Genomic DNA, 113241 nt, shown 5'->3' on the forward strand with positions numbered 1-113241 from the left:
TAAGAGACACATCCCCTCCCTTTTCCTAAACTTCTTACTACCGCTTTGCGGAGGGTGGGGCAGGGGGCTTGAATTCGTTTATTTTTTTTCCAGGCCGAGTTTGGCGACTACGTTGTCTGCGGTTTTTCTGGTGTACTCTTTTTCGGAGAGGGCTTCCTTTTCCTCGGGCGAAATGACCAGTTCCGGCTTGTTGGCAAGGGCTGTGTCAGGGGTGACTTCGAACTCGGGCGGGAAGCTGTTGTTGAAATACATGTTCTGGAAGTCCACGAACTTGAGCTGGTGGGCCGTGGAGTCCAGGATGCACAGTTCCTCTCTGGTGACCAGGCCAAGTTCCAGGGCGCGTTTGGCTCCGGCAAAGGATTCGCCGCCCTGAGTGCAGGCGATGTGGCCGTTCATGTTGGCCTGGATCATGGAATCCATGATCTGCTGCTCGGTCACCTGTATGACCTGGAAGGCATCCGGGCCGCCCACCGCTTCGAACTTCTCGGCGAAGTATTTGACGCGGGGGAAGGAGACCGGGTTGCCGATCATGGCGGCCTGGGCCACGGAGGCACTGACCGTCATGGGGGCGTATTTGCGTTCCTTGGGATTGTCTACGGAGTAATAGCGGTAGACCGGGTCCGCGTGATGGGACTGGACGCCGAAGATGCGCGGCAGGTCATGGATGATGTTCAGGTCATAGAGCTTGAGGAAACCGGCCATGATGGCGGTGATATTGCCCGCATTGCCGATGGGAACGAAGATGCATTTGCCTTTCAGGTCCCAGTCGTACCATTGGGCGCACTCAAAGGCGTAGGATTCCTGGCCGAGGATGCGCCAGGCGTTCTTGGAGTTGAGCAGGGCCACGCGGTAGTTGTCGGCCAGGTGTTCCACCACCTTCATGCAGTCGTCGAACACGCCGGGCACTTCCAGGACCACGGCGCCGGAACCCAGCGGTTGGGCGAGCTGGGCCGCAGTGACCTTGCCGTGGGGCAGGATGACCACGGATTTGATGGCCCCGCCCACATAGGAGGCGTAGAGCGCGGCCGCGGCCGACGTATCGCCGGTAGAGGCGCAAACCGTGAGAATCTGGTCCCATCCGTGGCGGCGGATCAGGGAACGAAGATAGGAAAAGCCGCAGGCCATGCCGCGATCCTTGAATGAGGCGGACGGGTTCTGGCCGTCGTTTTTGTAGGCGGTGGTCAGGCCGGTGGCCGCGTTGAGCGTCGAACTGGATTCGATCACGGGCGTATTGCCCTCGCCCAGATAGACGATGTCCTCTTCCTCAAGCACCGGGGCCATGAGTTCATAAAAACGGAAGATGCCGCGCAGGGCGGTCTTCTTGGAGGCTGCACGACCGTCGAAAATTTCGCGCCATTGGTCGCCCGGTATCTTCTTCAGCTCGTCGAAGAGCAGGTTGTCGAGCAGGAATACGCCGCCGCAATCTGGGCAGGTGTAGTGCAGCTCGTCCGTGGGGAATCGCTTGCCGCAACCGAGGCAGAAGTATTCCATGTGTCCGCGATAGGAAGGGAAAAGATCGGCAGTCATTGGCTCACCCGATGGGAAAAGGTTCTTGATTATTTTTCGGCCCGCAAAGGCAAGAAAGGTTCGCCCAAAAGGTAGTGTATGGCAAGTCAAAATGTTGTAGGTTATTCTCAGGTGAGCGGGGCAGGGGCACCTATTGCGACCCATTCGGCAGACACCGGAACGATCAAAGGAAGCGGTCTCATGAAGAAACGGAAAACGGTTTCGCTCGTCCTTGGCAGTGGTGGCGCGCGAGGGCTGGCCCATATTGGCGTCATCCATTGGCTTGAGGAGAACGGTTACGCCATTAAGTCCATCTCGGGTTCTTCCATGGGAGCCCTTGTCGGCGGCATCCATGCCATCGGCAAGCTCGATGAATTCGAGAAATGGGTCCGGGCCGTCACCCGGAGTGACATGCTCAAGCTGCTCGACCTGTCTATGGGGATGGATGGCCTGTTCAAAGGCGGCAAGATCATCAACACCCTGAAAAGCCTGGTGGGTGACAGCCGTATTGAGGATCTGCCCATAGATTTCACGGCCGTGGCCACGAATATTTCCCGGGCCAAGGAGGTCTGGTTTGACGAAGGTCCCATGTTCGACGCCATCCGGGCTTCCATATCATTGCCGCTTTTCTTCACCCCATACAAACACAAGGGAGAGGATTTGGTTGATGGCGGCATTCTCAATCCGGTGCCCATAGCACCGACCTTCAGGGATCAGACCGATGTCACCATTGCGGTCAACGTGTGTGGGGCTCCCGGTGAGGGGCTTGAGGATTCGTTGGATGCAGGGCCTGAGGAGAAGTCGGCTTTGACCGAGGCCATTTCGGATTTCTTGGGCAAAGTCCGGTCGAGCATTCCCAGGGGAACGGCGAACATCGGGGCGTATGATATAGTGGCCCAATCGTTCGAGACCATGCAGGGTACGATTGCACGGCAGAAAATTGCTGCCTATCCGCCCGACTATGTTCTGGAAATACCGAAAAATCTCTGCAAAATTCTGGAATTTCACAAGGCGGCACCGCTCATTCAGTACGGGTACGACAAGGCGGCCGGGGTGCTGCCGTCCGTGTTCATGGGGAAGTGAGGTTCAGGGCCAGACTTTGGGGATGGACAGGATGACGATGACCGCGCCGATGGCGGTTTTGACCGTGAAGCCGAGTGCCTTGCCAACGAACGCGCCCTTGGCGGCACGAAAGGCTTCGGATTTGGAGCGACCGGGCATTTCAGCGACCAGACAACCGAGGTAGGCTCCGCCCAGTGCGCCAATGAGTGCGCCCAGCCCAAAGAGGAAGGATGCACCGAAAATGGCCCCGGCAATGGCTCCGATGATTCCCCCGACATTGCCGCGGGTAGAGGCCCCGTAACGTCCGGCCCCCCACGCCTGAAGTCCGAATTCCAGCACTTCGGCCACCACGGCCACCACGGCCATGCCTATGATGAAACTCCACTCCATGGATTCCGGATAGACGTATTTCCACAGCGATACCAAGCCCAGCGCCACCCAGTTTGCAGGCAGGCTGAAGATCTGGAGAACCTGTGAAAAGGCCAGTCCGATGATGAGCAGTATGGCCCAGACATATTCCATGATGGGCTATTCCTCGTTGCGCCGATCCACCACTCTCACGGCCTTGCCTTCGGACTTGGGAATGGAGTTCGACTGGCACAGTTCCACGCGCGGCGTGAGCAGTATCTCGTTGCACAGGTTCTTTGCGATCTGTTTCTGCAACCCCTGCAAGGCGCGCATGTCTTCCACGAAATATTCGTCCTTGATCTCGACCTTGACCTTCATCTGGTCGGACACGCCTTCGCGCACCAGCTCGATGAGGTAGTTCTGGCCCACTTCGGGCATGGCCATGAGACATTGTTCGATCTGCATGGGGTAGATGTTCACGCCCTTGAGAATCATCATGTCGTCGGCGCGGCCCGCAATGCGGTCGATACGGCGATGAGTGCGGCCGCATTCGCATTTGCCGGGCATGAAGCGGGTCAGGTCGCGGGTGCGGTAGCGGATGATGGGCATGCCCTCGCGGGTGAGGGTGGTCATGACCAATTCGCCGATCTCGCCTTCGGCCACATGGTCGCCGGTTTCAGGGTCGATGATCTCGGCTATGTAGGCGTCCTCCCACAGGTGCATGCCCTTTTGGTGCACGCATTCGAAGGCCACGCCGGGGCCGTTCATCTCCGACAGGCCGTAGGAGTTGTAGGCCTTGATGTGCATCATTTCCTCGATCTTGGCGCGGGCCTCCTCGGTATGGGGTTCCGCGCCGATGAGTGCGATGCGCCAGGGCATGTCCTTGGTGTCGAAACCGGCTTCCTGGACTTTCTGCGCAAAATAGAGGGCAAAGGACGGGATGATGTGCAGCACCGAAACGTTGTGGTCGCGGATGAGCTTGATCTGTCGTTTGGTGTTTCCCGCGCCTGCCGGGATGGTCAGCATGCCGAGCCGTTCGGCCCCGTAGTGGATGCCGAGGCCGCCGGTGAACAGGCCGTATCCGGACATGTTCTGGCATACGTCGGACTTGCGGCAACCGCAGGCGTGCATGCTGCGGGCCATGAGGTCGGCCCAGGTCTCCAGATCCTTCCGGGTGTAGAAGATCGCCGTGGGCGTGCCCGTGGTGCCGCTCGACGCGTGCAGGCGCACGAAATCGTCCAGGGACCGGGTCAGGAGCCCGTGGGGATACTGGCTGCGCAAGTCGTCCTTGGTGGTGAAGGGAAGTTTGGTGATGTCTGCCACCGTCTGAAAATCTTCCGGGTTCAATCCGGCAAGCCGCGCACCGTAGAAGGGAGAGTGCTTGGCGTTCGTGATGGTCTCCTTGAGACGTTCAACCTGAAGCTGTTCCAGGGCGGAGCGGTCCATGGCTTCTACTGAGTCGTAGTACATAATGGTATTGTGGGCTTGAGGTTAGTCGGATTCCTGATGAAATCCTTGGGGAAGTTCAGACGGATAGGCTGTCGCGTCCATGTTCTCAAAGAGCGTGTATTCCTTTTTGAAGAACAGCTCGCATCGGCCCGTGGGTCCGTTACGCTGCTTACCGATGATGACTTCCGCATGATTTTTGAGCGGATTGTCCTCACTTTTGTTGTAGGCGGCGTCGCGATAGAGAAAGATGATGATATCCGCGTCCTGTTCGATGGCGCCGGATTCGCGAAGGTCCGACATCATGGGGCGTTTGTCCGTGCGTTCTTCCACCTTGCGGTTGAGCTGTGAAAGGGCGATGACCGGCACGTCCAGCTCTTTGGCCAGGGCCTTGAGGTGACGGGAAATATCGGAAATCTCCTGTTCGCGGGAGTCCGGACGGGCACTGGAGCGCATGAGCTGGAGGTAGTCGACCACCACCAGGCCGAGGTTGTGTTCCGCCTTGAGACGACGGCAACGGGCCTGGAGCTCCAATGTGGACAGGGCCGGGGTGTCGTCGATGAAAATCGGGGCCTGGGTGAGCACATCGCCGCCCTCGTGGAGGCTGAGCCAGTCCTGATCGTCCAGATAGCCGGTACGCAGGTTGCTGAGTTCCACCTTGCATTGCACTGCCAGCAAACGGGTCATGAGCTGCTCCATGCTCATTTCCAGGGAGAATATGGCCGTGGGGCATTCGGACCGGACCGCAGCCCGCAGGGCCACGTTCAGGGCGAATGCGGTCTTGCCCATGGAGGGGCGGCCCGCGATGATGATCAGGTCGGATTTCTGCAACCCGGCGGTCATGGCGTCAAAGTCGTGATAGTGGGTCTGGATGCCGGTGACCACGGACTTGTTGTTGAACCGGGCTGTCAGTTCTTCAAAGACCTTGGGCACGAGCTGACCGCTGGCCAGCATACCGCGCATTTCCTTGCTCTGGGCGATCTGGAAAATTTCCTTTTCCGATTCGTCCAGGACCTCGTCTACATCGCGGGAGGAAAAACAGTTGGAGATAATCCCGCTGGAAATATCGATGAGCTGGCGCAGGATGCACTTGTCGCGCACTATCTGCGCGTGATGCAAAGCATTGGATGCGCTGATGACGGAGTCGGAAAGTTCCGCCAGATAGACCGGACCGCCTACGGTTCCAAGGGTGTCGTTCTTGGCCAGCTGGTTGGCGACAGTGACCACGTCAATGGGCTGGTGAGTGTCGTACAGCTGGATGAAGGCCTTGAAGATGTCGCGATGGACAGGGGAATAGAAGTCCTGATCGGAGATGATATCCACCAGTTGGTGGAACATGTGTTCTGATTGGAAGACGCCGCCGAGAACGGCCTGTTCGGCTTCCAGGGAGTGTGGGGGAACTTTGCGTAATAGATCGGAAGAGGCCCTGTCCAGGGCCTCTTCCGGTTTATTGGCATATTGGCCTTTGTTAGGCCTCTGTGGTTTCGGCGTCTTCGGCATTCTCTACGGATTCCTCGACGGCCTCGGCCTCTTTTGCTTCGGGTTCTTTGATTTCTTCAACAGGACGGCCATGACGGATGACGGCGAGCTTCAGTACGCCGAGGACATCCGGGTGGAGACGAATCTCGATCTCGTACTCGCCGAGAGCGCGGATGGGTTCGGCCAGGAGGATCTTGCGGCGATCGATGTCGACGCCGGCTGCTTCCATGGCATCGCCGATGTTGGAGGTGGTGACAGAGCCGTAAAGCTTGTCGCCGTCGCCAACGCGCACTGCGATTTCAACAGGATTGGCGGCGATGCGATCGGCCAGACCTTCGGCCTGGGCGCGCAGCGAATCGGCATGTTCCTGCAGTTTGCGGCGTTCGAGTTCGAAGGCCTTCAGGTTGGCGTTGGTTGCGGGTTTGGCCAACCCCTGAGGGATCAGGTAGTTGCGACCATAACCGGCCTTGACAGTGACGATATCTCCGAGTCGACCCAGTGAGTCGACGTCAGCGCGTAATATAAGTTTCATCAGTCCTCCCTCCTACATGGAGCTCCGTTTCTTCACATCGGTGCTGTGAACGGTGGTGTAGAAAAGCAGGGCCATCTGACGAGCGCGCTTGATTTCGTTGGTCAGTCTGCGCTGATGCTTGGCACAGGTACCGGTGATGCGGCGGGCAATGATCTTGCCGCGCTCGGTCACGAAATCACGAAGGATATCGGGGCGCTTGTAATCCAGGGGCAGCTCTTTATCCGCGCAGAAGCGGCAGAACTTCTTCCTCGGGGTGAATTTCTTGCGAAAAGCCATGGTGAAACCTCCTAGGCAGCCAGTTTGACGGTCATGAATTTGAAGATGCCGTCGGTGATGCGGATGTTGCGTTCCAGCTCGGCGACCAGGGCACCGGGAGCTTCAAACACAAGGCGCACATAGTATCCACGGGTCTGCTTCTCGACCGGGTAGGCCAGTTGGCGCATGCCCCAGTCATCGGTCTCAACCATTTTGCCGCCGTCACGGTCCACGATGCCGGTGAGGGTGGTCAGGATTGCTTTCCTGTCATCCTCAGCCAACTCCGGGGAGAGAAGGACGAGCGTCTCGTAATTGTTTGCCATTTCTATAAACTCCTTTTGGTCATTGGCCCTCCTCCACCTGGAGGAGAGCAAGGCAAGAGGGGTTACATATTGGTAATTGATGCCTCTGTCAAGTCGAGCATCCCCCTCTCGGGCCATCTACTTGTTCTCATCATCTTTTTCGGGCGGCGTCCAGCCGCATTGTTCCTTGCCCGGGCCTCAACCGACGTTGAATTTGCCTCGGAGGAACCGGCCAACGACCAGGCCCAGGGCGATAAGGCCCAGCAGTTGCAACCACTCCGGCATGGGAACCTCCCTAGACCTTGAGGTCTTCGCCGGTTAAAAGCTTGTATGCTTCCAGATACTTGGCGCGAGTTGCATCGGCGATGTCCTTGGGCACGCTGGGTGCCGGAGGCTGCTTGTTGAAGCCGATTTCCAGCAGCCAATCCCGAAAGTATTGCTTGTCGAAGCTGGGCTGGGATTTTCCCGGAGCATAACCCTTCTCAGGCCAGAAACGGGATGAATCAGGGGTCAGGGCTTCGTCGATGAAGACCAGTTCACCGTCGATCAGGCCGAATTCGAATTTGGTATCCGCAATGAGGATGCCGCGCTTCTTGGCGTAGTCGCGAGCGCGGGTATAGATGGCCAGGGCCAGCTTCTCCACTTTGCGCATCATCTCTTCGCCCAGCAGTTCGGCGGCTTTTCCCAGGGAGATGTTCTCGTCGTGCGCTCCCAGGTCCGCCTTGGTGGACGGGGTGAACAGCGCGGTCTCGAGCATTTCGGATTCCTTGAGGTTCGCGGGAAGCTTGTGGCCGCAGACTTCACCTGTCTTGAGGTAGTCGGACCAGCCGGAGCCGGTGATGAAGCCGCGCACGATGCATTCGATGGGCAGGGGGTTGGCCTTCTTGGCCAATACGGAGCGGTCCTGAAGTTCTGCCTTGTACTTGTGCAGCGGTTCCGGGTAGTCGTCGACATTGGTGGAGATGATGTGGTTGGGCACCAGGTCTTTCATCATATCCATCCAGAACAGGGTGATCAGGTTGAGAACCTTGCCCTTGTCCTCGATGGGATCGGGCATGACCACGTCAAAGGCGGAGATGCGGTCGGTGGTCACCAGGAGCAGGGTGTTATCGTCTATCTCGTAAATGTCCCGGACTTTGCCCTTGGAGATGAGCGGATATTCGGTGATGTTGGTTTCAAGAACGGCAGCCATGATTCTTCCCTCTTATTAATGTAATATTAGTTCTTTCGGCATTCCACGCTACGGGCATGGGCTTCGAGTCCTTCCAGTCGCGCCAGGCGGGCTATCTTGTCGCCGTGTTTGGCTACATAGCTGGAACTGGTAGCGATCACACTGGATTTCTTGCAGAAATTCTGCACGGACAGGGCCGAGGAAAAGCGGACCGTCCGCAATGTGGGCAGCACATGGTTTGGACCGGCAAAGTAGTCGCCCACAGGTTCGGGTGAATTGTGGCCCATGAAGATGGCCCCTGCGTGGCGGATGGAACCGAGCATGGTCCATGGGTCGGCCAGCGCCAGTTCCAGGTGTTCGGCGGCCAACGAGTTGATCAATTCGGTTCCGGCCTCAAGGGTGGGAACGGTGATGATGGCTCCCCAGTCCTCAAGGGATTTGGCCGCTATTTCGCCTCGGGGCAGGGCCTTGCACTGTATGATCAATTCTTCCCTGACCCGGGCGGCCAATGTTGTTTCCGGGGTGACCAGGATGGAAGCGGCCAAGGGGTCGTGTTCTGCCTGGGAAAGCATGTCCGCAGCCAGCCAGGCCGGGTTGGCCGAGTCGTCGGCAAGGATGGCGATTTCGGAGGGGCCGGCCACCATGTCGATGCCCACATGCCCGATGAGCTGGGATTTGGCCGTGGCTACGAAAATGTTGCCGGGACCGGCCAGGACATCGCACGGAGCGATGGTTTCTGTGCCGTAAGCCAGGGCACCGATGGCCCAGGCCGAACCGGCCAGGTATATTTCGTCCAGGCCGAGCAGGGCAGCGGTGGCCAAAATGTACGGGTTGAGCGTCCCGTCCTTGCGGGGCGGCGACGTCACCGCCAAGGATTCCACACCCGCCACCAGTGCCGGGATTGCATTCATGATCAGGCTGGAGATGAGCGGGGTTTCTCCGCCCTGCCCGCCGGGTACGTACAGCCCTACGCGGTCCACCGGCCTGACCATCTGGCCGAGCACGGTGCCGTCATCGCTGGTGGTCCACCAGGATTTTTCCTTCTGGTTGAGGTGGAAGGTGCGCACGCGGTCGATGGCTTCTTCGAGGATGGCGGCATCGGTGTCGGGTATTTCGTCGAGCGCTGCACGGATGACGGAAGCCGGAACACGCAGCCGGGATGGTTCGAAGGATGCACAGTCAAATTTGCGGGTGTACTCGGCAAGAGCCTCGTCGCCGCGTTCCCTGACGTCACTCAGGATGTCGCGCACCAGGGCATCCACCTTGGTGTCCGGGTCTTTGCGTTGATCAAGCCAGGTCCGAATCTCTGCCCAGTCCGCCGGGCCGGAATATGTCAGTTGTCTGCAAGGCATGGGGTCCTCGTTGTGTAGCGTTGTTCATTGTTCCTGCAAGGGGAAAATATATAGCCGAGCGGCTTTCAAAAGTCGAGGGCAGGGAAACAAAGAAAGAGGGCCGGGGTTTGCACTCCCCGGCCCTCTGGCGTTACTTGGCTATAAGCTTAATCAGCTTAGGTGTTCCAAGAGGTCTTAGAACTTGTAGACCACACCAGTGGCGACCTTCCAAGCGTCGTCTTCAACGTCGGTGCCCCAGTTGTCGTCGTAGTCGGAGTTGATGTAACCCAACTGTGCGTACAGGGTCAGTTCGTCGTAGATGGCGTAAGCGGTGTTGAAGTCAACTTCCCACAGGGAGTCGTCTTCGGTCAGGAAGCCGGGCATGGTGCCGACAGCAGGTGCTGCAGCCAGGGAGTCGTCGTTGGTACCCTTGACGTACAGGACGTGCACGTCGTGGGTCAGGCCCTGAGCAAAGGACTGGATGTCGGTGAGGGACAGGCCGAGAACCCAGAAACCGAGGCGGTTGCCGTCTTCAGCGTCCAGATCGTCACCGGTGACGGAACCGCCACCGAAGTAGAAGGAACCGACAGCCCAGTCACCTTGGATGATCGGCATGGATTCAATGCCGTCAGTGGTGTCGTCGTCGCTACCAGAGGTGTAGACGAAGTAGGTGGACACGGTCATGAAGTCGAAACCGGTGTAGTCCAGACCCAGGGTACCCATCCAACCGGAAGCGTCATTGGTGTCGGTGTCGGCATCAAGCTTACCGTAAGCCAGGTCAGCTTTGATGATGAAGGGATCCAGGATGGACAGGGTGAAATCGGTGCCCATCCAGTAGGCGGAGACGTCTTCGCCGGAAGCGAGGTAGTTGTCACCGGCAGCGCCGTACAGGAAGTACGGAGTAGCGGACACGCCTTCGAAGGTCAGGGGCAGAGCCAGCAGGTAACCGTCGAGGTAGCTGTCGTTGAGGGCAGCAGTGGTGCTGGAGTCGGAATCAAACATACGGGTGTAACCAGCCAGGACGCCGACATTGTCGGTGACCGGGGTGGAGACCATGACAGCGCCAGCACGTTCGGCGATGATCATGGAAGCGCCGCCGACTGCCTGGGGCAGGCCAACGGTGTACAGACCGGCTTTGACGTTGACGTCGGTGCCGGGCCAGTTGAAGTCGATGTAAGCATCACGGATGTTCAGGTTTGCAGTAGTTGAACTGGCACCAGCAACGTTGCCGGGCTGCCAGGTCTGGCCCCATTCACCGCGCTGCGAACGCAGACCAAGAACACCTTTCAGGTTCTCGTTGGCGGTGACGGTGAAGTACAGGTCAGCACGTTCCATGATGTTCATGTTTTTCTGGCCCTGGGACTTGGAGAAGTTCCAGTTGTTTTTCCAGACAGCGTTGACCAGCAGGTTACCGGAAATGGATACTTCCGGAGCTGCGGATGCGGAAACAGCCATGCCCAGTACCATGACCAGGGCGGCTGCAAGCAGAGTAAAACGTTTCATTGTAAATCTTCCTTTTTTTGCAGTTTAAAACCAAGTGAACGCCTGAACTAGAAAGTCATTTACCCCAGGCAGCCGGGTATTGCAAGAGGATTTGGGGGAAAAAATGAAAAAAGTAAAAATTTTTTTACCGACAAAAAAATTGTACTTCCGAAACTGACATATTGTAAGTTGTATCTATAATATTAGATAGTTATAGTTTCAAACAGGGGAGGTGATTTGTGGCGAAAAGTTCGGTATAGGTATTTTTCGTGGAATTGATGTTGAATAAAAACCACAGAGCCATGGACAAAGAGTACAAATTTTTTGCCGACCAGTTTCCGGATACGCCCGGGGTCTATCTTATGAAGAATGGACGGGGGCGGATCATTTATGTGGGCAAGGCCAAGAAGCTGCGCAAGAGGCTGGCTTCCTATTTCAGGAAAGGGGCCAGGCATACGCCCAAGACCGCAGCCCTGGTCAGTCATGTCCGGCAGGTGGATATATTGCTTACGACCACGGAAAAGGAGGCCCTGCTCCTCGAATCCGGGCTGATCAAGAAACACCGTCCCCGGTACAACATCGTGCTCAAGGACGACAAGCAGTATGTGCTCTTCCGGTTGGACAGGCAGTCGGAGTTCCCGCGGCTGTCCATGACCCGCAAGACTGTGCGGGACGGTTCTGTCTATTTCGGGCCGTTCACCTCGGCTGCTGCGGCCCGGACCGTATGGAAGCTGCTGGGCAAGGTCTTTCCCCTGCGCAAATGCAAGGACACCGCCTTCCGCAACAGGATGCGACCCTGTTTGTATCATGACATTCACCAATGCTGGGCGCCGTGCGTCAAGGAGGTGGATCGGGCAGGGTATGCCGAGATGGTGCACCGGGTGGAGATGCTTCTTTCCGGCAGGAGCCTGGAGCTGGTGGATGCGCTGACCCGGCAGATGAAGGCGGCGTCCAGGGATATGGATTATGAACAGGCCGCAGCCTATCGTGACCAGATTCGGGCGGTGAAGAAGACCGTGGAGGGACAGGCGGCGGTCATTCATGACAATCGCGACCGGGACGTGCTCGGCCTGGCCGAGGGCGGTCAGGGGCTTGGGCTCGGATTGCTGTTCGTCCGGCAGGGGCGGCTGCTCGACCAGAAGCAATTCTTCTGGCCCGGCCTGACCCTGGATGAAGGCCCGGAAGTGGTGGAGAGTTTTATCGGTCAGTTCTACGGCCCGGGCCGTTTCATTCCTCCGTTGATCGTGGTCCCCATGGATCTGGAGGATTCGCCGCTGCCAGAGGTGCTTGCCGAGCGTGGCGGCATCGCCGTCCGCATCATTGCACCGCAGACCACTCAGGAAAAACAATTGGTGGGCATTGCCAGGAACGTGGCCGTGCAGGCCCGGGAGCAGCGGGATACCATTACGGTCCGTTTGCAAAAGGTGCTGAAGCTGGACGGGGAGCCCGTGCGTATAGAGTGCGTGGACGCCTCGCATCTCTCGGGCAGCAATATGCGGGTTGGACAGGTGGTTTTTGAAGAGGGGCGGCGCATCCCGGAGGCATCCCGGCTCTATGCCTTTCCGGAATTGGAAGGGGCGGCGGACGATTATGCGGCCCTGGCCGGTTGGGCAAGACGGCGTATGGAATCCGGGCCGCCGTGGCCTGATCTCGTGCTCCTTGACGGAGGTCGGGGCCAGCTTTCTGCTGTGGAAAAAGCATTGGCCGAATGCGTCGAGGACTGCGGCTGGGAGTTGGCAGCCATTGCCAAGGGGGAGTCTCGGCGTGCGGGCGAACTGGGTGATCAGATATTCCGTCCCGGCCGGAAGAATTCCCTGCCGCTCAGGCCGGGAAGCGCCGAGTTGCTGTTTCTGCAGAAAATCAGGGATACGGCTCACAGGTTTGTGTTGGGCAAGCAACGGAGCGCGCGCAAGAAGTCTGTGTTGAACAGCGAATTGACCTCTCTGCCGGGCATCGGCCCGAAAACGGCCCGTATTCTTTGGGATAGTTTTCCTTCGCTGGAGGCCATGCTGGAGGCCGCCCGTTCGGACATCAGTTCCCTGCCGGGTATAGGCGTCAAGCGGGCGGAAATGATTTATCTGGCGTTGCAGGGACTCAAGGCTTCGCGGAAGAGCTAGAGTCTGACGGGTTTGCCGATCTCCATCTCCACCAATTCGGTATCAGGCGCTACCAGGGCGAGCTGTTCGGCCATGGCCTTGGTGTTCTGGTCCAGAATACCCCAGGTTCCCCAGTGTTGTGGAATGAGCTTCTTGCATCCGAGCAGCTTGCAGGCATAGGCAGCCTGCTTGGCGTCCATGGTGAACCGGCCGCCGATGGGCAGCATGGCGATGTCTATGTCGTGGAATTCCCCGAACAGTTCCATGTCGCCGAACAGGCCGGTGTCCCCGGAGTTGTATAGGCACAGGCCGTTGGGGTCGGTGATGATGAACCCCGTTGCAGAGCCGGTGATGGAAGAATGCATGGCCTGAACCATCTTGATGTCCAGCCCCTGGCGTCTGACCGTGCCGCCGATGTTCATGCCCACACCCAGATGCTCGGGCAGGCCCAGGGCGATGAGCGACTGGATGACGTCGAAGATGGCCACCACCTCTGCATCGTGCTTGATGGCCAGTTCCAGGGTCTGGCCGATATGGTCGGTGTGGTCGTGGGTGACCAGAATGAGATTGCATTCCTTGACATCCGTGTACGCGGCGGTTGCGCTGGGGTTGCCCACGAAAAACGGATCAATGAACAGGGTTGCGTCTGCGGCCTTGATCCTGAAATTTGAATGGCCGAACCATGTGATTTCCATGCCGTTCCTCCTACTCCCCCCATCTTTTGAACAGGGTGTGGGGGATATCCAGTTGATCGAGGATCTTTCCGGCCAGTTGATCGGCCAGGTCCTCGATGGTTACCGGGCGGTGATAGAAGCCCGGACTTGCCGGTAAAACGATAGCCCCGGCTTGGTCGGCCGTGAGCATGTTTTGCAGATGAATGGCGGAGAGCGGTGTTTCCCGCGGGACCAGAATGAGCTTTTTGCGCTCTTTGAGGGTCACGTCGGCTGCCCGGTGGATGAGGGTGTGGCCAAAACCGGTGGCAACGGCGGACAGGGTGGCCATGGAACAGGGGCAGATGATCATGCCGTCATGCAGCCATGATCCGCTGGCGGGCGGTGCAGAAATGTCATCCGGTGCATGAATGGCCGTCGCTCCTCTGGTGAGGGCATCGGGTGGAAGGTCCGTTTCCAGGGCCATGACTTTGCGGGCGGCGTCGGAGATGATGACGTGCAAGTCCACGTCGTCACGGCCTCCGAGTTCCCTGACCAGAGCGGTAGCGTACACGGTGCCGCTGGCTCCGCTCACTGCCAGGATGATGCGTTTTGTCTTCATGGAAGCTCCTGCCCGAAAGTATTAAGGGATATATAGACTTTTTTTAGACTTTTTTGCAAGGGAAAACAGAGCTGTCCGTTCTGCCGTTCATCCGTGGTTCAATTCCCGGAGATTTTAGTATAGTCTTGACAAAGAAGTGGCTGAAGGATAGCTACGTCCTTCCCGTGGGCTATTAGCTCAGTTGGATAGAGTGCTTGCCTCCGGAGCAAGAGGTCGCAAGTTCGAATCTTGCATAGCCCACCATAGAAATCAAGGACTTACCCATGGAACATGCGTGAGTCCTTTTTCTTTTCCGGCCCATGTCTCAAGGGCTGCCGTTTTTTCGATACTCTTTGATGCCTGTTTCATTTTCTGCAATTCCAGCCGTACGTATTCGCTTGTTCATCACAATCGTGGTTATGTGTTCCTGTCGGTTGCAGACGGCATCTGCCAGAGGCCGTTCACTGTCGGCAGAAAAAATTATAATACCAACCGAACGGTCGGTGTGCTTCCATCGGATACTGAGATTGTATCCGATTCGGAGGTTTGAAATGCGTAAAGTGTCAATGATGTCAAATGATTGTGTTGAGTGTGTGTTTCATCAAAAGAAATGCATGCTCGGACACCAACGTCCTTGGAATTCTTTGAGTTGCGATGATTACCGGCCCTATTGTCTGGTCTGCAGCTATCCGGAGGAGTTCTGCAATACGTGCAGCAATCTTGCATGGCGCAGGATGAAACCATTGGATATCGAGTTGAACTCGGCTTACAGGCGTTTGTCTCCGGTTCATTTTGAGTGCGTCTGGCAACCGGCAACGGTGCAGCAGTAACGATCACATCAAGCCTGGGCCGCTGGTTCCCGAACAGCTCTCATTCTCTGCTTAACTTTTTCGCATTTTCCATCTAGATTATCACGCCTGAAGCACTTCAACGGGAACCGCAATGGGATATAAGAGTACACGGGAATGCCTCGAAGCACTCGAGGCCAGGGGAGATCTCGTTCGTATCGACAAGAGCGTTGATGCGAATGTCGAGATCGGCGCCATTCAACGCAGGGTCTTTCAGGCCAAGGGACCGGCATTGCTCTTCAATAATGTAAGAGGATGCCGTTTCCCCATGGCCGCCAACATCTATGGAACCAGGGATCGGATGCAGTTCATATTCCGCGACACCATCGAGACGGTGGAGCGGTTGATGAAACTCAAACTCAATCCCATGGACTTGTTCAAGCATCCCTGGAAGTATCTTGGTGCGCCCGGAACCGCCTATCACACCATGCCGCGAAGGGTGTCCACCGGGCCGATCATGCAGAACGAGACCACCATTTCCCGTTTGCCCCAGCTTGTCTCCTGGCCCATGGACGGCGGCGGGTATGTGACCCTGCCACAGGTCTATTCTGAATCCCCCGACGCTCCGGGGTTTGCCGGGTCCAACATCGGCATGTACCGCGTGCAGTTGACGGGCAACCAATATGTTTCTGACGAGGAAGTGGGGCTGCATTACCAGATTCATCGTGGCATCGGGCACCACCATGCCTGCGCCATTCGCAGGGGTGAGTCTCTCAAGGTCAATGTCGTGGTGGGCGGTGCGCCGTCCATGACCCTGGCGGCCATGATGCCGCTTCCCGAGGGATTGGCCGAGATTTTCTTTGCCGGAGCCTTGGGAGGACACCGTATCCCCATGGTCAGGCGGGAGGGGGGCTTGCCCATTCCGGCCCAGGCTGATTTTTGCATCTGCGGCTCCATTGTTCAGGGCGAGGAAAAGCCCGAGGGGCCCTTCGGCGATCATCTCGGCTACTACAGTCTGGCCCATGATTTTCCCGTCCTCAAGGTGGAAAAGGTGTTTCACCGGGACGACGCCATCTGGCCGTTCACCACGGTGGGCCGCCCGCCGCAGGAGGACACCATGTTCGGCCAGTTTGTCCACGAACTGACCGCTGATCTGGTGCCGTCGGTCTTTTCCGGGGTGCATGAGGTCCATGCAGTGGACGCAGCCGGGGTACATCCCCTGCTGCTGGCGGTGGGCAGTGAGCGGTATGTGCCCTATGCCGAAGAGCGCCAGCCCCAGGAGTTGTTGACCAATGCCATGGCCTTGCTCGGCAACACGCAGACATCGTTGTCAAAGTATGTCCTCATAGCGGCACGGGAAGATATGTCGAGCGGTGCATCCTGTCATGACATTCCCGGTTTTTTCCGACATATGCTTGAACGGACGGACCTGACGCGCGACCTGCATTTCATCACCAGGACCACCATCGACACCCTGGATTATTCCGGCATCAGTCTCAACCAGGGGTCCAAGCTGGTTTTTGCCGCAGCCGGGGGAGTAAAGCGTGAACTCGGTTCGGAAGTTCCGGGCGGCTTGGTTTTGCCGCGGGGTTTCCGCGACCCGAAAGTGTTTGCGCCGGGTGTTCTTGTCATCAAGGGGCCAAAGCATCAGAAAAAGCGAGATCAGCAGGATGCGGCAGTGGAACGGTTGGGCGAAATGCTGGTGACGGTGCGGGACATCGAGAAGTTCCCCATGATCGTGCTGGCGGACGACGCCGGGTTCACGGTTCGGGGTTGGGACAATTTCCTGTGGGTGACTTTCACCCGGTCTGATCCGGCCACGGATATCTATGGCGTGGGCGGTTTCACCCATGCCAAGCACTGGGGTGCGACAAAGAGTGTGATCATAGATGCCAGGCTCAAGACATATCATGCCCCGCCACTCGAACCTGACCCCGAAGTGGAAAGGCGGGTGGACGAACTCGGTGCCAAGGGCGGTCCCCTGCACGGAATAATTTAACGGAGAACGCAATGGATGAAAAAGTTTTACAGGAATTGAAGCTCGCCTTTGCCTGCGACGTTTTTGAGACGGTCAAGGCGGCCCGGAAGAATCGTGGCGAGCATGTTTTCAGACACACCATGGCTGAAGAGAATGGCCAGATGGTTTTCGTGGGCATGTTTCCGAAGAAAGATCTTCTGGAATTCCCGGATCTGACCGAAGAATTCATTGCCAAACTGCAGACGTTCAACCTGCTCGGTGTGGTCACGGACGGAGAATCCGGGCTGGATATGTTTCATCTTGGCGGCATGAACAAGCCGTTCACTTCACTGACCAGCGGTCTGGAGTTGGTCAAGTGTCTTGCAGATGACCCGGTTCTCGCCTTTCTCGAACTCTATTTTGGGATCAAGGGTGTGATGATCGACTTTCGGGCGGTGAATTATGACGAGTTCGTCAAGGCCGTTGAGAGCGAGGTATTCAAGAACACGTCTTTTTCTCAGATGAGTGAGGCTCAGGGGCTTCTGGACGCTTTCAAAAACTGATCGACTGCAACGATGAAACGGCCGCATTCCCATCAGGAATGCGGCCGTTTTTCGTTTGTGGCGTGCTATTCCATTGCCAGGGTCTTCTGGATCGCTACTTCCAACATGTGTTGGTGCAGTCGGATGGAAATGACATCACTTTTTTCCACATTTTCAACAAGTTCACGTAGCTTGTCCACGGATTCGAGGCAGGCTGTGATGATCAATTCCGAAGGGGTAAGCTGATCCTTGCGGATCATTTCGAGAACGTTCTCCAACTTGTGGGAGAGTTCTTCGATATTCTTCAGCTTGAGCAGGTTGGAGCCGGCTTTGACTGAATGGGCGTCCCTGAAAATGGAATTGATGGTTTCATCTCCGCAGTCTGTCCCGCATGATTCCAAACGCAGAAGGCCCGACTCGATGGAGTCGAGCCGTTCGGCGGTTTCTTCCAAAAAGATTTCAAGAACAGGATCTCCGCGCTGTATCAACCCGCACCACCTTCAATGAGTTCTATTGCAATTTGCGGAATGGTGTGCAGGTCGGGCTTGGAAATCTGTCTGTTCGCGCCGACGGAGTCACCCTTGTGCCGCAATTCCTTCGTGATGATGGATGAATACAGGATAACGGGTAGCTTTTGCAAGATGGGATCTTCTTTAATATTTTTGGTCAGGCTGAAACCGTCCATGAGCGGCATTTCAATGTCGGAGATGACCAGATCAACATATTCTGTGATGTTTTTCCCGTCAGCCTCGGCTTGATTCTTGAGCTTCATGAGGGTTCGCAACGCTTCATCCCCGTTGTTGGTGATGATCGGATTGAAGTTGGTTTCGGTGAGGTTTGCCTTGACCATGGCCCGGATGGTTGCTGAGTCGTCGGCCACGAGCACGGTGTATCTATTGGCTGACACGGCCATTTCCACACCGTCGTCTGGTTCGAACTGGGTGAGGATGGTTTCCAGGTCCAGAAGTTGGACGAAATAGTCGCCTCTGTCGATGAGGCCGACAATGGCGTCGGTGTTTGTGGAGAGGATACTTGAGGGCGGAATGACCTGCCCCCATCCCACACGGTGAATTTCCGTGACCCCGGAGACAAGGAATCCCGTGACGGATTTGCTGAATTCCGTGACGATGACGATGTCTCTTTCGGTTTTTGGCATGTTCAGTTCAAGCCAGACCGACAGGTCAAGGACCGGAAGGATGATGTCACGCAGGGGGATGGTACCCATGAATGACGGATGTGGTGCCGATTCCGGTGGGTCGAGGTTGGGCGTTTCGATAACCTGCATGACTTTGGCCACGTTGATGCCGAAGTAATTGGGGACCGGATCTTCGCCTTCCTTGCGGATTTCATTGATATAGAATTCGAGTAATTCCAACTCGTTGGTGCCTGTTTCCAACAGGATGCCGGTGTCGATTGCACTCTTGTTCATTGTGTGTCTCCCTGATCAGGATTCGCATTCTGTTTATGCGTTGTGTTGCAATATACGTTGCCACACATTTTATGTCCACGCCATTAGATTGATAATGCAGACTTTATAATGTGGCGTGAGGTTGCCCCAAGTCGAGGAGAAATGCTTGACGGGCTGGTCATGCCCATGCACAAAAAGTATGGAAGAAAAGTCCATGAAACCGAAAGGAGATGAATAATGACCGAGAATTTATGCGTTGATCCTGCGAAAATTCAGAAAAAGGTCGTCGAAACACTTCAAGAGTCGGCTGCGGCACTGGTGCCCTGGTTTTACGGCGACATGCCGGAATACTACTTTCTTACTCATACAGAAGATGAACAGATCAAGCATTTGCGGGCGCTCTTGTCCGGCATGGTGCGGGAGGAAAAACAATCCATAGCCCTGCATAGCCCGTGCGGTTCTCGGGTAACCCACATTTCTCCCGGCGGCGACATGAATGCTCTGGGCTGGGTGCTGAAAGGGTATGTGGACAAGGATATCCAAATAGCACGCAGCTATTCCAGCCGCGACGACAGCATACGCCTCGACACCCTCGTCTTCGGACCGCAGCCCCTGTGCGCCGGGGACAATGACCGGGTGAAGGATGTGCTCGGCATGGCCCTGAAAGGGGAAATCGGCCTTGAGCCCGGAGAAATCGGAGGGTTCGAGAAATTCCTGGGCACTGTGAGCGAGGACTATATAGAAAAATTTGAAGCGGGCAGGGCAATACGGCATTTCAAGACCTGCGATTGCGTGGAAAATCAGGAGCGGGTCCAGGTGCTGTTGGAAAAGGATGTGCATCCGGGTTTCGACCGCATTTCCATCGCCATGGTCCAGCCGCCGCGAAAGGCATTGCTCCTCAAGGTGGTCAATGTCTTCGGGAATGAGAATATCCCGGTTGATCGAGCCTATTCCGACGAATTCGAGCGTGGGGACAAGCCTTCCATCGCCATCATGAGCTTTTATCTCGACCGGGAACGCATCGATCTTGCAGAAGAGAGCGAAGCGTGGCAGCGCCTCAAACGGCAGCTGGAAATGTGCAAATGGTTCGCTCCTCACGGTCTGGAGGCCCTGGCCTACGAAGAGGGATGGGAGTTGGGGCAGGTCATGCTCATGCAGGCCGCCGGAGAGTTCGCGCATCAGTTCCTCGTCAGGAAGGACTTGCACGCGTATACTTCGAGTAAAATCGTCTATGCCATCCTCAAGCATCGGGATATTGCACAGTTGCTGTTCGACTATTTCGATGTTCGCTTCAATCCGGGGTTCGTCGGGGACAGGGAAGAGGCCATGGCCGGGCAACGCAAGCTTGTCAGGGCGGCCATCAAGAACGTGGGCAACTCAATACACCGAAACATACTTACCTATATATTCAAATTCTTCCGCTATACCCTGCGGACAAACTACTACCTGGATCACAAGTTGGGATTGAGCTTCAGGCTGGATCCGCTCATTCTGGCCCCCATGCCCAAGGCGGAGAGGCCCTTTGGCGTCTATTGCTTTCACGGGCCTTACAGCTTCGCCTTCCAGGTCAGATACCGGGATTCGGCGCGGGGTGGCGTGCGGGTGGTACGAACCTGGAGCCAGGAGCAATTCGAGATCGAGTCCAATCGGCTTTTTGACGAAGTCACCAAATTGGCCAGCGCACAACAGTTCAAGAACAAGGACATTCCCGAGGGCGGCTCCAAGGCGGTCATTCTGCTCGGTCCCGAAGGGAACATCGATCTGGCCGTGAAGTCCATGGTGGATTCCTTCCTCGACCTTCTGGTCATTCCGCAAGGCTCAAAGGAATTTGTCCAGCCGGGTATCGTCGATTATCTGGGTCGCGAGGAAATCATATTCCTCGGACCGGACGAGAATATCACGTCCGAGCATATTCAGTGGATAGCGGATCGGGCCGAAAAGCGCGGGTACAAGTGGCCCAGTGCCTTCATGAGTTCCAAGCCCGGCGCCGGGATTGCGCACAAAAAATATGGCGTCACCTCCGAGGGGGTTATCGTTTTTGCCGACGAATTGTTGCGCACCTTGAACATTGACCCGAAAAACGAGCCGTTCACCGTGAAGCTCACGGGCGGCCCGGCCGGAGACGTGGCCTCCAATGTCATGCGTATCCTCATGCGGGAATACGGAGACAATGCCCGTATCGTGGCCATGACCGACGGTCATGGTGCGGCCTACGATCCCGACGGAATGGACCATCAGGAGCTGATCCGGCTTATGGACGGCAATCTGAAGGCCGCCGATTTCGATAAGGCCAAACTCAAGGGCGAAGGTGCACTGGTGGTTTCCGTAGGCGACCCGGACGGCACACGTATCCGCAATACCCTGCACAACACGGCCGTTGCCGATCTCTTCATTCCCTCCGGCGGAAGGCCCGACACCATGAACATGTCCAATTGGAAGGAGTTCCTCCGCAAGGACGGCACCCCGTCGGCCAAGGGCATTGTGGAGGGGGCCAACATCTTCATCTCGTCCGATGCCCGCGCCGAGCTTGAAAGGGTAGGGGTGCTGGTCGTGCCCGGTCCTTCGGCCAACAAGACCGGCGTCATTTGCTCGTCCTACGAAATCCTGGCCGGTCTCATCCTGAACGAGGCTGAGTTCATGGAGATCAAGGACGAGTACATTGTCCAATTGCTGGATATTCTCAGGGCGCGGGCCAGGGCGGAAGCCCGCCTGCTCATGCGCGAGTTCAAGCTGGCCGGGGGCGCCAGGACCATCACCCAGCTTTCCTTTGAACTGTCGGAATCCATCAACTCACTGGCCGATCGGGTCCTGCAGGTGCTGGAAAGCACCGTCGGGAAGGTTGCCGACGATCCCGAACTGGTCCAGGTCCTACTCGCCTATTGTCCGGCAGTCCTGGTCGAAAAGCATCGCGATCGGGTTGTCAACGACATTCCGCGCGGCCACCAGCTTGCATTGCTGGCGGCGTATGTTTCGGCCAAGATGCTGTATCAGGAGGGCATGGGCTGGGCCGATCGCCTTGTCTCTCTGAGGGACGTCCGGGAGGTGGTCTTCACCTACCTGGCACAGGAAAAGACCGTGATCGGCCTGATGGCCGAGGTCCGGGAAGCAGGTCTGGCACATGCCGACCTCATCGATGGGATTCTCGACTTTTCCGGCAGGAAGATGTTGACTTTGAACCGACTTGGTCTGGGCTAACCAGCCGCATTGCTACACTATACTGGCCCGGCAGACGGTTGTATCCGAAATCGTCTGCCGGGCCTTTGTATTTGAGGTATTGTACCAGTGCTTGACAATTGTTTGGACTCGACATACTCTAACTATAAATGAACACTTACTCATGTGAGGCAAATTATGTCGAATGTGGCATGTAGCAATACGGAACAGCATATGCAGAACGTGAATTCGGCCAAAAAGGCCATGCTGAATGAACGTGATTTTCTTTTCCTGGCCGAGCTTTTCAAGGCATTGGGTGACTATACCCGTGTCCGCATCCTCTATGCCCTGTCAGTAGGTGAATTGTGCGTTTGTGCCTTGGCCGAGGTTCTGGATATGTCACAATCCGCAATTTCTCATCAACTTCGGCTGCTTCGGGCCGCCAGGCTGGTCAGGTATCGCAAGGAAGGGAAAAACGTATTCTACTCCCTGGATGACAACCATGTCCGCAACATGGTTTCTCAGGGGTTGGATCATATCAGGGAAGAAGGCTGATCCGGCCTTTTTCTTTTTTTTGCCAACACTTATGAACACATACTCATCCGTAGCGCGGGTGGTTAATAAAGGAATTGTTGAATGATGGATATCATCCTGAAAATATTGGCCGAATCCTGGCATGTGCTGGTGGAGGCCGCTCCGTATGTCCTGTTCGGTTTTTTCGTGGCGGGTCTGCTCAAGGGGTTCGTGTCCGATGCCTTCATGGCCAGGCACCTGGGCGGCAAGTCCATTGGGTCCGTGCTCAAGGCGGCGGTCATCGGCGTGCCTCTGCCCCTGTGTTCCTGCGGCGTGCTGCCCGCAGCACTGGGGCTGCGCAGACAGGGGGCGAGCAAGGGGGCGACCACGGCCTTCATGATATCCACGCCCGAGACCGGTGTGGATTCCATGGCTGTGACCTATGCTCTCATCGACCCTGTCATGATGGTGATTCGACCCATTGCCGCTATGTTGACGGCGGTTTTTGCCGGGGTGTTGGTCAACGCGTTTCCGGACAAGGGTGATGAAAATCCGCCCTTGGCGGTTGTGGCGAATGGTCCGGCTCCATGCGTCAGCGGTGGGTGCGGGTGCAGTAGCGGGTCCTGTTCTACAGCAGAGGACAAGTCAATCCGTGGCCGTTTTCTGTTCGGCATGGACTACGCTTTTGGGGAAATGATCGGGGATATTGGCCGCTGGTTGATCGTGGGTGTGGTCATTGCCGGTGTCATCGGTGCAATTGTGCCCACTGATGCGTTGGATCAATATGTCGGAACCGGTTTCTTTTCCTATCTGGTCATGCTGGTGGTGGCCCTGCCGCTGTATGTCTGCGCCACAGCCTCCACCCCCATCGCCGCCTCGCTCCTGCTCAAGGGGCTGTCCCCGGGCGCGGCCCTGGTTTTTTTGCTGGCCGGACCGGCCACCAACGGCGCGACCATCACGGTCATGCTCAAGACCCTCGGAAAGCGGGCTGCCGGGATATACGTACTTTCCATCATTATTTGTTCCCTGGGGCTGGCCTGGGCCACGGATCAGTTGTATCTGGCCCTGAATCTGGATATCCGGGCTGTGGTCTCCACGGTGGATGAACTGTTGCCGCATTGGATGGGAGTGGGCGCAGCCGTGATCACGCTTCTGCTCGTGGCCAGGAGTTTTGTCCGGGGACATTCGCATCATTGAGTTGCGTAAAAGCCATTTTATATGCGGATTAATGGTTTTCATCATGTATCATGTATGCTAGGGCCTAATTGTTTGTTTTAATGATAATCAACAGGCAGTTGGAGTTGATATGATGAAAATGAGTTTGATGGTGTGCACGGCGTTTTTATTGCTTTTTGGGGGGTGTAACGGCAAACGGGTCAGTCCGGTTGATCCGAACGTCTATCAGGGTGCCGGTTGTCCGACGGTTGTCCTGGCTGAAGATATGCGCCATGTCACAGGACCTGATCAAGAAAGCCTACCAGGGCAATACGCGGGTCCGATATGTCCGATTTTTAATTCTGATGTCAGTATTAGTGTTGTGAATGACGTGTATGTTTCTGCCGTTGACGATGTTCCAATTGATCTTTGCATACTTAATCGGGAAACCTTGAGGGGGGCCCGTGGCGGGTGGGTCCTGCAGGAAGGTGACCAGGTAAGCCTGAACGGCAAGTATTATCATGAATCTTTTAGCTTTGTTAACCTTGAAAGCGAAAAACCCGGCGTGGATATTTTCAAAAAGTACCTTGCCGATCTGGGATATACGGCTACTGGCCCGGGTTTTATAGTCTATCGGGTGGGAAGGAATGTTGGTCCCAGAATTCGATTTAAAATAGTGTATTTATACAATCTCGAGAAGCTGCCTCCGACAGTCGAAAGGACAGAGGATTCTTTGAAGGCGTTCATGCGTGAGCAATTTGGAGAGCGGGTCAGCATTTCCTAGTCCGGGCAGGAAAACAACGAATAACGGCGGACAGGTCACATCCTGTCCGCTTTTCTTTCTGGTTTTGCCGTGTTAAATCATCGCCAGCAAAGTTAAGGGGAAGTGTTTGATGAAAAAAATTCTGTTTGCTGTTGTTGTGACCCTGATTTTTTCTGTTTCCGCCCATGCTGAGAGCCATGCCGTCCGGTTCGGCATCCTGCCGGTCATCGATACGCTGCCGCTTCAGGTGGCGGTCAAGGACGGCCTGTTCGCGAAACATGGTCTGGATGTGGAGCTGGTCGGGTTCATGTCAGCTCTGGAGCGCGACACGGCTATGCAGACCGGCCGGATCGACGGTTATTTCGGCGACCTCATCGCCACATACATGCTTATACATCAGGGTGTTCCCATGCGCATAGCCCTGACCTCCTGGCGCACCACGCCCGGATATCCCATGTTCGGCATCGCGCTTTCGCCTGCCAACAAGGATCGTGATCTGGGCGACATGAAAGGGCGGAGCCTGGCCCTGTCCAAATCCACGGTCATGGAGTTTCTGGCTGACAAGATGGAGGACCACCTGGGCGTGAACCGGGGCCATTTCTCCCAGGTGGAAATCAAGAAGATGCCCATCCGGCTCCAGATGCTCATGACCGATCAGGTGGACAGTGCGCTCCTGCCCGAGCCGCTGCTTTCCCTGGCCCGACTCAAGGGGGGAGGGCTTTTGGCCACGGCAGAGGATCTTGATCTGCCCCTGACCGTGCTTTGTCTTCACGAGAACTATTTCAAGAACGATGGCGATGCGTACAGGCGGTTTATCGCCGCCTACAGGGAGGCGGTGCAGCGCTTGTCCGACGCCCCGGAGGATTATCGTCAGCTCATGGCCGAGACCTGCCGGATTCCCAAGCCCCTGGTATCCGAATTTCCCGTCTATCCTTTCCCTGCTCCCGCACTGCCCACCACGGCGGAACTGGACGAGGTGCAGGCATGGATGCTGGAAAAGGGACTGCTCAAGACCAAGGTGGCGCATGAAACCGCACTTTCTCCGATCATTCCCTAGCGTATGTTGATTGCCGAGAACCTGGCCAAATCCTATGACGGACAAACCGTCATCGAGGAAGTTTCCTTTTCCCTCGGGAACGGGGAGACCCTGGCCGTGGTCGGTCCTTCGGGGTGCGGCAAGACCACCTTGCTCTATCTCCTGAGCGGACTGGCCGCCCCGGACATGGGCCGGGCGTTGCTGGACGGGCGTCCCATCACGGCTCCGACCTCGGATGTTTCCATCATTTTGCAGGATTACGGCCTGTTGCCCTGGCGTTCCGTCATCGACAACGTGGCCCTGGGGCTGAAGATACAGTCCGTGGGCAGGCGTGAACGGCTGGAGCGGGCCAGGGCGCAACTGGCCGAGGTCGGTATTCTCGGGCGCGACAACGACTATCCGGCGAACCTGAGCGGCGGGGAACAGCAACGCGTGGCCATTGCCCGCGCCTTTGTCTCCTGCCCCCGGTTGACCCTGCTGGACGAGCCTTTTTCCTCCCTTGACGCCCTGACACGTGAGCGGCTGCAACTGGCCCTGCTGGAAACCTGGCAGCGGAGCCAGGTGCCGTATGTGCTGGTCACCCATTCTCTGGAAGAGGCCGTCATGCTCGGCAAGCGCATCATGGTCATGTCGGCCCGTCCGGCCCGTCCCGTGGCCGTGTTCGAGAATCCCGGATTCGGCGATGCGCGCATTCGCGACACCGAAGAGTGTTTTGCCCTGCTCAAGCAGTTGCGGCATACGGTGGAGGCATTATGGTAGGGATGTGCAGATGCTGTCTCCGCTACGGACTGGTCGTTCTGGTCATGGGCATTCTGTGGAAGCTGGCCGCCCTGGCCTTGGGGGGCGTTATCCTGCCGTACCCGGAGGACGCCCTGTTCGCGCTGGTGCAGGCCATGGGCACGCAGCTTTTCTGGGAGCATTTCCTGGTCAGCGGCTACCGCGCTGTCACGGCCATGATCCTGGCCTGGGGTGTGGCCTTCCCCCTCGGATTGATCATGGGCAGCGTCACGGGCGTGGACGCCGTGCTGGCCCCGTTCGTTTTTTTGACCTATCCGGTCCCCAAGATAGTGCTCCTGCCGATTTTCCTGCTCCTGCTCGGGCTGGGCGACACCTCAAAGATCGCCATGATAGCGCTTATCCTCGGCTATCAGATTCTGGTCACCACCAGGGATGGGGTCCGATCCATCCATCCCAAGTATTTCGATTCGGTCCGGTCCCTGGGCGGCACGAACATGGACGTGTTGCGCGAGGTCCTGCTTCCTGCCTCCCTGCCCCACGGGTTCACGGCCCTGCGGCTCGGCACCGGTGTGTCCGTGGCCGTGCTTTTTTTCGTGGAATCCTTTGCCACCACACGGGGGCTGGGATATATGATCATGGACGCGTGGGGAGCCATGGACTACCTGACCATGTTCTCCGGCATCCTGGGCATGTCCATCATGGGCGCGGCCCTGTATGAAATAGCCAATATACTGGAGCGCAAGGCATGCAAGTGGATGTTTTTGCGCGCCAAGGAATAATCGGAGGGAACGACTCTGTCCGTCACCAAGCTTGAATTCGACGACGGCCATTTGGCCAGCCAGCTTTTCGGACCTCACGGCCAGCACCTGAAGCTCCTGGGTGAGCGCATCGGGGCGCGCATTGAAAGCCGTGGAAACTCCGTTGTCATCAATTTACCGGAAGGGGAGGAGGACAAGGCGGACCTGGCGGCCCAGGTCCTGACCCAGCTTTACGCCATGATCCGGCGGGGCAAGGCCATTTATCCCCAGGACGTGGATTTCGCCTGTCGTATTCTTGAACGTCAGCCGTCAGCCGACGTAGGCGAGGTTTTCAAGGGCGATGTCTACGCCACTTCCGGCAAGCGGACCGTGTCGCCCAAGTCCCTGAACCAGCGCGAATACCTGGACGCCATCCGCGAGTCGGACATGACCTTCGGCATTGGTCCGGCAGGCACGGGCAAGACCTATCTGGCCGTGGCCATGGCCGTGGGCGCACTGGCCCGGCGTGAGGTCAAGCGCATCGTATTGACCCGCCCGGCTGTCGAGGCCGGTGAAAAGCTCGGTTTTCTGCCCGGTGATCTGGCCGAAAAGATCAATCCCTATCTGCGCCCCCTCTACGACGCCCTGCATGACATGTTCGACTTCGCCAAGGTTCAGGATTATCAGGAGTCAGGGATCATTGAGGTGGCGCCGCTCGCCTTCATGCGCGGCCGTACCCTGAATGACGCCTTCATCATCCTGGACGAGGCCCAGAACACCACGCCGGAGCAGATGAAGATGTTTCTTACCCGGTTGGGCTTCGGCTCCAAGGCGGTGGTCACCGGAGACATCACCCAGATCGATCTGCCGGTCCATTCCAATTCAGGCCTGCTTCATGCCCGGCGTATCCTGGGCAATGTCGCCGGTGTCAAGTTCATCACTTTTGACGAACACGACGTCATCCGGCATCCCCTGGTGGGACGCATTGTCCGGGCCTATGACATTCATGAGAGGAACGGCAAGTGAGTTCGGCCGGTCATGTGGAGATCTTGTACGAAACCCGGCTTGACCCGAGGTTCCCGCTTTCCCGGCATGAGCTGGGGGCGTTGACGGATGTCATTCTCGATGCCTTGGGTCTGACCGGAAAGACCTTTTCCCTCAAGCTCGTGGATGATCGTGAAATAGCCCGTCTCAATAAGGAATTCCTTGGCTGTACCGGCCCTACCAATATTCTCAGTTTTCCGGCGGACGTCGAAGACCATGGGGCGGACCATGCCGACGAGGACTCGGCCGTATTTCTCGGGGAGCTGGCATTGTCCGTGGACGCCCTTGGCCGCGAGACGGATCTTTACGGTCAGGATCCGATGGAGCATCTGGTCCGGTTGCTGGCCCACGGACTCCTGCATCTTGCCGGGTATGATCACGGCGAGGAAATGTATGCGCTGACCGACGGCGCCGTGGACAGGGTTGTTCTGGAACAGGCCGATTGCGGGATAGCGGGGTAGGCATGAAGCGTAAAAGAGGCATTCGGGGCAAGGAACTCTATCAGGTTGTCTTTTTCGGCGTCATTTTTACGGTGGCTGCCATCGGCGCGCTGGCCTACTGGGGCGTGTGGGAAATCCGCAGGGATGCGGCCGTGGTGGCAGTGGAAAGTTCCGCACGGGGATTGTCCGGTGCGGTAACCGTGCTACTCAATGCGGTACGAAACTCCAACGGGGAAATCGGCGAAGGTGTGCTCTCCAGCCTCGAGCCAGGCGATCTGCGAAAGGAGTTCCAGAAGGTTTTTGAAAAGCATCCGGCGGTGACTGCGGCCTTTGTCAGCGATGTTCAGGGTTTGCAATACATGCTCACCAGGCGGTTCGGCGGAGTGGTCGAAGCCGTCCCTGATCAAAACCATATGAACATGACATGGACTCTCTATAGAAACGGTAACGAGCAGGATGCCGATTTTACGGGGTGGACAGTGGACTTACCGCAGGTGAACCGGATTTTGGGCGAAGAGTTCGCACATCTGGAGCCGGGGCAGGTCAACTGGCGAAGTTCAAATAGTTTTCATCATGCCGAAGGGGCTTGGGTTACGGCTTCGTCCCTGGTTGAAGCACAGGGCGGTGGAAGGCTCATGCTTTCCTTTGCTTTTCCCGTGGATGCCATCCTGTCCCAGTTGGGCGGTGCGGAAAAGGGCGGTGCGGAACGGATTTTTCTCTATTGGGCCAACGGCGTGGCCATGTCCGTCAATGCTGCGGGGACCGAGTCGGTCCGCGAGCAGGGCGGCAAACCGTTGCGGTCGGATGAGCTGAGCGATCCCGTGGTCAGGACGGCGGTCACCCGGTTGGCGACCGATGCGCCTGTCGGGCCTTTTTCCTATGTGGTGGAAGGTGAAATCTGGTGGGCTTATGCCCTGCCGCTGACCATCTTCGGCGACACCATGTCGCTTGGAGTGGCCGTACCCAGGAATAACGTCCTTTCCACCCTGACCAGCGATTCCTTCCTGCAGTGGGGGGCCGTGGTCCTGATCATGGTCGCCTTTGGCGTTCTGTTTGTTCTGCACAGGAACCGGGGGCGGATAGAGGCCCTTGGAATGCGCCGGGAAGCCGCTGTCACCGAGCAGGATGTTCTGGATATTATCAGCTCGGGCGAAGGAGGGCGGGTCGAATTCAAGCAGACACTGCGATTCAACCTCAAGTCCGGCAAAAACGGTCGGGAGATCGAGCACGCCAGCCTCAAGACCGTATCCGCCTTCATCAACTCCGAGGGGGGCACATTGCTTGTCGGTGTGGCGGACGACGGGACCGTGACCGGGTTCGGCGAAGATGACTTTGACAGCGACGACCGGGCCCTGCTGCATTTCAATAATCTGGTCAACAGGCACATCGGTACTGAATTTTCACGCTACATCGACAGCGCCGTTATCGAGGTCCGGGGACAGAAGGTCTTGCGCGTCCATTGTATACCGGCTCCGGCTCCGGCGATCCTTGATTCTGGAAAGAGTGAGGAATTCTATGTTCGTAGCGGTCCTGCCAGCCGCATCCTGACACTCAAACAATTCTATGACTGGCTCAAGAAGCATTAGCGGTTATCATCTACTACCAGAACCGACCATTCCATAGCGAGTGACGGTTCAAATCTAGGTGCCGGATATGCGAACGTAACGTTTTGTTTTCGACAGAGGAATCACTGGCCGGACATGGGCGTCACGCCTGCATTTCCCGGCTTTTTTGGCCTCCCAAAATCCTTTACATTCATTTTGATATGGGCCAAACTCCATCTCTTTCGTTATATCAAGGCAATCGATGATGGAGTAAACGTACGATGCCCAAACATTTTCTGACCATTCTGGATATCCCAAGGGATGAGGCAAAGCAGGTTCTGCTCAGGGCCAAGGAAATGAAGGACAACAAGGTCCGGACTGATCTTTTGGCTGGCAAAACCCTGCTCTTGATTTTTGAAAAAGCCTCCACTCGGACCCGTGTGTCTTTCGAGGTTGGCGTGCGCCAGCTCGGCGGCGATCCCGTGTTTATCGCTTCCAAGGATTCTCAACTGGGCCGCAGTGAGCCGCTGAAAGACACCGCCCGGGTTCTGACCCGATACGCGGACGGTCTCATCGTGCGAACCTTCGGCCAGGAGAAGTTGGAAACCCTGGTCGAATACGGTGATATCCCGGTGGTCAATGCCCTGACCGACGAATACCATCCCTGCCAGATCATGGCCGACGTGCTGACCATGTATGAACGCACGCCGAACCTCGAAGATCTCAAGGTGGCCTGGGTAGGCGACGGCAACAACATGGCCCATTCCTTCATCAACGGTGCAGCCGCGTTCGGCTATGAGCTGACCCTGGCCTGCCCTAAAGGGTATGAGCCGGATCAGGCCATTCTGGACAAGGCCGTGGACCTGGGCGCAAAGGTGACCCTGACCCGCGACCCTGCCGTGGCCGTTTCCGGTGCGCATTACGTCAATACCGATGTCTGGGCTTCCATGGGCCAAGAAGAAGAGCAGAAGAAGCGCGAAGCCGCCTTTGCCGGGTTCGAGGTCAATGATTCGCTCATGGGCAAGGCTGCTGCTGACGCCAAGTTCATGCACTGCCTGCCCGTCCATCGCGGCGAGGAAGTGTCTGAAGCCGTGTTCGAGTCCCCGGCCTCCATCGTCTGGGATCAGGCAGAGAACAGGTTGCACATGCAAAAAGCCATTCTTGAATGGATATATAAATAATTTATTTGGATACGAGGGATATATAATGCAGAAAATTGAAAAGGTCGTGCTGGCCTATTCCGGTGGGTTGGACACCTCCATCATCCTCAAGTGGATCAAGAATCAGTACAATTGCGAAGTCATCTGCATGACCGCCGACCTTGGTCAGGGCGAAGAGATGGACGGCATAGAAGAAAAGGCGTTGGCCACCGGTGCGGTCAAGGCCTACGTCGAGGATATGCGCGAGGAATTCGTTCGCGATTATGTTTTTCCCATGTTTCGGGCCAATGCCCTGTATGAGGGCCGGTACCTGCTCGGTACCGCCATTGCCCGTCCGCTGATTTCCAAGCGCATGGTGGAGATCGCCGAATTGGAAGGCGCCCAGGCCGTGGCCCACGGTGCCACAGGCAAGGGCAACGACCAGGTTCGGTTCGAGCTGGCCACCATGGCTCTGAATCCGAGGATGCAGACCATCGCCCCCTGGCGCGAATGGGAGCTGAAGTCCCGGACGGACCTCATCAATTACGCCACCGAAAACAAGATTCCCATCCCTGTGAGCCGCAAGAAGCCGTGGTCCATTGACGCCAACCTGCTGCACACCTCTTTCGAGGGCGGTGAGCTGGAAGATCCCTGGAATGCCCCCGGCCCGGACTGCTATCGCAATATCACGCCGCCCGAGAAGTGCCCCAATAAGCCCGAGGAAATCACCATTGATTTCGAGGCGGGTGATCCCATCGCCATCAACAGCGTGAAGTATTCTCCTGCGGCCTTGCTCGCCAAGCTCAACGAAATGGGCGGCAGGCACGGCATCGGTCGTGTGGACATGGTCGAAAACCGGTTCGTGGGCATGAAATCCCGCGGCGTGTATGAAACCCCGGGCGGCACTATCCTGGCCGCGGCCCACCGCGATCTGGAGGGGTTGTGCATGGACCGTGAGATGATGCATCTGCGGGACAGCCTTATTCCCAAATACGCCGAGATGGTCTATTATGGATACTGGTTCTCGCCCGAGCGCGAAGCGTTGCAGGCCATGATCGACAAGTCCCAGGAAAAGATTACCGGCACTGTCCGCGTCAAGCTCTACAAGGGCAACTGTGTACCGCTTGGTCGCAAATCGCCGTTCTCGCTGTACAATCCGGAATTGGCCACCTTTGAGGAAGACTACGTCTACGACCAGGCCGACGCCGCAGGCTTCATCAAGCTGGTGGGTCTCAGGCTGAAGGGGCGGATGCAGCAGTCCAAATGGGGCGGGAAAGACAACGAAGATTCCTGCGAGTAGTTTATGGCAGAAAAGAAAATGTGGGGCGGGAGATTCGCCGAAGGAACAGCCGCGTCCATGGAGGCGTACTCGGAATCGGTGTCCTTTGACAGGCTGCTTTACGCCGAGGATATTCGCGGTTCCCAGGCCCATGCACGGGTGTTGGCCAGGCAGGGATTCTTGACCGCTGACGAAGCCTCGGCCATCTGTGGCGGCCTTGACCGGGTCAAGGCGGAGATCGAATCCGGCGAGTTTCAGTGGCGGACAGAGCTTGAAGATGTGCACATGAACATCGAGTCCCGGCTGACAGAGATCGTCGGACCCCTGGGCGGAAAACTGCACACGGCCCGCAGCCGAAACGATCAAGTGGCCCTGGATTTCAGATTGCATGTGGCCGCGCGTCTGGCCTGCTGGCAGCAGTATCTTGCGAGTCTCGTCGAGGTCTTCGTGGCCCGCGCCGAAGAACACAAGGGAACCATGCTGCCCGGCTGCACTCATTTTCAGCCTGCCCAGCCCGTGAGTCTGGCGCACCATCTGCTGGCTTACTGCCAGATGTTCAAGCGCGACCATGCGCGCGTCACCGACGCCCTCAAGCGGGTGCGGGTCATGCCGCTCGGCGCGGCCGCGCTGGCCGGAACCACCCACCCGGTGAACCCGCAGGCCGTGGCCGATGACCTGGGTATCGACGAGATTTTCGCCAACTCCATGGATGCCGTGTCCGATCGCGATTTTGTGCTGGAGTCCGTGTTTGCAGGCAGTCTGGTCATGGTGCATCTCTCCCGTTTCTGCGAGGAGATCATCATCTGGGCCAATCCGAATTTCGGCTATGTGAAGTTGCCCGATCAGTATTCCACCGGATCGAGCATCATGCCTCAGAAGAAGAACCCCGACGCCTGCGAGATCATGCGCGGAAAGACGGGCAGGGTGGTCGGTTCACTCATGGGTTTGCTGGTGCTCATCAAAGGGCTGCCCATGACCTACAATCGGGACATGCAGGAAGACAAGGAGCCGTTTTTTGACGCGGATCAAACCGTGTCCGCATCTTTGGGCATCATGGCCGACATGCTCCGGCAGATCGAGTTCGTGCCCGAAAAGATGGTCGCCACAGTGAAGCGCGGTTTTCTCAATGCCACCGAGCTGGCCGACTATCTTGCGGCCAAGGGCGTTCCCTTCCGCGATGCGCATCACATCACGGGCGCAGCCGTGGCCTATGCCGAGAAAAAAGGCTTGGGGCTGGAAGATATGGAGCTTTCCGAATTGAAGCAATTTTCTGAAGATATCGAGGGGGATATCTTCGGCGTGCTGGATTATGCGGCGGCCATCGAGCGGAGGACATCCCCTGGCGGGACCGGTCCGGATTCCGTGCTGGCGCAGATCAGCGGGTTGAAAGAGTGGCTCGGGTCCCTGTAGCGGACAATCCGGGTAGGAGCTTTTTTGTGTGAACACCTTGATTTTTGAGACAGGGGCATTACTCTAGAGACTTGATATCGCTGTGAAGTGATACCTCGCCCGGCTTTCGGGCCATCGCATTTGACCCTTACGGAGGAATCTCCTTTGAACAACCATATGAAAAACCTTGTTATCTGGGCGATCATCTTCATCCTGATGGTTGTCCTGTTCAATCTTTTTAACCAGCCCCCGGTTCCCAGAGACACGCCGTCCTACAGCGAGTTCCTGTCGATGGTGGACAGCGGAACTGTGACCCAGGTAAAAATTCAGGGTCCCAAGATCTCCGGTGTGAAGAGTTCGGGCGAGTCGTTCCAGACCTACGCCCCGGACGATCCGAACATGATCCAGAACCTGATCTCCAAAGGCGTCGAGGTTAAGGCCGAGCCGCCGGATGAATCTCCCTGGTACCTGACCATGCTGTTGTCCTGGTTCCCCATGCTTCTGCTCATCGGCGTTTGGATTTTCTTCATGCGCCAGATGCAGGGCGGTGGCAGCGGTGGACGCGGAGCCATGAGCTTTGGGCGGTCCAAGGCGCGCCTCATAAACGAGGAGACCGCCAAGGTCACCTTCGAGGATGTGGCCGGTGTGGATGAAGCCAAGGAAGAACTCTCCGAGATAGTCGATTTCCTGCGCGAACCGCGCAAGTTCACCCGTCTGGGAGGTCGTATCCCCAAGGGTGTCCTTCTGGTGGGCGGTCCCGGTACGGGTAAGACCCTGCTGGCGCGGGCCGTGGCCGGAGAGGCCAATGTCCCGTTTTTCTCCATTTCCGGTTCGGACTTCGTGGAGATGTTCGTGGGCGTGGGCGCATCCCGTGTGCGTGACCTGTTTGCCCAGGGCAAGAAAAATGCTCCTTGTCTGATTTTCATTGACGAAATTGATGCCGTTGGCCGTCAGCGCGGGGCAGGTCTCGGCGGTGGACATGACGAGCGCGAGCAGACCCTGAACCAGTTGCTTGTTGAAATGGACGGTTTTGAATCCAACGAGGGCGTTATCCTGGTGGCCGCCACCAACCGTCCCGACGTGCTTGATCCGGCTCTGCTCAGGCCCGGTCGGTTTGACCGTCAAGTTGTGGTTCCCAACCCGGATCTGCGCGGGCGGGAACGTATCCTCAAGGTGCACAGCCGCAAGACCCCGCTGTCTCCTGAAGTGAATCTGGAAGTCATCGCCCGCGGCACGCCCGGTTTTTCCGGTGCTGACCTGGAAAACCTGGTCAACGAGGCCGCCCTGGGGGCAGCCAAGCTCGGCAAGGACCGGGTGGAGATGGGTGATTTCGAGGAGGCCAAGGACAAGGTCATGATGGGTGGTCGCGAACGGCGCTCCATGATTCTTTCCGATGATGAAAAGCGGACCACGGCCTACCACGAGGCAGGACATGCCCTGGTGGCAAAACTCCTGCCCGGTACCGATCCGGTCCACAAGGTTTCCATCATCCCCCGCGGTCGCGCCCTTGGCGTGACCATGCAGTTGCCTGGTGAGGATCGGTACGGCTATTCCAAGGAATTCCTCAAGAATAATATTGCCATGCTTCTGGGTGGCCGTGTCGCCGAGGAACTCGTTTTGAATCAGTTGACCACCGGAGCCAGCAACGACATCGAGCGGGCCACCAAGACTGCGCATAACATGGTCTGCCTGTGGGGCATGTCCGACAAGATCGGACCCATGAGTTTCGGTGAAAATCAGGAACAGGTCTTTCTGGGTAAGGAACTCATCCACAGCAAGGACTATGGCGAGGAAACGGCCAAGTTGATCGATTCAGAAGTGCGCCGCTTTGTGGACGAAGCCTACGAAAAGGCAACAGAACTGCTCAAGGGCAACCTTGATGTGTTGGAATTGATCGCTCAGGCATTGCTCGACCGTGAGACCATCACAGGTGCGGATATCGATCTGCTCATGGAAGGCAAGGAATTGCCGCCCATGGAACCGGTCAATAGCTCTGGTAATAACTCAGGCGGCAATGCCTCTTCCGATGGAACCGTTGCCGGGTATACTGCTGATGGTCGTGTCGTGAAGACGACCGACCCCGGATACAAGCCCGTCAGCGAAAGCCCGGCCGAAACCGGGAATGATTTCATCCTTGAAGAAGACGACGGAAAATCCGAACCCGATGGGGACGATTCCGATAACAAGATACAGTAATCACGATACTATTGATGATTGAGACAACATGGACACTTAAAGGGGGCAAGGTCTTGGGGCCTGCCCCCTTCTTTATTACCGGAGTCGTCAACGTGACCCCGGACTCCTTCTATGACGGAGGCGCGCATGAAGACGTGTCGTCCGCCGTGGAGCACGGTCTCGAACTGGTTCGCCAGGGTGCGCATATCCTGGACGTCGGAGGGGAGTCCACCCGGCCGTATGCCGATTCCGTGAGCGAAGCCGAGGAGCTTCGGCGTGTCGTGCCCGTGATAACCCGGTTGGCCGGGGCCGGTCTCGATGCGGTCATTTCCGTTGATACCTACAAGGCCGAGGTGGCGGCGCAGGCCCTTGAGGCCGGAGCGCATATCGTCAACGACGTTTCCGCCTTCCGGTTTGATCCCGCCCTGTTGGATGTCCTGGCCCGGTACAAACCCGGTTACGTGCTCATGCATTCCCAGGGGAAGCCGGAGGCCATGCAGGATCAACCGGAGTATACGGATATCATAGACGAGATCATGGCCTTTTTCGAAGAGCGCCTGGCACGGCTTGACAAGGTGGGGTTGCCCATGGATCGTGTCGTTCTCGATCCGGGCATCGGGTTCGGCAAGACGCTGGAGCATAACCTGGCTATCCTCAGGGAAGTGGAGCGTTTCAAGTCGCTGGGTTTTCCCTTATATTTGGGATTGTCCAATAAATCCTTGTGGCAAGGGCTGTTGGGACTTAAGGTCGACCAGAGGCAGAACGCAACTCAGGCAGCCACGTCATTGATGGCAGCCAAGGGCGTTGCCGTTCATCGTGTACACGAAGTCGAATTTGCGCGCCAGGCGTTGACCATAGCTCGGGAATTAGCGTAGTTAAATATTATGTTTGAGCTTTTCGGAATACAGATTACCTGGAGAGTGCTGCTCGATATCGGGCTGGTAGCTTTCCTGTATTACAATCTTATCGTGCTTGTTCGCGGCACACGCGCTGCCGCAGTTCTCTATGGCATGGTCATAGTGCTGATAATCTATTATTTTTCCGATATATTCAACCTGTATACGCTTAACGCCCTGCTCGGCGAATTTCTGACGTCCATCTTTTTGGTGGTGATCATCCTGTTCAAGACCGATATCCGCAAGGCTTTGGCCTCCGTGGGTACCAGGCGGTTCTGGACCAAGTCCCAGATGCGGGACGATACCTTGGACCAATTGACCAAGGCGGTCATGAGCATGTCTCATTCTTCCACCGGAGCCATCATCGTCATGGAGAAGAACATGCCGCTTGGCGATATCGTGGAACGCGGTATCGAGTTGGACGCCAAGGTGAATACCGAACTCATTGAGACCATTTTCGTCACAGAAACGCCTCTGCATGACGGGGCGATCATTATCCGGCGTGACCGCATAGTGGCTGCCGCGTGCATTTTGCCGCTGTCCAGCAAGCTCAGGGGGCAACCCATGTACGGTACCCGTCACAGGGCGGCTCTCGGTATCTCCGAAGGCTCGGACGCTGTGACCATAGTGGTATCCGAGGAGCGCGGCGAGGTCTCGGTTGCCATGAACGGGCGATTGACTACCAGTTTGGATGAAACCCGTTTGCGCCGCGTGCTCAAGAACGCATTGGGACGTTGATATGAAGAACTGGCAAACTGTCATTCTTTCCATCGCATTGGCCGTGTTTACCTGGTTTCTGGTGACCGGCCGGGAGGTGGTTGAGACCTGGGTGGACATGCCGCTCGTCATGACCAATCCGCCGGAAGGCCTTATCATCGAGGACGGTCTGGTGGACAAGATCCAGGTCCGCCTGCGTGGTCCCAAGGGGTTGGTCGGCAACCTTTCTTCCCAGAATTTGACCTACCCGGTGAACGTCAGTGATCTCAAGATCGGCGAGCGGGTGGTGGACATAGAGACATCCAAGATTCCCCTGTCTTCGACCTATGAAATCATCGAGGTCAAACCCAACAGATTGAAATTGAAGGTGGACAGGCGTATTTCCAAGGAAATCCATGTGGAGGCTGCCTGGGCCGGTAATCTCAATGCCGACTACAAATTGCAGGAAGTCCTTGCCGTACCCGACTTGGTAGTCATTCGGGGGCCGGAGACCATGCTCAGGAAGATTACCTCCGCCAGGGTGGTCCTCAATGAGGATTTTCCTGAAGACGTGCCCAAGTCGTGGGCCGAGGACGTGGCCCTGGAGTTGCCCGCAAAGATTGAAGCTTCACCCGGCCAAGTGCGGGTCGAGGCCTTCTTCACTCCCAAGACCCGCCAGATTTGGGTCAAGGTTCCTCTTGAGTTTCATGAACCCGGGGGCTACAAGGCCACGGTCTCTCAGCAGTACGTGCGTCTGTTGATCGAGGGACCGGTTTTCCTGTTCCATGACGATGAGTATCGCAAGGCGATCGGAGCCTCTCTGACATTCGGCACAACCATGGCTCCGGGCACTTTCGAACTGGATTACGATGTCACTCTTCCTGACGGTTGCCGTTTGGAAAAACGGAACCCGGAAACAGTGACGACCACTCTTAAGAAAGGTTAGACCGCCTTAACGGCGGCGTTTCGGAGCAATCCATGAAGCAGAGGCTATTCGGAACCGACGGCTTGCGCGGTCAGGGCAATATATTTCCCATGACCCCGGAGATCGCGCTCAGGCTGGGCCTGGCCGCCGGTCAGTATTTTCGCAACGGCAAACGGCATCACCGTGTGGTTATAGGCAAGGATACCCGGTTGTCCGGGTACGTGTTCGAGACCGCTCTGACAAGTGGGCTGTGCGCCAATGGCATGGATGTATTTCTGGTCGGTCCCATGCCTACCCCGGCCATATCCTTCCTGACGCGGAACATGCGCGCTGATTTGGGTGTGGTTATTTCCGCGTCTCACAATCCGTTTATGGATAACGGCATCAAGTTCTTTGATCACAACGGATTCAAGTTGCCCGACGAGGTGGAGGACGAGATCAGCGAACTGGTTCTGAACAACGACACCCAATGGGATTATCCTCCTGCCGAGGATGTCGGGCGTGCTCATCGCATAACCGACGCCCATGGTCGGTATATCGTGTATCTCAAGAACAGTTTTTCTCCCAATCTCACCTTGGACGGTTGCAAGATCGTGCTCGATTGCGCCCATGGCGCGGCCTACGGTGTTGCTCCTGTTGTACTGGAAGAATTGGGTGCGAAGGTCATCCGGGTCGGCGTGACCCCTGACGGCTTGAATATCAACCAGAAGTGCGGTTCGCTCTATCCCGAAGTCATTTCCAGAATGGTCATGGAAGAGCGGGCGGATATGGGTATTGCCCTGGACGGCGACGCCGACAGGCTCATTGTCTGCGACGAGAACGGGCGTATCCTGGACGGCGATCAGATCATGGCTTTGTGCGCTTTGGAACTGATGGAGAAGGGCGCCTTGCCGGGTAACATGCTGGTATCCACGGTCATGAGCAACATGGCCCTGGAATTGTTCATGAAGGACAACGGCGGGACATTGCTGCGGACTGACGTCGGCGACCGGTATGTAGTGGAGGCCATGCGGCGGGAAGGGGCCATGCTCGGCGGCGAGCAGTCGGGGCATCTCATCTTCATGGAACATTCCACCACGGGCGACGGATTGCTTGCCGCGCTCCAGCTACTCCGCATCATGCGCGAAAAGGAACGGCCTTTGTCCGAATTGGCAGGGCTTTTGGAGCCGTTTCCCCAGGTTCTCAAGAATGTCCACGTGAAACGGAAAATTCCCTTTGACCAGGTTCCCGAGGTCCAGGCGGCCGTGCGCAAGGTCGAAGACGCACTCAAGGGCAAGGGCAGGGTGTTGTTGAGATATTCCGGCACCGAAGCGGTCTGCCGGGTCATGGTGGAAGGCCCCGATGCCGACAAGGTCGACATGTATACGGACGAGATTGTCCAGTCTTGTGAAAATTATTTGAAATAATATCATTTCTTAAATGGAGGATTCTATGGATATCAAGAAGGTCGTCATACCCGTTGCTGGATGGGGTACACGTTCACTCCCGGCCACCAAGAATGTTCCCAAGGAAATGCTGCCCATTTTTCGCAAGCCTATCGTGCAGTATATCGTTGAGGAAGGCATTGACGCCGGTCTGACGGATGTGGTTTTCGTGACCAACCAGAACAAGACGATCATCGAGGATCATTTCGACCGTAACTTTTTGCTGGAGCAGCTTCTTGAACGGGCCGGAAAGACCAAACTGCTTGAGGAAGTCCGCCGGGTGGCCAATCTGGTCAACGTCATCGGCGTCCGACAAAAGGAACAACTCGGCCTGGGCCACGCAGTGCTCACTGCCCGCGAGATCTGCAAGAACGAAGCGTTTGCGGTCATGCTTGGCGATGACCTCATGTTCGGCAAGAATACCGGCATCGGCGAGTTGATCAAGGCTGCCCAGGCGACCGGCAAGGCCGTTGTGGGCGTCATTGAGGTTCCTGAAGAGAAGGTCAGTAAATACGGTGTGATAGGTGGAGAACGCCTTGGCAATCACATGTACCGTGTGACCAACCTGGTGGAGAAACCGTCCGCAGAAGCCGCTCCGTCCAACCTTGCCATCATCGGTCGTTACGTCCTGTTGCCTGAAATTTTTGATATTCTTGAAGGTCAAAAGGCGGGCGTCGGTGGCGAAATCCAACTTACCGACGCGCTTCAGGGACTGGCTGATCAGGACAAGCTCATTGCAGTGAAGCTGGGCGGTCAGCGTTTTGATGCCGGTGACTGGGTTGAATACCTTACGGCCAATATTTATTTTGCCTTGCATGATGAAGAGCTTCATGACGATCTTGTCAAGCGTTTGCATGAACTGCTGCCTTGTTCGGAATAATCCTGAACAACGCGTGCGGTTGCGCCTTTGTCAGTCCGCAAATCCACAGGCGTTTGAGTAACAAAGAAAAATGAAGACACTGTATCTCATTCTCCTATTGTGCCTTACGGCGTTGCCCGCCTCTGCCTTTACGCCTGACGGCGAAGAATTGGCAGGGGGGCTTCGCAAGAACTTCGGTCCCCTGACTTCCTGGGAAGCCAAGATGACCTTTCCCGACTATCCGGAAGTGTCGGTCAAGGTTTGGTATGCCGGAGGCAAATGGCGGCAGGAGTGGCAGGCCGGAGATTCGGCCATGGCCATAGGGCGCGGCGGCACTGTGGTCGGTTCCTGCACTGTCGAGGGGTTTGCATCGTCTCCGTTGTTTGTCTGGATGCCGCCAGCCCCGCTGGATTCCTGGAAGTCCTGGGGCGTGGACGAGACCACGGGCAACTTCGGCTTCTGCGGCGACATCCCGTGTTTCATGCTCGGCGTGGAACCAGGCGATGACACCAGGCCTGCCGTGTATCTCAATAATGAGGATTTTGCGCCGCTGCTGGTGCGCTATGCCTCGGAAAGCGGGATGATCACGGTGGAATTTCTCGATTACAAGACGTTTGCGGGATACCGTGTTCCTCAACGTGTGGTTGTGCTTGCGGGTGATGAAAGGCTTGAGGCCGCAGTGGAGTGGGTCAGGCTGAACGGCGCAAACAAGCCCGAACTGTATGAGCGCGATCTGTTTGCCGTGAGGCCGTGTGCGGAACCGTCCATGCCTTTTCAGTTCCTGCGGGATTCCTTTCGCTATCCCCTGGTCAGGTAGTTGGCGACATGGCCGATCTCTGGCAGGTAACGCTCGTGAGTCCACCGTATGAGGCGTGGACATACGCGCGGCCTTCGCATTTTCCCGACCTCAGCCCCGGTCAGCGGGTCATCATTCCGTTTGGAAAATCCCATCGGGCCGGTATCGTTGTCGGACCTGCCGCCGAGGTTCCCATGGGAATCGAAATCAAGGAAATGATCTGGCCACTGGAACGCACACCGCTGCTTTCTGACGACTTCGTGGACATGGCCGTGAATCTTGCGTCCCGTCAGATGGTCAATGTGGGCCGTATCCTTGAAACAACTCTGCCTCGTGGTCTTCGTACCGCTGCGGTTACCTTCAAGGTGGACAAGCATCTTTCCGAGCGGAATTTTCCGGCATCCATGCGCCCGGCGGATTTGGTCCGGGCACATCCTGATGACAAAGTCGAGCTTATGAAGCTGTGGCTGGACGGCCGCATGCGGGTGGTCTTCAATGCTCGCAAGGAAGCCGAGGAACGCTTTGTTTCCCTTGAATCCGATCCGCCCTGGGCGGTCAGACCCAATGCCAAACGGCAACTCCAGCTTCTGGAATATCTTTTGGAAAACGGTCCGCAAAGCTTGTTTTCCTTGCGGCACGGGTTGGGGGATTGGACTGCTGATGTGGCCGCCAAGCTTGAAGGAGCGGGTATTGTCCGCACTGGTGAATTGACCGCCGATCAACTGGCCGAAATAGACGAGGGACCGAAGCCGGACGCTGAGATTCAGGGCCGTGAATTTGCCCTGACAGACGAGCAGCAGGCCGCTCTTGTCGACATGACGGTTACGTTGAATGACGGAGGGGGAGCGCATCTGGTGCACGGTGTGACCGGTTCCGGCAAGACCGTTCTTTATTTGGAAATGGCTGAAAAGTGCCTGGAACAAGGGAAGTCGGTCCTATTGCTTGCCCCTGAGGTGGCCCTTGCCTGCCAGTTGTACAGGACCGTGGCCGGCCGCTTCCCGCAGGTTCGCACCATTTTTTATCATGGCTACCAGAGTCCCAAGAAGCGGGAAGCCGCGTTCAGGGAACTGGCCCGCGAGCAGAATCCGGTCATCGTGGTCGGCACCCGATCCGCCGTGTTTCTGCCCATGCCGGGGCTGGGCATGGTGGTCATGGACGAGGAGCACGACGAATCCTTCAAGCAGGAAGACCGGCTGGCCTACCATGCAAAGGAGGTCGCCTGGTTCAGGATGGACCGGGGCAAGGGGTTGCTCCTGCTCGGTTCGGCCACGCCGGACGTCAAGACATTCCATGCTGCCAGCCAGGGGGCCATCGCCGTATCCACGTTGAAGAACCGGGTGGGAGAGAGCCGGTTGCCCGAGGTGGAACTGGTGGATATTTCCGGTCTGAGCAATGCGAACCAACTGCTTTCCCCGAAGGTCAAGGCCGCCATGCACGATGCCGTCGATGCCGGGGAGCAGGTCATTGTCATGCTCAATCGGCGCGGGTATGCGCCGCTCATGTACTGCCTGGACTGCGCCCAGACCGTGCGCTGTCCCGAATGCGAGGTGGGTATGACCTACCACAAGGGGCGGGAACGGCTGGTTTGCCACTATTGCGGCCTGACCTATTCCTATCCGCTCCTGTGCCGTAATTGCGGTGGTTCGAATTTCATTCCCATGGGCGAAGGCACCGAACAATTGGAGGAAGTGCTCAAGGAGCAGCTCCCAGAAGGAACCAAGGTGTTGCGTTTGGACCGTGACGCCACCCGACGGCAGGAGCGGCTGGAAGAAATCCTTGGCGCATTCGGTCGGGGGGAAGCCCAGGTTCTCGTGGGAACGCAAATGATCTCCAAGGGACATCATTTCCCTGGTGTGACTCTGGTAGTAGTGGCTGACGGTGATCTCGGTCTCAATCTGCCGGATTACCGTTCTTCGGAGCGAACCTTTCAATTGCTGGTGCAGGTCGCAGGGCGCGCCGGACGCGGCAAGGATCCGGGCCGGGTGCTGATCCAGACGCGTAATCCGGGCCACCCCGTATGGAAGGATATCCTGGCCGCAAACTATGCCGGATTCTTCGAACGCGAAGTGTCACGGCGTAACTTGTTCCGGTATCCGCCGTTCTCCCGGCTTGCGCTCATACGCATCAGTTTTCCCGTTGAGTTCAAGGAGGGGCCGACCGTCCTGAGCAGGCTTGGGGATATCCTCCGGGAGCAGGCCAAGGCCATCGGTGTGGATGTGCTCGGACCGGCCCCGGCTCCGCTGTCCATGCTGCGGGGCAGAAAGCGTTTCAACTGTCTGGTCAAGTCGAACGATTGGGGCAAGGTGCGGACTCTCTATTCCTTTCTGGACAGGGCCAACAGCAATTCGAAAATGGTGCGCACCAGTCTCGACCTGGATCCGCTTTCATCCCTGTAATGGGTCGACAAGGGGCGGCGTTGTCGCTACATTGCCCCATTCTTAAAGATAATAAGGCAGTCATTTTTATGAAGCATGTTCATGTCCTTTTGTCATTTGTCGCGATATGCACCCTCTGTGCAGCCACGGCATCGGCGCAGTCGTCCAAAGTCGGATTCGTCAATCCGCAGCGGATCATCAATGAATCGAAGATGGGACGCATCGCCCAGGAAGACCTGTCCCGCCTCGGCAAGGAAAAGGACCGACGCGTGCGCGAGTCCCTGAGCCTGGTTGAAAAGTTGCAGGAAAGTCTCAAGGAAAAGGCCCTGTCAGTGACCGAGCAGCAGAGCCGGGAAAGCGGCTTGCGCGCGGCTGTACGGGACTACGAGCGGTTGGTGGAGAACAGCAACCTGGAAATTCAGAGCGAGGAACGGCGGCTCATTCAGTTCGTCATGCAGCGGGCGGATTCCACCCTCAAGGCTATTGCCCAGGAAATGGGGTTCACCCTGATCCTGACTGATCCTGAGATCATCGGATATGTGGACAGCTCCGTGGATATTACCGATAGGGTCATCAATGAACTGGATTCCATGCAGTAGGCGGGTGAATATATGCATAAAATTCTAATGACAACCCTTGTTGCCGCCTGTCTGCTGTTGGTCGCGTCCGCGGCTTTCGCCTTTGGCGAGATTGCGTATCCCGACAGACCGCTCAATCTGAGGGCAAGCCGTTCGCCCAAGGCGGCCTGGATAGGCAGCCTGTATCCGGGACAGAAAGTCAGAATCGCCCATGAAAAAGACGGTTGGGTGGCAATATATGAGCCTGGCGAAACCGATAGCAGTGAAGCCGCTGCCGTGGGTTTTTCCAATGCCAAGTATCTCAAGAAGACGCGCGGTCGGTACGAGCCGGTAGTTTGGGGCGAGCTTGTGTACACTCCCCGGACGCTCAACGTGCGTTCCAAACCCAGCGTCAAGGGGAACAAGGTCGGCTCTCTCCATGGCATGGAGCATGTGCTCATAGACTTTCCCGAGGATGACTGGACAATGGTGTTTGCTCCTGATGCTACCATTCGGTCCCAGATGAATGCCATGGGGTATTGCGCTGCCAAGTATTTTCAGCCAGCCACCGAAGAGTCCAAGGCCAAGGCCGGACTGGCAACCGGTACGGAATCGTCTGTTCAGGAAGTGGCGGAAGTCCCGAGCGGCTCGGGTCAGGTCAGTGGTGCCGCAGTTGCTGCGCCCGATCCTGTTTCTTCAGAGATGTTGCGCGTGGTTCTGACGGCCAAGGTCAATGTTCGTCAGAGCCGGACCTCCAGTTCGCCGCTGGTCAGAACGCTCAAGCCGAACGAAATTGTCCAGATCGGTCTGTTGCGAAATGGCTGGTATGCGGTGTTTTCGGCCAACGACATGATTCGATCGGAAAGCAGTTCCATGGGATATGCCCTGCAAAGTCTGATCGACAAGGCAACGAGTCCTGCGCCCGTTGTCAAGCCGGTTTCCGTTCCAGTTCCCGTGCCCGCCCCGGAGGTGGTCACGATGGAAGCCATAAAGAGCGAAGCTGTTCGGCCCGAGGCCGCGACATCCGCCCCAGAGCCCGTTGCGCCAATGCCCGCAACACCGGAAACGGTCGTTTCCGAGCCTGTTCCGGCACCTCCGTCAGCGGTCGTGGCGACAGTTCCAAAACAGCAGACAATGGTCATAGACCGGTCCGCCTTTGCCAAGGGCAAGCGGCCTGATCCCACGCCGAATCAGACGGCCCACGGCTATCAGTATCGGTTGGTGGAAAAGTCCGAGGCCCGGCAGTTCGGCGAGAACTGGATAACGCTCAAGGTGTTTCTTTCCACCTCCAAACTGCCCGGCAGGGATGCGCTCAAGGATTTTGCCGAAACCCTGTGGAAGGATCACAAGCGGGTGACCAAGAAGCTGGTCGTGTTGATCTATCTTCCCGGTATGGACATGGAGAACCTGGCTTACGGCGTAATCAAGTTCGATGATGAGAAGATGCTGGAACTCTGGGTTCGGAAAGCGACCCTGTTCGGCACAAAATTCATGTAGTTTCAACCACGCAAAAAAGCCCTCGCCCGGATTGTTCGGGTGAGGGCTTTTTTGCGTGCTGATCTCGATCAACCCAATTCCTGTTCCAGGAAAAGAGGGATGGTTTTTTTCAGGGCTGTGCGGAGATACGGTTTTTCCTTCCGGTTGGCCTCGGCCTTGCGGGGTATCATGTACAACCCCTGGCAGCTCTGGCATTCCCAGTGGTTTTCATGTTCATGGAGGTGGACCAGGAGGCCGTCGCGGTCGTAGCAGACCTGACAGAACGGCCCCTTGCGCTGTCCGTCGTCCGTGAGCCAGTATTTTTGGCCGTCAAATTTAACTTTTTCCGCAAGATCAAGTACTTCCGCAACCTCTGAAAGTTGCCCTTTGAGGGCCTCGTTCTCGTCGCAGATGGCTAGGAATTCATCCTGAAGGCTTTTGAGCACCGCTTTGCCTTCCTCGAACTGCCCACTTTCGAACAGGTCGAGTGCACGTTTGAATCCGGTTACCTTGAACAATGTTGAAAACATGGGTGACATCCCCCGGTTTAATTTACGTCACGGTGTTCTTATCGACCGCATCCCGGCAAGACTTTAGGTTTTGAGATTTTCTTTACAAGCCGAAAAATGTGGCATACGTTCAATTCCTAGCTAGGGGTGCCTTAGAGAGGCTGAGATGGATACCGATATCCAATCCCTTTGAACCTGATGCGGACAATGCCGACGTAGGGAAGCTGTTTATGGATTTATATTCATCAGACTATGCTTGCCCTTTCGGGTGAGCTTTTTTTTTGCATGTGCATAGGAGAACCCATGATTGTCATACTCAACGGCGGTGAAGTGGAACTGGCCGGGGCGGCAACGCTCCTTTCGTTGCTTGAGGGCAGGGGGATTTCGCCTGAGGTCGTTGTGGCGGAGTTGAACGGGCATATCGTCCCGGGCAGCGATTTCGGCACCACGGCCCTGAACGACGGCGACCATTTGGAAGTACTCCGCTTCGTAGGCGGAGGTTAGGAGATACAATGACGAACGATATATTCGAGATCGGCGGCCGGAAACTGACCAGCCGTCTTTTTACCGGCACCGGGAAATATAGCGACGATGGGGTCATACCGGATGTCTGCGAGGCTTCCGGTTCCGAAGTGATCACCGTGGCCTTGCGTCGGGTGGACCTGGAGTCTTCCACAGGTAATGTCATGGACTTCATTCCCAAGCACATGCAGCTCCTGCCCAACACCTCGGGTGCGCGGACGGCTGACGAAGCCGTGCGCATCGCCCGTCTGGCTCGGGCCATGGGGTGTGGCGACTGGATCAAGATCGAGGTCATTTCGGACAACAGGTACCTGTTGCCGGATGGCTATGGGACAGCCAAGGCCACGGAAATCCTGGCAAAGGAAGGTTTCGTGGTCTTGCCGTATATCAATGCGGACCTCTATGTGGCCAAGGATCTCGTCAACGCCGGAGCCGCTGCAGTCATGCCGCTGGGTGCGCCCATCGGGACCAACCGCGGGCTGATGACGCGGGAAATGATCCGTATTCTCATTGAAGAGATCGACCTGCCTGTCATCGTGGATGCGGGTATCGGCAGACCCTCCGAGGCCTGCGAGGCCATGGAGATGGGGGCTGATGCCTGTCTGGTCAATACGGCCATTGCCACGGCCAATGATCCGGTCCTGATGGCCAAGGCGTTTGGCCGGGCCGTCAAGGCCGGACGCGAGGCGTTTCTTGCCGGGCCGGGCGCGACAAAACGGCACGCTGACGCCTCCTCGCCGTTGACCGGATTTCTGGGGGGATTGTAACCCATGAGCTTTTATCCGCTTTTAGCAAAACATATGGAGACCCTGTCCGGCACTCGTCTGGCTGCGGTCACCGAAGCGGACGTGCGCCGTGCGTTGAACAGGACCACACCCACGTTCGATGACTTTCTGGCCTTCATGAGTCCGGCGGCCTTGCCTTTGCTTGAAGATATGGCCCGCAAGGCAAGCAGGTTGACGGCCCAGCATTTCGGTCGGACGATAAGCCTGTTCACGCCGCTCTACCTGTCCAGCTTTTGTACCAACCACTGCGTCTACTGCGGATTCAATTCCAACAATAAAATCAATCGCTCCATGCTTACCCTTGAGGAGGTCGATGCCGAAGGGCGGGCCATTGCCGCTACAGGGCTCAAGAGCCTGCTGATTCTGACCGGCGAAGCTCCGGCCAAGGCGGGTGGGGACTACCTGGAGGCCTGCACCAAGGTGTTGCGGAAGTATTTCCCTTCCGTCTCCATCGAGGTGTACGCCATGACCGAGGAAGAGTACGCGCAAATGGTGCGTGCCGGTGTGGACGGTCTGACCATGTTCCAGGAGACCTATGATGAGGAATTGTACGCGGAATTGCACCCCAAGGGGCCCAAACGCGATTTTCGTTTTCGATTGGATGCGCCGGAGCGTGGCTGCAGGGCCGGAATGCGGGTGGTCAACATCGGCGCACTCCTCGGCCTGGGAGACTGGCACCGGGACGCCTTGCTGACCGGCTTGCACGCGGCCTACCTGATGCACAAATACCCGGAAGTGGATATTGCCGTATCCTTGCCGCGCATGCGTCCCCATGCCGGAGAGTATCAGCCGGCCACCATCGTGGGAGACCGCGATATGGTGCAGTTCATGCTCGCCCTGCGTCTGTTCCTGCCCCGTCTGGGCATCACCATTTCCACCCGCGAGAATGCTGAGTTTCGCGAGAACCTCCTTCCGCTGGGCGTGACCAGGATGTCGGCGGGTGTGTCCACTGCCGTGGGCGGGCACAGTAATGACGCCGAAGAAGTGGGGCAGTTCGAGATCAGCGATTCCCGCGATGTGGATGAGATGTGCGAAGCCCTGCGGCGCCGGGGATATCAGCCGGTTTTCAAGGACTGGGAGCCTATCGTGGATGTGAACGGAGAGGGCGTATGAACCGCGTCGAGAATGGCATGGCGGCCTATCTGGGCCGGGAGCGTCTCACTTTCCTGCAGAAGATGAAGGTGGGCATCGGCGGTGCCGGAGGCCTTGGCTCCAACTGCGCCATGCATCTGGTGCGCTGCGGATTCAAGCGGTTCGTGCTGGTGGATCATGATCGGGTGGATTTTTCCAATCTCAACCGTCAGGCCTTTTTCGAGGCCCAGGTGGGTGAATTCAAGGTGGATGCCCTGGCCGAGAACATGCGGGCGGTGAACCCCGACCTGGAGATCGACCTGCATGTTGAAAAAGCCGACGCCGCGCGGATGGGCAGGCTTTTCGCCGATTGCGACGCGGTGGTTGAGGCGTTTGATTCCCCAGAGGCAAAGAAGATGTTGGTAGAGACGCTGCTTCCTACGGGCAAGCTGGTCGTGTCCGCTTCCGGCATCGGCGGCTGTGGCGACAGTGACGCGGTGGTTTCCCGAAAGATGCGGGAGAATTTCTATGTCATCGGCGACGGGGAGACCGAATGCACCCTGCTCACCCCGCCCCTGTCCCCAAAGGTGGGCGTTGTCGCCGCCAAGCAGGCGGATGCGGTGCTCAGCCATTGCCTGGCACAGTTTGAAAACCAAGGAGACAAATGATGACGCGGCCAATCACCCGGCAGAATATCCTGGATACGGACATCTATTGCCTGACCGGCGAGAAGTTCTCCCTGGGGCGGTCCAACATCGAGGTGGTGCGGACCATGCTGGAGAGCGGCGTCAGGCTTGTCCAGTACCGGGAAAAGGAAAAGAAGATGGGCGCCAAGTTTGAAGAGTGCCGGGAGCTGCGTGCCATGACCCGCGATGCCGGTGCCGCGTTCATTGTCAATGACGATATTGATATTGCCATTCTGGTGCATGCGGACGGCGTTCACATCGGGCAGGAGGATCTGCCCATCGAGTATGTGCGCCAGCTTGTGGGCGAGGACATGGCCATCGGCCTGTCCACGCACAGTCCCGCAGAGGCGCAGGACGCGGTTCGGCGCGGGGCGGATTACATCGGCGTGGGCCCGATCTTCAAAACGTTTACCAAGGAAGACGTCGTTGATCCGGTCGGGTTCGAATATATGGAATATGTCGTCGCCAACCTGGACATTCCGTTCGTGGCCATCGGCGGCATCAAGGAACACAACATCGGCGAGGTGGTCCGGCGCGGCGCAAAGTGCGTGGCCCTGGTCACCGAGATTGTGGGTGAAGAAGATATTGCAGCAAAAATAACCGCGCTCCGAAAGGAAATGGAAGCCGCGAAGGAGTAACAATGGAATACACTACACAGATGGACGCAGCCCGCAAGGGTATCGTCACCCCGCAGATGCAGACCGTTGCCCGCAAGGAGAACATCCGGGTCGAAGACCTCATGGAGCGTATGGCCAGGGGCACGGTCATCATCCCGGCCAACAAGAACCACACCAATCTCGACGCCGAGGCCGTCGGCGAGGGGATGCGCATCAAGATCAACGTCAACCTGGGCATATCCAAGGATTGTTCCGACGTGGAGCCGGAGCTTGCCAAGGTGCAGGCCGCCCTTGATTTGAAGGCCGAGGCGATAATGGATCTTTCCTGTTACGGCAAGACTCAGGAATTTCGCACAAGGCTGGTGAAGATGTCTTCGGCCATGATCGGCACGGTGCCCATCTACGATGCCGTGGGTTTTTATGACAAGAACCTCCAGGATATCACCGTGGACGAGTTCTTTGATGTCGTGGAGCGGCATGTGGAGGACGGCGTTGATTTCCTGACCATCCACGCAGGCTTGAACAGGCACACCGCTGAAAAGGTCAAGCAGGGCGGCAGGCTGACCAATATCGTTTCGCGCGGCGGCTCCCTGCTCTTCACCTGGATGGAGATCAACAAGGCAGAGAACCCTTTTTACGAGCATTTTGACCGTCTGCTGGACATCTGCGAGGAGTACGACGTGACTCTGAGCCTGGGTGACGCCTGCCGTCCCGGATGCCTTCACGACGCCACGGATGCCTGTCAGGTGGAGGAATTGATCACCTTGGGCGAGCTGACCAAACGGGCCTGGGCGCGCAATGTCCAGGTCATGATCGAAGGTCCGGGCCACATGGCCATGAACGAGATCGCGGGCAACATGATGATGGAAAAGCGGTTGTGCCACGGTGCACCGTTTTACGTTCTCGGACCGCTGGTCACGGACGTGGCCCCCGGTTACGACCATATCACTGCGGCCATCGGCGGAGCCATTGCAGGGATGTCCGGTGCGGATTTCCTGTGCTACGTCACCCCTGCCGAGCACCTGTGCCTGCCCAACATGGAGGATATGAAGGAGGGCATCATAGCCACCCGCATAGCGGCTCATGCCGCTGATATAGCCAAGGGGTACCCCGGAGCATGCGACTGGGACGACAAGATGTCCAAGGCCCGCGCCGCTCTGGATTGGGACGCCATGTTCAAGCTGGCCATGGACCCGGTCCGGCCGCTGGAATACCGCGAGCGCTCCAAGCCCGAACACGCCGATTCCTGCACCATGTGCGGCAAGATGTGCGCGGTGCGCAACATGAACCGCGTATTGGAAGGGAAGGACATCCAGCTCGACGACTAGATTGTCGGGATGATATGTGTATGAAAACCCCGGAGGGCTGCCCTCCGGGGTTTTCTATTCGGGTTTGCGGCCGTAGACGATATACACCGGATCGCTGATTCCTTTGGCCGCGAGAAAGCAGGGGTCATCCCTGTCCCGCCAATCATTGCGTATGGATACCGTGCCCAGGTCCTGACCCATCCCTGCCATGCGCAGATATTCCAGCACCAGCCCCATGCGTTCGAATTCATGCAGTTCCTGCCAGCCCCGGATGGCGCGGGCGGGATCATAGGCGCTGGTAAAGGCAAGCAGCATCGGTGCTCCGGGGGGCAGGTAGTGGGCCACGAACCGCAGTATGTCCACGGGACGGTCCATGTATTCCACGGAGCAGGTGCACACGGCGGCATCGTATTGTCCGGCGGGCCGTTCGGTGCCCACGGAGAAATCCAGTACCCGACTGCCTTTTTCGATGAATCGGGCAAGGGTTTGGTCGATGTTCCGCCGGGCGGCCGCATCAGGTGCCGGCGGCAGGAAATTTTCATCAAGGCGGCATTTCCGGTCAAAGAAGGCGGGATGAAAGAAATCCGTCGGCTCGTCATCCAGACGGGCCTGCATGCCCGGTCCCCAATCGCATATCCTTTCGCGCCAGTGGGTCAGGGAGCCGTAGGTGCCGGTGCTCCGATCCTCCATGTACTGGATTCTTGCGCTGATGGTGACCGGTATGTTCGCCAGAGGGTGGTTGCGGTCCGAGGTGAACGTGTGTTCATCCAGTTCGGTCAGCCGGAACGGGGTCAGGGTGTCCGGGTAGATGTTGAGCAGTCCGCTGATGTGGCCCTGGGGGTAGAAACGGCCCACTCGCGGGATGATGGGGTCGCCTTTGAGGGTTTTTGGCCGGAGCCGGTCAAGGTCCATGGTCTGGACCAGGTTTTCCCTGTGCCGAGGGATGCACATGCGCGGTTCGTAGGATATGGTTACGGATTCTTCGGCTCTTTTGCCTTCCAGGGCTTCACGCATTCCCTGCGGAAATACGTCGTGTACCGGGTTGAACTTGCGGCCCAGGTATTGCTCCTCGTGGATGGCATCGTCCTGTTGCCAGGTGACGGTGAATTCCAGTGCGCCTATGGCGTTATCGTTGAATATGGTCATGGTGTGGAGATAGAGCCATAAAAAAGGCGGGGGTGCAAGCCTCGGCCGCATGCTCGTCCGATCCAATCTGGTGCCTGTCCGCCGGGCGGAGAGACTCTCCTGACTGAGCCTTGGGGAATGGTGACGTCGGTAATGGCCGGGATATTGCAATGTTGTGAAGTGTTGACTAATTGCCGACGTTTTCAACGGAAATTGCGGAATGAATGGTTCGCAAAACGGCACGGGGAATGCCGGTTCCTGCGGAAGTGTCAGGCAAGGGGAGTCGTCTCTATGTGGCATTGTGTTTTCCACAGCACAACCTTAAGAGATATTAATGTTTTTGACATAAATCACAGGGTGTGTTATGGAGTGCTCAATAATGGCACCATTTTGAAAATGTTGACCTTTTTATGATCAGGAGGCTCTTGTGGCGGAAAATACTCAATCTCAGAGTGTGATGCAGGTGTCCCTTCCCGAGGAAGGTGGTGTTACCGAATACCGGATGTCATCTGACGTTTCGGTGAAATTCTCTTTTTTTGTTTCCGAAGTGCTTTTTTCCTGTGACGGAACTGACCTTGTCCTCACTGGAGAGAATGGGGGGAGTGTTGTTCTCAAGGACTATCTGACCATGGCACAGGAAGACGCGCTTCCCGTTTTCGAGTTGCACGGCGGAGAAGAAGTCCCGGGGAACATTTATCTATTCGCATTCAACGAGAGTGCAATGGCAGTCGAGACGGCGGCCGGTACACCAGGAGACGGCTCCGAGATGGAAGAGTTCCTGGACGAGCAGGTTTCACCCGGCAATCTTTTCCATGGCCCGGCGAGCGTTATTGAGGACTCTTCCTCAGCGCTTGAGCCTGTGCATACGGATAGCCATGGGCACATCGCTTCCGAAACACTGTGTTGTGCAGAGATTTTTTCCGATCATCATATGAGCGGCGGTGCGGCGTTTGTCGGTACAGAAGCTTCTTCTTGCGGTTCAAGTCTGCTCGGCGTTGCCCCGGTTTTGCCGGATGTCGATATGGTCACCTGCTCGCTGGTCGATATATACGACCCCATCAACGACACTATCCAGCAGTTGGTGGAATCGCCGCATTATCTTTAGCCTACACCTGAACTCAGTATAGGAAAGGCGGACCACCATGGTTCGCCTTTTTTGGTGGAATCTGGCCCTGGCGGATACTGACTGATGGCAATACAAAACCGGCCACATCAAACGATGCGGCCGGTTGCGATTCTGTGGTCTCGGAGTCTGTTAGACGTAAAAAACGGTCACTGCGATCATGGCCGCAAGATAAAGACCTCCGAAGACGGCTCCCAGCGCCCACCAGCGTGCCTGGCTGATGAAACCGGCTCCGTACCAGATGGGTGAGGGGCCGGTGGCATACGGAGTGATGATACCCATGAGGCCGAGGGAACCTGCGAGCATCAGGGCGAGTTTCGGCAGCATCTCGGGGGGAAGCAGCGGGGCTGCTGTGGCCATGAACAGCGGCAGCAATGCCGTTGTATGCGCCGTGGTGCTGGCAAAGAAGTAGTGAAGCACGAAGAAGAGGATTACCAGCATGATGACAACGGTCGAGGGCGACATGCCCACAAGGTTGTTGGCGATCATGTCGCCGATCCAGGCGAGAACACCGGTTTTCTTCAGGCCGCTTGCCATGGCCACCAGGGTGGCGAACCAGACGAGCACGTTCCAGGCACCCTTGTTGGTGATGACATCTTCCCAGGTGATGATGTTGGTCAATATCATGAGCGAGAGCACGAAGACGGCGGCAACGGTGCTGTTTACTCCAAGCTCCTTGCCGAATATCCAGAAGATCAAGGCCATGATGGCGTAGCCGAGCATCATCAGTTCCTTGATGGAGGTCTTGCCCATTTTATTTAGCTCTTCTTTGGCCCAGGCAGGAGCTTCAGGAGAATGCTTTTGGGTCGGAGGATAGATGACATAGGCCAGCCAGGGGGTCAGCAGGAAGAGCGGCAGCATGGCCGGGAGCATTATCTTGGCCCATTGGCCCCAGGTGATGACGATGTCTGAGGACTTTTGGATCATGTCCACGGCCAACAGGTTCGGTGCAAGGGCGGTCAGGAACATGGAGCTGGTCACACAGGTGGCGGCGATGCCCACCCAGTGCAGGTAGGCACCCATTTTGCGCGGTTCATTATCCGGTGTGGAGTTGAACATGGGGGGAATGTTGCTGGCGATGGGGTAGATCGTACCCGCGCTGCGAGCGGTGTTGGAAGGCATGAACGGGGCCAGGACTGCGTCCGAAAAGGCGATGGCGTAGCCGAGACCGAGGGTGCTTTTGCCGAGGAATCGGATCAGGTGGAGGCTGATGCGTTTTCCAAGCCCTGTTTTCTGGTAGCCGAGCGCGAACATGAAGGCCGCGAAGATGAGCCAGATAACGCCGTTGGAGAAACCAGACAGCATCCAGTTGCGGCTTGCCGTTGCACTGGGGTCCACCAGGCCGAGGACCGCAACCAGGGTGACCCCTGCCAGGCCGACCAATGCGGCCGGGACTGGTTCGATGATGAGGCCGACAACAACGCCCACGAAAATGCTGAGGAAATACCATCCCTCGGGAGTGAGTCCTTCAGGTGTCGGGATGAGCGCCATGAGAACGGCAACAATAATCGGAGAGAATTTTTTAATAATGTTCATGTAATGGCCTCTTACTAATTGATTTACAGGTGATACACTGAAATAAGCTCAGACCATGTCAATCAGGTTAAAGGGGGTGAAAGTTATATATCGATTGAAGTATTGCCAGAAAGAAGAAGAATCGTCAAATAGCGCACATACTTATTTGATAACCAACCTAATTAAAAAATATAATTAGAGTGTGTCCGTTTTCTGGCCACAGTTCCTCCAAGTTCGTGGGGCTGGTGCAGAGAGGGTGGATGGTTGAGAAATGGGGTAGGAGCCGGAATGGATGTCGGCATCTGGTTTGCCATACGAAAAACCGGCTACATCAATATGATGTAACCGGCTGATTTCTTTGGTAGCGGGGACAGGATTTGAACCTGCGACCTTCGGGTTATGAGCCCGACGAGCTACCGTACTGCTCCACCCCGCGACACGTGAGAAAGAGGTTCTATGTGGGGGACGGGTTTTTGTCAACCACTTATTTTTTGAAAATTGAAAAAAGATTGTCCGGCTGGCGGCAGTCCGTGCTCGGCGCGGAAAAGCGCAGCAAAAAGTTTACAATCGGCTCTGAATTCCGTACATCACCTCCCATATGAGCAACACAGACAAATTTTCAGTGGTGCTGCCGGTTTTCAACGAACAGGATAACCTGCAGACCCTGTTTTCCGAGATCAGGGCTGCGGCCGACTCCACGGGGCGACCGTGGGAGGCGGTTTTCGTGGACGATTGCAGCACGGATAACAGTCTTTCCATCATACGCGCGCTCGCCGATGAATATCCCGAGGTCCGCTATGTGGCCTTTGCCGAGAACCGGGGACAATCCGCCGCCTTTTGCGCTGGATTCGATGCCGTTAATTCCGGTATCGTCGTCACCATGGATTCCGACCTGCAAAATGATCCGGCCGACATCCCGGGCATGCTGGACGTCTTCGGCATTGATTGCGAGATGGTCATAGGCTGGCGCACCAAGCGCAAGGACACCTTCATCAAGCGTATTTCCTCGAAGATTGCCAACAAGATCCGAGATTCCATCATGGACGACGGTGTGCACGATACAGGCTGTTCGCTGAAGGTCATGCAGACCGATCTCCTGCGCAGCCTGCCCCGGTTCAGGAACATGCATCGCTATTTCCCCATTCTCATGAAGATGCATGGTGCGCGCATCAGGGAAGTGAAGGTCAACCATCGAGAGCGCGGCGCAGGTGAGTCCAAATACGGCACCCTGGACCGGGCCCTTGCCGGTATCTATGACCTGATCGGCGTCAGGTGGCTGATGAACCGTCATTTCAACTACATCGTGAAAGAGAAGAAGTAACGACATGGCCCTGCCGGCCTATTGGTGGCTCCTGGCCATGGTGCTTGCTGTTCAGGGATTTTTTTTCCTCAGAATCGCCATTTTACGAATGCGCGGGAAAGGAGTACAACCCTTGACGCGCCCGGGGCTGGTTGCCCTTTGCGTGTCCGGGGCTGCCGGATTGCTCTACGGGGCGGTGCAGCACGACCCTGTGTTTGTTGTCGGACAGGCCTGCCTTCTTATCCTCTATTATTATATGCATAAAGAACGAAATGACCAAAGAGAATAGTGATTCCAACCAGAAGAGCATCAAATCCCTGGCCAAGGGACTGTTGATGCTGGCCGGTCTGGGGCTGGCCGTGTATCTTGCCCGGATCGTCGGGCTGGGAGACATGCTCGCCAATACCCAGTGGTTCAACGATCATGTGCTCGGCAGGGGACCGCTTTCAGTCCTCATCTTTCTCGGCGTGGGCGCGATTTTTACCGCCGTGGGACTGCCGCGCCAGCTTATCGGTTTTCTCGGTGGATTCGCCTTCGGCGTTGCCACGGGCACTCTGCTTGCCACTGTCGGGGCCGGGCTGGGATGTGCCATGGCTGCGGTTTACGCCCGCATGGGCGGGCGGGAGCTGGTGGAGCGCAAGCTGGGATCACGGTTGGAGAAGGTGAACGGATTCCTTCAGCATGAGCCTTTCAACACAGCCCTGGCCATCAGGTTGTTCCCTCTGGGGAGTAATCTGATCACCAACCTGGCTGCCGGAGTCAGTTCCATTCCTCTGGTTTCCTTTGTCCTCGGGTCCACCTTGGGCTACATCCCGCAAAATTTCATTTTCGCCCTCTTTGGTGCGGGCATGAATCGCGAGTCAGCCTTGGGTGTGGCCTTGTCCGTGGGCATGAGCATCGTGCTCTTTGTTGTGTCGGGTTGGATGGGAATCAGGGTATACCGCCGATACCGCATCCAGGCCAAGAATCTGGTCGAGACTGAAGATTAGTCTGGTCGGAGTGCTGGAAAACGTTTTTCCATTTCTTTCCAGATGAGCCAGATTACTCCGGCGACGACCAGGCCCCAAAGCCATCCGGCCAGAACATCCGTGGGATAGTGTTTTCCGAGATAGACGCGTGAATAGCCGACTGCAAGGGGTGCGAGCAGCAGCCATTTCTTCAGGGAAGGCCACAGGAGCAGGGCAAGCACGGCCAGGCACATGGTGGTGGAACTGTGGGCGGAAGGATAGGAAGTGCCCCGTTCCTTTGTCTGCACGAAGTTTGCTGGGCGGGACTGCCACTGATCGTTATCCATGTAGAAGGTCCCGGCCAACGCATTGAGCGGACGGACACGGTGTACCTGAGCCTTGACCAGTTTGGTGGAGAAGTCTGACAGGCCCATGCCGACGAACAGGATGAGGAAGTAGAGTATCTGCCGTTTTCCGCCTTTCCAGACGGCCAGGGCCAACGCCACGGCCAGGACGAGCATGAGTATTGACATGGCGGAGAGCAGGGGCATGATCGTATCCAACAATCCGGATCGCCATTGCTGGTTTATGAGCAGGAAAATTTTGAGGTCCAAGGCCGGTGTGGAAAAAAACATGATACTCCCGTGAAGTTCTCGAAATCATAGCCGTCTTTGATGCAGCCTGCAACAGTGCGGTTGTCAAACATATAAAAATCATACAAGAAATATATTTATGGCAAATACAGATATTCCAGGGCGGCTGGCCGTGTCCATGCCGAGATTGAGCCGATACGGCGGAGCTGAATCCTTTGCATGGAGGCTGAGCGAAGCCCTGGCCGCCCGAGGCCATGATGTGGACTTCATCTGCGCCCGGTGTGAGACCGATCCGCCAGACGGAGTTAACCCCGTTGTACTGGGTCGATTCGGTGGCATTCGCCTGATCAAGATCCTCTGGTTTGCCTATGCCGCGGAAAAGGCCCGTAAAAATGGTGGATATGATCTCGTTTTCGGCATGGGGAAGACGATCAACCAGGATATTCTGCGTATAGGCGGCGGTCCCATCTCCAAGTTTTGGGAGTTGTCCCAGCGTGCCTGGCCGGAAGGATTTGCCCGCTCCTTCAAGATGCTTCGCCGGAGGATGGCCCCCGCCAATTGGGCCATTCATCTTATCGACAGCATACGCATGAAGCGGACGCCCCGCATCGTGGCAGTGTCGCATCTGGTGCGGGACTGGATGGTCGAGGCGCACCCTTTCCTGGACAAGAACGCCATTGATGTTGTTTACAACCGTCCTGATCTGACACGTTTTTCGCCCATTGGCGATCAGGAGCGGATTCGGTTGCGGGCGGCTTCCGGCATTACTGAGGATCAGGTGGTCATTGCCACGGCTGCCACCAATTTTGCCCTCAAGGGGGTTCGGCACCTTGTGTCCATGTTGGACCTGTTGCCGTCGAATTACGTCCTGCATGTGGCGGGCGGGCGCAATGCAGCCAAGTATCTGCGTCAGGCGAGAGAACTCGGCGTGGAGGACAGGGTCAGGTTCTTGGGTCGGGTGGACGACATGGCGGCGTTTTATCGAGCTGCGGACATCTTCATCCTGGCGACGTTTTACGATGCCTGCTCCAACGCCGTGCTGGAAGCCCTGGCCTGCGGATGCAAGGCGGTATCCAGTTCCCTGAATGGCAGCGCATATTTCCTGCCTCCGCGTTGGGTCTTCCCGGATCCTTCCGACGTCGGCGCATTGGCGGATTTGATCCGGCGGGTGGCTCGCGAGGATCGGCCCGGTCTGTTCCAATGGCCGGAGGACATTGCGTCCGGTCTGGAACCCTATGTGGAGATGGTCGAACGCGCCTTGGCCTCCAGGTAGAAATTCATGTGACGCAAAAAAAGGCCGGGATTATCATCCCGGCCTTTTTTTATTTGCCTTGCAAAATCCTAGAGGGATCGAAGAAGGGTGTCGAAGTATTCCACGGTTTTGGCCAGACCCGACTTGAGATCCACGGTCGGCTCCCAGCCAATGGCCTTTTTTGCCAGGCTGATGTCCGGCTTGCGTTGCATGGGGTCGTCCGATGGGAGCGGGTTGAAGACTATCTTGGATTGCGATCCGACCAATTCGACAACGGTTTCCGCCAGTTGGAGGATGGTGAATTCCCCTGGATTGCCCAGATTCATGGGGCCGATGAAGTCGTCCGGGGTGTCTTCGGTAAACCGGATTATGCCTTCCACCAGGTCATCTACATAGCAGAAGCTGCGGGTTTGCTGGCCCTGGCCATACACGGTAATATTTTCGCCTTTGAGGGCCTGCACCACGAAGTTGGAGACCACGCGGCCGTCGTCCATGGCCATGCGCGGGCCGTACGTGTTGAAGATGCGGCCGACCTTGATTCTGAGATTGTGTTGGCGATTGTAGTCGAAACAGAGCGTTTCAGCGCACCGTTTGCCCTCGTCATAGCAGGAGCGAAGGCCGATGGGGTTGACGTTGCCCCAGTAGTCTTCGGTTTGCGGGTGAACCACGGGATCTCCGTAAACCTCGGAGGTGGACGCCTGGAAAATTTTTGCTTTCACGCGCTTGGCCAGCCCGAGCATGTTGATGGCCCCGTGTACGCTCGTCTTGGTGGTCTGCACCGGGTCGTGCTGGTAGTGAATGGGCGATGCGGGACAGGCGAGGTTGTATATTTCGTCCACTTCAACATAGAGCGGGAAAGTGACATCGTGGCGAATGATCTCGAAATAGGGATTATCCAGCAGATGCAGTATGTTGCTCTTGTTTCCGGTGAAGAAATTGTCAACACAGATGACTTCATGGCCCTTTGCAAGGAAACGTTCGCAGAGGTGCGAACCGAGGAACCCTGAGCCGCCGGTGATGAGTACGCGTTTGTTTGTCATGGCCGTTCAATTGCAAAAAATGTGCACCGCGTCAATGGGCGTAGAGCCCCATTCGCCGATGGCATTGGTCGGGGAGGCGAAGCAATTTCGTCTGTTCCTCCGGGAATCTAGGGAAAATAAACCGATGCATAGAGTTGACGATTGATGGCTGTCGTGAGAACAGTGAATCAAAATATAAGTAAATAGGTGCAACAATGATTGTCAATATCGTGGAATGTTTTGCCGGTGTCCGGCGCGCCAAGGGACTTGTGGTTGTCATCGACGTGTTCCGATCCTCTACCGTGGCCTGCTTTCTTGCGGCCGGGGACAGGGGAGGGGACTATATCGCAACGAATTCCCTGGATCAGGCCAGGAAGTTTGCGAAAGAATACGGCGGCAAGGTTCTTGGAGAGCTTGAGGGCGTAGGTGCCGAGGCGTTCGATTATAACAATTCTCCTTTCCAGCTCGATCAGCTCGACTTGGCGGGGCAGGCTCTGGTGCATGTGACCAATGCGGGAACGTGGGGCATGATGCATTGCTCCGAGGCCGACGAGGTCATTGTGGGGTGTTTCGTCAATGCCGCTGCCGTGGTCAACTACATCCGCAGACAGGCTCCGGAAACGGTCACCCTGGTGGCCATGGGGACCAACGGCGACATGCGGGCGCAGGAAGACATGATGTGCGCCATGTTCATCAAGAATGAACTGGAGAATTATCCCAACAGCATCAAGACGCTCAAGACGTTTCTGGCCGGTGTTGACAGCGCCGGGAAGTTTTTCGATGAATCCAGGACCGATTGTCCGCAAGAGGATTTCGATTTGTGCATGGACCTGAATCGTTTTGATTTCGTCCTCAAGGCAGAGCCGCTTCCGGGCGGGGTCCGATTGAAGAAGATAACGGTTTCAGCATCAGAAACAGCGTAAGGTTTTTATGAATGAGCAATTGCATAAAGTACTGATAGTTGACGATTCTCAGACCAATCTCGCCCTGCTCAATCACATGTTGCGGGATATCGAATGCCAGGTGGTTCAGGCTGAAAGCGGCACCCAGGCTGTGGAAATGGTCAAGAGCAGCGACTTCGCCTTGATACTGCTCGATATTCAGATGCCCGGCATGAACGGGTACGAAGCCGCAGCCAGGATCAAGGAGTTTGAACGCAGCCGCAACGTGCCCATCATTTTCATCACGGCCATTTTTCAGGATGATGAGAATGTGCAGCAGGGCTACGAGACCGGGGCCATTGATTACCTCTTCAGGCCCGTGGACGTGAATATCCTGACCAGCAAGGTCAAGGCGTTTCTCCAGATGCACAGTCAGAAGTTCCTCCTGGAACAGGAAGTGGAGCAGCGCAAGAAGACCGAGGCCGCGTTGCGCATAGCAGAAGAAAAATACCGTTCCATATTCGAACGGGCGGTCGAAGGCATTTTTCAGTGTTCGGTTGCAGGGGAGTTCCTGGAAGTCAACCCCACCATGCTCAGGATTCTCGGATATGATTCGGCTGACGAAGTGGTCGGCAGACCGGGGATGCGGAGTGATGTCATGGCCGATGACAGCGAGCGTGAACTCTACGAGCAGGTATTCATAAGCAACGGGAGCGTGAGCAATTTTGAATACCGACTCCAGCGTAAGAACGGGGAGGTCATCTGGTGCTCTGAAAGCTCCAGAATGGTTCAGTCCTACGCGGGAGAGGGCTTCATAGAAGGCGTTCTCGAAGACATCACCGAACGCAAGCGGGCCGAGTTGGAGCTCAAGCGACTGGCCACCGTGGACAGTTTGACGGGCATCGCCAACCGTCACCGGTTTTTCGACAGGCTTGAGCATGCCCTGGCCGTTGCCAAGCGGTACGACAACCAGGTGGCTGTCCTGTTTGTCGATCTCAATGACTTCAAGAGCATCAACGATACCCATGGTCACCAGACTGGGGACGAACTCCTGTGCATGGTCGCCGAGCGGTTGCAGCAGCGCACCCGTGAGTCCGATACCCTGGCCCGGCTGGGCGGTGACGAATTCGGCATCTTTCTGACGGATATCCAGGAAGAAGGGAGCGCCTTGGCCGTGACACGCGATTTATTGGAGGTCGTCAAGCGCCCCTATGCCATTCAAGGGCACGACCTCACCATCGGGGCCACCATCGGCATCAGTTTTTACCCTACCGACGGCAAAGACAGCGTGACCCTCATCAGCCGGGCTGACGCCGCCATGTACGGAGCCAAGAGGCAGGGCCGGGACGATTACGGGACTTATGCCGACTGCGGATCTCCCCGGATTGTGTCGGAATAGTATTTCCAAGTCCGTTTTTTTCAGGGGCGTCCAGCATGGCTGGGCGCCTTTTTTTTGTCGTCGTTTGGAGGTGGTCGCCCTGCCTGAACAGGTGGGGTGAAACACGGCAGCAGCAGTTGGAAGTCCGTCAATTCATGGATTAAAGTGAAGTGAGCAAAATTGCATACTTAGACGGTAGGTTCTTTGCGAAATAATGAGCAAGGTGCTTGACTTACCCCTTTTTTAGGGGCATGGAAGTCGTTAATTCTTGAGAATCTTTAATCTCAAGATTCCCGCAAATTTACTGCCAAAGGATGGGGTATGCTTTTTGACTGGCTGCATTTTGCAATCGTATTGTTTTTGCTCGCGGGCCTTTTGTTTGCAACTGGACCGCTAATCCTTGCAGTGCTGTTTGCCCCCAGAGCAAGGGGCGGGGACGTGGGTATGCCGTATGAGTGCGGCATGGTCCCCTACGGCAGTTCGTGGGCGAGGTGGGGGGTATCATATTACGTATACGCCCTGATCTTCCTGGCCTTCGATGTAGATGTCCTTTACTTGTTCCCGGTTTCCACGGCGTATGCTGATGCCGAGGGTTGGGTTCCTTTCGTAAAGGTTTTCATCTTCCTGTTCTTCCTGATTCTTTCTGTCATCTATTTTTGGGCGAAAGGGGTGTTTACATGGCCGCGCAGGATTCGGTAGTGCAAAAGGAGTTCCTGACGGCGGGCAACCATTATATGGATCCGCCTATTGTCAACCTACAACTGGCTCAGGACATATTCAACGTCTGTCGTTCCATGTCTCTGTGGCCTGTCACCTTCGGACTTGCATGCTGTGCCATTGAAATGATGGCAACCGGTATGGCGCGGTTCGATATGGCCCGGTTCGGGGCGGAAGTATTCCGGCCTTCGCCGCGTCAGGCCGATGTCATGATCGTGGCCGGTACCGTCACCAAGAAGATGGCTCCTGCGGTCGTAAGACTGTACGAACAGATGCCCGGACCCAAGTGGGTCATCGCCATGGGCAACTGTGCCATTTCCGGCGGTCCCTTCAAGATCAAGGACAACTACAACGTTGTCACGGGCGTGGATACGCTGATTCCGGTCAACGTGTATGTGCCGGGCTGTCCGCCCAGGCCGGAAGGGCTGCTTGAGGGCTTCTTCGAGTTGCAGCGCCAGATTTCCGGAAAACGCTGGTGGCCCGTTGCCGCCAAGGTGGAGGGATAGTCATGCTGCAAGCTCTTGAAGGTATAGCGACCCAATGTGTCGCGAAACAGGACAAAGGCACCACAGGGCACGCCTGGTCGGTTTTTCTGGCTTCAGGTCAGATAGTCAAAGCCGCCCGGAAGCTCTATGAAGCCGGATATTCCCTCGAAGATGTCTTTGCAATGGACTTCGAAGAGGGTTTTTTGGTGCTGTATCATTTTAATAGATGGGACATTGAGGAACGTGTGGTTCTTCGGGTGCTGATCGGCAAGGATAAGCCGATCGTTCCGTCCATTGCTTCCATTTACCACGGTGCGGAGTGGCATGAGCGTGAGACTCGCGATTTCCACGGCATCGTGTTCGAGGGCAATCCCAACCTTGTACCGCTGCTGATGGCGGCTGAAGATGTGGATGTCCATCCGCTGGTCAAAACCGACAAGGTCCGCAAATCCATTAAGGATGTGCTGGGGCTTGGCGAGGTTGTGTCCTGTTCTGCGGAATTGGAAGAATTGTTCGCGGAAGCGGAGGCCGGGGAGGCCTCCGATGCGTAGGCCGGGGCAACCGGTCGGTATATAAACCGGACTGAGAGCATATGTCGGCTTACCAGAATTTAGAACAAATGAAGGGTGATTTCTACACCCAGAAGTTCGAGGCCGGGAAGCAGGACGGCACCCTGATCATCAATATGGGTCCGCAACACCCGTCAACGCACGGCGTTTTGCGAATCGTGATCGAGGTGGACGGAGAATACATCGTCCGCGCCGAACCCGTACTGGGTTACCTGCACCGCATGCATGAAAAAATGGGCGAGTCCCAAACCTGGGGAGGATTCATCCCCAACATGGGTCGCGTCGACTACGGACACGCCATGGCCTGGAATTGGGCCTACGTGGGCGCAGTCGAAAAACTGATGGGCATCGAGGTGCCGGAACGGGCGGAGTATCTTCGCGTCATCATGACCGAATTCAACCGCCTGGCTTCGCATCTGCTGTGGTGGGGAGCTTATATCCTCGACCTTGGCGCGTTCACGCCTATCCTGTACGCATTTGACGATCGTGAAATGATCCTGGACATCCTGCAAAGGCCCTCGGCCTCCAGGTTGACCTACAGCAACTTCCGTGTCGGCGGCGTTCAAATGGACTTCGACGACAAGTGCATCGAGTTGATGAAGACATTCATTAAGCACTTTAGGGATAGACTGCCCATGTATCACGATCTCGTTACCGAGAACCTCATCCTGCGCCGTCGCATCGAAGGAGTCGGCATCATCGATCAGGACATGTGCCGCCGTTACGGCTGTACCGGTCCCGTGGTCCGTGGTGCGGGCGTTCCCTACGATCTGCGCAAGAGCGAGCCTTACTCGGTGTACGACCGTTTCGACTTCGAGATTCCGACTCAGGATTCCTGCTGTTCGGCAGGACGTTATCACGTCCGCATGGCCGAGATGGAGCAGAGCCTGCGCATCATCGAGCAGGCTCTGGAGCAGTTGGACGGTGCCGAGGGCGGTCATATCGTTGATAAAGCCCCCAAGCCGGCCATGAAGCCGCCGGCGGGCGAAGCCTACTTCAATGTGGAAGGCGCCCGCGGCAAGATCGGCATCTACGTCGCTTCCGATGGAAGCAAGGTCCCGTACCGCGTCAAGTTGCGCGCACCGGGTTTCTCCAATTTGCATGCGTTCGTCGAAGCCGCCACGGGTACCATCCTGGCCGACGCCGTTGCCATTTTGGGCAGCCTGGACCTGATCATCCCTGAAATCGACAGGTAGGGGGAATCCATGAACGCATTCTTACAACATCTGATACCTCTGCTTATAGCAGCCGTGGCGTCCATGGTCTGGCTGGGCCTCAACGCCCTGGTGTGGGTTTACTGCGAACGCAAGTTCGCTGGTCATATCCAGCGCAGGCCCGGTCCCTTCGAGGTCGGTCCTCACGGTGTATTGCAGCCGCTTATCGACGGCCTGAAACTCATGAGCAAGCAGCTCCTGACTCCGGACAATGCGGACGCGCCCCTCTATTGGCTCGCTCCGATTCTGTCCATGGTTCCCGTGCTGCTGCTCTACCTGCCCATTCCCTACGGCCCGGTGCTGACGGGCATGAACATCAACCTCGGCCTGCTGCTGATTCTGGCGTTCTCCAGCTTCAACGGACTGGCCGTCATTCTGGCAGGTTGGGCATCCAACAACAAATGGGGCGTTCTGGGCGCGGCCCGTGCCGTTTCCCAGACCGTTGCCTACGAAATTCCATTACTGCTGACCGTGCTGGCCATATCCTTCATGACCGGCACCCTGAATCTGGTGGATATCACCACCATGCAGGGCGGGCATATCGGCAACTGGTTCATCTGGAAGCAGCCTCTGGCCTTCCTGATCTTCCTGGTGGCCATGTTCGGTGAAACCAACCGCGCCCCGTTCGACCTGGCCGAGGCCGAGTCCGAACTGACCGCCGGTTTCCACACCGAGTATTCCTCCATGGGCTTCGGCCTCTTCTTCCTGGCCGAGTACGGGTACATGGTGGTCATGTGTTCTGTCTGCTCCGTCCTCTTTCTCGGCGGGTTCAATGGTCCCATTCCCGGTATCGAGGGGTGGTGGTGGATGCTGCTCAAGACATATGCCCTGCTGTCGTTCATGGTATGGGTCCGCTGGACCTTCCCCCGTGTGCGGTTTGACCAGTTGCTGAATATCAACTGGAAATGGTTGCTGCCGTTGGCCACATTCAACCTGTTGGCCACCGCGCTGATCATTAAGTTATAGGGGTGTAGGTATGGGTAAATTCAAGGAAAATGTCATTCAGCCGATTCTCGACTGCTGGAGTTTGATCGTTGGACTCAAGATCACGGGCAAGTATTTTTGCAAGCCTCTGGTCACGGTTCACTATCCGCGTGAAGTCATCGACGACGAGAATCTGCGTACATACGGCGGGCATGTCGAACTTATCGGCAAGCCCAAGGATCCGGCCACGCCCAAATGCATATCCTGCATGATGTGCGTGACCAATTGTCCGAGCAATTGTCTGAAGGTCGTCAAGCAGAAGGCTCCCAAGCCCACGCCGGAACAAGAAGCTGCCATGAAGGCGGCCGAGGAAGCCGGGGAAAAGGTTACAGCTCCCAAGGCTCCGAAGAATCCGGCTAAGTTCACCTACGACTACACATTGTGTTCGCTGTGCGGCACATGCATAGACAACTGCCCGGTCAAGTCGCTTAAATTCTCCAATAATATTTATTGGGTGGCGACTTCCCGGAAAGAGATGAATATCGATCTTCTCGCCCGGCTCAAGGAGCAGGCCACGGAATTTCCCGCACCTGCTCCCAAAACCGAGGCCGTACCGGCTGCGGCAGAGAAGGAGGCGTAATATGGAAGTCATGGCAAAAATAGCATTTGGCGTGTACACGCTCGTCATTTTAAGTGGGTCCATACTCGCGGTGACGAGCAGCAGTTTGGTGCGCGCCCTGGTGGGACTGATCACCACCTTGGTCGGTGTGGCCGGAATGTACTTGCTGCTGGCAACGCCGTTCATGGCCTTCATGCAGCTTCTCATTTATATCGGTGCGGTCAGTGTCCTCATCTTCTTCGCGGTCATGTTGACCAGGGCGGAGAAGGGCGGCGACGAAGGCGGCAAGGCACCCATGAAGACATATGTCTACGGGTTGGCGGCCACCATGGCTCCGGCGGCCCTGTTGGGTTGGCTGATCATGACCAAGCCCGTTGATTCCGTGGCCGTGCCTGTGGAAGTGACCATAAAGCAGCTCGGAGACGGATTGCTTGGGTCGTACTTTCTCCCCTTTGAGTTGATCTCGGTCATCCTGATGGTCGCCATGGCCGGAGCTGTGCTCCTGACCTGGGAAAAGAGGGGGAAGTAATAAATGAGTGCTCTTACCCTGTATCAAATTGTTGCTTTGATGCTCCTGTGTGCGGGCCTGTTCGGCCTGACCCAGCGCAGGAGCCTCGTCGGTATGCTGATCTCGGTGGAATTGATGCTCAACGGCGCAGGGTTGTCCATGGTGGCAGCAGCGCAGTTGACCGACTTCAGCGCGGTCCTCGGACAACTCGGCACCCTGTTCGTCATGGGACTCGCCGCAGCCGAGGCCACGTTGGTCCTTGCAATGATCGTGGTCGTTGCAAGGCGTTTCAAGTCCGCCAAAACCAGTGACATCACTACATTGAAGGAATAGCCATTATGGAAGGTGTAACAACATATATTCCAATTCTGCTGCCGGTGGTGGTCACTCTGCTTGTACCGCTCTTCATCTACCTCTGCCGAGGCGATGAGAATCGGCGCGAGGCGGTCAGCTTCATCGGCGCATTTCTGACGTTCGCCGCAGTGGCTTCGATGATCCCGAAAGTCCTGGCTGGACAGGTCCTTTACTACAAAGTGACCACGATCATGCCCGGAATAACCATAGCCTTTGCAGCCGACGGGCTTTCCATGGTTTTTGCCCTGGTTGCCCCGTTCCTCTGGTTCTTCGTGACCAGTTACAACATCGGTTACATGCGCGGGCTCAACGAGCACGCCCAAACCAGATATTACATCTGCTTCGCGGTGGCCATCTTCGGCGCCGTCGGCGTTGCGCTTTCGGCCAACGTGTTCACGCTCTATCTCTTTTACGAGATAATTACCGTGTTCACGTATCCGTTGGTTTATCATCATGAGGACGAGGAGGCCAAGATCGGTGCCCGCAAGTACATCGTTTACTTGATGGGTACTTCCAAGCTCTTCCTTCTGCCCGCCATGGTGCTTACCTACGTGCTGGTCGGCAATCTCGACTTCAACCTGACCGACATTCAACACGGCATGTTCTCGGCTGAGGTTATTGCCGAACATTCCAGACTGGTGTCGCTTACCTACTGGCTGTTCATCTTCGGCATCGGCAAGGCGGCCCTCATGCCTTTCCACAACTGGCTTCCGTCAGCCATGGTCGCGCCCACTCCGGTTTCGGCCTTGCTGCACGCGGTGGCCGTTGTTAAGGCGGGCGTTTTCTGTGTCTGCCGCATCGTGCTTTCGGCCTTCGGAACCAAGACTGCGGCCATGCTGACCATGAGCCAGATCTACGTGGGTTCGCCCGGTACCTGGCTTGGTGACCTGAGCCTCGGCATGGGCACGGCCTATATTGCGGCCTTTACCCTGACCGTGGCTTCATTCATCGCCTTGACCAAGGACGACATCAAGGCGCGGCTGGCTTACTCGACTGTAGCCCAGCTCTCCTATGTCGTCATCGGCGTGACCATGCTGGTGGATTCGGGCGTGCAGGGCGGCGTCATGCACATCGCTCACCATGCCTTTTCCAAGATCACACTCTTTATGGCGGCCGGCGCCATCTATGTCGCCTGCCACCTGAAGAAAATCAGTCTGATGGACGGTCTGGGACGCAGAATGCCGATCACCTTCGGTGCGTTCGCCATTGCTTCCCTGTCCATGATCGGCATGCCGCCGGTCTGCGGTTTCGTTTCGAAATGGTATCTGGTCAACGGTACGTTGGATGCACATCAATGGCCTTTGCTGGTGGCGTTGCTCCTTTCGACGGCGCTCAACGCAGGCTATTTCGTGCCCATCACCTACAGGGCCTTCTTCAAGAAGCCTCTGCCGGAAGCCAATATCGGACAGTATAACGAACCGTCCATGACCATGGTCATACCGCTGTGCATAACGGCATTCATCTCGGTGTTCTTGGGTCTGTATCCGCAGACATTCCTGAACTTCGTCAACGTTCTCGGCAAGTTCTAGGGGGTTTCATATGAGTCAAAAAGGATTGGGCGAACTTCTCGCCAAATGGAGAGACAATTGGAAGGCGTGGAGGATCATCTTCTTCGTCACGTTGGGAGTGCTGTTGGTGCTCAACGTTCCCTTTGTCACTCATCACCCGCACTTTGGTCTCGATAAGTACCCCGGGTTCTTTGCCGGATTCGGTCTTATCGTCGGGCTGGGAATGGTCATCATCATGAAGAAGATCATCCAGCCGTTCATTGCCCGCAAGGAGGACTACTATGGAGACTAGTGTGTTCTACCACCCCTCCATGGCCTTCCTTGCATTGGCCCTGTTGGTGCCGTTTGTTCCCACGAGTTTGTGGAAGAACAAGGCATTTCGTGGAGCCCTGGCACTGATTGCACCGCTTATCGCGCTCTATTCCATCTTTACGGTGGAGCCGGGCATGTACGGTTCGATAGAATACCTTGATCAATCCCTGCTGCTGGGGCGTGTGGACAAGCTGTCCATCGTCTTCGGCCAGGTCTTTGCGGTCATCGCCTTCATCGGTTGCATCTACGGTATGCATGTTGAAGATCGTGGTCACTACGTCTGTGGTTCGCTGTATGTGGCGGGCGGCTTCGGCTGCGTGTTCGCGGGGGACCTGCTGACGGTCTTCCTGTTCTGGGAATTGATGTCCATCGGTTCCACGTTCCTCATCTGGCAGGCCCGGACTCCCGAGTCCGTGGGCGCCGGTTTCAGGTACTTCGTATACCATACGGTGGGCGGACTCTTCCTGCTGGGCGGCTTGCTGCTCAAGTACAAGGCCACCGGTAGCTTCGCCTTTGACGGTGTGAACCCGGCCGAGGCTCATCTCTACGACTGGCTGATCCTGATCGGCTTTTGCGTCAACGCCGCCGTGGTGCCCCTGCATGCATGGCTGCCCGATGCATATCCCCGGGCATCCATTGCCGGTGCGGTCTACATGTGTGCCTTCACCACCAAAACCGCTGTCTACGTTCTGGCTCGCGGCTTCGCCGGATGGGAAGTCCTGGCTATCGCCGGAACCTGCATGGCGATTTTCGGTGTGCTGTACGCGTGCATTGAAAACAACGCCAGACGCATCCTGTCCTACCATATCGTTTCGCAGGTGGGGTACATGGTTGCGGGTATCGGCATCGGAACGGCCATGACGCTCAACGGCGCAGTGGCCCATGCCTATGCCCATATCCTCTATAAGGGGCTGCTCTTCATGGGCACCGGCGCAGTTCTCTACGCAGTGGGTACCGCCAAGCTGGATAAGCTGGGCGGCCTGGCCTACAGGCTGCCTTGGGTAATGGTGCTGTACATGGTCGCAGCCCTGTCCATTTCGGGTATGCCTCTGTTCAACGGTTTCATCTCGAAAACCATGACCATCGCGGGCGCGGCTGAGGCCCATCGCACTTGGCTGGCACTCGGCATGGAAGTCGCTGCCGTGGGTACGTTCATCTCGGTTGGTATCAAGCTCCCGTACTTCGCGTTCTGGGGCGGCAAGAAAGACTATACAGGTGAGATAAGATCGTTACCCTTTAATATGTATGTGGGCATGGCCCTCTGTGCCTTGCTCTGCATCGCCCAGGGCGTCTACCCCGAAATGCTGTATCACTACCTGCCCATGGCGGTTGAGGAACACGCATTCGTGCCCTGGACCCTCGACAAGGTCATCAACTCCGGCCTGCTGCTCGGTTTCTCCGGCCTGGCCTTCTATCTGACCCGCGAGATCATCACGCCGCACGCAAAGCTCAATCTGGACTTCGACATCTTCTATCGGCTCATCGGCAAGGTTCTCATGCGTGCCGTGTGCTGGCCGATCTCGAAGGTCGATGACGTCTGGACCGAGGTGTACAACACCGTGGGCCTGCGTTCGCTTATCGGCATGGGGAATGGCACTTCTTGGTTCGACAAGAAGGGCATCGACACAGTGGTGGACGGCAGCGCTTACACCGTCAGGAATATCGGCAGGGTCGGGGCCAAGGTCCAGACCGCAAATCTGCAGGATTACCTGGCTCTGGCAGCCGTTCTCGGCTTGGGCATTTTCGCCCTTGTATGGTACTTCGGCTAAGCCGGACAATCTAAGGAGAGCTCATTTTGGACTTCGGATATCCGGTACTTACAATATTGATCGCATTCCCGCTCATCGCGGCGTGCGGACTCTTCTTCCTGCGGGCTCCGCAGGTGGTGAGATATTACACCATGGCGGTGTCCCTCATCGAGTGTCTGCTTGCAGTGCCGCTCTTGGGCTTCAAATTGAACGCTGAATTCCAGTTCGTCGAACAGATCGACTGGGTCCACCAATGGGGACTCCAGTATTATCTCGGCATCGACGGGATCAGCATACTCATGGTCCTCCTGACCATCGCGGTTCTGCCGCTGTGTGTCATGTGTTCCTGGACCTACATAGGCAAACGCGAGAAGGAATTCCACTTCTGCCTGCTGTTCATGACCTCTGCGGTGCTCGGCGTTTTCTGCGCACTGGATCTGGTCCTGTTCTACGTGTTCTGGGAAGCCATGCTCATCCCCATGTACCTGCTCATCGCAGTATGGGGCGGAGACGATCGCAGGTACGCCTCGCTCAAGTTCTTCCTGTACACCTTGGCGGGTTCGACCCTGCTTCTGGCTGCCATCGTGGCCTTCAGGGTCACGGGCGGCACCTTCTCCATTCCGGAATTGATGGATATGAACTTCAGCTTCCGCTTCCAGTTCTGGGCTTTCCTGGCCATGGCGCTTGCCTTTGCCATCAAGGTCCCCATGTTCCCGTTCCACACATGGCTGCCCGCAGCGCATGTCCAGGCGCCTTCGGCCGGTTCCGTCATTCTGGCGGCCGTCCTGCTGAAGATGGGAACTTACGGTTTCCTGCGTTTCTGCCTGCCGCTGACTCCGGCTGCCTCTGAATACTTCGCCCCCATGATGATCGCGATTTCCATCGTGTCCATTCTGTACGGCGGAGCCATTGCCCTGGGACAAACCGACATCAAGAAGCTGGTCGCCTACTCTTCAGTGGGCCATATGGGCTTCGTCACCCTGGGCATATTCCTGTTCAACCAACGCGGCGTAGAGGGCGCGCTCTTCCAGATGCTCAACCACGGTATCGTCACGGGTGCACTCTTTATGATGATCGGCGCGGTCTACGAACGCAGCCACAGCCGCGATATCAAGGACAACATGGGCCTGGGCAAATACCTGCCGGCCTTCATGTTCTTTTGGGGCATGATGGCCCTGGCGTCCTTCGGATTCCCCGGAACCAACGGGTTCGTGGGCGAGATTCTGGTGTTTGTCGGTGCCTTCCAGAAATCCACCATCATCGGTATGTTCTGCGTACCCGGTGCGCTTCTGGCCGCTGCCTACATGTTCCGCGTCTCTCTGAAGATGGCCTGGGGTAAGCCTTCAAAGGCTGCCAAGTGGCGGGACTTGAACGCGCGTGAGTGGATATACCTGTCCATCCCTGCAGTGTTCGTGTTCTGGATCGGCCTGGCGCCAGCGCCGTTCTTCAATATCATCGACCCCTCCGTCGACAAGCTGCTCAACGACTTCGACAAGCGCAAAGTAGCGTCTGTCGAGTCCGAGCAACCGATGCAAACCGCTGCCCAAGACGTCCTTGATGTCTTGGCAGGCAAGAAATAGGGGGCTTAAGTCGTGAACTTCGATATCACTGCACTTGTCCCGGAGCTGTTCTTCTTCTGTGTGGTGCTGGCTCTCATGATCCAGTCCCTTGGCAACAAGGAGTGGAAACCGCCGGTTGAAAGATGGTTGCCGTTCGGCGCATGCGCCGCCTTCTTCGTGACCATCACAGGTTTCCATTTGCATGGCAGCATGTTCTGGGATGTCTACAAAGTGGACCTCATGTCCCAGTTCTTCAAGATCGCCATCACTTTCGGCTTCTATGTGACCGTGCTCAATGCGTCGCGTCAGCCGACCTTGGATGAAGGAAAACGGGCCGACTACTACATGCTGCTCGGCTTCTCCACTCTGGGCCTGATGCTGCTCGCCTCCTCGGTGGAGTTGATCACCATCTACCTGGCGCTGGAATTGGCTTCCTACTCCATGTATGCCGTCATCCCGCTGCGCGCCAAGAGCAAGGGCGCGGCCGAGGCAGGCGTCAAATACATCATGTTCGGTGCCGTGGCCACGGCGCTGGCCCTGTACGGCTTGTCCTACATCATGGCCAGCCAACACACCACGTACATCGCTGAACTCATGAACAAATCCTGGTCGTTCGCAGACCAGCCCATGGCCGTTGTCGGACTGTCCCTGTTCCTGGCAGGCATGTTCTTCAAGCTGGCCTTGTTCCCGTTCCACTTCTGGTGCCCGGACGTCTATCAGGGTGCCAGCAACGAAACTGCGGCCTTCGTGGCCACCATGCCCAAGATGGGTGCCATCGTGGTCCTGTGCCGTTTGGCCGTGCTCCTTAAGCCCGGCCTGGAGATCACCACCATCCTGGCGGTGCTCGGTGCACTTTCCATGACCTTCGGCAACCTCTCTGCCCTGGCCCAGACGGACATCAAGCGACTGCTCGGTTTCTCGTCCGTGGCTCATGCCGGGTATATCATGGTCGGTCTGGTCTCGGGCACGCCCGAAGGTCTGGGCGCAGCCGCCTTCTATGGCCTGGCCTATCTGGTCATGAACCTGCTGGTGTTCTGGGTTGTCTGCCGCATATCCACCGATGGCCGCAACCTGCAGTTGTCCGATCTGAACGGCTTGTACAAAAAAGCCCCGGTGCTGGCGTTCTCGCTGGCCGCCGGAGCGTTCGCCCTTGTCGGCCTGCCGCCGACCATGGGCTTCATGGGCAAGTTCTTCCTGATCACCTCTGCCTGGGATCATGGATACAACTGGTTGGTCATCACCCTGGTGGTGAACTCGGCTATCGCCATCTACTATTACCTGGGCCTGTTCAGACATGCCTTTACTGAAGAGACTGCGCCCGGCAAGGTTGCGGCTCCCGACAACGGCTGGTTTGCTTCGGCGGGCGCAGGCATGCTTGCGGCGGCGGTGCTGCTTATCGGCATGGTTCCGGCTCCGCTGTTCAACTTTGCCATCAATGCGGGCAAGACCCTGTACGGCATCACCGTCCACTTGGGTGGCGGCGGTCACTAGGCCACACTTGAACTGATACATTGAACCGCCCGGTTCGGCTGACGCCGATCCGGGCGGTTTCTTTTGTACTTAATGCTTATCTCATAATTACTTCCGTGATTGAAAGGAGATGGTCACTCCGGGAGTTGTTTCAGGGCATGTCTGGTCATGCAGTGGATGACCAGGTGGTGAAACGGGCGGATGACGTTGAAGTATATGCGTGCTGTCCAACGGAGATATGTGGCCGTGGTGACCACATGGAATCGGTTTGTTCCGTGTTGGGTAGGTTCACAAACCATCCCCAGGCATCCAGCGATCATGTCGTCTTTTGCTTCACCTAACCAATACAGATTTTCTTTGCCCGCCAAAACAGTGAAGAACGATCCGGGATCTCCTGGCGTGAAGGATAGGTCTTGGGGGGACATGGGCAATTGCCTGGGAATTTCATCCTGGCGTGTGCCCAGCATCAGCACGAAGTATTCGCGGACGCGATAGAGAAACCGCATCCAGCCCGGCATGTAAGCAAGGCAGTTCGTTACGAATTCCCGCAATGTGGCTGGTGATTCGACTGTTTTTACATGATAGTAGTCAATTTTTCCTATGGCTTTCACTATTTCGGCAAAAGCGTCATCGGTAGAATCATTGGTCATTTCAGCCTCCGTACGACGTTGTGTGAGGTGTTTTCGAGTTGGTTATTTGGCCATGCCTCTTGACCGCAATCTAAAACTGCTATACAAAAAAAGCAAGTTTAATTGCTTTAATCAATAGCAAGGCTGGAAAAAATGAAAATTAGCGCAGGAAAAAAGACAGAGAACAGACGCGCCATCCTTGAAGCTGCTGTGGATCTGTTGATCGAGTCCGGTTTCAAATCCATGAGTATGCGGGCGGTTGCCCGCAAGGCCGGTGTCGGGGACGCCACCATCTACAGCTATTTCCCCACGAAGGACGCCTTGATCTACGGGTATTACGAGGAGTCGCTGGAGGGTGCCGTTCGGAGCATGGCGGAGATCGACGACTTCGAACGTTTTGATCTTCGAGAAAAGTTGCAGTTGTTATTCGAGACTATTCTGGAAGGGTATCTGGCCGATCGTGAATTTGTGAGCGAGACATTTTCTTCGGTCTTTTTCCGTCCCGTCCCCGGCGGAAAGGGGGTGCGTGCCATTCGTTCACGGTTCCTGGAAATCGTTCGGGAACAATTTGACATTGCCACGGAGGCTGGCGAGTTGCCCGACATCATTCTCAAGGATTTGGTGTACCAGTGCATCTGGGATTATTTCATCGCCACCATACTGTATTGGCTTAAGGATGACTCGGAGCAATTTTCCAATACCACGTTGTTCATCGATAAGAGTCTGGACCTGGGCTATGTCATGCTGAAATCCGGGGTACTGGACAAGGTCACTGGGTTGGCTTCGTTTCTTTTCAAGTCGCATGTTTTGAGCCGGATCGAGATGATCATGGACGAGCGGGATACCTTTTCCCGTATCAAAGAGGAGTTCATGAGCCATGACGCCACGTGATGACACTCCCCAGGGGAGAATGGGCCGAGGGCTGGTCTATGGGGGTATGGCGGCACGTATGGGCGGAACATATCTTAAGTACGCAGCCCAAAAGCCGTTTTTTTCGATGGATGGGAAGACCCAGGCCAAGCGTACCATGAATGAGAAGAATGCGGAGGTCTTGTTCGGCGGACTGAGTCGGCTCAAGGGCACGGCATTGAAGATTGCCCAGTTGCTCAGTTTGGAGTTGGACATCTTTCCGCCTGAGATTCGTGCTCAATTGGAGAAGTCCTACACGGACGTTCCGCCCATGAACAGGGCCATGGCGCGCAAGGTGCTTATCAACGCGTATGGGACACGCCCGGAAAAAATATTCGAATCGTTCGAGTCCACGGCATTTGCCGCTGCCAGCCTCGGACAGGTACACCGGGCCGTGGATTTCGAGGGCAATGCGCTTGCCTTGAAAATCCAGTATCCGTCAATCCGGCAGACCATCCATGACGATATTCGCCTGCTCCGGGGACTGCTTCGTCCTTTTGCGGAGTACAGGACATTGGAACCGACCATAGAGGAGATTGAAACCCGTTTCATGGAAGAGACCGACTATTTGGCTGAAGCCGCAAATATACGTTTTTTCAGGAATAATCTCATATTGGATGCCATTACTGTACCTCATGTGTTCGAAGACCTGTGTACAGACCGGGTTTTGTGCATGTCGATCATGGAAGGACAGACGCTGAACCATTGGCTGGCGTCAAATCCGTCACAGGATGATCGGGACACCGTGGCCCGGCGGCTCAACCGGATTTTCCTGAAAAGTCTGTATGAGTTGGACTGCATTCATGCCGATCCGAATCCAGGGAATTTCATCATAGGAAACGATCTTACCATCGGGCTGGTGGATTATGGTTGCATAAAGCGGTTCACCCACGAGTTTGTGCTTATCTATAAAAAGCTCCCGCAGATCATCATCCGGGGAGATAAAGCTGCCTATTTTGATGCGCTGCGAGGCATGCAGATCGTTGACAAGGAGCTGAGTCCTGCGGTGGAGGAAGCGATTTTCGAGTGTGCCTACGCCGTTGGGAAGTGGCTCGGACGCCTGTATGAATCCGAGTTCTTCGATTTTGGCGCAGAGAGCGGCTTCATCAGTGAAGGAAAGGAGACAATGCGGGCCATGCTCAAGCAGCGCAGGCACTTCACCATGAATCCGGATTTGATTTTCTTGGACAGAACCCGCTACGGTTTGTTGCGTATCTTTGAGCAACTCAAGTGTCGGATATCCCTTCGCAACCCTTATGAAAATGATGATTGAAGAGTGTCCTAACATGGAGGTGACGAATGAAAATAACTGACCATGGCGGATGCGGTACCGTCTGCACTTTCAGCTTCACGGATAAACTGCTTGCCAGAACGACCTTCTCCCTGGGAATGGCGGTCGGCATGTACGGCATCTGGTTGTCCAGTCCGACCTTTGCTTTGGCGTATCTCGTTTACGCCGTAGGGAGTTATTTCCTGCTCATGCGATACACGGTCTGCGCGCGTTGTCCGCATCTTTTCCAGGCCAATGACTGCCTGTTCGCTCCTGCGTCGTCGGTAAAGCGCTTTGTTGCGCCAAGGTCCGGGCCGCTCACTGTCCGGGAACGCCTCATTCTCGTCTGTGCCGTTTTCGGGACCGCGGCCATCCCGGTCTATTGGCTCGTGTTCAGCCCATGGCTGTTGGTCCTCTATGCTCTTTTGGCCGGAGGCTGTTTCCTGGGGCTTGTCATGCGAATCTGCAGGAAATGCCAGGTTGAGGTCTGCCCCATGAACCGCAATGTGGATATCGTCCGTACACCCGGAAGCCCTTGAGCCGGGAGAGCGGTTGCTTTCCGGATGCCAGGGAAGGCGGATGCTTTTCCGGGCTGAAATGAACGCCATTATGTTGTCCTTGGAGTTCTTGTCCTATACAGGTGAAAGTGAGCGGATGGCGTGATCGTCATAATCGCCCCGAAACCGGTGATTGGTTTTCGTATCCGGTACCGGTCGCGATTCCATAGGGAAAAAAGTAGGAGTGATCATGGACAGTCTTATTCTGAAGCACCTCGTGCCCGAATTCGCCCCTGTTGCGATTGTCTGGAGCGACACCGTTCCCGCTGATGCATTTCAATTCAAAGAGGGCAGATTCGGTTGCGTTCTCTATCTCTTTGCCGAGGCATCCAGGCGAGGGAAGACCGCTGCCGGCTGCCGTGAAAACATACAATGTCCGGGCGGACGCGCCGCTTTGGGGCTTGGTATCGGCTTTGACGCCTCCGAAGCCATACTCGATCAACATGCTGCTTTGTTCAGTAAGGGGCTTTGCTCGGCGAGGAACCAGGAGGCCTACGAAAAGATAATGGCGAATTCGCCCCGGAATTGGCAGGAGATGTATGCATTCGGAGAACGCAGGCACGCCAGCGGCGATCTGGCCCGGGAGTGGATTCTTCACGGATTGCCACGGTACGATATCCCGAACAAATACGTCCTTTTTAAACCATTGAGTCGAGCGGAAGCCGGAGAGAATATTCGCGCAGTCATTTTTCCAGTAAATCCCGTCGAGCTTTCCGGCCTGGTCACCCTTGCGGGTTCGGTCATGTCCGGGACAGATCCCGTCCAGGTTCCCCAAGGCACGGACTGTACCAGCATAGCCGCTTTCCCCTATGCCCAGGCGGAATCGCCCGAGCCCCGGGCGGTTTTGGGCATGATGGGCCTTGATGGCCGGGAGATGATGCGCAAGCGGTTTCGGGATGATGTCTTGACGCTTACCGTGCCCATGCCTCTTTTCGAGCGCATGGAGGCCGAGGCCGCCGACAGCGTGTTTCAACTCTCATCCTGGGAAAAATTGCGCGGGCAGTGACGTTGTTTTTGAGATATCGTAGCCTTTGCGGCCAGTTCGACTCCCTTCCCTTGCATCATGCGGGGAGGGGAGTTATTTGTTGAGAACAAGGAAGTGGTTCTATGCACGAAACAAGTTTGGGCGGCACGCTCCGGGATTATCTGTCAGGCGAAGAGATCGACGAGACGACCTTTGAGGAATTCCGTCAGCTACTGGTTAAGTTGTTGGTGGAGGAAAAGGGGTACCCAAAGGACCGGTTCAAGGCCAAGGTTCCGATCAAGTATTGCGTGGATGGGGAGGATTATGAGCGGCCCATCGACTTTGTGCTCTATGACGGGCAAGGAAAGCCCGTCTTTATCATCATTTTTTGTGCGGGCAATGTGGCCACCTTTGAGCGGGAGACCGTGTGCGCGGGCAGACTCATCGAAGGCGGCCCGGTTCCCTTTGCACTGGTCACCGACACCATGGAGGCCTCGCTCATGGATGTGCGCACCGGAGAGCGGATCGCCCACGGCATGGATGCGGTCCCGGATTTCGATCGGCTGATGAAAATGGCGGATGACGCCGAGATCAAGCCCCTGACCGAAGAACAGCGCGAAAAGCAGACCCGTGTGTTCCACGCCTACTGCGGCTTCGTGTGCGGTGATCACTGCGAGTGTTCGCTGCCGCCCATGCCGGGGAAAAAGTGAGGTCGTAGATGGGCCAATTGCAGGAAATTGTCATTGATCACGTGAGCAGATTTCTCTCAAGGTTGTTCGCGATAGTGGGCCTCCTGTTTTCTCTTGGGTTCCTGATTTGGTTCTTTTTTGCCGATTCCCAGGAGGTGGCTCACCCTTTCGATTTCAGGTTTGCAGCGCTTTGCATGCTCGTTGTCGTCGCCTCGTCGCTCTCCCTGTATTCATTGGCCGCTGACAAACCCTATCTGGAGACGAGCAAAGACGGCCTGATGGTCGGGGAGTTCGTCCGTTGGTATTGTCCATGGTCAAACGTGCGGGATATCGCCGTTATCGGAGTCGGTAAAAGGATAGGTAGGAGTGTTTTAATTCCAAGCCCGACGGTCACCGTATCGGAGTTGGTTGTGGAGTTTTATGCTCCCGAAGACCTGCTCTTCGACAGCCGGTTGTTTGCCTTGTTGAGCGGAATCGTGATTAAGGATGGTCGGGCCGTGCTTGAGCTGGCAACGAGAACGACCATGACCAAGGAAAAGCTGTGCGGCCTGCTGCGGGAACGATGGCAGCAGGCCATAGGTGACAACGAGGAAATCCGGGCATAGACCCGGCTTTTTCATGTGGAAAGGGTGTGGATGGGATCAGTCATCCACAAAGATTATGCAGCCTTCGGGGCAAGTGTTCATGATGTCCCGAACCTCTTCTTCCGTAACCTCTGAACGGCAGACATAGGGCATGTCCAGAGCCTCGTCCCATTGGAATACATCGGGGTTCAGGTCAATACAGCCCTGGCAGGAGCGGCAGTCGCCCAACTCAATGGCCACCTCTCGGTGCTTTATACAGGTATTGGTGTTGTTCATATTTTGATAATAATTACTAGTAGTGTCTTTGGCAAGAAAAAAACCGCCCTTAAAAGGCGGTTTTGTTGCGAGAAGTGAATTGGGCCTAAACATTGAATCGAAATTCAATGATGTCGCCGTCCCGGACGATATATTCCTTGCCTTCGAGACGCGCTCGTCCGGCATCCTTGACCTTTTTGAAATCGCCGTGCTTCAGGAAGTCCTCGAAAGCGATGACTTCCGCTCTGATAAAACCTTTTTCAAAGTCGGTATGAATGACCCCTGCGGCCTGGGGGGCGGTGGAACCCGCGCGCAGGGGCCATGTGCGGCATTCGTCGTCGCCTGCGGTCAAAAACGAGATGAGTCCGAGGAGGTGGTAGGTCTTGGCAATGACCTTGTCCAGGGCTGATTCGGTGATGCCGAGATCCTCCAGGAACATGGCTTTTTCTTCGGGATCGTCGACCTCGGCCAGTTCGCGCTCCAGCTTGGCGGAGACTGCGATATGCGTCATGCCGAGGGTGTCCTCGGGCAGGGGTTGGTCGGCCTCCTCACCTTCGGGGCAGTTCCAGGCGTAGAGTATGGGGCGGGCCGACAGGAATTTATAGCCTTTGAGTTCCGGCATGGACGTGACTTCCTCGTCGGTACGCAGGGGGCGTTCCTCCTCAAGCAGGGCCAGGGCGCGTTTGAGTGCGGCTTCTTCCTTGGGGTCCACCAGGGTCTTGTTCTTCTTGCCGTCCGCTTCCAGTTTTTCCAGCCGTTTTTCGATGACCGCCATGTCCGAGACCATCATGTCGGCCTCGATGGCCTGCCATTGCTGTTTGGGATCGTTCATGCCGGAGAATGCGTCGAGCACCCCGATGAGGCAATCGTAAGGGCGGACTTCGTTGAGCACGCGTTCGCCCAGACCGGTGCCTTTGCCGCCACCGCCCGGGATGTCCAGATATTCTATTTCACTGTAGGTGACCTTTTTTGGGCTGAAGAGCTCGATCAGCGGATCCAGCCGTTTGTCCGGGACCTTGACCATGGCCCGGTTGCCTGCGGCAGCCGCAGCGGGACCGGCCAGAGCGGCGAAGAGGTCGGTTTTCCCGGAGCCGGAGAATCCGAAAATAGCGGTTTTCATAGGGTGCTCCCTTGCTGATGATCGATTCAAAGGTGAGGTTGCTGTTGAGCTTGGCGGAAGTTATCAGCATTTGTCTCGAATGCAAAGTGTATGTGCCTGCAACCGGGCATTGAACGCGGACGCTTTTTCCACTAGGGTGCCATTCATGCAGCCGCACAAGAACATATATCTCATCGGGCCGCGCGCCTGCGGCAAGACCAGTGTGGGACAAGCCTTGGCCGATCGGCTCGGCAGGGAGTTCGTTGATACTGATCATGCTTTTGTCGCGACCGCGGGTATGGGGATTGCGGACTATGTCCTGCAGTATGGCTGGGATGCTTTTCGGGACCGCGAGGTCGAGATTCTTCAGCGGGAGTCATTGGCCGGTGGCCGGGTCATCGGATGTGGCGGCGGCATAGTGTTGCGTCAGGAAAACCGCACCGTTTTGAAGAAAGGCATCACCATCTATCTCAAAGCCGCGCCGGAAGAACTGGCCCGACGGCTTATGGCTGACCCTCTTGAAGCCCAGCGTCCGTCTTTGACCGGCAAGTCCCTGATGGACGAGGTTCGGGATGTGTTGGCCCAGCGCGCACCCTTGTATGAAGGATGCGCGGACAGCGTCGTTGCCGGGGTTGATCTTGACGAGACGGTCGGGATGGCCCTGCACGAGATTGAAAATCTTTCCTGAACATTTTTGACAGGTTGTGCAGTCAGGCATATAAGCGGAATCAGTCATGCGCACTAAACTCTTTTCTCCATACCTGCTGCCGGTCTGGTTTTTTGCCGGAGCCATCGTGTGCGGCGCATTCATTCTGCACCTTGATGTAAGTCATCCCGGCGGCTCGCTGACCTTTCTCGACGCCCTGTTCACGGCTACGTCCGCCATGTGTGTGACCGGTCTGGCTGTGGTTGATACCGGTTCCTATTTTTCCACCCTCGGGCTGGATGTCATCCTGGTGCTCATCCAACTCGGCGGGCTGGGCATCATGACCTTTACCACGCTCGTCATCCATCTGCTCGGCAAGCACGTGTCATTGAGTGACCGTATTGCCGTGGGGCAAAGTCTTTTGCGCGATCCTTCATTCAGTCTTCCCATTTTTCTGGTTCGGGTGGTGTGCGGTACGCTGGCCATTGAAGGACTCGGCGCCTTGGGGCTGTGGTTGATGGACCCGGTTGGCTTTGCGCCGTACTCGGCGGTGTTCCATTCGGTTTCGGCCTTTTGCAACGCCGGTTTTTCCCTGTATCCAGACAGCTTGACCCGGTGGGCGGGACACGGCGGGGTCAATTCGGTTTTCATTCTGCTCATCACGGCCGGAGGGCTCGGCTTCTATGTGCTCAATGAATGTGCGACCGTTCTGGTGAAGCGCGTTGCGCATTACAAGGTGAAGTATCATGAGAAACCGAAGCTCAGCTGGTATTCGCTCATAGTCCTGAAGACCTCGGCGTTTCTTGTCATCGTGGGCACCATTGTCATTTTCTTTGCGGAAGGTGCGGCCGGGAACGCTCCCGAAAGCTGGTTCGAGCATTTCTGGACCGCACTGTTTCAGTCGGTGACCTGCCGTACCGCCGGATTCAATACCGTCGATATCGGCGGTATGACCAATGTTTCATTGGCGTTCATGATGCTGCTCATGCTCATCGGCGGCTCGCCGGGATCAACCGCCGGCGGCATCAAGACCACGACGTTCAGGGCCTTGTGCGGATTTGTCTGGTCCCAGTTCAGGGGGCATGGTCAGGTCAGGCTCGGCAAGTTTGCGCTGGATCAGCGGGGGTTGAACAAGGTCGTTTCCCTGGTCACCATGACGTTTGTTCTTGTCGGGACCGGGGTCATGGTGCTGACCGCCCTTGAGAGTGGGAGCAGTTCATATCTTCTGGCCAGAGGGGAATTTCTGGAAAACATGTTCGAGTCCATTTCCGCTTTTGCCACGGTGGGTTTGTCCACCGGACTGACGCCGCTGTTGGACAATGTGGAAAAGGGCACGGTCATTGTGCTCATGTTTGTCGGACGTCTAGGGCCGATATGGCTGCTTTCAGCCTTGCAGAGCTGGCAGGTGGAGTCGCGTTACCGTGTCCCCACGGCTGAACTGCCGCTGGGATAGATCGAAGGAGAGAGGCATGGCGAATAAAAAGGAAATCGGTGTCATCGGGCTTGGCAAGTTCGGGTTTTCCCTTGCGCGGGCCCTGACCGAACTTGGCCATGCGGTTGTCGGCGTGGACCGCAATCCGGACAATGTCCGCAAAGCGCAGGACATCATGGCCCAGGTCTACGAGGCCGATGCAACGGATGAAAAGATGCTCGTTCAGACCGGGTTCGGGGACTTGGACAAGGTGATTGTTTCCACTGGAGATTCCATGGAAGCGAGCATTCTCGTGGTGCTCAATCTGCAAGCCATCGGCGTGAAGAATATCTGGGTCAAGGCCATCAGCGAGGAGCACGAGCGGGTTCTCTACAAGCTCGGGGTGCCTTTCGTGGTTTTCCCGGAGGCCTTTGTGGCGTTCCAGTTGGCCCATCGCATCGCCATGCCAGGAATTCAGGAGTATTTCGGCATGGGCAAGGATGTGGTGACCCGTGAGATCATCGTCGACGCCTGGGCGGGAAAGACCTTGCGTGATCTGAATTTGACCAATACCTATAATGTGCAGGTAGTCGCCTTCCGGCAGGCGGGTGATTCGGATTTCCACTTTGTTCCGCAGGCCGACAGAATCATGGAAGCGGGAGACGTTCTGGTGCTTCTCGGAAAGACCTCGAACGTTATGCAGATAGAAAAGTTTTAGGGAGCGGACATGAGCGGCAACACCTTCGGAGACATATTTCGGCTGACCACTTTCGGTGAATCCCACGGCCCGGGCCTGGGCGGAGTCGTGGACGGATGCCCGGCGGGTATCCCGTTGGACGAGTCTATCCTTCAGTTGGAGCTGGACAAGCGCAAGCCCGGTCAGGGCGGTTTGGCGTCCACCACGCGCAAGGAACCGGATCAGGTGAAGATCCTTTCCGGCGTTTTCGAGGGAAAGACCACCGGCACGTCCATCGGCTTTTATGTGGAAAACACCAATCAGCGTTCCCATGACTATTCCAAGATCAAGGATGTGTTTCGGCCCGGCCATGCGGATTTTACCTATAATGCCAAGTACGGATTTCGCGACTATCGCGGAGGCGGTCGTTCTTCCGGGCGTGAGACCGTGTCCCGTGTCGCGGGTGGCGCCATTGCCCAGGAACTGCTGCGTACCGAAGGCATCTGCGTGTACGCCTATACTGTGGAATTCGGCGGCATTCCCGCCGAGATCAAGGACTATGCGGGTGCGCAGGACAGACCGTATTTCAGCCCGGACCCGGACATCATCGAGACCTGGAACGATCGGGTGATCGAGGTGCGGGACGACGAGGACACGCTGGGCGGCGTTGTCGAGATCAGGGTTACGGGATTGCCCGCCGGTCTCGGTGAACCCGTATTCGGCAAGCTTGACGGTCGGATTGCCCAGGCTCTCATGTCCGTCGGTGCGGTCAAGGGGGTGGAGATCGGTTCCGGTATGCAGGCGGCGCGTTCCCTTGGCAGCCTGAACAATGATCCCATTGGACCGGACGGTTTTCTTTCCAACAATGCAGGCGGCATTCTGGGAGGTATTTCCTCGGGCCAGGATGTGATTGCCCGTGCCTATGTCAAGCCGATCCCGTCCATCCTTCAGGAACAGCAGACCATCACCACCACGGGCGAACCGGCCTTCATCATGGTCGGCGGCCGCCACGACATCAGCGCCATTCCGCGCATCAACCCGGTGCTCAAGGCCATGATGGCGCTGACCGTTGCGGATATGCTCCTGCTCGATAGAAGATTGGGACTTCGGGACTAGCTCTCTTCGGCCCTGATCCCGGAAAAAGCGAAGAGGATCAAGACGGTAACGGCCCCCAGCGTATCGGCCAGCATGTCGGTCTGGGCATCCCATATGTCGCCCTGGGACCCGAGGAATTCGATACCCGCTTCGCCGCCAGCCAGAACGGCGTACCACCATTCAATGATTTCATAGGCCGCAGCCAGCGCCATGATGGCGAACAGCCCGAACAGGTAGACCACCACCGGCCTTGCCAGCCGTTTGCGCGTCAGCAGTTCGGCTATGGGAAAGGCGTAGAATCCGATGGAGTAGTGCCCGAGCCTGTCAAAGTGGTTTCGCTCGAATCCGAAGAGATCGGTCACGAAATCAAAGGGCACGCTGGCAAAGGTGTAGTGCCCGCCGATGGTGTGCAAAATCAGCCAGCAGGCCATGAGGCCGTAAGCGAGATTGGAGAAACGAAAGACTCGGTAGGTGGATGCCAGGAGCAGAAAGACGGCCATGACCGGCAGGTTTTCGGCCCACCACACGTCGCGCATGACCGGGTCGATGGCAAGCACGGTCCACAGGATGAGGAATGCAACGGCCAGGCCGTGCGGGAAGTACCGGGACAGAGGGGAATCCTCCATGGGTTATTTGATCTTTTTCATACGCACGGCAGTGCCGTAGCAGGAGTAGTACTTGTCGCCTTCTGGATGGAAGGAGACGGTTTCGCGATAGCCGACGACGGCATCGGCGTTGACGTCCACGGCCTGGGCCATGAGACCGTAAAAGGCGTTGTCGAAGACATAGCTGCGGCAGACGATAAGACCGAACGCGGACTGGATATCCCGGCCCGGAATGCCCTCGGTGGTCATGATTTTAATCTTGCCCGCCATATACATGTCCTTGGCAAGCGTCAGCCGGTGATCGGTTTTGGTATCGTCCCTGTCCGCAATCTGCCTTTTGGGCGAACCGAATATGAGCGCCATGCGAGTCCCCTCGATGTGATTGACTGAATGTTGATGTTCAGGATTTGTAACGCACCACGAAGACGGGGGCAAGTCTTTGAGAAGGTAGGCGGGAACGGAATGCGGAGGGCCGGTGTTGTTCCGGCCCTCCGTTTTTGTTTACTTGGCCGCAAAGGTGCGGAAGACGATGCCCAGGGTCGCCATCTGCGCGGCATAGGCCGTGGCTTCGAAGATGTGCTGGTCTGACCACCCGGCCTTGCGCGTCGCGTCGATGTCGGCCTGGTTCACCGCGTCCGGGGTGCTGATGGACTTGGCCACAAAGGACAGAAGGGCGGCATCCTTCTCCTCGAATGCCTTGGACGGTTCCGATGCCAGAGCATTGATCTCCTCTTCGGTCAATCCCATGGAAGTGAGCATTCCCTTGTTGAATTCCGTGCAGAAACCGAAGCAGGCAGTCGAGGCTCCGATATAGCGCAGGGCGGCCAGCAGGCTGCTTTCAAACGCATCGTCCTGCATCAGAGCTCCGGCGATCTCCATCTGTTTGGTCAGGTATCTCGGGCTGGCGCTGAACAATTGGATCGGGTCGGGAACGGGCATTTCTGCGGGAAAGATGCTGTAGATAGCCTTTACTGCGCCTTCAGCCTTATCCGGGGTGACATAATCGATCATGAACATGGTTCTCTCCTGGTGTTTGTAGTAGACCGGTCGTCTACAGGTTGAGCAAAAAAAGGGGGAATCTGTCGGTTACTTCAGTATTTTTTCGAAAATGAATTTGGAAAAGAGTTCAAGCGGTTCCGGGGAGTTGGTCACTTTCATCCTGATGATGGCTCCGTGCCATGCTTCGACCATGAAGATGGCGGTTTCACGGCTATCAAGATCCGTAGGAATTTCTCCAAGAACCTTGGCTTCATCCAGTATGCTTGCAAAGGCGGCAATCATGCCGTCCATGGCTGCAAGGAGTTTTTCCCGAAAGGGTTTGCTCAAGTCGCCCATCTCCTGGGCAAGGTTTCCTATCGGACAGCCTCGGGTGTAGCCGTGGGTTTTGAAGTGGCTCTGGAAGGCGGCAAAAATATGCCGGACCTGTTCCAGTGGGGACAGCGAGGCATTCCTGCGGACCTCCTGGATCAATGCCCTGAACTGGCTGCCGTAATAGTCCACCATCTCTATGCCGAACGTCTCCTTGTTGTCGAAATAGAAATAGAATGATCCCTTGGGAACTCCTGCAGCTTGCAGGATGTCCTTGAGTCCGGTGTTGTTGAAGCCCCGTTGGTGTACCAGTTCGGCACCGGCTTCGATAAGGCGTTGCTTGGTGTCTTCGCTCATAATGTCGAGACAAGAAATAGACCGGTCGTCTACCGGGTGTCAAGGTGTTTTATCGTCAGGATGGGACAAGAAGAAAGGGGAAGCCGGATCCCGGCTTCCCCTCGGGGTGTATTACGGGGTGACCTTCATGATGTAGGCCTTGTCAGGCGTCAGATACTCTGCCACCAGTGCCTGTATTTCCTCGGCGGTGACGGTCTTGGCCCGTTCGATGACGATTGTCTCGTAGTCGGGGTCGAATCCGCGCGCCGAGAGGCTTGCAGCCTGACGGCTGCGGGAGAGCAGGGACTGATGCTCCTGATAATAATCGCCCGTCAGGATGTTTCCGGCCCGGTCCAGTTCTTCCTTGGGAAGCGGGTTGGCTGCCAGGTCGGCGAGTACGGTCCTGAAGCCGTTCAGGGACTGTTCCACCTTGTCCGGGCCGGTTCCGATGTACAGGGCCATGAATCCGGTGTTGCGGCTCTGCCAGAGCATGGCCGTGACCGTGTAGGCCAGCCCCTGCTTGTCGCGCAGGTCGCGGAAGAGCAGGCCGGATTGGCCGGACAGGGCGGCTTGGAGAAGTTCCAGCTTGGCCGAGGTCTCCAGGTCGATCTTGCCCGGTGTGGGGAAGGTCATGAGGATATGCGCCTGGTTGCGGTCCGGCAGGTGCAGGTCGGCTTCGCGCTCCTGGCCCCATTCAGGGGTGCTGAAGGTGTATTCGCCCGTCGGTGCGGTCAGGGATTTCGCTATCTTGTTGGCAAATCCCTCAATGGCGGCTTGATCGAACTGACCGCATACGGCCAGGGTGAAGGGCTGCATGGACTGGCGGCTCCAGAAACGGATGATGTCTTTGGTGTCGAAGTTGTCGACGCTTTCGGGTGTTCCCGTGTGCAGCAGGGCGTAGGGACCGGTCTTGTACAGGAACGGGAAGAGGTTGCGGAAAGCCAGTCCCAGGGGGCGGTCCTCGCTCTGTTTGATGTCCGCTATCTGGTCCTGCTTGGACCGTTTGACTTCTGTTTCGCTGAAGGCCGGGGCGGTCAGGGTGTCTGCAAAAACCGGCAAAACCTTGTCAGTGAATCGGGTGGGGAACTTGGCCTCAACGGCAAAGACGTTGCGCCCGGCCGTGGAACCCAGGCTGGCGGCGTGATCCGACAGGAAGTCCTGCATCTCCGTGGCCGACATGTTTGTGGTGCCTCGGGTCAGAGCCGTGGCCGTCAGGGCTGCCAACCCCTGCTGTTCCCGCGTCAGTTCGCCGTCGCCGCCTGTCCAGTACATGCTCATGGCGGTGTAGGGCAGGGTGTCGTCGGGCAGGAGCATCAGTTTGCTTCCGCCGGGCAGGGCAATGGTCGTGGGTTCCGTTGCAGACGCTGCGGTCAGCAGTTCCTTGTGGCTGTTCCTGGCAGGCCATTTGTCATTGGTGATGGCGGTCAGGGTCTCGGCGGATACGCCGCTGCCTTCCGGCACCAGCACGGCCAGGGCGAGTTGGTCAGGGCGGACGTATTCGTCGAACAGGTCTTTCATTTCGTCCCTGTCCACCTGGCTCAGGGCAAAGAGGTAGTTGCGTTCCGCCTGCTCACCGCCGTCGAAGAATTGGAAGTATCCGACCTTTCCGGCCAGGCCGGAGAGGGTCTCCTTGGCCAGGAATAGTGAGTTCTCCAGGTTCAGCCGGGCGCGTTCGATCTCGCGGTCCGTGAAGTCGGCAGGATCGAAATTGGCCAGTTCCGTGTTCAGCTCCGCCCAGAATGTTTCCACTTTGTCTGCGTCAAGAATGGCGTGGATGTACAACATGCCGCCGCGTTCAAGTGAGAGCGGCGAAACAGAGATGTCGTCCACCAGTTGTTTGTCGTATTTGAAGGAACGGTAGAGCCGGGAAGTGTCGTCGCCGCCCATGAGTTGGGCGAGCATTTCCAGTCCCGGGATCTTGGCGGACGCGCTGTGCGGGATGGGAAAGGCCGCGCCCATGTATACCTTGTTCCATTTGCCGGACATCTCGACCACGCGGGGTCCGTTGCCGGTTTCGGGAATGGGCAAAGGTTCCGGCGGGATATACGATCGGGTGTTTTTCAAGGAGCCGAGCAGCTTGTCCGCTTCGGCCAGAATCTGATCGGGATTGACTTTGCCCACCACGGTCAGGAGCATAGACTGCGGCTGGTAATGGGTGGCTATGTAGTCCTTTATGTCATTCCGGGTGAAGGAGGAGACGGTTTCCCGGTAGCCGATGATCGGCCATTCGTAGCTGGAATCCTTCCAGACCATGGATTGCAGGGTCTTGAAAAGTTTGCTGCTGGGCGTGTCCTCGCCACGTTCCAGTTCTTCGAGCACAACCTTCTTTTCGTTCTCAAGCTCGGTTGAATTGATGGTCTGGTTGAAGGCCATGTCCGTAACCACATCCATGCCGAGTTGCCATTGGTCTTCGGGCACTTCCACGTAGTAGACAGTGTAGTCGAAGCTGGTGGCCGCGTTCAGGCTGCCGCCCACGGATTCGATCTCGCGGGCGGTTTCACCCGGAGCGCGTTTGTCGGTCCCTTTGAAGACCATGTGTTCAAGCTGGTGACTGATGCCCGCAATCTCGGGCGTTTCATAGGCACTGCCCGCATGGACATAAAGGCGCACGTTGACCAGGGGGAAACGGTCGTCTTCCTTGATGAGTATGGTCATCCCGTTCTTGAGCTTGACGATATGGGGTGCTCCCATGGCGTTATCCGTCAAGGTCGGAAGGTGGATGGCCGGGATCGGGGTCGATGGTGTCTCGTTTCGTTTATTCATATTTGCGGTTTGGCAGCCGGGCAGGAGCAAGAGAAGGCCTGCCAGCAGTAATAATTGTCGGAACATGGGAAGACTCCGTATGATTTGATGGTATGGTCGTTGTTAGCTGTTTTCATTTCGTTCATTGTCAAAGTTGAAGATAAGGCTGAAAAGTCGGCTGGCAAGCAGCGAACGGATTTAATGGCTGGAGCAGAAACGGACCCTAACCGAGCAGAGACGAAATGAAAACCATTATTGGTTATGGATTCATTCTGGTTTTTTGCTTTCTCCTGTCGGGTGCGATTACTGGACAGGATTTTTTTTGGCAAAAGTCCAATTTGTATTTTCCGGCCCCGTGAGTGTTGTTTGACCGTGCAATCAATAACCTTTTTCCTGTTTGCAGCGCGTGGAACGCGAGGCCCAGCCTTGTGAGAGCTCGTTGGAGATATTGACAAAATTCTCTTGGCGGGCATAGGTTTAGTGATTGATTGTCCAGGGTACTTCTGTGTTTAACCAAACGGAGGAATTGAATGTCCATCAGTTATGCACCAGCTGGCAAATCCGGCAAGTGGGATGGCGCATTGGATTGGCTGCAAATGCTGTCCGGCGTCAGCCTGATTTTGTTCATGTGGTGTCACATGCTACTGGTTTCCAGTGTTGTCATCAGCCCCGCCCTCATGAACGGTATCGCATATTTTTTTGAGATGACCGGCATGGCTCAGGTGGGTGGTCCGCTTATCTTTCTCGTCTTTCTGACGCACTTTGTCCTGGCAGCCCGGAAGATTCCCTTCCGTTTTGACGGCCAGAAAACCATCTGGCAGCACGCCCGGATGATGCACCATGCCGATACCTGGCTGTGGGTGGTCCAGGTCGTGTCCGCCATGCTTATTCTGGTCATGGGGTCCATCCACATGTGGGTTGTGCTGACCGACCTGCCCATCACCGCGGCCAAATCCGCTGCCCGCATCCAGGGCGGCTTCTGGGCTGTGTTCTATCTGTTCCTCCTCCCCCTGGCCGAGCTGCACGTCGGCATCGGTTTCTATCGCATCGGCGTGAAGTGGGGTTTCGTGAAGGATAGGGAGCGGGGCAAATTCAAGCGGGGCGAAAACATGATTACTCTCATGTTCATCTGTATCGGGTTGATCACCCTGATCCGCTTCATGTTTTTAAGCATCAACTAACGGAGAAAATGCCATGCAGACTATCTACACCGATTTTCTTGTTGTCGGAGCAGGTCTGGCGGGCGAGCGTGCAGCCGTTGAGGCGGCCGACGCCGGTTTCTCCGCCATCTGTTTGAGCCTGGTTCCGGCCCGCCGGTCACATTCCTCTGCCGCACAGGGCGGTATGCAGGCCTCTTTGGGCAATTCCGTCATGGGCGAGGGCGACTGCCCGGATGTTCACTTTGCGGATACGGTCAAAGGCTCCGACTGGGGTTGCGACCAGGAGGTCGCCCGCATGTTTGCGGACACCGCACCCATTGAAATGCGCCGTCTGGCCCATTGGGGTGTGCCCTGGAACCGCGTTGTGCCTGGCAAGTCCATTTACTACAAGGGCGGCAAGCAGTTCGAGAAGGTCGAAGCCAAGGAAAAGGAAGGGTTGATCATGGCCCGGTCCTTTGGCGGCACGGCCAAATGGCGCACCTGTTACACCTCGGACGGCACCGGTCATGCGGTCATGTGCACCATGGACAACCGCTGTGCCCAGGTGGGCGTCGAGGTCCATGACAAGACCGAAGCCATATCCCTGATCCAGGACGGTGACACCTGCTACGGCGTGGTGGCCCGCTGCCTGAGAACTGGTGAATTGCGCGTCTACCTGTCCAAGGCGACCATGATTGCCGCCGGCGGGTTCGGCCGCATCTATCCCAATACCACCAATGCGGTCATCTGTGACGGCGGGGCACACACCATGTGTGTCGATACAGGCGTTGTCCCCATGGGCAACATGGAAGCCGTTCAGTTCCACCCGACCGGCATCGTGCCCACGGACATCCTGGTTACCGAAGGGTGTCGCGGTGACGGCGGAACCCTGCTCGACGTCGATGAAAAACGTTTCATGGACATATACGAGCCTGAAAAGGCCGAGTTGGCCTCCCGCGACGTGGTCTCCCGCTGGATGACCCATCACATGCGCGAGGGGCACGGCGTCAAGTCGCCTTATGGCGAACACCTCTGGCTGGACATCCGCCATTTGGGCGAAGAGCATATCACCGGCAAGCTCCGTGAAGTGTACGAAATATGTACCTACTTTCTGGGCGTTGATCCCATTCATCAGCTTATTCCGGTCCGGCCTACCCAGCACTATTCCATGGGCGGCGTGCGGACAAATAGGGATGGCGCGGCCTACGGTCTCAAAGGGCTGTTCGCCGCAGGCGAGGCCGCGTGCTGGGATATGCACGGCTTCAACCGTCTGGGCGGTAACTCCCTGGCGGAAACCGTGGTCGCCGGCGGTATCATCGGTCGAAAGATTGCCGAGTACCTTCAGGGCAGCGAGACCGAATTCAAGACCGGACTCATCAATGACGAGGTCAAGAAACAGCAGTCCCGCATCAACGCACTGATCAATGGCACCAACGGTTCGGAAAACATCTACAAGGTTCGTGCAGCCATGCAGGACGCCCTGCACAAGGGCGCGAACATCTTCCGTAACCAGGACGGGTTGGAGACTTGCGTGGCTTCCCTGCAGGAAGCCCTGGTCCGTTCCAAGAAAGTGGGCCTGCGTTCCAACGGCAAGGGCGTCAATCCCGAACTGGCCGCAGCCCTCAAGCTTGAAGGGCAGGTCAAGATGGCCCTGATGGTCGCCTATGGCGCGCTCATGCGTACCGAGTCCCGCGGTTCCCACAACCGTGAGGATTTCACCGCCCGTAATGACCGCGATTGGCTCAACCGTACACTGGCGTATTGGAAAAAGGCCGACGACACCTTGCCGACGCTCGACTACGAGCCTGCAACCGAAGTCGTGGAGATTCCTCCAGGAGACCGTGGCTACGGCAAGTCCGAAATCATTAGCGCCGACGACAAAAAGGAATAGAACATGTCCAGATTACTGAAATTCAATATATTCCGGTATAATCCCGAGGACGACCAGTCTACGCCGCACATGCAGGAGTTCGTGCTGGAGGAAACCGACTCCATGACCCTGTTCATCGCGTTGAATCGTATCCGCGAAGAGCAGGACCCTGCATTGCAGTTCGATTTTTGCTGCCGAGCGGGCATTTGCGGATCCTGCGGCATGGTCATCAACGGTCGTCCCGGATTGGCCTGCCACACCAAGACCAGGGACCTGCCCGGCGAGATCACGTTGTTGCCCTTGCCGGTCTTCAAGCTGGTAGGCGATTTGTCCGTGGACACCGGTACCTGGTTCCGCGACATGTACACCGCCACCGAGTCCTGGATTCATACGACCAAGGAGTTCGATCCGGATGCCCTTGAAGAGCGTATGGACAACAAGGATGCCGTGGCCATCTACGAGTTGGAGCGGTGTGTGGAGTGCGGTTGCTGCATCTCGGCCTGCGGTACGGCTCGCCTGCGTGAGGATTTCATGGGAGCTGCGGCGCTCAACCGGGTGGCCCGTTTCCTCATTGATCCCCGTGATCAGCGGACCGAGAACGATTACTATGAGATCATCGGAAATGATATGGGTATCTTCGGCTGCATGGGGCTGCTGGCCTGTGAGGACGTCTGTCCCAAGCACCTGCCGCTGCAAAATCAGCTCGGCTTCCTGCGTCGCAAAATGGGCATCACTTCGTTGAAGCGGATCTTCAGGAAGTAAACGCCCAGGCTGTCGGATGATAGGTTTGATTAATATTAGAACAAGTTCGCAACGCCCCGAGCGAAGCGAGCGGTAAAAAGTTTTGAAGGGGAGTCCAGAGGGGAGACGTTTTCAAAAGTTTCCCCTCTGGCCGCCAGAGGCAAAGTTATGAGAGAGATACAAGCAGCGGATGTTGTGGAAGCCGTGGCCCAAATGTGCATGAAGGGCAACACCGAGCTTCCGCAGGATGTCCGCAGGAAATTCGAGCAGGCCATGGCCGAGGAGACTTCTCCGGCGGCCAAGGAAGTCCTGCGCCAGTTGTTGGAAAACGCCGATCTGTCCCTGGAGACCAAGCTGCCGTTGTGCCAGGACTGCGGGCTGGCCGTTTTTTACGTTGAAGTGGGCGATGACTGCAAGGTCGTCGGCGGCAATCTGCGCGAGTTGATCAACGAGGGCGTTCGCAAGGGATATGCCGACGGCTATCTGCGCAAGTCCGCCTGCGATCCTCTTACCCGCGCCAATACCGGTGACGGAACTCCGGCCATCATCCATTTTGATATGGTGCCGGGCGATCGATTGAAGATTGCCTATATGGCCAAGGGCGGTGGTGCGGAAAACATGTCTCGCGTCACCATGCTGGCTCCGGCCCAAGGATGGGAAGGCATTAAGAAGTTTGTCGTCAACCGGGTGGCCGAGGCCGGTCCCAACCCGTGTCCCCCGACCGTCATCGGCATCGGCGTGGGCGGCACTTTCGAACACGCTGCCAAGATCGCGAAGAAGTCGCTGTTGCGCACATTGGACGATACGCATCCTGATCCGAAGATTGCGGCTTTGGAAAAAGAATTGGAAGAGGCTCTGAACGGCCTGGGCATAGGTCCCATGGGCTTGGGCGGCAAGACCACCGTGCTCGGCGTGAAGATAACCATGGAGCCGTGCCATCTGGCCAGTTTGCCTTTGGCCGTCAATGTCCAGTGTCATTCCCAGCGCCACGAGGAGGTCGTACTGTAATGGCTGAATATAAATTGACCACTCCGTTGACCGATGAGGATATTGAGCAACTGAAGGCGGGCGATGTCGTTTTTCTGTCCGGCACCATCCATTCCGCTCGTGATGCAGCCCATAAAAAGCTTTTCGACCTGCTTGATGCGGGCAAGGAACTGCCGTTCGAGCTGGAAGGATCGGCCATCTACTACGTCGGTCCCAGTCCGGCCCCTCCGGGGCGTCCCATCGGGTCCGCCGGTCCGACCACCAGTTACCGCATGGATACCTATGCGCCCCGACTGCATGCGCTCGGCATGAAGGCGTCCATCGGCAAGGGCAAGCGTTCCGATGAGGTCAAGGCAGCCATGAAGGAACACAAGGGCGTGTACTTCGGTGCCACCGGCGGTGCAGGGGCATTGCTCTCCAATTCCATCGTGGAATCCACGGTGATCGCCTTCGAAGAACTGGGCCCTGAGGCCATTCGTGCCATGAAAGTCAAGGATTTTCCGTTGTTGGTAATCAATGACTGTCACGGCGGTGAATTGTACGTCAAACCCAAGCTTGACACTGCTGAATAATTGGTTCACGAAGGGGGCTGGACAGGGGCCGTCCAACCTCAAAATGATATTCATTTGAGGTAAGCAACTGACCTGAATATCAGAGGTTTGTCATGGAAAAGGCGTATTTCGAAAATGTTGATTGCCATCGAGGCGATGCAAAGGACGAAAAGATTTATACTCCGTACCCCGGTGCGGACGAAAAGTATGATGACGGTTCTGATTGGCGTCTCTACAATCCCGACAAATATCGCGACCCGAACTGGTCACCTGATAAGGAATAAATGACAAAGGGGCCTTTTGGCCCCTTTTTTTATTCCTTTATTGATCCGGTTCGATGTTTCAGTTTCGGGAAAACCGGTCTGTGAACATCCTGTCGAACTGGCTCAGTCCTCCCTGCCCCGTCGCCTTGAGATCCTTGAGCGCCTTGTTCAACCTGGCTATGAGCCTGTCGTCCGTATCTTTGCTGAAAGCGAAATAGAGCGGTTCTTCATCGAATGTGAAATAGACCGTATAGTCATCCTGTCGCATTCCCAGTCCCTGCATCAGGCAGTTGGCTCCGAGGTCTGTGAAGGCGAACAAATCCACTTCGTCATTGTCAAGCCGCCGGAGGGCCTGTACGTGCGAGGGGCTTCGGTGCAGTTCGGAGGCGGTGACGCCTCCAGCGAGCAGAGCCTTTTCCGGCCGGCTCCATCGGACAGTGGCGATGCGATATCCCTTCAAATCCGATTTGTTCGTGATGAAGAACTTATGTTTCTTCTTGCCGATGAGCACAATGTTGGTTGTGGTAAACGGCCCGACCCATTTGTAGAGGTGTTCGGTTTTTGTCGTACGTTGGGCATTGAGCATGATGCTTGCCGGGCTGTGCGCTGTCGTCTCGTAGGCATAGGCCCAGGGTGTCAATTTTATTTCCTTGTCAACGATGGGTGTTTCGCACATGTCCATGATGGTCGTCAGTGTGGAGACGGACATCCCCGTGACTTGCAGGCCATTGCTGACGGTATATGGGGGATACGGTGCAGTCATGGCTATAAACTTATCGGCATTGCACGGAAGAACCGTGACGGAAATCAGAAACAGTATGAAAAGAAGCGAATTGAATATGCGTTTCATGATGCACCACCGGTTGATATTATTGACAAAGTCATCCGTTGACTAGCAACATTCGTACCGGAAAAATAGTCCTTTTTTGCCTGTTTCGGAGAGTGTTATTGAAATAGTGTTGACATAAATCAGATAATAGTTATTTTTATTTTATTAGGTGCAGATACGACCGCGGGAGCGTGTCCCGTTGCGTTTCGTGTCCGCAAGGCCTGATGGTAAATGCATATTCTCCTCTTCTTGCTCCCTGAGGACCGGATTGATCCCCGGTCCTCTTTTTTTATATGAGAGTCTGCGTATTGGCCGAGGAAATTGCCTGTTATCCCTCTCCTGTCCCTCTTGCATCGGCTCGGCTTTCAGAGTATCTCAAGTGGCCTAAAGGAGAAAAACATGTCTAATAAATTTGCCCGGAGAATGGGAACGGTTCACCGCTCATTCATCCGGGAAATTCTGAAAGTCACGGCAAATCCGGAAATCATTTCCTTTGCGGGCGGTCTGCCCAACCCCGAACTTTTTCCCGTCAGCGCAATGGATTTGGCATCCCGCGAGGTCTTTGCGGACATCGGCGCGAGCGCTCTTCAGTATTCCACAACAGAGGGTGATGCCGGTCTGCGGGCCATCATCTCTGCCCGATACCAGAAGCGTGGGCTTGCCGTGGACCCGGATTCCATTCTGATCACCACCGGATCCCAGCAGATTCTCGATATTGCAGCCAAGGTCTTTCTGGACAAGGGAGACAAGGTCGTCATCGAACGGCCCGGGTATCTTGGTGCCATCCAGGCTTTTTCCATCTTTGAGCCTGAGTTCGTGACCGTGTCCCTGGAGGACGACGGACCCAATTTGCAAGAACTGGAAGCCGTTTTCAAGGCCGGAGCAAAGTGTTTTTATGCTGTGCCCAATTTTCAGAATCCTTCAGGTGTCAGTTATTCTTTGGAAAAACGGAAGGCAGTCGCGGAATTGACGGACAAGTATGATGTCCTTTTCGTTGAAGACGACCCCTACGGCGAACTCCGTTTTCTGGGAAAGGATCTGCCGAGCGTTTATTCCTTCTGCAAGAACCCCAGCATCCTGTGCGGTTCCTTTTCCAAGATTGCCGCGCCCGGCTTCCGTATCGGCTGGGTCGTGGCGGAGAAGGAAATCTACGACAAGCTGGTCATCGCCAAGCAGGCGTCCGACTTGCATACTTCCACCGTGGCCCAGGCGATTATGCGCCGCTATCTGGAGAAGAACGACATTGAGGCCCATGTGGAGCTGATCAAAGAGCGCTACGGCCGTCAGCGTGAGTGCATGGTGGAGATGATCGGGAAGTATTTCCCGGATTGTGTTTCCATAACCAAGCCCGAGGGCGGCATGTTCCTTTGGGCGACCATGCCTGAAGGGTTTTCGAGCATGGATCTGTTCGACAAGGCCATCAAGGACAAGGTGGCTTTTGTGCCGGGCAGGCCGTTCTTTGTCGACGGCTCCGGCGAGAATACCCTGCGCCTCAATTTTTCCAATTCGGACGAGGCTCGTATTGAAGAGGGCATTAAGCGCCTGGGCAGGAGCATAGATTCATTTTTGAAGTAACGCCTCGGGCCGGGAGGCCGATCCGGGAGCAAGATACAAAGGTTGATTATGTCTCAGCATATTGTTGTCATTGGCGGCGTGGCCCTCGGGCCCAAGGCCGCCTGTCGTTTCAAGCGGTTGGAGCCGGCTTCCAGAGTTACCATGATCGAACAGACCGACATGATATCCTATGGCGGTTGCGGTATCCCGTACTATGTTTCCGGCGATGTTTCGGACGCCACGGAACTGTCCACCACCAGTTTTCATATGGTTCGTGACCCCAAGTTCTTCAAGGAAGTCAAAGGGGTTGACGTCAAGGTCTTGACCAAGGCCACGCGCATCGACCGCGAGAAGAAGTGCGTCGAGGTCGAGAACGTGAAGACGGGCGAAAAGGACTGCATAGGGTACGACAAGTTGGTCATTGCTACCGGGGCTTCTCCGCGCAAGCTCGGTCTGCCGGGTGAAGAGCTGGAAGGCGTCAATTACGTGTGCAACCCCGGAGATGCGACCCGTATCCGTGAATCCATTTCCAAGGGCGAAGTCAGCAACGCCGTGATCATCGGCGCAGGCTTCATTGGTCTGGAAATGGCCGAGGCCTTTGCCGACATGTGGGGCATCGAGACTTCGGTGGTTGAGATCACCGACCAGATCCTGCCGCGGCTGGTCAGCCCGGCCCTGGCCACCATGGGCCAGAAGCACATGGAAGAAAACGGCGTGGTTTTCTATTTCGGCGAGACGGTCAAGGCCATTGAGGGGGAAAACGGGCGCGTCACTAGAGTGGTCACTTCAGCCCGGACTTTGGATGCCGATGCGGTTATCATTTCGGCGGGCGTTGTTCCCAATTCCGACTTGGCCAAGGAGGCCGGTCTGGCCGTGCATGAGCGGGGCGGCGTGTATGTTGACGAACTCATGCGGACCAATGACCCGGACATCTATGCAGGCGGCGATTGCTGCATCATCAAGAACATGATCACCGGCGGGGACGCCTTTCTTCCCCTGGGTTCCATGGCCAATCGCCAGGGGCGGATCATCGGCACCAATCTGGCCGGCGGCAACGCCCGCTCCGATGGTGTTGTCGGCTCTTTTGTGGTCAAGCTTTTCGAATCATCCATAGCCGGAACCGGGTTGAGCCTGGGGGCTGCCAAGGCTGCCGGTTTCGATGCCATGAGCGTGCTGCTCATTCAGCTTGATCGGGCTCATTTTTATCCGACAAAGGAACTGATGACGCTGGAAATGGTCGTGGACAAGTCCAACCGGCGCGTTCTCGGCGTGCAGGGATTCGGCTCATCCGGCGATGCCCTGGTGGGACGTATCAATGCGGTGGCAGCCATTCTCAAGTCTGCGCCCACCGTTGACGATATCTCCAACATGGAGCTGGCCTATTCCCCGCCCTTTGCGGCTGCCATGGATATCCTCAACTCACTGGCCAACCTGGCGGACAATGCCCTTGCCGGGATCAATCGCGGCGTGGGTCCTGACGGTTTCAAGGAGCTTTGGGAAAAGCGTGATCAGGAGACGTGTTTCTTCCTGGATTGCCGCGAAAACGCCGATGCCGCTCCATACATGGAGCGCAATCCTGAAATATGGCACAATGTACCTCAGGGAGAAATCTACGATCGGCTCGATGAAATCCCTGAAGACAGGCCTATCGTGCTCATTTGCAACACCGGTGCCCGTTCCTATGAGGCTCAGATCATGCTTGATGCCAAAGGGTATAAGGATGTAACCAACATTCAGGGCGGCATGGCTGCCATCAAGAAATTCGGGGTCGATCTATAGGATTGAAAAACAGAGGACGGGGTAATGGCTTTGCGGTTTCTGATTGTCGATGATGACGAGAGTGTGCATCTCTATCTTCAAGCCGTACTGGCTTCCTACGGAACCTTTGTCACAGCCATGAGCGGAGAAGAGGCGGTGGATAGGTATTCGCTTGCCTTGAAGGAGGGCCATCCCTTCGATGTGGTCATGATGGATATCGTCATGCCCGGAATGGATGGACACAAGGCCTCTGAAATAATGCGCGCACGAGAAAAAGCGGCGAGCATAGCCGAATCCGACAGGTTCAAGCTCGTCATGATCACGGGCCTGGTGGACAAGGTCAATGTCGACAAGGCGTTTTCAGACTCCGGCGCTGATAGTTATATCGTCAAGCCTCTGGACAAGGATAAGATCATTATTGAACTGAAAGGCAAGCGCATCATCTAGACCGTTGGGCGCAACGCATGAACAAACAGACGGCGTACCGTGTTTTTACTTGGTACGCCGTCTTTTTTCTGCGTTTGGGGAGGTTAGACCCGGCCTTCCTCGACGCCGTGACAGGCCACGACTGTGCCGCTTTCCAGGCAGCGCTGCTTGGGGATTTCCTTTGAGCAGCGTTCGGTGGCGTGCGGACATCGACCGTGGAAGACACAGCCGGTGGGCAGTTGGATCGGGGTGGGGACATCGCCGGAAAGTCTGACGTGCCCCCCTGCCTGACCGCCGAGCTTGGGAATGGCCGAGAGCAGGGCCTGGGTGTAAGGGTGCCTGGGACTGGTGAAGAGTTCTTTGGCCGTGGCCAGTTCGCAGACGCAGCCGAGATACATGACGGCCACGCGGTTTGAGATGTGCTCGACCACACTCAGGTCATGGCTGATGAACAGGTAAGTCAGTCCGCGCTTTTCCTGGGCGTCCATGAGCAGATTGAGTATCTGCGCCTGGATGGACACATCCAGGGCCGCGATGGGTTCGTCGGCCGCGATGAATTCAGGGTCCACGACCAGGGCGCGTGCAATGGATATCCGTTGGCGCTGGCCTCCCGAGAATTCGTGCGGGTAGTTGGTGGCCCATACAGGGTCCACGCCCACCTGGAGCATGACTTCGGCCACCTTGTCCTGGATTTCGTCCTGGTTGAGTCCCGGGTTGTGAAAGCGGACCGGCTCTTCCAGGATCTGGCGCACGGTCATGCGCGGGTTCAGCGAGGCATATGGGTCTTGGAAGACCATTTGCATCTTGGTTCGGTAGGGGAGCATCCGGACAGAGCTCAAGTTGTCGATACGTGAGCCCCTGTAGTGGATTTCGCCCTTGTTGGGGCGGTACAGGCCTAAAACCGTGCGGGCCAGGGTGGACTTGCCGCAGCCGGATTCCCCGACCACGCTCAAGGTTTCACCGGGCTGGACATCCAAGGTGACATTGTTGACAGCCTTGACCACGGTTTTCTTGCGCTTGAATTTGCCGTCGATGAATTTGATCTGGTCGATTATTGAACCGGAGATGTCGAAGTGTTTGTCGACGTCTCTGATTTCGAGGATGGCACTCATGATTATTCGCCTCCTTCGCGCATGAAACAGGCGACCTGCGTTCCATTTTCAAGGGTGGTCAGCGTGGGAATCAGGGTCTTGCATTTTTCCACACAGATGGTGCAACGTGGTCCAAAGGGGCAGCCTGTGGGCATGTCCAGCAGCGACGGCATCATGCCGGGGATCTGGTTCAGCCGCTTCTCGCCGCCGGCCATTTGCGGCAGGGCCTTGATCAGCCCTTGTGTATAGGGATGCTGCGGGTTGGAAATGATCTGGTCTGCGGTCCCAAGTTCCACGACCTTGCCGGCGTAAAGCACCGCGATTCGTTGGGTGACCTCGGAAACCACGGCCAGGTCATGGGTGATCAGGATGAGTCCCATGTTTTCGGTCTTGCACAGTTCCAGCAACAAATCCATGATCTCGGCCTGAATGGTCACGTCCAGCGCGGTTGTCGGTTCGTCTGCGATGATCAGTTTGGGGCTGGTCAGCAGGGAGATTGCGATGACGATGCGTTGGCGCATTCCGCCGGAGAATTCGTGCGGATACTGCTTCAGTCGTTTTTCAGGGGAAGGGATATAGACCTTGCGCAGTTTTTCCAGGCAGATGGCCTCGGCTTCTTTGTCCGAGACGTTCATGTGCGCGAGGACGGTCTCCTTCATCTGGGTGCCGATGGTCAGGACAGGATTGAGGGTCATCATGGGATCCTGGAAGATCATGGCGATGTCGTTGCCCCGGATGGTGCGCATCTGGTCGTCGTTGAGTTTGGTCAGATCCTGACCATTGAAGATGATCTGACCCGCAGTGATTTTTCCAGGTTTGGAGATGAGATTGATGAGGGAAAAGCCGAGCACGGATTTGCCCGCGCCGGATTCGCCGACAATGCCGAGGCGTTCGCCTTTGTTTATGACCAGGCTGACGTCGCGCACTGCCCGGACCGTACCGGATCTGAGGGCGAATTCGACGCGCAGGTTTTTGATGTCGATAAGTTGTTCCACGCCTTACCCCTTGTACAGTTTGGGGTTGAGGAAGTCCCGGATCCAGTCGCCCAGGAGATTGATGACCAGAATCAGGGTAACCAGCAGGATGCCGGGGAAGATGGTGATCCACCAGGAGCCGGAGAAGATGTATTCGAATCCGGCGGTGATCAGTGATCCGAGCGAGGGCTTGGTTACAGGCATGCCCAGTCCGAGGAAGGACAGGGCCGCTTCGCTCATGATGGCGTTGGCCACCTGCACGGTGGAGATGACCAGCACGGGCGAGAGCGTGTTGGGCAGGATGTGCCGCCACATGATGCGGACCTTGGAAAGGCCGATGACCCTGGCTGCCTCAACGTATTCCTTGCGCCGTTCCGCCAGTACCGATGCCCGTACCGTACGGGCGTATTGTGGCCATTCGGCCAGTCCGATGATGACGATGATCAGCGGGACCGCCACCTTGTCGTAACCGGCTACGCCGAATGCGGTCTGGACGATGGCGCCGATGAAGATCGCCACCATGTAGGTGGAGAAGGACAATTGTACGTCCGCGATGCGCATGAGAATAGTGTCCAGCCGTTTGATGTAGCCGGACAGCAGTCCCACCACGATGCCGATGAACGCCTGGAGACAGACCGCTCCCACGCCGATGATGATGGATACGCGCATGCCGTAAAGCATGGTGGAGAGCATGTCCCGGCCTTGGGCGTCCGTGCCGAGAAAGAACTTGGAGTTCCCGCCGTCAGACCAGGCGGGAGGGACCTGGGCGTTCATGATGTCGATGGTGGTCGAGTTGTACGGGTCATGCGGCGCGATTATCGGCGCGGCAAAGGCAGACAAGACCAGCAGTGCCAGGATGGTGAAACAGGTCATGGCTACCGGATCTCGAAGGAAGCTGTAGAGCATGTAGGAATCTTTGAATCGTTGCCAGCGGGTTTTCATGTTATTGCCTCCCTGCCACGCGGACCGTGGGATTGACGAGGCCGTAAATGATGTCGACGAAGGTGTTGACCAGCACGAAGACGATGCCCACGAAGACGAGATAGGCGACCATGAGCGAGGTGTCTGAGCGTTCCACTGATTCGATGAACATGGAGCCCATGCCCTGCCACTGGAATACGGTCTCGGTCAGGATGGTGAAGGCCACCATGATGCCGAGTTGTACGCCGCCCACGGTGATGACCGGGAGCAGGGTGTTCTTGAAGGCGTGGACCAGCCATACGCGGCTGGGCTTGATACCCTTGGCCCAGGCAAACTTGACGTATTCGCTTTGCAGCACTTCCATCATCTCGGATCGGATGAGCCGGATGAACAGCGGGAGCATGATGGAAGAGAGGGCTATGGACGGCATGATCAGGTGCTTGAGCCCGTCAAGGGTGAGCAGGCCGCTGTCCCACCAGCCGAAGATGCGCACGGTTTCGCCCCGTCCATAGGACGGGAGCCAGTGCAGCTCGACGGAAAAGATGTATATGAGGAGGATGGCCGTCAGGAAGACCGGCATGGATACCCCGACGATGGAGCCGCCCATGATGAAACGGCTGAACCAACTTCGCGGCTTGATGGCCGAGTATATGCCCATGGGTATGGACAGGACGACAATGATCAAGGCAGCGCAGAAGACCAGTTCAAGGGTGGCCGGAGCCTTGTTGATGATGACTTCGGCAGCCGGTTTCTTGAAGAAGTAACTCTGGCCCAAGTCGCCCTGGAGCGCGTCGTGAAGGAAGCGGGCGTATTGGATCATGAAAGGGTCGTTGAGGCCGAGGTTGTCGCGGATAACAGCCCGCTCTGCCGCAGTGACCCTCTGCCCCACGAGGTCGCGGACCGGGTCTCCGAAATTGTGTTTGATGGCGAATCCGATGAAGCTGATAATCAAGATGACTATCAAGGCCTGGAGGATTCGTTTTACCGTAAATGCAAACATGATTACTCGTTGACGCTCTTACGTTAACTGATCACGGGATTGTGAATCAGCGTTGAATTCATTGACGCTAATTAATAGACGCAGCGTGTGCGTTCCATTGCATTAAAGGGGAACCCAGGTAGATCCGGGGTTCCCCTTTTAATGGTATTTTTCCTAACTTGCAAGCGGCGGGTAGTGCTACTTGATGACCAGGTCGCCGAAGTACGGGAAGTTCATGACGTTCACGATATCTTCGGTGTTCATGTTGGACTTGGAAGCCCAGGACAGATTCTGCCAGTGCAGCGGGATGAAGCCGGCTTCGTCGTACTGGATCTTTTCCACTTCCTGGCATTGCGCGGCACGCTTGGCCGGGTCGGTTTCGACCTGAGCGGCCAACGTCAGTTCGTCGACCTTGGCGTTGCAGTAGTTGCCGGAGTTATACTGGCCGTAGCCGGTTTCGGAGTTGCGGCACATGGACAAGAACTCGTAATAGTTGCCGGAGTCTTCGGTGTCCGAGTGCCAGCCGATCATCTGGATGTCGGCAACCTGGGCGTCGAACTGATCCCAGTACTGCGCCTTGGGCATGGTCTTCAAGGAGATCTTGATGCCGATCTTGGACATCATGGAGACGAAGGCTTCCGCGATCTTCTCGTCGTTCACGTAACGGTTGTTGGGGGCGATCATGGTGGCTTCGAAGCCATCGGGGAAACCGGATTCAGCCATCAGGCTCTTGGCCTTTTCGAGGTCGAAGCGGGGAGCCAAGGCTTCATCGTAGCCGACATAGCCCTTGGGGGACATCTGTCCGGCCGCAGTGGCGAAGCCGTTCATGATCTTTTCGACAACGCCGTTGTTGTCATATGCGTAATCCATGGCCAGGCGGACCTTGGGGTCGGCCAGGGCAGGGTTGCTCTTCTGGTTGAGCTGGAAGGTGATGATCCTGGAGCCGGACATGGTGACCAGCATCAGGCCGTCGGTGGTCTTGATGCGCTCGAGATCCTGGGGCGGCACGGGCATGATGAAGTCGACGTCGCCGGACAGCAGGGCTGCAACGCGGGTGGCGTCATTCTTGATCGGAGAGAGAACGATCTCTTCGACGTTGCCGGTCTTGTCCCAGTAGTCAGCAAAACGCGTGAAAACGGTCTTCACGCCCTGTTCACGATGGGTCACGGCAAAGGGCCCGGTGCCGGATTCGTTTTCATTGGCAAAGGAAGAGTCGGTCTTGATGATCAGGTCTTTTGCCTTGCCCTTGTCGTCGGTGCCGGAGTAGAATTTCCTGTCCATGGGGAAGACGTAAGTGGCCATGTTGAGCACCAGGCCGTAGGGCTGCTTGGTGACCAGGTCAACGGTGTAGGCATCAATTGCGGTGGCGCCGACGAAAGGCTCGAAAAGCCCCTTGTAGTCATCGGATTTCTTCAGGCGTTCGACGGTAAAGACAACGTCATCAGCAGTAAAGTCGTTGCCGGAGTGGAACTTGACGCCCTTGCGCAGATGAAAACGCATGGTCAGGTCGTCGATGCGCTCCCACTTCTCGGCCAGGCGCGGAACAAAATTCATGTCCTTGTCGTAGCGGACAAGGCTGTCGAAGACCATGTGGGAGTACTGGAGCATACCGCCGGACAACTGAACATGGGGGTCCAGAGAAACCGGGTCGGCGTCCATGGCAAGTTTGAGAGTGGTTTTTTCAGGGGTAGCAGGGGCGGTTTCCTCGCCTGCTTCTTTCTTGTCATCACTGCCGCATCCGACCAACAACAGGGCGGAAACGAGCAGCGTGAGAAGGAGCAGGGAGAATTTGCCGGCGGATTTGAACGTCGACATTTTCATGGGTAATTCCTCCATAAATTAAAACATTTACGCCCAAAAAAGGCGTTTCTATACCTCTCCAGTATCCAAAAGGATACACATCCTTCCGCGAGACGTCTTCCCGGGGGTTGCACCAACCACCGATCACAGCGTAGTTACGGACGGACTAAAGCGGAATATTCATACACTCTTCGTTTCATTTTAACAATAGCGTAATGCATTTGTGTGCATAGATCGCAGGATGAATTATGTTCATGAAAAACGGTATTATTGTTATAATTTCGATTTTTGTTCTTTTTGTGGGTGGGTGTGCCGGATCATTTTCGGAAGATGGCGGTTTGGAACCAGTTGAAACAATTGTTTTAGATGATGACTTTGCAGCTCAAATATCCGTTGCCCGTGCCGATGTCTTTGCGTTGGACATGATCAATCCGGTGCATAAGGGGCACCGGATTTCCGGGGCTTTCTTCGATCCGTCCATGCTCAGGATGGAGCGGTTCATTGAATATGATAATGAAGGAGAGTTGCGCGCACGCTATCTGTTCTCTGCCCTGGCAGATGGCAGCAGCGATGTGCTTATCAAGATGGTTCCGGTTTCCGGCGGTGATCAGGTGGTTTTCAAGCAGGTCAGCGTCAGTGTCAGTGGCGGCGGCTGGCTGGACTGATCTGTTTCTCTTGTTTCCGATGAAGGTTAGGGTCAGGCAAATCGTTGGGCTGTCTTGACCAGGGCGAAGTCGAGCTGACTTGCGCCGTCCATTACAGCAAGACACAGGCTCAGGGGACTCATGTACTGACTTCGCCAGTCCAGTACCAGAGTCAGGCCGTTTTCTATTTCGACCATTTCCGTGACCAGCGGGCGGATATCCATTGGTTGCATTCCGCGCTTCTTGGTCCTTTTTTCGATGATGAACTTATCCTTGACCATGAAGCTGCGCCATTGTTCCAAATGGAGTTCAGCTTCCCTGAGAAAGCGGAGTTCAAATATTTCTTCAACCGATTGGGGCTGCTTCCTGCCCATGTCCAATCTGTCCGCCTTGAGTGGTGCGAGGCCGATGGGCATGTTCACGAGAAGCCGCCTGACCACTTCAGCGGGTTCAAAATCCTTGCGCAGAAAAATGTTGATCCATTCGGCGCGGCTTTCCACCCCTACGGGCAGTGCCATGCCAAAGGAAAGCCTCGGCATGGGGTGGAAGCCAGCGGAAAAGGCCATGGGCAGACCGGCCCGCCTGAAGGCGCGTTCAAATACGGCCTGGAGTTCCAGTTGGCTCAGATAGGCGGCCGGACCGGTTTTTTCAAACCAGAGGCGGTAGTGGGCGGCCTTGACGGTCAGGTCCGGTGTCTCCACTGAATAGGCGGGCTGTTCGCCTTCCTGGTCCCGTTGTTGAAAGACCAGTTTGGGCCGGATGTCCTTGTCCTTGGACTGGCGGGACAGGGTCGATACCTTCCCGTCGAATTCGCACACACCGCAGTTGCGGCATGCTCCGTACCGGCAGTCTTCCGTGATTTTCCCGGACAGGGCGCGTTCTCGTTCCCTGAGCAGGAATTTCTTGGTCAGGCCGCAGGAGAGATGGTCCCAGGGCAATGGGCCTTCCGGGTTCCTCGGGCCTGTGTACGCATCCCAATTCAGTCCGGCTTCATCCATGGCTTCCTTGTAGGGTGCGAGGCGCAGGTGGTCTTTCCAGCTGGAAAAAAGTGCGCCCTTGGCATAGGCCCGTTCCACGACTTCGGCCAGCCGCCGGTCTCCTCGGGAGAACACGCCTTCCAGTGAGGTCATTTCCGGTTCGTGGTACTTTATGCTGATGCGTTTGTGTGGCCTGAATTTGTCGCGCAGGTAACTGATGCGCCGGTATATTTCATCAAAGGAAATTTGCGGTTCCCACTGGAACGGCGTCTGCGGTTTCGGCACAAAGGGGGAGACCGCCGCCGTGACCTGCAATCGCTTTATGTGCCGACCGGCGGAGTCGCGCACCTTGAGGCAGAGGTCGACTATGGCGTCCAGGTCCTCGTCCGTTTCCGTGGGTAGACCGATCATGAAGTAGAGCTTTACGCCCTGCCAACCATTATCAAAGAGCAGTCTGACATGGTCGATGAGGCCTTGTTCATCCACGCCTTTGTTGATGACGTCGCGCAAACGCTGGCTGCCTGCTTCGGGAGCCAGGGTTGCGCCGGTTCTCCGGATGGAGGAGATGCGCTCCATGATGGGGGAGGACAGGGAGCCTACGCGCAGGGAAGGCAGGGAAATGGAAATCTGTTCTGCGGCGCATTTGTCGAAGCTGCGGGTGAAGAGTGTGTCCAGGCCGGAGAAGTCGCCGGTGCTCAGGGAGAGCATGGAGGTCTCCTCGTAGCCGGTCTGGGCCAGGCCTTCGGTCAGGATGCGGTCCAATTCGTCCAGGGAGCGTTCGCGCACCGGGCGGTAGATCATGCCTGCCTGGCAGAAGCGGCAGCCACGGGTGCAGCCCCGGGCAATCTCCATGGTCAGCCGGTCATGTATGGCTCCGAAGGGAATGACCTGGCCCGTGGGAAATCCGGCCGTGTTGAGATCGTCCACCACGGCCTTTTCCACGGTCTCGTACCCCTCGCGCAGCGCCCTGAGAGGCTTGCCCGGTCCCTGGTCTTCGAAGAAGGCGGGGACGTAGATACCTGGAACGGCGGCAAGGGCTTCGAGCAGTCCGGCGCGGGAAAAGTTGTCCTTTTTGGCTTGTTCGATGACGGAAAGGACCTGCGGCATGGCCTCCTCGCCGTCGCCGATGACCATGGCGTCGAAGAAGGGAGCCATTGGCTCGGCGTTGAAGGCCGCGCCGCCTCCGGCCATGATCAGCGGATGCGAATCATCCCGATCCGTGCTGCGGAACGGGATGCCTGCCAGGTCAAGCATGTAGAGCACGTTGGTGTAACAAAGCTCATGGGTCAGGCTGAATCCGATGATGTCCATGTCGCCCAAGGGAGTGTCCGATTCCAGTGTGGCCAGGGGAACCTTGTGTTCGCGCATGATGGCGGCGGTTTCCTCGCATGGAGTGAAAACGCGTTCGGCCCAGAACTGCGGCTGGGAGTTGATGGCCCGGGCCAGAATCTTCTGGCCGAGGTAGGACATGCCCACCTCGTACATGTCGGGAAAGGCCAGGGCACACCGGACGGTCACGGTGTCCAGATCCTTGAACACGGTTCCCCATTCGCTTCCGATGTAGCGGGATGGACGGGGGAGAATGGGCAGCAGTTCTTTCATGGGTGCGGGTAATCCTATGGACGTAAAAAACGGGGGTGGCTCCTGTGAACCAGCCCCGTTTCAGATATCAGTTTTCGTTGTCGACGACTAGCCCAGATCGAGGCCGCCGCCCATGCCGCCGGACAGGTCGAGACCGCCGCTGGACATGGAGATGTTGGTCAGGGCTTCGATGTATTTGGTCTTCAGTTCTTCCGGGCAGTTCTTGTACTCGAACAGGACGTGGACCATGGGGATATGGCCGTGCATGTCCTGGTCGAAAGGGTAACCGAAGGGCAGCAGGACCATTTGGGTTCCCTGCTGGGTGGGCATGGCCTGGATGGAAGCGGGATCGTCTATCTTGTTGCCGACGGCATCGAATTTGCCGACGACCATGTCGCCGCTGATCAGTTTGACCAGCCGAATGTCATAACTCATGGGGATGTCTCCTTGGGTTGAAGTGGCTCTCTAAGTATGTACGGGCATTCGGACTGTCAAGCCGCAGTTGCGTTTTTCACGCAGACGGGGTTCATCAAACGGAAAAGAGGAGAGGCGGATCGCCCCTCCTTTTGCCGCGCCGGGAAGAGAATGTTTATTCGCTTTTGGCGGGAGCCTGCGCTGCAGCCAGCCTGCGCGCAATGGGTTTAAAACCCGAGAGTTCATGCTCCTTTGCGTTGAGGGCATTGCAGTGCCACGTCAGCACTGAACCGACCAGGCAGAGTACGCCGCAGGTGGTAAAGGCCATCGGGAAGTTGCCCAGGTCGCCGAGGTAGCCGCCGAGGATGGGACCGCCGATGCCGCCCACTCCGTAGGCGAGGAAAACGAAGGGATAGTTCAGGCCCACGTTTTTGACGCCGAAGATGTCAGCGGTCAGGGTCGGGAACAGGGAGAATATGCCGCCGTAGTTGAAGCCGATGAAGGCCGCACCCACATACAGAATCAACTCGTTGCCCGCCATGGTTGGAAAGGCGATGACGCACAACCCTTGAGTTGCGGTGAGGATGATGAGGGATACCTTGCGCCCCATGAGGTCGCTTATCATGCCCCAGGCAATGCGGCCGATGCCGTTTGCCAGGCTGAAGAACACGGCCATGGCGGTACCGGCAATGGCACTGGCCTCGGCAGTGGTGTATCCGGCTGCCTGGAGCGCCTCCATAGGGTAGAGCTTCATCAGTCCGATGGACATGAGGCCCGCACCGGCGCTGAAGACAAATGTCAGAAAGATGAGTTTGAACTGATAGGTTTTGATGATCCCGATGCCCTTGAGGCCTTCTTCGGCGGCCTCGGAAGCGGCGGTTGTTTCCGGGGGAATATAGCCTTCGGGCACCCATCCTTCGGGCGGAAAAACCATCCACAGTCCGCCGAGGACCACCAGCGAGGTGAAAATGACGCCGTAGACGACGAATGTCGTGGACAGCCCGTAGTCGGCGATAAGGTGGCCCCACGAACCTGCCAGCTTGACCCAGCCCATGGCTCCGAAACCGAAACCTGCAACGGCCAGGCCGGTGATCATGCCTTTCTTGTCCGGGAACCAGCGCATGCCCACCGCGATGGGCACCACGTAGCCGATTCCGATGCCGGTGCCGCTGACAAAACCGATGAAGAGCAGCAGGCTCCAGAAATTTGTTCCACCGAAAATTCCTGCCATGGCGTACCCCGCGCCGAGGATGATGCCGCTCGCCATGGTCAGTTTTCTGGGGCTCCATGTGGCAAGTTTCTTGCCCGCCAAGACCATGACGATGGCAAATACCGCCGACCCGACAGCAAACACGATTTGGGTGTCCATTTTGGTCCATCCGGCGGTCTTCAATGCCGGGGTGAAAACGGACCATGCATATAAAGCGCCCAGGCAGAGTTGAATGAGGATCGCCCCGAGAACCACCAGCCAGCGGTTCATTACCTTTTCCTTTGTCATGTCATTCTCCTTGTCATTCTCAATGTGTTCTATTTGTGTGTCCGGCGTCAAATGCGTCAAAACGTCCACCCCATGCAGTCGGGTGGCCGTTTGGTCCGCTGAAAAAGATGTGTGTGCGGAAATGTGCGGTTTTGACCGCGTGAAAAAGCGATTTCGTCGTCATTGGTGTTGTGGCGGCAGTTTCCTTTTTGTGTATAGGGGGGCGGAGCTGTTTCGAGTCAGCCCCGCCCCCCGTACTGGGAAGGAAGGAGTTCGGTTTAGGCCTTTTCAGGGCCGTGCAGTATGGCCATGACTTCCATGGTATCCGGCGGCAGGGCGGCTTCGCCCTTGGCTGCGTATTCCATCTTGGAAATCACGTAGATGGCGGCGAAGCTCAGGATCATGACGAATCCGCCGGGATTGTTGAATTGCAGGACCTCGGGCAACAGGCCCTTGCCCAGGATCATGAAGAAGGAGCCGACGATACCGGTGATCAGTCCGGCGCAGGCACCGTTCTTGGTCATCTTCGGCCACCACACTCCCATGACGAGCACCGGGAAGAAGGTGGAGGCGGCAATGGCGAAGGCCAGGCCCACCAGGATGGCGATCTGCATGGATTCCGCCCAGAAACCGAGCGGGATGCCGAGCAGGCCGACGAAGATGGAAGCGATGCGGGCCACCTTGACGCGGGAGCGTTCGGGCATGTCGGGGTTGAAGACGTTGACCACCAGATCGTGACCGATGGCACCGGCACAGGCGATGATCAGTCCGGCCACCGTGGACAGGATGGCGGCAAAGGCGCCGGCCACCACGATGCCGAGCAGGATTTGGCCGCCGAAGTAGGAACCGGCGACCGGCACGGCCAGGTTCTTTCCGTTGTCAGCCAGCCATTGCATCAGGTGCGGGGAAACGCCCATGGACTCGCCCTGCAGGAAGGCATAGCGGATCACGTGACCGACGTAGGGGCTCATGATGTAGAACATGCCGATCAGGAAAAGCACATAGATAACGGTCTTGCGGGCGGCCTTGCCGTCTGGAGCGGTATAGAAGCGCACCAGAATGTGCGGCAGACCGGCCGTTCCGAACATCAGGGCCAGGAGCAGGGACAGGGTGTCCTTGAGGCTGGTCAGCCAATAGGCCGGGCTGGTGTAGGCCGCGCCGTCGAATTCCTTGCCAGTGATGGGAACGGTCCCCTTGAACTCGCCAAGGAACTTGACCACGTCGGTGTAGGTGTATCCTTTGATCACGAACGGTATGAAGGCCAGCAGGAACATGGCACCGAACAGGATCCAGAATTGGACCAGTTGGTTGACGGTGGTCGCCTTCATGCCGCCCACGGTGACGTAGGTGGTGATGATGCAGGCGATGATGACGATGCTGGTCTGATACTCGATGTTCAGGAGCAGTCCCATGACCTTGCCTGCGCCCAGCATTTGCGGGGCCATGTAGAAGAGTGAGATGAACAGCACGCCGATGACGCCGAGCACGCGTGCCCGCTTCGAGTGGAACCGCTCCGAAACGAAGTCGGGCACGGTGTAACGGCCGAATTTCCTGAGCGGACTTGCCAGGAACAGGAGCAGGGCTATGTAGCCCACGAAAAATCCCAGGGCGTAGATGATGCCGTCGAATCCGAAGAGGAACGCGACACCGGCAACGCCCAGGAAGGAAGCGGCTGAAAGATAGTCCGACGAAATGGCCGAGGCGTTGATGAAGGAATTGACCTTGCGCCCGGCCAGGTAATAGTCGGCAGACGTTTTCTGGCTGCGGAACATGAATGTGGTGACGATGGTAAAGGCCAGCATACACCC

At 56.6% G+C, this 113241-nt stretch carries 110 protein-coding genes, 2 tRNA genes and 1 riboswitch (1 of these 113 only partly in view); of the genes, 74 read left to right on the forward strand and 38 right to left on the reverse strand.

Annotation, left to right across the window (positions count from 1 at the left end; all coding sequences use genetic code 11):
• Nucleotides 1–78 precede the first annotated feature (78 nt).
• Nucleotides 79–1527, reverse strand: a complete 1449-nt coding sequence (gene thrC / locus DWB63_RS05360; protein WP_128327791.1) for a threonine synthase — start codon at nucleotides 1525–1527, stop codon at nucleotides 79–81.
• Nucleotides 1528–1707: 180 nt separating this feature from the next.
• Between thrC and DWB63_RS05365 the strand changes: the two genes are divergently transcribed.
• Nucleotides 1708–2589 carry a patatin-like phospholipase family protein gene (locus DWB63_RS05365; RefSeq protein ID WP_128327792.1) on the forward strand — a complete coding sequence of 294 codons (882 nt, stop codon included), beginning with the start codon at nucleotides 1708–1710 and terminating at the stop codon, nucleotides 2587–2589.
• Between the two features lie 3 nt (nucleotides 2590–2592).
• Here DWB63_RS05365 and DWB63_RS05370 read toward each other — a convergent pair whose 3' ends face one another.
• The 9 genes from DWB63_RS05370 to DWB63_RS05410 form a co-directional block, all read right to left on the reverse strand.
• Nucleotides 2593–3090, reverse strand: coding sequence for a DUF456 domain-containing protein (locus tag DWB63_RS05370; RefSeq protein ID WP_128327793.1), 498 nt, complete (start codon nucleotides 3088–3090; stop codon nucleotides 2593–2595).
• A 6-nt stretch (nucleotides 3091–3096) separates the two neighbouring features.
• Entirely contained in the window at nucleotides 3097–4386 is a 1290-nt protein-coding gene (locus DWB63_RS05375; RefSeq protein ID WP_128327794.1) for a phenylacetate--CoA ligase, read from the reverse strand.
• A gap of 21 nt (nucleotides 4387–4407) precedes the next feature.
• On the reverse strand, nucleotides 4408–5862 hold the full coding sequence (gene dnaB / locus DWB63_RS05380; protein WP_128327795.1) for a replicative DNA helicase: 1455 nt from the start codon (nucleotides 5860–5862) through the stop codon (nucleotides 4408–4410).
• Nucleotides 5831–6373: a 50S ribosomal protein L9 gene (gene rplI, locus DWB63_RS05385; protein WP_128327796.1), complete on the reverse strand. Its 543-nt coding sequence runs from the start codon at nucleotides 6371–6373 to the stop codon at nucleotides 5831–5833. The genes dnaB and rplI overlap by 32 nt, the downstream gene beginning before the upstream one ends.
• Nucleotides 6374–6385: 12 nt before the next feature.
• Nucleotides 6386–6649, reverse strand: coding sequence for a 30S ribosomal protein S18 (gene rpsR, locus DWB63_RS05390; RefSeq protein ID WP_128327797.1), 264 nt, complete (start codon nucleotides 6647–6649; stop codon nucleotides 6386–6388).
• An 11-nt stretch (nucleotides 6650–6660) separates the two neighbouring features.
• Nucleotides 6661–6951 (reverse strand): 30S ribosomal protein S6, encoded by a 291-nt coding sequence (gene rpsF, locus DWB63_RS05395; RefSeq protein WP_128327798.1) that lies wholly within the window; start codon nucleotides 6949–6951, stop codon nucleotides 6661–6663.
• 274 nt (nucleotides 6952–7225) lie between these two features.
• Nucleotides 7226–8122, reverse strand: coding sequence for a phosphoribosylaminoimidazolesuccinocarboxamide synthase (locus tag DWB63_RS05400; RefSeq protein ID WP_128327799.1), 897 nt, complete (start codon nucleotides 8120–8122; stop codon nucleotides 7226–7228).
• Between the two features lie 26 nt (nucleotides 8123–8148).
• Nucleotides 8149–9453: a histidinol dehydrogenase gene (gene hisD / locus DWB63_RS05405; RefSeq protein WP_128327800.1), complete on the reverse strand. Its 1305-nt coding sequence runs from the start codon at nucleotides 9451–9453 to the stop codon at nucleotides 8149–8151.
• A 174-nt stretch (nucleotides 9454–9627) separates the two neighbouring features.
• Entirely contained in the window at nucleotides 9628–10935 is a 1308-nt protein-coding gene (locus DWB63_RS05410; protein ID WP_128327801.1) for an outer membrane homotrimeric porin, read from the reverse strand.
• Between the two features lie 281 nt (nucleotides 10936–11216).
• Here DWB63_RS05410 and uvrC point away from each other — a divergent pair, with 281 nt between their 5' ends.
• A complete protein-coding gene (gene uvrC, locus DWB63_RS05415) occupies nucleotides 11217–13031 on the forward strand; it encodes an excinuclease ABC subunit UvrC (RefSeq protein ID WP_128328085.1) in 1815 nt (604 codons plus the stop codon).
• Here the strand turns inward: uvrC and DWB63_RS05420 are convergent.
• The gene (locus DWB63_RS05420; RefSeq protein WP_128327802.1) at nucleotides 13028–13705 is read right to left on the reverse strand and encodes a metal-dependent hydrolase; all 678 of its coding nucleotides are present in this window, start codon (nucleotides 13703–13705) and stop codon (nucleotides 13028–13030) included. The genes uvrC and DWB63_RS05420 overlap by 4 nt on opposite strands.
• Before the next feature lie 10 nt (nucleotides 13706–13715).
• A complete protein-coding gene (locus DWB63_RS05425) occupies nucleotides 13716–14282 on the reverse strand; it encodes a UbiX family flavin prenyltransferase (RefSeq protein ID WP_128327803.1) in 567 nt (188 codons plus the stop codon).
• 166 nt (nucleotides 14283–14448) lie between these two features.
• On the opposite strand from DWB63_RS05425, the gene DWB63_RS05430 reads away from it, so the two are divergent.
• The 3 genes from DWB63_RS05430 (at nucleotide 14449) to DWB63_RS05445 (ending at nucleotide 17569) form a co-directional block, all read left to right on the forward strand.
• Nucleotides 14449–14525, forward strand: a tRNA-Arg gene (locus DWB63_RS05430).
• A gap of 678 nt (nucleotides 14526–15203) precedes the next feature.
• Nucleotides 15204–17048 (forward strand): UbiD family decarboxylase, encoded by a 1845-nt coding sequence (locus DWB63_RS05440; protein ID WP_128327805.1) that lies wholly within the window; start codon nucleotides 15204–15206, stop codon nucleotides 17046–17048.
• Nucleotides 17049–17059: 11 nt separating this feature from the next.
• A complete protein-coding gene (locus tag DWB63_RS05445) occupies nucleotides 17060–17569 on the forward strand; it encodes a hypothetical protein (RefSeq protein WP_128327806.1) in 510 nt (169 codons plus the stop codon).
• Nucleotides 17570–17634: 65 nt separating this feature from the next.
• Here the strand turns inward: DWB63_RS05445 and DWB63_RS05450 are convergent, their stop codons facing one another.
• The gene (locus tag DWB63_RS05450; RefSeq protein WP_279593514.1) at nucleotides 17635–18036 is read right to left on the reverse strand and encodes an Hpt domain-containing protein; all 402 of its coding nucleotides are present in this window, start codon (nucleotides 18034–18036) and stop codon (nucleotides 17635–17637) included.
• Nucleotides 18033–18977: a chemotaxis protein gene (locus DWB63_RS05455; RefSeq protein ID WP_128327807.1), complete on the reverse strand. Its 945-nt coding sequence runs from the start codon at nucleotides 18975–18977 to the stop codon at nucleotides 18033–18035. Before DWB63_RS05455 ends, DWB63_RS05450 begins: the two co-directional genes overlap by 4 nt.
• A gap of 216 nt (nucleotides 18978–19193) precedes the next feature.
• Here DWB63_RS05455 and DWB63_RS05460 point away from each other — a divergent pair, with 216 nt between their 5' ends.
• The 23 genes from DWB63_RS05460 (at nucleotide 19194) to DWB63_RS05570 (ending at nucleotide 46086) form a co-directional block, all read left to right on the forward strand.
• Complete coding sequence (locus DWB63_RS05460; RefSeq protein WP_128327808.1) at nucleotides 19194–22151, forward strand: NAD-glutamate dehydrogenase domain-containing protein; 2958 nt, start codon at nucleotides 19194–19196, stop codon at nucleotides 22149–22151.
• Nucleotides 22152–22343: 192 nt separating this feature from the next.
• Nucleotides 22344–22664 (forward strand): metalloregulator ArsR/SmtB family transcription factor, encoded by a 321-nt coding sequence (locus tag DWB63_RS05465; protein ID WP_277749738.1) that lies wholly within the window; start codon nucleotides 22344–22346, stop codon nucleotides 22662–22664.
• 84 nt (nucleotides 22665–22748) lie between these two features.
• Entirely contained in the window at nucleotides 22749–23819 is a 1071-nt protein-coding gene (locus tag DWB63_RS05470; protein WP_206613143.1) for an SO_0444 family Cu/Zn efflux transporter, read from the forward strand.
• A 109-nt stretch (nucleotides 23820–23928) separates the two neighbouring features.
• Complete coding sequence (locus DWB63_RS05475; RefSeq protein WP_128327811.1) at nucleotides 23929–24561, forward strand: hypothetical protein; 633 nt, start codon at nucleotides 23929–23931, stop codon at nucleotides 24559–24561.
• A 109-nt stretch (nucleotides 24562–24670) separates the two neighbouring features.
• Nucleotides 24671–25597: an ABC transporter substrate-binding protein gene (locus tag DWB63_RS05480; RefSeq protein ID WP_128327812.1), complete on the forward strand. Its 927-nt coding sequence runs from the start codon at nucleotides 24671–24673 to the stop codon at nucleotides 25595–25597.
• Between the two features lie 3 nt (nucleotides 25598–25600).
• Entirely contained in the window at nucleotides 25601–26335 is a 735-nt protein-coding gene (locus DWB63_RS05485) for an ABC transporter ATP-binding protein (RefSeq protein WP_128327813.1), read from the forward strand.
• The gene (locus DWB63_RS05490; RefSeq protein WP_128327814.1) at nucleotides 26329–27093 is read left to right on the forward strand and encodes an ABC transporter permease subunit; all 765 of its coding nucleotides are present in this window, start codon (nucleotides 26329–26331) and stop codon (nucleotides 27091–27093) included. The genes DWB63_RS05485 and DWB63_RS05490 overlap by 7 nt, the downstream gene beginning before the upstream one ends.
• 51 nt (nucleotides 27094–27144) lie before the next feature.
• Complete coding sequence (locus DWB63_RS05495; RefSeq protein WP_241648639.1) at nucleotides 27145–28077, forward strand: PhoH family protein; 933 nt, start codon at nucleotides 27145–27147, stop codon at nucleotides 28075–28077.
• Entirely contained in the window at nucleotides 28074–28556 is a 483-nt protein-coding gene (gene ybeY, locus DWB63_RS05500) for an rRNA maturation RNase YbeY (RefSeq protein ID WP_241648643.1), read from the forward strand. The genes DWB63_RS05495 and ybeY overlap by 4 nt, the downstream gene beginning before the upstream one ends.
• Nucleotides 28557–28558: 2 nt before the next feature.
• Complete coding sequence (locus DWB63_RS05505) at nucleotides 28559–30121, forward strand: ATP-binding protein (protein ID WP_128327816.1); 1563 nt, start codon at nucleotides 28559–28561, stop codon at nucleotides 30119–30121.
• Between the two features lie 239 nt (nucleotides 30122–30360).
• Nucleotides 30361–31260, forward strand: a complete 900-nt coding sequence (gene argF, locus DWB63_RS05510; protein ID WP_128327817.1) for an ornithine carbamoyltransferase — start codon at nucleotides 30361–30363, stop codon at nucleotides 31258–31260.
• Nucleotides 31261–31285: 25 nt separating this feature from the next.
• Nucleotides 31286–32518 (forward strand): argininosuccinate synthase, encoded by a 1233-nt coding sequence (locus DWB63_RS05515; protein WP_128327818.1) that lies wholly within the window; start codon nucleotides 31286–31288, stop codon nucleotides 32516–32518.
• A 3-nt stretch (nucleotides 32519–32521) separates the two neighbouring features.
• Entirely contained in the window at nucleotides 32522–33907 is a 1386-nt protein-coding gene (argH, locus tag DWB63_RS05520; protein ID WP_128327819.1) for an argininosuccinate lyase, read from the forward strand.
• A 144-nt stretch (nucleotides 33908–34051) separates the two neighbouring features.
• Nucleotides 34052–36082: an ATP-dependent zinc metalloprotease FtsH gene (gene ftsH, locus DWB63_RS05525; protein WP_128327820.1), complete on the forward strand. Its 2031-nt coding sequence runs from the start codon at nucleotides 34052–34054 to the stop codon at nucleotides 36080–36082.
• 14 nt (nucleotides 36083–36096) lie between these two features.
• Nucleotides 36097–36936 carry a dihydropteroate synthase gene (folP, locus tag DWB63_RS05530; RefSeq protein WP_128327821.1) on the forward strand — a complete coding sequence of 280 codons (840 nt, stop codon included), beginning with the start codon at nucleotides 36097–36099 and terminating at the stop codon, nucleotides 36934–36936.
• Between the two features lie 9 nt (nucleotides 36937–36945).
• The gene (cdaA, locus tag DWB63_RS05535) at nucleotides 36946–37695 is read left to right on the forward strand and encodes a diadenylate cyclase CdaA (protein ID WP_128327822.1); all 750 of its coding nucleotides are present in this window, start codon (nucleotides 36946–36948) and stop codon (nucleotides 37693–37695) included.
• A gap of 1 nt (nucleotide 37696) precedes the next feature.
• Nucleotides 37697–38599, forward strand: a complete 903-nt coding sequence (locus DWB63_RS05540; RefSeq protein WP_128327823.1) for a CdaR family protein — start codon at nucleotides 37697–37699, stop codon at nucleotides 38597–38599.
• Between the two features lie 32 nt (nucleotides 38600–38631).
• Nucleotides 38632–39984, forward strand: coding sequence for a phosphoglucosamine mutase (gene glmM / locus DWB63_RS05545; protein WP_128327824.1), 1353 nt, complete (start codon nucleotides 38632–38634; stop codon nucleotides 39982–39984).
• A gap of 25 nt (nucleotides 39985–40009) precedes the next feature.
• On the forward strand, nucleotides 40010–40882 hold the full coding sequence (gene galU, locus DWB63_RS05550; RefSeq protein ID WP_128327825.1) for a UTP--glucose-1-phosphate uridylyltransferase GalU: 873 nt from the start codon (nucleotides 40010–40012) through the stop codon (nucleotides 40880–40882).
• Nucleotides 40883–40952: 70 nt separating this feature from the next.
• Entirely contained in the window at nucleotides 40953–41678 is a 726-nt protein-coding gene (locus tag DWB63_RS05555) for a hypothetical protein (protein WP_128327826.1), read from the forward strand.
• 35 nt (nucleotides 41679–41713) lie between these two features.
• A complete protein-coding gene (gene priA, locus DWB63_RS05560; protein ID WP_347231961.1) occupies nucleotides 41714–44053 on the forward strand; it encodes a primosomal protein N' in 2340 nt (779 codons plus the stop codon).
• Between the two features lie 68 nt (nucleotides 44054–44121).
• The gene (locus DWB63_RS05565; protein WP_128327828.1) at nucleotides 44122–44631 is read left to right on the forward strand and encodes an OmpH family outer membrane protein; all 510 of its coding nucleotides are present in this window, start codon (nucleotides 44122–44124) and stop codon (nucleotides 44629–44631) included.
• A gap of 27 nt (nucleotides 44632–44658) precedes the next feature.
• A complete protein-coding gene (locus tag DWB63_RS05570; RefSeq protein WP_241648645.1) occupies nucleotides 44659–46086 on the forward strand; it encodes an SH3 domain-containing protein in 1428 nt (475 codons plus the stop codon).
• 68 nt (nucleotides 46087–46154) lie between these two features.
• On the opposite strand, the gene DWB63_RS05575 is transcribed toward DWB63_RS05570, so the two are convergent.
• Complete coding sequence (locus tag DWB63_RS05575) at nucleotides 46155–46595, reverse strand: hypothetical protein (RefSeq protein ID WP_128327830.1); 441 nt, start codon at nucleotides 46593–46595, stop codon at nucleotides 46155–46157.
• Between the two features lie 112 nt (nucleotides 46596–46707).
• A riboswitch (TPP riboswitch) is annotated at nucleotides 46708–46813 on the forward strand.
• A gap of 64 nt (nucleotides 46814–46877) precedes the next feature.
• Here DWB63_RS05575 and thiS point away from each other — a divergent pair.
• From thiS to thiC, 6 genes are read left to right on the forward strand one after another with little or no spacing between them, the layout of a single operon-like run.
• Complete coding sequence (gene thiS, locus DWB63_RS05580; protein ID WP_128327831.1) at nucleotides 46878–47078, forward strand: sulfur carrier protein ThiS; 201 nt, start codon at nucleotides 46878–46880, stop codon at nucleotides 47076–47078.
• Between the two features lie 8 nt (nucleotides 47079–47086).
• Nucleotides 47087–47863 carry a thiazole synthase gene (locus tag DWB63_RS05585; RefSeq protein ID WP_128327832.1) on the forward strand — a complete coding sequence of 259 codons (777 nt, stop codon included), beginning with the start codon at nucleotides 47087–47089 and terminating at the stop codon, nucleotides 47861–47863.
• Nucleotides 47864–47866: 3 nt separating this feature from the next.
• On the forward strand, nucleotides 47867–48994 hold the full coding sequence (gene thiH, locus DWB63_RS05590; protein ID WP_128327833.1) for a 2-iminoacetate synthase ThiH: 1128 nt from the start codon (nucleotides 47867–47869) through the stop codon (nucleotides 48992–48994).
• Entirely contained in the window at nucleotides 48991–49620 is a 630-nt protein-coding gene (gene thiF, locus DWB63_RS05595; RefSeq protein ID WP_128327834.1) for a sulfur carrier protein ThiS adenylyltransferase ThiF, read from the forward strand. Before thiH ends, thiF begins: the two co-directional genes overlap by 4 nt.
• Nucleotides 49617–50276, forward strand: coding sequence for a thiamine phosphate synthase (thiE, locus tag DWB63_RS05600; protein ID WP_128327835.1), 660 nt, complete (start codon nucleotides 49617–49619; stop codon nucleotides 50274–50276). Before thiF ends, thiE begins: the two co-directional genes overlap by 4 nt.
• A gap of 2 nt (nucleotides 50277–50278) precedes the next feature.
• Entirely contained in the window at nucleotides 50279–51583 is a 1305-nt protein-coding gene (gene thiC / locus DWB63_RS05605; RefSeq protein WP_128327836.1) for a phosphomethylpyrimidine synthase ThiC, read from the forward strand.
• Between the two features lie 54 nt (nucleotides 51584–51637).
• On the opposite strand, the gene DWB63_RS05610 is transcribed toward thiC, so the two are convergent.
• Nucleotides 51638–52708, reverse strand: a complete 1071-nt coding sequence (locus tag DWB63_RS05610) for a hypothetical protein (protein ID WP_128327837.1) — start codon at nucleotides 52706–52708, stop codon at nucleotides 51638–51640.
• Between the two features lie 406 nt (nucleotides 52709–53114).
• On the opposite strand from DWB63_RS05610, the gene DWB63_RS05615 reads away from it, so the two are divergent.
• On the forward strand, nucleotides 53115–53792 hold the full coding sequence (locus DWB63_RS05615) for a hypothetical protein (RefSeq protein ID WP_128327838.1): 678 nt from the start codon (nucleotides 53115–53117) through the stop codon (nucleotides 53790–53792).
• Between the two features lie 150 nt (nucleotides 53793–53942).
• Here DWB63_RS05615 and DWB63_RS05620 read toward each other — a convergent pair whose 3' ends face one another.
• Nucleotides 53943–55346 carry an anion permease gene (locus DWB63_RS05620; RefSeq protein WP_128327839.1) on the reverse strand — a complete coding sequence of 468 codons (1404 nt, stop codon included), beginning with the start codon at nucleotides 55344–55346 and terminating at the stop codon, nucleotides 53943–53945.
• A 338-nt stretch (nucleotides 55347–55684) separates the two neighbouring features.
• Nucleotides 55685–55761: transfer RNA gene (locus tag DWB63_RS05625), tRNA-Met, on the reverse strand.
• Nucleotides 55762–55923: 162 nt separating this feature from the next.
• Between DWB63_RS05625 and DWB63_RS05630 the strand changes: the two genes are divergently transcribed.
• Genes DWB63_RS05630 through DWB63_RS05640 form a run of 3 tightly spaced genes read left to right on the forward strand, consistent with a single transcriptional unit; the run spans nucleotide 55924 to nucleotide 57614 of the window.
• Nucleotides 55924–56646, forward strand: coding sequence for a glycosyltransferase family 2 protein (locus DWB63_RS05630; protein ID WP_128327840.1), 723 nt, complete (start codon nucleotides 55924–55926; stop codon nucleotides 56644–56646).
• Between the two features lie 4 nt (nucleotides 56647–56650).
• On the forward strand, nucleotides 56651–56914 hold the full coding sequence (locus tag DWB63_RS05635) for a lipid A biosynthesis domain-containing protein (RefSeq protein ID WP_128327841.1): 264 nt from the start codon (nucleotides 56651–56653) through the stop codon (nucleotides 56912–56914).
• Nucleotides 56898–57614, forward strand: a complete 717-nt coding sequence (locus DWB63_RS05640; RefSeq protein WP_128327842.1) for a VTT domain-containing protein — start codon at nucleotides 56898–56900, stop codon at nucleotides 57612–57614. The genes DWB63_RS05635 and DWB63_RS05640 overlap by 17 nt, the downstream gene beginning before the upstream one ends.
• Here DWB63_RS05640 and DWB63_RS05645 read toward each other — a convergent pair.
• On the reverse strand, nucleotides 57611–58207 hold the full coding sequence (locus tag DWB63_RS05645) for a phosphatase PAP2 family protein (protein ID WP_128327843.1): 597 nt from the start codon (nucleotides 58205–58207) through the stop codon (nucleotides 57611–57613). The two genes, DWB63_RS05640 and DWB63_RS05645, sit on opposite strands and share 4 nt — an antisense overlap.
• A 97-nt stretch (nucleotides 58208–58304) precedes the next feature.
• Here DWB63_RS05645 and DWB63_RS05650 point away from each other — a divergent pair, with 97 nt between their 5' ends.
• A complete protein-coding gene (locus tag DWB63_RS05650) occupies nucleotides 58305–59438 on the forward strand; it encodes a glycosyltransferase family 4 protein (protein ID WP_128327844.1) in 1134 nt (377 codons plus the stop codon).
• A 68-nt stretch (nucleotides 59439–59506) separates the two neighbouring features.
• Here DWB63_RS05650 and DWB63_RS05655 read toward each other — a convergent pair whose 3' ends face one another.
• On the reverse strand, nucleotides 59507–60457 hold the full coding sequence (locus tag DWB63_RS05655; protein ID WP_128327845.1) for a UDP-glucuronic acid decarboxylase family protein: 951 nt from the start codon (nucleotides 60455–60457) through the stop codon (nucleotides 59507–59509).
• Nucleotides 60458–60651: 194 nt separating this feature from the next.
• Between DWB63_RS05655 and DWB63_RS05660 the strand changes: the two genes are divergently transcribed.
• The 15 genes from DWB63_RS05660 (at nucleotide 60652) to DWB63_RS05730 (ending at nucleotide 74703) form a co-directional block, all read left to right on the forward strand.
• Nucleotides 60652–61359, forward strand: a complete 708-nt coding sequence (locus DWB63_RS05660; protein ID WP_128327846.1) for a 2-phosphosulfolactate phosphatase — start codon at nucleotides 60652–60654, stop codon at nucleotides 61357–61359.
• Nucleotides 61360–61378: 19 nt separating this feature from the next.
• Nucleotides 61379–62716: a diguanylate cyclase gene (locus tag DWB63_RS05665; RefSeq protein ID WP_241648649.1), complete on the forward strand. Its 1338-nt coding sequence runs from the start codon at nucleotides 61379–61381 to the stop codon at nucleotides 62714–62716.
• 300 nt (nucleotides 62717–63016) lie between these two features.
• Nucleotides 63017–63394 (forward strand): NADH-quinone oxidoreductase subunit A, encoded by a 378-nt coding sequence (locus DWB63_RS05670; protein ID WP_128327848.1) that lies wholly within the window; start codon nucleotides 63017–63019, stop codon nucleotides 63392–63394.
• Complete coding sequence (locus DWB63_RS05675; RefSeq protein ID WP_128327849.1) at nucleotides 63373–63918, forward strand: NADH-quinone oxidoreductase subunit B; 546 nt, start codon at nucleotides 63373–63375, stop codon at nucleotides 63916–63918. Before DWB63_RS05670 ends, DWB63_RS05675 begins: the two co-directional genes overlap by 22 nt.
• A 2-nt stretch (nucleotides 63919–63920) precedes the next feature.
• Nucleotides 63921–64448, forward strand: a complete 528-nt coding sequence (locus DWB63_RS05680; RefSeq protein WP_128327850.1) for an NADH-quinone oxidoreductase subunit C — start codon at nucleotides 63921–63923, stop codon at nucleotides 64446–64448.
• A 41-nt stretch (nucleotides 64449–64489) separates the two neighbouring features.
• Complete coding sequence (locus DWB63_RS05685) at nucleotides 64490–65662, forward strand: NADH-quinone oxidoreductase subunit D (RefSeq protein WP_128327851.1); 1173 nt, start codon at nucleotides 64490–64492, stop codon at nucleotides 65660–65662.
• A 9-nt stretch (nucleotides 65663–65671) separates the two neighbouring features.
• Nucleotides 65672–66646 carry an NADH-quinone oxidoreductase subunit NuoH gene (gene nuoH, locus DWB63_RS05690; RefSeq protein ID WP_128327852.1) on the forward strand — a complete coding sequence of 325 codons (975 nt, stop codon included), beginning with the start codon at nucleotides 65672–65674 and terminating at the stop codon, nucleotides 66644–66646.
• Between the two features lie 10 nt (nucleotides 66647–66656).
• On the forward strand, nucleotides 66657–67244 hold the full coding sequence (locus DWB63_RS05695; RefSeq protein WP_128327853.1) for a 4Fe-4S binding protein: 588 nt from the start codon (nucleotides 66657–66659) through the stop codon (nucleotides 67242–67244).
• A 1-nt stretch (nucleotide 67245) separates the two neighbouring features.
• Nucleotides 67246–67752: an NADH-quinone oxidoreductase subunit J gene (locus DWB63_RS05700; protein ID WP_128327854.1), complete on the forward strand. Its 507-nt coding sequence runs from the start codon at nucleotides 67246–67248 to the stop codon at nucleotides 67750–67752.
• A 3-nt stretch (nucleotides 67753–67755) separates the two neighbouring features.
• Entirely contained in the window at nucleotides 67756–68064 is a 309-nt protein-coding gene (gene nuoK / locus DWB63_RS05705) for an NADH-quinone oxidoreductase subunit NuoK (protein WP_128327855.1), read from the forward strand.
• A gap of 5 nt (nucleotides 68065–68069) precedes the next feature.
• Entirely contained in the window at nucleotides 68070–69614 is a 1545-nt protein-coding gene (locus DWB63_RS05710; RefSeq protein ID WP_128327856.1) for a monovalent cation/H+ antiporter subunit D family protein, read from the forward strand.
• Nucleotides 69615–69624: 10 nt separating this feature from the next.
• A complete protein-coding gene (locus DWB63_RS05715; protein ID WP_128327857.1) occupies nucleotides 69625–69885 on the forward strand; it encodes a hypothetical protein in 261 nt (86 codons plus the stop codon).
• Nucleotides 69875–71674, forward strand: coding sequence for a Na(+)/H(+) antiporter subunit D (locus tag DWB63_RS05720; RefSeq protein WP_128327858.1), 1800 nt, complete (start codon nucleotides 69875–69877; stop codon nucleotides 71672–71674). The genes DWB63_RS05715 and DWB63_RS05720 overlap by 11 nt, the downstream gene beginning before the upstream one ends.
• A 23-nt stretch (nucleotides 71675–71697) precedes the next feature.
• Complete coding sequence (locus DWB63_RS05725; protein ID WP_128327859.1) at nucleotides 71698–73233, forward strand: NADH-quinone oxidoreductase subunit M; 1536 nt, start codon at nucleotides 71698–71700, stop codon at nucleotides 73231–73233.
• A gap of 12 nt (nucleotides 73234–73245) precedes the next feature.
• Nucleotides 73246–74703, forward strand: a complete 1458-nt coding sequence (locus tag DWB63_RS05730) for an NADH-quinone oxidoreductase subunit N (protein ID WP_128327860.1) — start codon at nucleotides 73246–73248, stop codon at nucleotides 74701–74703.
• A gap of 113 nt (nucleotides 74704–74816) precedes the next feature.
• On the opposite strand, the gene DWB63_RS05735 is transcribed toward DWB63_RS05730, so the two are convergent.
• Complete coding sequence (locus DWB63_RS05735) at nucleotides 74817–75332, reverse strand: DUF2867 domain-containing protein (RefSeq protein ID WP_128327861.1); 516 nt, start codon at nucleotides 75330–75332, stop codon at nucleotides 74817–74819.
• A gap of 132 nt (nucleotides 75333–75464) precedes the next feature.
• Here DWB63_RS05735 and DWB63_RS05740 point away from each other — a divergent pair, with 132 nt between their 5' ends.
• The 6 genes from DWB63_RS05740 (at nucleotide 75465) to DWB63_RS05765 (ending at nucleotide 80305) form a co-directional block, all read left to right on the forward strand.
• Nucleotides 75465–76202: a TetR/AcrR family transcriptional regulator gene (locus DWB63_RS05740; protein ID WP_128327862.1), complete on the forward strand. Its 738-nt coding sequence runs from the start codon at nucleotides 75465–75467 to the stop codon at nucleotides 76200–76202.
• A complete protein-coding gene (locus tag DWB63_RS05745) occupies nucleotides 76189–77493 on the forward strand; it encodes an AarF/ABC1/UbiB kinase family protein (protein WP_128327863.1) in 1305 nt (434 codons plus the stop codon). Before DWB63_RS05740 ends, DWB63_RS05745 begins: the two co-directional genes overlap by 14 nt.
• Nucleotides 77494–77519: 26 nt before the next feature.
• A complete protein-coding gene (locus DWB63_RS05750) occupies nucleotides 77520–78029 on the forward strand; it encodes a hypothetical protein (RefSeq protein WP_128327864.1) in 510 nt (169 codons plus the stop codon).
• 208 nt (nucleotides 78030–78237) lie between these two features.
• Nucleotides 78238–79053: a DUF169 domain-containing protein gene (locus DWB63_RS05755; protein WP_128327865.1), complete on the forward strand. Its 816-nt coding sequence runs from the start codon at nucleotides 78238–78240 to the stop codon at nucleotides 79051–79053.
• A 101-nt stretch (nucleotides 79054–79154) separates the two neighbouring features.
• The gene (locus tag DWB63_RS05760; RefSeq protein WP_128327866.1) at nucleotides 79155–79721 is read left to right on the forward strand and encodes a type I restriction enzyme HsdR N-terminal domain-containing protein; all 567 of its coding nucleotides are present in this window, start codon (nucleotides 79155–79157) and stop codon (nucleotides 79719–79721) included.
• Nucleotides 79722–79894: 173 nt separating this feature from the next.
• Nucleotides 79895–80305 (forward strand): hypothetical protein, encoded by a 411-nt coding sequence (locus tag DWB63_RS05765; RefSeq protein WP_128327867.1) that lies wholly within the window; start codon nucleotides 79895–79897, stop codon nucleotides 80303–80305.
• A 36-nt stretch (nucleotides 80306–80341) separates the two neighbouring features.
• Here the strand turns inward: DWB63_RS05765 and DWB63_RS05770 are convergent, their stop codons facing one another.
• Nucleotides 80342–80560 (reverse strand): ferredoxin, encoded by a 219-nt coding sequence (locus tag DWB63_RS05770; protein ID WP_128327868.1) that lies wholly within the window; start codon nucleotides 80558–80560, stop codon nucleotides 80342–80344.
• Nucleotides 80561–80645: 85 nt separating this feature from the next.
• Nucleotides 80646–81659: a DUF933 domain-containing protein gene (locus tag DWB63_RS05775; RefSeq protein ID WP_128327869.1), complete on the reverse strand. Its 1014-nt coding sequence runs from the start codon at nucleotides 81657–81659 to the stop codon at nucleotides 80646–80648.
• 145 nt (nucleotides 81660–81804) lie between these two features.
• Between DWB63_RS05775 and aroL the strand changes: the two genes are divergently transcribed.
• The 4 genes from aroL to aroC are packed head-to-tail and all read left to right on the forward strand — an operon-like array spanning nucleotide 81805 to nucleotide 85487.
• Entirely contained in the window at nucleotides 81805–82326 is a 522-nt protein-coding gene (gene aroL / locus DWB63_RS05780) for a shikimate kinase AroL (RefSeq protein WP_128327870.1), read from the forward strand.
• A 46-nt stretch (nucleotides 82327–82372) separates the two neighbouring features.
• A complete protein-coding gene (locus DWB63_RS05785) occupies nucleotides 82373–83737 on the forward strand; it encodes a potassium transporter TrkG (protein ID WP_128327871.1) in 1365 nt (454 codons plus the stop codon).
• Between the two features lie 16 nt (nucleotides 83738–83753).
• A complete protein-coding gene (locus tag DWB63_RS05790; RefSeq protein WP_128327872.1) occupies nucleotides 83754–84413 on the forward strand; it encodes a TrkA family potassium uptake protein in 660 nt (219 codons plus the stop codon).
• A 9-nt stretch (nucleotides 84414–84422) separates the two neighbouring features.
• A complete protein-coding gene (gene aroC / locus DWB63_RS05795; RefSeq protein ID WP_128327873.1) occupies nucleotides 84423–85487 on the forward strand; it encodes a chorismate synthase in 1065 nt (354 codons plus the stop codon).
• On the opposite strand, the gene DWB63_RS05800 is transcribed toward aroC, so the two are convergent.
• The 5 genes from DWB63_RS05800 to DWB63_RS05820 all read right to left on the reverse strand — a co-directional run bounded on the left by DWB63_RS05800 (nucleotide 85484) and on the right by DWB63_RS05820 (nucleotide 90478).
• On the reverse strand, nucleotides 85484–86092 hold the full coding sequence (locus DWB63_RS05800) for a DUF2238 domain-containing protein (protein ID WP_128327874.1): 609 nt from the start codon (nucleotides 86090–86092) through the stop codon (nucleotides 85484–85486). The two genes, aroC and DWB63_RS05800, sit on opposite strands and share 4 nt — an antisense overlap.
• A gap of 3 nt (nucleotides 86093–86095) precedes the next feature.
• The gene (locus tag DWB63_RS05805) at nucleotides 86096–86434 is read right to left on the reverse strand and encodes a hypothetical protein (RefSeq protein ID WP_128327875.1); all 339 of its coding nucleotides are present in this window, start codon (nucleotides 86432–86434) and stop codon (nucleotides 86096–86098) included.
• A 138-nt stretch (nucleotides 86435–86572) separates the two neighbouring features.
• Nucleotides 86573–87088 carry a hypothetical protein gene (locus DWB63_RS05810; RefSeq protein ID WP_128327876.1) on the reverse strand — a complete coding sequence of 172 codons (516 nt, stop codon included), beginning with the start codon at nucleotides 87086–87088 and terminating at the stop codon, nucleotides 86573–86575.
• Nucleotides 87089–87157: 69 nt separating this feature from the next.
• A complete protein-coding gene (locus DWB63_RS05815; RefSeq protein WP_128327877.1) occupies nucleotides 87158–87736 on the reverse strand; it encodes a TetR family transcriptional regulator C-terminal domain-containing protein in 579 nt (192 codons plus the stop codon).
• Between the two features lie 111 nt (nucleotides 87737–87847).
• Nucleotides 87848–90478, reverse strand: a complete 2631-nt coding sequence (locus tag DWB63_RS05820; RefSeq protein ID WP_241648654.1) for a pitrilysin family protein — start codon at nucleotides 90476–90478, stop codon at nucleotides 87848–87850.
• Between the two features lie 509 nt (nucleotides 90479–90987).
• Between DWB63_RS05820 and DWB63_RS05825 the strand changes: the two genes are divergently transcribed.
• The 6 genes from DWB63_RS05825 (at nucleotide 90988) to DWB63_RS17220 (ending at nucleotide 96029) form a co-directional block, all read left to right on the forward strand.
• The gene (locus DWB63_RS05825; protein WP_128327879.1) at nucleotides 90988–91638 is read left to right on the forward strand and encodes a succinate dehydrogenase/fumarate reductase cytochrome b subunit; all 651 of its coding nucleotides are present in this window, start codon (nucleotides 90988–90990) and stop codon (nucleotides 91636–91638) included.
• A gap of 13 nt (nucleotides 91639–91651) precedes the next feature.
• The gene (locus DWB63_RS05830; RefSeq protein ID WP_128327880.1) at nucleotides 91652–93487 is read left to right on the forward strand and encodes a fumarate reductase flavoprotein subunit; all 1836 of its coding nucleotides are present in this window, start codon (nucleotides 91652–91654) and stop codon (nucleotides 93485–93487) included.
• Between the two features lie 3 nt (nucleotides 93488–93490).
• The gene (locus DWB63_RS05835) at nucleotides 93491–94228 is read left to right on the forward strand and encodes a fumarate reductase iron-sulfur subunit (protein ID WP_128327881.1); all 738 of its coding nucleotides are present in this window, start codon (nucleotides 93491–93493) and stop codon (nucleotides 94226–94228) included.
• A 147-nt stretch (nucleotides 94229–94375) separates the two neighbouring features.
• Entirely contained in the window at nucleotides 94376–95215 is an 840-nt protein-coding gene (locus DWB63_RS05840) for a fumarate hydratase (RefSeq protein ID WP_128327882.1), read from the forward strand.
• Nucleotides 95215–95766 carry a Fe-S-containing hydro-lyase gene (locus DWB63_RS05845; protein WP_128327883.1) on the forward strand — a complete coding sequence of 184 codons (552 nt, stop codon included), beginning with the start codon at nucleotides 95215–95217 and terminating at the stop codon, nucleotides 95764–95766. The genes DWB63_RS05840 and DWB63_RS05845 overlap by 1 nt, the downstream gene beginning before the upstream one ends.
• Nucleotides 95767–95858: 92 nt before the next feature.
• A complete protein-coding gene (locus tag DWB63_RS17220; RefSeq protein ID WP_164879787.1) occupies nucleotides 95859–96029 on the forward strand; it encodes a hypothetical protein in 171 nt (56 codons plus the stop codon).
• A gap of 58 nt (nucleotides 96030–96087) precedes the next feature.
• Here the strand turns inward: DWB63_RS17220 and DWB63_RS05850 are convergent, their stop codons facing one another.
• Nucleotides 96088–96858, reverse strand: coding sequence for a transporter substrate-binding domain-containing protein (locus DWB63_RS05850; RefSeq protein ID WP_128327884.1), 771 nt, complete (start codon nucleotides 96856–96858; stop codon nucleotides 96088–96090).
• Nucleotides 96859–97236: 378 nt separating this feature from the next.
• Between DWB63_RS05850 and DWB63_RS05855 the strand changes: the two genes are divergently transcribed.
• From DWB63_RS05855 to DWB63_RS05865, 3 genes are read left to right on the forward strand one after another with little or no spacing between them, the layout of a single operon-like run.
• The gene (locus DWB63_RS05855) at nucleotides 97237–98412 is read left to right on the forward strand and encodes a PLP-dependent aminotransferase family protein (RefSeq protein WP_128327885.1); all 1176 of its coding nucleotides are present in this window, start codon (nucleotides 97237–97239) and stop codon (nucleotides 98410–98412) included.
• A 48-nt stretch (nucleotides 98413–98460) separates the two neighbouring features.
• Nucleotides 98461–100170, forward strand: a complete 1710-nt coding sequence (locus DWB63_RS05860; protein ID WP_128327886.1) for an FAD-dependent oxidoreductase — start codon at nucleotides 98461–98463, stop codon at nucleotides 100168–100170.
• Nucleotides 100171–100194: 24 nt separating this feature from the next.
• Nucleotides 100195–100596 carry a response regulator gene (locus DWB63_RS05865; protein ID WP_241648656.1) on the forward strand — a complete coding sequence of 134 codons (402 nt, stop codon included), beginning with the start codon at nucleotides 100195–100197 and terminating at the stop codon, nucleotides 100594–100596.
• An 83-nt stretch (nucleotides 100597–100679) separates the two neighbouring features.
• Here the strand turns inward: DWB63_RS05865 and DWB63_RS05870 are convergent, their stop codons facing one another.
• From DWB63_RS05870 to DWB63_RS05890, 5 genes are all read right to left on the reverse strand, one after another.
• On the reverse strand, nucleotides 100680–101687 hold the full coding sequence (locus tag DWB63_RS05870) for an oligopeptide/dipeptide ABC transporter ATP-binding protein (RefSeq protein WP_128327887.1): 1008 nt from the start codon (nucleotides 101685–101687) through the stop codon (nucleotides 100680–100682).
• Nucleotides 101688–101689: 2 nt separating this feature from the next.
• On the reverse strand, nucleotides 101690–102661 hold the full coding sequence (locus tag DWB63_RS05875; RefSeq protein WP_128327888.1) for an ABC transporter ATP-binding protein: 972 nt from the start codon (nucleotides 102659–102661) through the stop codon (nucleotides 101690–101692).
• A 3-nt stretch (nucleotides 102662–102664) separates the two neighbouring features.
• Entirely contained in the window at nucleotides 102665–103582 is a 918-nt protein-coding gene (locus tag DWB63_RS05880; protein ID WP_128327889.1) for an ABC transporter permease, read from the reverse strand.
• 1 nt (nucleotide 103583) lies between these two features.
• Entirely contained in the window at nucleotides 103584–104561 is a 978-nt protein-coding gene (locus tag DWB63_RS05885) for an ABC transporter permease (protein WP_128327890.1), read from the reverse strand.
• 177 nt (nucleotides 104562–104738) lie between these two features.
• A complete protein-coding gene (locus DWB63_RS05890) occupies nucleotides 104739–106361 on the reverse strand; it encodes an ABC transporter substrate-binding protein (RefSeq protein WP_128327891.1) in 1623 nt (540 codons plus the stop codon).
• A 233-nt stretch (nucleotides 106362–106594) separates the two neighbouring features.
• Here DWB63_RS05890 and DWB63_RS05895 point away from each other — a divergent pair, with 233 nt between their 5' ends.
• Nucleotides 106595–107005 (forward strand): hypothetical protein, encoded by a 411-nt coding sequence (locus tag DWB63_RS05895; RefSeq protein ID WP_128327892.1) that lies wholly within the window; start codon nucleotides 106595–106597, stop codon nucleotides 107003–107005.
• A gap of 32 nt (nucleotides 107006–107037) precedes the next feature.
• On the opposite strand, the gene DWB63_RS05900 is transcribed toward DWB63_RS05895, so the two are convergent.
• The 4 genes from DWB63_RS05900 to DWB63_RS05915 form a co-directional block, all read right to left on the reverse strand.
• Nucleotides 107038–109563 carry a TIGR03960 family B12-binding radical SAM protein gene (locus DWB63_RS05900; protein WP_128327893.1) on the reverse strand — a complete coding sequence of 842 codons (2526 nt, stop codon included), beginning with the start codon at nucleotides 109561–109563 and terminating at the stop codon, nucleotides 107038–107040.
• Between the two features lie 87 nt (nucleotides 109564–109650).
• Nucleotides 109651–109977: a hypothetical protein gene (locus tag DWB63_RS05905; protein WP_128327894.1), complete on the reverse strand. Its 327-nt coding sequence runs from the start codon at nucleotides 109975–109977 to the stop codon at nucleotides 109651–109653.
• Nucleotides 109978–110131: 154 nt separating this feature from the next.
• Nucleotides 110132–111454 carry an OFA family MFS transporter gene (locus DWB63_RS05910; RefSeq protein ID WP_128327895.1) on the reverse strand — a complete coding sequence of 441 codons (1323 nt, stop codon included), beginning with the start codon at nucleotides 111452–111454 and terminating at the stop codon, nucleotides 110132–110134.
• 257 nt (nucleotides 111455–111711) lie between these two features.
• Nucleotides 111712–113241: the 3' portion of a cation acetate symporter gene (locus DWB63_RS05915; RefSeq protein WP_128327896.1), read on the reverse strand. It continues 45 nt past the right edge of the window; 1530 of the gene's 1575 nt are visible here — the last part of the coding sequence; its start codon lies beyond the right edge, outside the window; the stop codon is at nucleotides 111712–111714.

Source organism: Pseudodesulfovibrio sp. S3 (assembly GCF_004025585.1).
Taxonomy (GTDB): Bacteria; Desulfobacterota; Desulfovibrionia; order Desulfovibrionales; family Desulfovibrionaceae; genus Pseudodesulfovibrio.

Bases quoted from the DNA above. Each gene is read 5' to 3' on its own strand.
- DWB63_RS05505 (WP_128327816.1), top strand. From the start codon at position 28,559: ATGAAGCGTAAAAGAGGCATTCGGGGCAAGGAACTCTATCAGGTTGTC.
- galU (WP_128327825.1), top strand. From the start codon at position 40,010: ATGGATATCAAGAAGGTCGTCATACCCGTTGCTGGATGGGGTACACGT.
- DWB63_RS05640 (WP_128327842.1), top strand. From the start codon at position 56,898: ATGACCAAAGAGAATAGTGATTCCAACCAGAAGAGCATCAAATCCCTG.
- DWB63_RS05695 (WP_128327853.1), top strand. From the start codon at position 66,657: ATGGGTAAATTCAAGGAAAATGTCATTCAGCCGATTCTCGACTGCTGG.
- DWB63_RS05475 (WP_128327811.1), top strand. From the start codon at position 23,929: ATGATGAAAATGAGTTTGATGGTGTGCACGGCGTTTTTATTGCTTTTT.
- DWB63_RS05630 (WP_128327840.1), top strand. From the start codon at position 55,924: ATGAGCAACACAGACAAATTTTCAGTGGTGCTGCCGGTTTTCAACGAA.
- DWB63_RS05820 (WP_241648654.1), bottom strand. From the start codon at position 90,478: ATGAATAAACGAAACGAGACACCATCGACCCCGATCCCGGCCATCCAC.
- DWB63_RS05375 (WP_128327794.1), bottom strand. From the start codon at position 4,386: ATGTACTACGACTCAGTAGAAGCCATGGACCGCTCCGCCCTGGAACAG.
- DWB63_RS05870 (WP_128327887.1), bottom strand. From the start codon at position 101,687: ATGAGTGCCATCCTCGAAATCAGAGACGTCGACAAACACTTCGACATC.
- DWB63_RS05570 (WP_241648645.1), top strand. From the start codon at position 44,659: ATGACAACCCTTGTTGCCGCCTGTCTGCTGTTGGTCGCGTCCGCGGCT.
- DWB63_RS05835 (WP_128327881.1), top strand. From the start codon at position 93,491: ATGTCCAGATTACTGAAATTCAATATATTCCGGTATAATCCCGAGGAC.
- DWB63_RS05675 (WP_128327849.1), top strand. From the start codon at position 63,373: ATGGCCGCGCAGGATTCGGTAGTGCAAAAGGAGTTCCTGACGGCGGGC.
- argH (WP_128327819.1), top strand. From the start codon at position 32,522: ATGGCAGAAAAGAAAATGTGGGGCGGGAGATTCGCCGAAGGAACAGCC.
- rpsF (WP_128327798.1), bottom strand. From the start codon at position 6,951: ATGGCAAACAATTACGAGACGCTCGTCCTTCTCTCCCCGGAGTTGGCT.
- DWB63_RS05740 (WP_128327862.1), top strand. From the start codon at position 75,465: ATGAAAATTAGCGCAGGAAAAAAGACAGAGAACAGACGCGCCATCCTT.
- DWB63_RS05680 (WP_128327850.1), top strand. From the start codon at position 63,921: ATGCTGCAAGCTCTTGAAGGTATAGCGACCCAATGTGTCGCGAAACAG.
- DWB63_RS05850 (WP_128327884.1), bottom strand. From the start codon at position 96,858: ATGAAACGCATATTCAATTCGCTTCTTTTCATACTGTTTCTGATTTCC.
- DWB63_RS05565 (WP_128327828.1), top strand. From the start codon at position 44,122: ATGAAGCATGTTCATGTCCTTTTGTCATTTGTCGCGATATGCACCCTC.
- aroC (WP_128327873.1), top strand. From the start codon at position 84,423: ATGAGCGGCAACACCTTCGGAGACATATTTCGGCTGACCACTTTCGGT.
- DWB63_RS05880 (WP_128327889.1), bottom strand. From the start codon at position 103,582: ATGAAAACCCGCTGGCAACGATTCAAAGATTCCTACATGCTCTACAGC.
- DWB63_RS05540 (WP_128327823.1), top strand. From the start codon at position 37,697: ATGAAGAACTGGCAAACTGTCATTCTTTCCATCGCATTGGCCGTGTTT.
- DWB63_RS05840 (WP_128327882.1), top strand. From the start codon at position 94,376: ATGAGAGAGATACAAGCAGCGGATGTTGTGGAAGCCGTGGCCCAAATG.
- DWB63_RS05710 (WP_128327856.1), top strand. From the start codon at position 68,070: ATGGAAGGTGTAACAACATATATTCCAATTCTGCTGCCGGTGGTGGTC.
- DWB63_RS05855 (WP_128327885.1), top strand. From the start codon at position 97,237: ATGTCTAATAAATTTGCCCGGAGAATGGGAACGGTTCACCGCTCATTC.
- DWB63_RS05720 (WP_128327858.1), top strand. From the start codon at position 69,875: ATGGAGACTAGTGTGTTCTACCACCCCTCCATGGCCTTCCTTGCATTG.
- DWB63_RS05635 (WP_128327841.1), top strand. From the start codon at position 56,651: ATGGCCCTGCCGGCCTATTGGTGGCTCCTGGCCATGGTGCTTGCTGTT.
- DWB63_RS05805 (WP_128327875.1), bottom strand. From the start codon at position 86,434: ATGGCGCTCATATTCGGTTCGCCCAAAAGGCAGATTGCGGACAGGGAC.
- DWB63_RS05750 (WP_128327864.1), top strand. From the start codon at position 77,520: ATGAAAATAACTGACCATGGCGGATGCGGTACCGTCTGCACTTTCAGC.
- DWB63_RS05760 (WP_128327866.1), top strand. From the start codon at position 79,155: ATGCACGAAACAAGTTTGGGCGGCACGCTCCGGGATTATCTGTCAGGC.
- DWB63_RS05670 (WP_128327848.1), top strand. From the start codon at position 63,017: ATGCTTTTTGACTGGCTGCATTTTGCAATCGTATTGTTTTTGCTCGCG.
- dnaB (WP_128327795.1), bottom strand. From the start codon at position 5,862: ATGCCGAAGACGCCGAAACCACAGAGGCCTAACAAAGGCCAATATGCC.
- DWB63_RS05575 (WP_128327830.1), bottom strand. From the start codon at position 46,595: ATGTTTTCAACATTGTTCAAGGTAACCGGATTCAAACGTGCACTCGAC.
- uvrC (WP_128328085.1), top strand. From the start codon at position 11,217: ATGGACAAAGAGTACAAATTTTTTGCCGACCAGTTTCCGGATACGCCC.
- DWB63_RS05585 (WP_128327832.1), top strand. From the start codon at position 47,087: ATGACGAACGATATATTCGAGATCGGCGGCCGGAAACTGACCAGCCGT.
- folP (WP_128327821.1), top strand. From the start codon at position 36,097: ATGATTGAGACAACATGGACACTTAAAGGGGGCAAGGTCTTGGGGCCT.
- thiH (WP_128327833.1), top strand. From the start codon at position 47,867: ATGAGCTTTTATCCGCTTTTAGCAAAACATATGGAGACCCTGTCCGGC.
- DWB63_RS05700 (WP_128327854.1), top strand. From the start codon at position 67,246: ATGGAAGTCATGGCAAAAATAGCATTTGGCGTGTACACGCTCGTCATT.
- glmM (WP_128327824.1), top strand. From the start codon at position 38,632: ATGAAGCAGAGGCTATTCGGAACCGACGGCTTGCGCGGTCAGGGCAAT.
- thiE (WP_128327835.1), top strand. From the start codon at position 49,617: ATGATGACGCGGCCAATCACCCGGCAGAATATCCTGGATACGGACATC.
- DWB63_RS05370 (WP_128327793.1), bottom strand. From the start codon at position 3,090: ATGGAATATGTCTGGGCCATACTGCTCATCATCGGACTGGCCTTTTCA.
- DWB63_RS05825 (WP_128327879.1), top strand. From the start codon at position 90,988: ATGTCCATCAGTTATGCACCAGCTGGCAAATCCGGCAAGTGGGATGGC.
- DWB63_RS17220 (WP_164879787.1), top strand. From the start codon at position 95,859: ATGGAAAAGGCGTATTTCGAAAATGTTGATTGCCATCGAGGCGATGCA.
- DWB63_RS05485 (WP_128327813.1), top strand. From the start codon at position 25,601: ATGTTGATTGCCGAGAACCTGGCCAAATCCTATGACGGACAAACCGTC.
- DWB63_RS05410 (WP_128327801.1), bottom strand. From the start codon at position 10,935: ATGAAACGTTTTACTCTGCTTGCAGCCGCCCTGGTCATGGTACTGGGC.
- DWB63_RS05900 (WP_128327893.1), bottom strand. From the start codon at position 109,563: ATGAAAGAACTGCTGCCCATTCTCCCCCGTCCATCCCGCTACATCGGA.
- DWB63_RS05860 (WP_128327886.1), top strand. From the start codon at position 98,461: ATGTCTCAGCATATTGTTGTCATTGGCGGCGTGGCCCTCGGGCCCAAG.
- DWB63_RS05800 (WP_128327874.1), bottom strand. From the start codon at position 86,092: ATGGAGGATTCCCCTCTGTCCCGGTACTTCCCGCACGGCCTGGCCGTT.
- DWB63_RS05890 (WP_128327891.1), bottom strand. From the start codon at position 106,361: ATGAAAATGTCGACGTTCAAATCCGCCGGCAAATTCTCCCTGCTCCTT.
- DWB63_RS05445 (WP_128327806.1), top strand. From the start codon at position 17,060: ATGGATGAAAAAGTTTTACAGGAATTGAAGCTCGCCTTTGCCTGCGAC.
- DWB63_RS05555 (WP_128327826.1), top strand. From the start codon at position 40,953: ATGAAGACACTGTATCTCATTCTCCTATTGTGCCTTACGGCGTTGCCC.
- DWB63_RS05455 (WP_128327807.1), bottom strand. From the start codon at position 18,977: ATGAACAAGAGTGCAATCGACACCGGCATCCTGTTGGAAACAGGCACC.
- DWB63_RS05425 (WP_128327803.1), bottom strand. From the start codon at position 14,282: ATGAAGACAAAACGCATCATCCTGGCAGTGAGCGGAGCCAGCGGCACC.
- DWB63_RS05515 (WP_128327818.1), top strand. From the start codon at position 31,286: ATGCAGAAAATTGAAAAGGTCGTGCTGGCCTATTCCGGTGGGTTGGAC.
- DWB63_RS05810 (WP_128327876.1), bottom strand. From the start codon at position 87,088: ATGTTCATGATCGATTATGTCACCCCGGATAAGGCTGAAGGCGCAGTA.
- DWB63_RS05885 (WP_128327890.1), bottom strand. From the start codon at position 104,561: ATGTTTGCATTTACGGTAAAACGAATCCTCCAGGCCTTGATAGTCATC.
- argF (WP_128327817.1), top strand. From the start codon at position 30,361: ATGCCCAAACATTTTCTGACCATTCTGGATATCCCAAGGGATGAGGCA.
- DWB63_RS05845 (WP_128327883.1), top strand. From the start codon at position 95,215: ATGGCTGAATATAAATTGACCACTCCGTTGACCGATGAGGATATTGAG.
- DWB63_RS05440 (WP_128327805.1), top strand. From the start codon at position 15,204: ATGGGATATAAGAGTACACGGGAATGCCTCGAAGCACTCGAGGCCAGG.
- DWB63_RS05775 (WP_128327869.1), bottom strand. From the start codon at position 81,659: ATGAAAACCGCTATTTTCGGATTCTCCGGCTCCGGGAAAACCGACCTC.
- DWB63_RS05660 (WP_128327846.1), top strand. From the start codon at position 60,652: ATGATTGTCAATATCGTGGAATGTTTTGCCGGTGTCCGGCGCGCCAAG.
- DWB63_RS05655 (WP_128327845.1), bottom strand. From the start codon at position 60,457: ATGACAAACAAACGCGTACTCATCACCGGCGGCTCAGGGTTCCTCGGT.
- nuoH (WP_128327852.1), top strand. From the start codon at position 65,672: ATGAACGCATTCTTACAACATCTGATACCTCTGCTTATAGCAGCCGTG.
- DWB63_RS05790 (WP_128327872.1), top strand. From the start codon at position 83,754: ATGGCGAATAAAAAGGAAATCGGTGTCATCGGGCTTGGCAAGTTCGGG.
- DWB63_RS05685 (WP_128327851.1), top strand. From the start codon at position 64,490: ATGTCGGCTTACCAGAATTTAGAACAAATGAAGGGTGATTTCTACACC.
- hisD (WP_128327800.1), bottom strand. From the start codon at position 9,453: ATGCCTTGCAGACAACTGACATATTCCGGCCCGGCGGACTGGGCAGAG.
- DWB63_RS05365 (WP_128327792.1), top strand. From the start codon at position 1,708: ATGAAGAAACGGAAAACGGTTTCGCTCGTCCTTGGCAGTGGTGGCGCG.
- rplI (WP_128327796.1), bottom strand. From the start codon at position 6,373: ATGAAACTTATATTACGCGCTGACGTCGACTCACTGGGTCGACTCGGA.
- DWB63_RS05650 (WP_128327844.1), top strand. From the start codon at position 58,305: ATGGCAAATACAGATATTCCAGGGCGGCTGGCCGTGTCCATGCCGAGA.
- thrC (WP_128327791.1), bottom strand. From the start codon at position 1,527: ATGACTGCCGATCTTTTCCCTTCCTATCGCGGACACATGGAATACTTC.
- DWB63_RS05765 (WP_128327867.1), top strand. From the start codon at position 79,895: ATGCTCGTTGTCGTCGCCTCGTCGCTCTCCCTGTATTCATTGGCCGCT.
- DWB63_RS05755 (WP_128327865.1), top strand. From the start codon at position 78,238: ATGGACAGTCTTATTCTGAAGCACCTCGTGCCCGAATTCGCCCCTGTT.
- DWB63_RS05490 (WP_128327814.1), top strand. From the start codon at position 26,329: ATGGTAGGGATGTGCAGATGCTGTCTCCGCTACGGACTGGTCGTTCTG.
- aroL (WP_128327870.1), top strand. From the start codon at position 81,805: ATGCAGCCGCACAAGAACATATATCTCATCGGGCCGCGCGCCTGCGGC.
- DWB63_RS05785 (WP_128327871.1), top strand. From the start codon at position 82,373: ATGCGCACTAAACTCTTTTCTCCATACCTGCTGCCGGTCTGGTTTTTT.
- nuoK (WP_128327855.1), top strand. From the start codon at position 67,756: ATGAGTGCTCTTACCCTGTATCAAATTGTTGCTTTGATGCTCCTGTGT.
- thiF (WP_128327834.1), top strand. From the start codon at position 48,991: ATGAACCGCGTCGAGAATGGCATGGCGGCCTATCTGGGCCGGGAGCGT.
- DWB63_RS05815 (WP_128327877.1), bottom strand. From the start codon at position 87,736: ATGAGCGAAGACACCAAGCAACGCCTTATCGAAGCCGGTGCCGAACTG.
- DWB63_RS05715 (WP_128327857.1), top strand. From the start codon at position 69,625: ATGAGTCAAAAAGGATTGGGCGAACTTCTCGCCAAATGGAGAGACAAT.
- DWB63_RS05480 (WP_128327812.1), top strand. From the start codon at position 24,671: ATGAAAAAAATTCTGTTTGCTGTTGTTGTGACCCTGATTTTTTCTGTT.
- DWB63_RS05420 (WP_128327802.1), bottom strand. From the start codon at position 13,705: ATGGAAATCACATGGTTCGGCCATTCAAATTTCAGGATCAAGGCCGCA.
- DWB63_RS05610 (WP_128327837.1), bottom strand. From the start codon at position 52,708: ATGACCATATTCAACGATAACGCCATAGGCGCACTGGAATTCACCGTC.
- rpsR (WP_128327797.1), bottom strand. From the start codon at position 6,649: ATGGCTTTTCGCAAGAAATTCACCCCGAGGAAGAAGTTCTGCCGCTTC.
- DWB63_RS05770 (WP_128327868.1), bottom strand. From the start codon at position 80,560: ATGAACAACACCAATACCTGTATAAAGCACCGAGAGGTGGCCATTGAG.
- thiC (WP_128327836.1), top strand. From the start codon at position 50,279: ATGGAATACACTACACAGATGGACGCAGCCCGCAAGGGTATCGTCACC.
- DWB63_RS05735 (WP_128327861.1), bottom strand. From the start codon at position 75,332: ATGACCAATGATTCTACCGATGACGCTTTTGCCGAAATAGTGAAAGCC.
- DWB63_RS05470 (WP_206613143.1), top strand. From the start codon at position 22,749: ATGGATATCATCCTGAAAATATTGGCCGAATCCTGGCATGTGCTGGTG.
- DWB63_RS05460 (WP_128327808.1), top strand. From the start codon at position 19,194: ATGACCGAGAATTTATGCGTTGATCCTGCGAAAATTCAGAAAAAGGTC.
- DWB63_RS05865 (WP_241648656.1), top strand. From the start codon at position 100,195: ATGGCTTTGCGGTTTCTGATTGTCGATGATGACGAGAGTGTGCATCTC.
- DWB63_RS05400 (WP_128327799.1), bottom strand. From the start codon at position 8,122: ATGGCTGCCGTTCTTGAAACCAACATCACCGAATATCCGCTCATCTCC.
- DWB63_RS05905 (WP_128327894.1), bottom strand. From the start codon at position 109,977: ATGAGTTATGACATTCGGCTGGTCAAACTGATCAGCGGCGACATGGTC.
- DWB63_RS05910 (WP_128327895.1), bottom strand. From the start codon at position 111,454: ATGACAAAGGAAAAGGTAATGAACCGCTGGCTGGTGGTTCTCGGGGCG.
- DWB63_RS05645 (WP_128327843.1), bottom strand. From the start codon at position 58,207: ATGTTTTTTTCCACACCGGCCTTGGACCTCAAAATTTTCCTGCTCATA.
- DWB63_RS05465 (WP_277749738.1), top strand. From the start codon at position 22,344: ATGCAGAACGTGAATTCGGCCAAAAAGGCCATGCTGAATGAACGTGAT.
- cdaA (WP_128327822.1), top strand. From the start codon at position 36,946: ATGTTTGAGCTTTTCGGAATACAGATTACCTGGAGAGTGCTGCTCGAT.
- DWB63_RS05620 (WP_128327839.1), bottom strand. From the start codon at position 55,346: ATGAACATTATTAAAAAATTCTCTCCGATTATTGTTGCCGTTCTCATG.
- DWB63_RS05745 (WP_128327863.1), top strand. From the start codon at position 76,189: ATGACGCCACGTGATGACACTCCCCAGGGGAGAATGGGCCGAGGGCTG.
- thiS (WP_128327831.1), top strand. From the start codon at position 46,878: ATGATTGTCATACTCAACGGCGGTGAAGTGGAACTGGCCGGGGCGGCA.
- DWB63_RS05830 (WP_128327880.1), top strand. From the start codon at position 91,652: ATGCAGACTATCTACACCGATTTTCTTGTTGTCGGAGCAGGTCTGGCG.
- DWB63_RS05895 (WP_128327892.1), top strand. From the start codon at position 106,595: ATGAAAAACGGTATTATTGTTATAATTTCGATTTTTGTTCTTTTTGTG.